Source organism: Bradyrhizobium sp. LB8.2 (assembly GCF_040548035.1).
In the GTDB taxonomy this organism is placed as follows: domain Bacteria; phylum Pseudomonadota; class Alphaproteobacteria; order Rhizobiales; family Xanthobacteraceae; genus Bradyrhizobium.
The window spans coordinates 1-92,478 of sequence record NZ_JBEPQV010000035.1; the positions used below are offsets into that span (position 1 = coordinate 1).

The 92,478-nt window shown below is 59.2% G+C and carries 119 protein-coding genes, 3 tRNA genes and 5 pseudogenes; 50 read left to right on the forward strand and 77 right to left on the reverse strand.

Going from position 1 to position 92,478, the window contains the following annotated elements:
• Nucleotides 1-384, forward strand: a 384-nt coding sequence (locus ABIB06_RS31820) for a glutathione binding-like protein (RefSeq protein WP_354046548.1), incomplete at its 5' end; no start/stop codon positions are given.
• Between the two features lie 201 nt (nucleotides 385-585).
• Nucleotides 586-876 (forward strand): hypothetical protein, encoded by a 291-nt coding sequence (locus ABIB06_RS31825; RefSeq protein ID WP_354046546.1) that lies wholly within the window; start codon nucleotides 586-588, stop codon nucleotides 874-876.
• A gap of 1 nt (nucleotide 877) precedes the next feature.
• Here ABIB06_RS31825 and ABIB06_RS31830 read toward each other — a convergent pair whose 3' ends face one another.
• From ABIB06_RS31830 to ABIB06_RS31850, 5 genes and pseudogenes are all read right to left on the reverse strand, one after another.
• Nucleotides 878-1,540: a hypothetical protein gene (locus ABIB06_RS31830; protein ID WP_354046544.1), complete on the reverse strand. Its 663-nt coding sequence runs from the start codon at nucleotides 1,538-1,540 to the stop codon at nucleotides 878-880.
• A gap of 175 nt (nucleotides 1,541-1,715) precedes the next feature.
• On the reverse strand, nucleotides 1,716-2,804 hold the full coding sequence (locus ABIB06_RS31835) for a YncE family protein (protein WP_354046542.1): 1,089 nt from the start codon (nucleotides 2,802-2,804) through the stop codon (nucleotides 1,716-1,718).
• 210 nt (nucleotides 2,805-3,014) lie between these two features.
• Entirely contained in the window at nucleotides 3,015-3,908 is an 894-nt protein-coding gene (locus ABIB06_RS31840) for a DUF1259 domain-containing protein (RefSeq protein WP_354046541.1), read from the reverse strand.
• Between the two features lie 17 nt (nucleotides 3,909-3,925).
• The gene (locus tag ABIB06_RS31845; RefSeq protein ID WP_354046539.1) at nucleotides 3,926-4,159 is read right to left on the reverse strand and encodes a PepSY domain-containing protein; all 234 of its coding nucleotides are present in this window, start codon (nucleotides 4,157-4,159) and stop codon (nucleotides 3,926-3,928) included.
• A gap of 49 nt (nucleotides 4,160-4,208) precedes the next feature.
• Nucleotides 4,209-4,453, reverse strand: a pseudogene (locus ABIB06_RS31850) (chromate resistance protein ChrB domain-containing protein); the annotation flags it as partial.
• A gap of 360 nt (nucleotides 4,454-4,813) precedes the next feature.
• Between ABIB06_RS31850 and ABIB06_RS31855 the strand changes: the two are divergent.
• The 3 genes from ABIB06_RS31855 to ABIB06_RS31865 are packed head-to-tail and all read left to right on the forward strand — an operon-like array spanning nucleotide 4,814 to nucleotide 7,251.
• Nucleotides 4,814-5,848 (forward strand): Cj0069 family protein, encoded by a 1,035-nt coding sequence (locus tag ABIB06_RS31855; RefSeq protein WP_354046569.1) that lies wholly within the window; start codon nucleotides 4,814-4,816, stop codon nucleotides 5,846-5,848.
• A gap of 3 nt (nucleotides 5,849-5,851) precedes the next feature.
• Entirely contained in the window at nucleotides 5,852-6,448 is a 597-nt protein-coding gene (locus ABIB06_RS31860; RefSeq protein WP_354046537.1) for an ABC transporter ATP-binding protein, read from the forward strand.
• The gene (locus tag ABIB06_RS31865) at nucleotides 6,445-7,251 is read left to right on the forward strand and encodes an ABC transporter permease (RefSeq protein ID WP_354046535.1); all 807 of its coding nucleotides are present in this window, start codon (nucleotides 6,445-6,447) and stop codon (nucleotides 7,249-7,251) included. Before ABIB06_RS31860 ends, ABIB06_RS31865 begins: the two co-directional genes overlap by 4 nt.
• Nucleotides 7,252-7,583: 332 nt before the next feature.
• Here the strand turns inward: ABIB06_RS31865 and ABIB06_RS31870 are convergent.
• A tRNA-Gly gene (locus ABIB06_RS31870) sits at nucleotides 7,584-7,657 on the reverse strand.
• 353 nt (nucleotides 7,658-8,010) lie between these two features.
• Nucleotides 8,011-8,196 (reverse strand): hypothetical protein, encoded by a 186-nt coding sequence (locus ABIB06_RS31875; protein ID WP_354046533.1) that lies wholly within the window; start codon nucleotides 8,194-8,196, stop codon nucleotides 8,011-8,013.
• A 203-nt stretch (nucleotides 8,197-8,399) separates the two neighbouring features.
• On the opposite strand from ABIB06_RS31875, the gene ABIB06_RS31880 reads away from it, so the two are divergent.
• Nucleotides 8,400-8,774 carry a YciI family protein gene (locus ABIB06_RS31880; protein WP_354046531.1) on the forward strand — a complete coding sequence of 125 codons (375 nt, stop codon included), beginning with the start codon at nucleotides 8,400-8,402 and terminating at the stop codon, nucleotides 8,772-8,774.
• Nucleotides 8,775-8,786: 12 nt separating this feature from the next.
• On the opposite strand, the gene ABIB06_RS31885 is transcribed toward ABIB06_RS31880, so the two are convergent.
• On the reverse strand, nucleotides 8,787-9,380 hold the full coding sequence (locus ABIB06_RS31885; protein WP_354046529.1) for a TMEM175 family protein: 594 nt from the start codon (nucleotides 9,378-9,380) through the stop codon (nucleotides 8,787-8,789).
• Nucleotides 9,381-9,508: 128 nt separating this feature from the next.
• Here ABIB06_RS31885 and ABIB06_RS31890 point away from each other — a divergent pair, with 128 nt between their 5' ends.
• The 3 genes and pseudogenes from ABIB06_RS31890 (at nucleotide 9,509) to ABIB06_RS31900 (ending at nucleotide 12,971) form a co-directional block, all read left to right on the forward strand.
• Nucleotides 9,509-11,566 (forward strand): ATP-dependent helicase, encoded by a 2,058-nt coding sequence (locus ABIB06_RS31890; protein WP_354046527.1) that lies wholly within the window; start codon nucleotides 9,509-9,511, stop codon nucleotides 11,564-11,566.
• 5 nt (nucleotides 11,567-11,571) lie between these two features.
• Nucleotides 11,572-11,745: pseudogene (locus ABIB06_RS31895) on the forward strand (LysR family transcriptional regulator); the annotation flags it as partial.
• A gap of 194 nt (nucleotides 11,746-11,939) precedes the next feature.
• On the forward strand, nucleotides 11,940-12,971 hold the full coding sequence (locus ABIB06_RS31900) for an LLM class flavin-dependent oxidoreductase (RefSeq protein ID WP_354046525.1): 1,032 nt from the start codon (nucleotides 11,940-11,942) through the stop codon (nucleotides 12,969-12,971).
• Between the two features lie 120 nt (nucleotides 12,972-13,091).
• Here the strand turns inward: ABIB06_RS31900 and ABIB06_RS31905 are convergent.
• A tRNA-Tyr gene (locus tag ABIB06_RS31905) sits at nucleotides 13,092-13,177 on the reverse strand.
• A gap of 205 nt (nucleotides 13,178-13,382) precedes the next feature.
• Between ABIB06_RS31905 and rlmB the strand changes: the two genes are divergently transcribed.
• Complete coding sequence (rlmB, locus tag ABIB06_RS31910) at nucleotides 13,383-14,213, forward strand: 23S rRNA (guanosine(2251)-2'-O)-methyltransferase RlmB (RefSeq protein ID WP_354046523.1); 831 nt, start codon at nucleotides 13,383-13,385, stop codon at nucleotides 14,211-14,213.
• A gap of 63 nt (nucleotides 14,214-14,276) precedes the next feature.
• Here rlmB and ABIB06_RS31915 read toward each other — a convergent pair whose 3' ends face one another.
• On the reverse strand, nucleotides 14,277-14,789 hold the full coding sequence (locus ABIB06_RS31915; protein WP_354046521.1) for a hypothetical protein: 513 nt from the start codon (nucleotides 14,787-14,789) through the stop codon (nucleotides 14,277-14,279).
• A 45-nt stretch (nucleotides 14,790-14,834) separates the two neighbouring features.
• Entirely contained in the window at nucleotides 14,835-15,320 is a 486-nt protein-coding gene (locus tag ABIB06_RS31920) for a hypothetical protein (protein ID WP_354046519.1), read from the reverse strand.
• A 304-nt stretch (nucleotides 15,321-15,624) separates the two neighbouring features.
• On the opposite strand from ABIB06_RS31920, the gene ABIB06_RS31925 reads away from it, so the two are divergent.
• Nucleotides 15,625-16,116 (forward strand): hypothetical protein, encoded by a 492-nt coding sequence (locus ABIB06_RS31925; RefSeq protein ID WP_247443362.1) that lies wholly within the window; start codon nucleotides 15,625-15,627, stop codon nucleotides 16,114-16,116.
• A 164-nt stretch (nucleotides 16,117-16,280) separates the two neighbouring features.
• A tRNA-Thr gene (locus ABIB06_RS31930) sits at nucleotides 16,281-16,355 on the forward strand.
• 153 nt (nucleotides 16,356-16,508) lie between these two features.
• On the opposite strand, the pseudogene ABIB06_RS31935 reads toward ABIB06_RS31930, so the two are convergent.
• The 5 genes and pseudogenes from ABIB06_RS31935 to ABIB06_RS31955 form a co-directional block, all read right to left on the reverse strand.
• Nucleotides 16,509-17,033 (reverse strand): annotated as a pseudogene (locus ABIB06_RS31935) (tyrosine-type recombinase/integrase); the annotation flags it as partial.
• Between the two features lie 281 nt (nucleotides 17,034-17,314).
• Complete coding sequence (locus ABIB06_RS31940; protein WP_354069529.1) at nucleotides 17,315-17,734, reverse strand: hypothetical protein; 420 nt, start codon at nucleotides 17,732-17,734, stop codon at nucleotides 17,315-17,317.
• Nucleotides 17,731-18,093 carry a hypothetical protein gene (locus tag ABIB06_RS31945; protein WP_354069532.1) on the reverse strand — a complete coding sequence of 121 codons (363 nt, stop codon included), beginning with the start codon at nucleotides 18,091-18,093 and terminating at the stop codon, nucleotides 17,731-17,733. The genes ABIB06_RS31940 and ABIB06_RS31945 overlap by 4 nt, the downstream gene beginning before the upstream one ends.
• Before the next feature lie 223 nt (nucleotides 18,094-18,316).
• A complete protein-coding gene (locus ABIB06_RS31950) occupies nucleotides 18,317-18,700 on the reverse strand; it encodes a hypothetical protein (RefSeq protein ID WP_354069534.1) in 384 nt (127 codons plus the stop codon).
• A gap of 12 nt (nucleotides 18,701-18,712) precedes the next feature.
• Nucleotides 18,713-19,039 carry a hypothetical protein gene (locus ABIB06_RS31955; RefSeq protein ID WP_354069536.1) on the reverse strand — a complete coding sequence of 109 codons (327 nt, stop codon included), beginning with the start codon at nucleotides 19,037-19,039 and terminating at the stop codon, nucleotides 18,713-18,715.
• A 125-nt stretch (nucleotides 19,040-19,164) separates the two neighbouring features.
• Between ABIB06_RS31955 and ABIB06_RS31960 the strand changes: the two genes are divergently transcribed.
• Both ABIB06_RS31960 and ABIB06_RS31965 read left to right on the forward strand, forming a co-directional pair.
• On the forward strand, nucleotides 19,165-19,923 hold the full coding sequence (locus ABIB06_RS31960) for a hypothetical protein (RefSeq protein WP_354069538.1): 759 nt from the start codon (nucleotides 19,165-19,167) through the stop codon (nucleotides 19,921-19,923).
• 122 nt (nucleotides 19,924-20,045) lie between these two features.
• Nucleotides 20,046-21,449 carry a hypothetical protein gene (locus tag ABIB06_RS31965; RefSeq protein WP_354125687.1) on the forward strand — a complete coding sequence of 468 codons (1,404 nt, stop codon included), beginning with the start codon at nucleotides 20,046-20,048 and terminating at the stop codon, nucleotides 21,447-21,449.
• On the opposite strand, the gene ABIB06_RS31970 is transcribed toward ABIB06_RS31965, so the two are convergent.
• The gene (locus tag ABIB06_RS31970; protein ID WP_354069542.1) at nucleotides 21,446-22,924 is read right to left on the reverse strand and encodes a type IV secretory system conjugative DNA transfer family protein; all 1,479 of its coding nucleotides are present in this window, start codon (nucleotides 22,922-22,924) and stop codon (nucleotides 21,446-21,448) included. The genes ABIB06_RS31965 and ABIB06_RS31970 overlap by 4 nt on opposite strands.
• A 62-nt stretch (nucleotides 22,925-22,986) precedes the next feature.
• On the opposite strand from ABIB06_RS31970, the gene ABIB06_RS31975 reads away from it, so the two are divergent.
• On the forward strand, nucleotides 22,987-23,910 hold the full coding sequence (locus tag ABIB06_RS31975; RefSeq protein ID WP_354069544.1) for an ArdC family protein: 924 nt from the start codon (nucleotides 22,987-22,989) through the stop codon (nucleotides 23,908-23,910).
• A 57-nt stretch (nucleotides 23,911-23,967) separates the two neighbouring features.
• Entirely contained in the window at nucleotides 23,968-24,210 is a 243-nt protein-coding gene (locus ABIB06_RS31980) for a hypothetical protein (RefSeq protein ID WP_354069546.1), read from the forward strand.
• A 101-nt stretch (nucleotides 24,211-24,311) separates the two neighbouring features.
• On the opposite strand, the gene ABIB06_RS31985 is transcribed toward ABIB06_RS31980, so the two are convergent.
• The 28 genes from ABIB06_RS31985 to ABIB06_RS32120 all read right to left on the reverse strand — a co-directional run bounded on the left by ABIB06_RS31985 (nucleotide 24,312) and on the right by ABIB06_RS32120 (nucleotide 44,249).
• Complete coding sequence (locus tag ABIB06_RS31985; RefSeq protein ID WP_354069548.1) at nucleotides 24,312-24,485, reverse strand: hypothetical protein; 174 nt, start codon at nucleotides 24,483-24,485, stop codon at nucleotides 24,312-24,314.
• A gap of 59 nt (nucleotides 24,486-24,544) precedes the next feature.
• Nucleotides 24,545-24,742: a hypothetical protein gene (locus ABIB06_RS31990; protein ID WP_354069550.1), complete on the reverse strand. Its 198-nt coding sequence runs from the start codon at nucleotides 24,740-24,742 to the stop codon at nucleotides 24,545-24,547.
• A gap of 170 nt (nucleotides 24,743-24,912) precedes the next feature.
• Complete coding sequence (locus tag ABIB06_RS31995) at nucleotides 24,913-25,206, reverse strand: D-Ala-D-Ala carboxypeptidase family metallohydrolase (protein WP_354069552.1); 294 nt, start codon at nucleotides 25,204-25,206, stop codon at nucleotides 24,913-24,915.
• Between the two features lie 56 nt (nucleotides 25,207-25,262).
• Nucleotides 25,263-25,568: a hypothetical protein gene (locus tag ABIB06_RS32000; RefSeq protein ID WP_354069554.1), complete on the reverse strand. Its 306-nt coding sequence runs from the start codon at nucleotides 25,566-25,568 to the stop codon at nucleotides 25,263-25,265.
• On the reverse strand, nucleotides 25,568-26,836 hold the full coding sequence (locus ABIB06_RS32005) for a hypothetical protein (RefSeq protein WP_354069556.1): 1,269 nt from the start codon (nucleotides 26,834-26,836) through the stop codon (nucleotides 25,568-25,570). The genes ABIB06_RS32000 and ABIB06_RS32005 overlap by 1 nt, the downstream gene beginning before the upstream one ends.
• 2 nt (nucleotides 26,837-26,838) lie before the next feature.
• Nucleotides 26,839-27,738: a hypothetical protein gene (locus ABIB06_RS32010; protein WP_354069558.1), complete on the reverse strand. Its 900-nt coding sequence runs from the start codon at nucleotides 27,736-27,738 to the stop codon at nucleotides 26,839-26,841.
• A gap of 4 nt (nucleotides 27,739-27,742) precedes the next feature.
• Nucleotides 27,743-28,111, reverse strand: a complete 369-nt coding sequence (locus ABIB06_RS32015; protein WP_354069560.1) for a hypothetical protein — start codon at nucleotides 28,109-28,111, stop codon at nucleotides 27,743-27,745.
• Between the two features lie 50 nt (nucleotides 28,112-28,161).
• Nucleotides 28,162-28,839: a hypothetical protein gene (locus ABIB06_RS32020; protein WP_354069563.1), complete on the reverse strand. Its 678-nt coding sequence runs from the start codon at nucleotides 28,837-28,839 to the stop codon at nucleotides 28,162-28,164.
• A gap of 26 nt (nucleotides 28,840-28,865) precedes the next feature.
• Nucleotides 28,866-30,608, reverse strand: coding sequence for a hypothetical protein (locus tag ABIB06_RS32025; RefSeq protein ID WP_354069565.1), 1,743 nt, complete (start codon nucleotides 30,606-30,608; stop codon nucleotides 28,866-28,868).
• On the reverse strand, nucleotides 30,605-31,375 hold the full coding sequence (locus ABIB06_RS32030; protein WP_354069567.1) for a hypothetical protein: 771 nt from the start codon (nucleotides 31,373-31,375) through the stop codon (nucleotides 30,605-30,607). The genes ABIB06_RS32025 and ABIB06_RS32030 overlap by 4 nt, the downstream gene beginning before the upstream one ends.
• Complete coding sequence (locus ABIB06_RS32035; RefSeq protein ID WP_354069569.1) at nucleotides 31,375-33,423, reverse strand: tape measure protein; 2,049 nt, start codon at nucleotides 33,421-33,423, stop codon at nucleotides 31,375-31,377. Before ABIB06_RS32035 ends, ABIB06_RS32030 begins: the two co-directional genes overlap by 1 nt.
• Nucleotides 33,420-33,698 carry a phage tail assembly chaperone gene (locus ABIB06_RS32040; RefSeq protein ID WP_354069713.1) on the reverse strand — a complete coding sequence of 93 codons (279 nt, stop codon included), beginning with the start codon at nucleotides 33,696-33,698 and terminating at the stop codon, nucleotides 33,420-33,422. The genes ABIB06_RS32035 and ABIB06_RS32040 overlap by 4 nt, the downstream gene beginning before the upstream one ends.
• The gene (locus tag ABIB06_RS32045) at nucleotides 33,635-33,979 is read right to left on the reverse strand and encodes a GTA-gp10 family protein (RefSeq protein ID WP_354069571.1); all 345 of its coding nucleotides are present in this window, start codon (nucleotides 33,977-33,979) and stop codon (nucleotides 33,635-33,637) included. The genes ABIB06_RS32040 and ABIB06_RS32045 overlap by 64 nt, the downstream gene beginning before the upstream one ends.
• Nucleotides 33,979-34,410, reverse strand: a complete 432-nt coding sequence (locus tag ABIB06_RS32050) for a hypothetical protein (protein WP_354069573.1) — start codon at nucleotides 34,408-34,410, stop codon at nucleotides 33,979-33,981. Before ABIB06_RS32050 ends, ABIB06_RS32045 begins: the two co-directional genes overlap by 1 nt.
• Nucleotides 34,411-34,418: 8 nt before the next feature.
• Complete coding sequence (locus ABIB06_RS32055) at nucleotides 34,419-34,814, reverse strand: phage major tail protein, TP901-1 family (RefSeq protein ID WP_354069575.1); 396 nt, start codon at nucleotides 34,812-34,814, stop codon at nucleotides 34,419-34,421.
• Between the two features lie 234 nt (nucleotides 34,815-35,048).
• On the reverse strand, nucleotides 35,049-35,453 hold the full coding sequence (locus ABIB06_RS32060) for a DUF3168 domain-containing protein (RefSeq protein ID WP_354069577.1): 405 nt from the start codon (nucleotides 35,451-35,453) through the stop codon (nucleotides 35,049-35,051).
• Nucleotides 35,443-35,868 (reverse strand): HK97-gp10 family putative phage morphogenesis protein, encoded by a 426-nt coding sequence (locus ABIB06_RS32065; protein WP_354069579.1) that lies wholly within the window; start codon nucleotides 35,866-35,868, stop codon nucleotides 35,443-35,445. The genes ABIB06_RS32060 and ABIB06_RS32065 overlap by 11 nt, the downstream gene beginning before the upstream one ends.
• Nucleotides 35,865-36,242, reverse strand: a complete 378-nt coding sequence (locus ABIB06_RS32070) for a hypothetical protein (protein ID WP_354069581.1) — start codon at nucleotides 36,240-36,242, stop codon at nucleotides 35,865-35,867. Before ABIB06_RS32070 ends, ABIB06_RS32065 begins: the two co-directional genes overlap by 4 nt.
• A complete protein-coding gene (locus ABIB06_RS32075; RefSeq protein ID WP_354069583.1) occupies nucleotides 36,239-36,718 on the reverse strand; it encodes a DnaT-like ssDNA-binding protein in 480 nt (159 codons plus the stop codon). Before ABIB06_RS32075 ends, ABIB06_RS32070 begins: the two co-directional genes overlap by 4 nt.
• Nucleotides 36,718-37,092 carry a hypothetical protein gene (locus ABIB06_RS32080; RefSeq protein ID WP_354069585.1) on the reverse strand — a complete coding sequence of 125 codons (375 nt, stop codon included), beginning with the start codon at nucleotides 37,090-37,092 and terminating at the stop codon, nucleotides 36,718-36,720. The genes ABIB06_RS32075 and ABIB06_RS32080 overlap by 1 nt, the downstream gene beginning before the upstream one ends.
• Before the next feature lie 11 nt (nucleotides 37,093-37,103).
• On the reverse strand, nucleotides 37,104-38,078 hold the full coding sequence (locus tag ABIB06_RS32085; protein ID WP_354069587.1) for a major capsid protein: 975 nt from the start codon (nucleotides 38,076-38,078) through the stop codon (nucleotides 37,104-37,106).
• A complete protein-coding gene (locus ABIB06_RS32090) occupies nucleotides 38,075-38,755 on the reverse strand; it encodes a hypothetical protein (protein WP_354069589.1) in 681 nt (226 codons plus the stop codon). Before ABIB06_RS32090 ends, ABIB06_RS32085 begins: the two co-directional genes overlap by 4 nt.
• Nucleotides 38,756-38,835: 80 nt before the next feature.
• Entirely contained in the window at nucleotides 38,836-39,852 is a 1,017-nt protein-coding gene (locus ABIB06_RS32095) for a hypothetical protein (protein ID WP_354069591.1), read from the reverse strand.
• Nucleotides 39,836-41,287 (reverse strand): DUF4055 domain-containing protein, encoded by a 1,452-nt coding sequence (locus tag ABIB06_RS32100; protein ID WP_354069593.1) that lies wholly within the window; start codon nucleotides 41,285-41,287, stop codon nucleotides 39,836-39,838. Before ABIB06_RS32100 ends, ABIB06_RS32095 begins: the two co-directional genes overlap by 17 nt.
• Nucleotides 41,287-42,669, reverse strand: coding sequence for a terminase large subunit domain-containing protein (locus ABIB06_RS32105; RefSeq protein ID WP_354069595.1), 1,383 nt, complete (start codon nucleotides 42,667-42,669; stop codon nucleotides 41,287-41,289). Before ABIB06_RS32105 ends, ABIB06_RS32100 begins: the two co-directional genes overlap by 1 nt.
• Nucleotides 42,670-42,763: 94 nt before the next feature.
• On the reverse strand, nucleotides 42,764-43,186 hold the full coding sequence (locus ABIB06_RS32110) for a hypothetical protein (RefSeq protein WP_354069597.1): 423 nt from the start codon (nucleotides 43,184-43,186) through the stop codon (nucleotides 42,764-42,766).
• A gap of 56 nt (nucleotides 43,187-43,242) precedes the next feature.
• Complete coding sequence (locus tag ABIB06_RS32115; protein WP_354069599.1) at nucleotides 43,243-43,593, reverse strand: hypothetical protein; 351 nt, start codon at nucleotides 43,591-43,593, stop codon at nucleotides 43,243-43,245.
• Nucleotides 43,594-43,745: 152 nt separating this feature from the next.
• Nucleotides 43,746-44,249, reverse strand: a complete 504-nt coding sequence (locus ABIB06_RS32120) for a hypothetical protein (protein ID WP_354069601.1) — start codon at nucleotides 44,247-44,249, stop codon at nucleotides 43,746-43,748.
• 110 nt (nucleotides 44,250-44,359) lie between these two features.
• On the opposite strand from ABIB06_RS32120, the gene ABIB06_RS32125 reads away from it, so the two are divergent.
• Complete coding sequence (locus tag ABIB06_RS32125; protein ID WP_354069603.1) at nucleotides 44,360-44,500, forward strand: hypothetical protein; 141 nt, start codon at nucleotides 44,360-44,362, stop codon at nucleotides 44,498-44,500.
• A gap of 268 nt (nucleotides 44,501-44,768) precedes the next feature.
• Nucleotides 44,769-45,476, forward strand: a complete 708-nt coding sequence (locus ABIB06_RS32130) for a hypothetical protein (RefSeq protein WP_354069605.1) — start codon at nucleotides 44,769-44,771, stop codon at nucleotides 45,474-45,476.
• A 1-nt stretch (nucleotide 45,477) separates the two neighbouring features.
• On the opposite strand, the gene ABIB06_RS32135 is transcribed toward ABIB06_RS32130, so the two are convergent.
• The 6 genes from ABIB06_RS32135 to ABIB06_RS32160 form a co-directional block, all read right to left on the reverse strand.
• Nucleotides 45,478-46,038 (reverse strand): hypothetical protein, encoded by a 561-nt coding sequence (locus ABIB06_RS32135; protein WP_354069607.1) that lies wholly within the window; start codon nucleotides 46,036-46,038, stop codon nucleotides 45,478-45,480.
• Between the two features lie 11 nt (nucleotides 46,039-46,049).
• Nucleotides 46,050-46,262 carry a hypothetical protein gene (locus ABIB06_RS32140; RefSeq protein ID WP_354069609.1) on the reverse strand — a complete coding sequence of 71 codons (213 nt, stop codon included), beginning with the start codon at nucleotides 46,260-46,262 and terminating at the stop codon, nucleotides 46,050-46,052.
• Between the two features lie 828 nt (nucleotides 46,263-47,090).
• Nucleotides 47,091-47,372, reverse strand: coding sequence for a hypothetical protein (locus ABIB06_RS32145; protein ID WP_354069611.1), 282 nt, complete (start codon nucleotides 47,370-47,372; stop codon nucleotides 47,091-47,093).
• Nucleotides 47,373-47,642: 270 nt separating this feature from the next.
• Nucleotides 47,643-48,098, reverse strand: coding sequence for a hypothetical protein (locus tag ABIB06_RS32150; RefSeq protein ID WP_354069613.1), 456 nt, complete (start codon nucleotides 48,096-48,098; stop codon nucleotides 47,643-47,645).
• The gene (locus ABIB06_RS32155; protein ID WP_354069615.1) at nucleotides 48,095-48,706 is read right to left on the reverse strand and encodes a hypothetical protein; all 612 of its coding nucleotides are present in this window, start codon (nucleotides 48,704-48,706) and stop codon (nucleotides 48,095-48,097) included. Before ABIB06_RS32155 ends, ABIB06_RS32150 begins: the two co-directional genes overlap by 4 nt.
• 18 nt (nucleotides 48,707-48,724) lie before the next feature.
• Nucleotides 48,725-48,892, reverse strand: coding sequence for a hypothetical protein (locus ABIB06_RS32160; RefSeq protein ID WP_354069617.1), 168 nt, complete (start codon nucleotides 48,890-48,892; stop codon nucleotides 48,725-48,727).
• Between the two features lie 120 nt (nucleotides 48,893-49,012).
• Here ABIB06_RS32160 and ABIB06_RS32165 point away from each other — a divergent pair, with 120 nt between their 5' ends.
• The 5 genes from ABIB06_RS32165 to ABIB06_RS32185 all read left to right on the forward strand — a co-directional run bounded on the left by ABIB06_RS32165 (nucleotide 49,013) and on the right by ABIB06_RS32185 (nucleotide 50,691).
• Nucleotides 49,013-49,168: a hypothetical protein gene (locus ABIB06_RS32165; RefSeq protein ID WP_354069619.1), complete on the forward strand. Its 156-nt coding sequence runs from the start codon at nucleotides 49,013-49,015 to the stop codon at nucleotides 49,166-49,168.
• Nucleotides 49,169-49,392: 224 nt separating this feature from the next.
• Nucleotides 49,393-49,647 (forward strand): hypothetical protein, encoded by a 255-nt coding sequence (locus ABIB06_RS32170; RefSeq protein ID WP_354069621.1) that lies wholly within the window; start codon nucleotides 49,393-49,395, stop codon nucleotides 49,645-49,647.
• Between the two features lie 12 nt (nucleotides 49,648-49,659).
• Nucleotides 49,660-50,307: a phage replication initiation protein, NGO0469 family gene (locus ABIB06_RS32175; RefSeq protein WP_354069623.1), complete on the forward strand. Its 648-nt coding sequence runs from the start codon at nucleotides 49,660-49,662 to the stop codon at nucleotides 50,305-50,307.
• A gap of 1 nt (nucleotide 50,308) precedes the next feature.
• Nucleotides 50,309-50,527 (forward strand): hypothetical protein, encoded by a 219-nt coding sequence (locus ABIB06_RS32180; protein WP_354069625.1) that lies wholly within the window; start codon nucleotides 50,309-50,311, stop codon nucleotides 50,525-50,527.
• Nucleotides 50,527-50,691, forward strand: coding sequence for a hypothetical protein (locus ABIB06_RS32185; RefSeq protein WP_354069627.1), 165 nt, complete (start codon nucleotides 50,527-50,529; stop codon nucleotides 50,689-50,691). The genes ABIB06_RS32180 and ABIB06_RS32185 overlap by 1 nt, the downstream gene beginning before the upstream one ends.
• Nucleotides 50,692-50,958: 267 nt before the next feature.
• Here the strand turns inward: ABIB06_RS32185 and ABIB06_RS32190 are convergent, their stop codons facing one another.
• Entirely contained in the window at nucleotides 50,959-51,408 is a 450-nt protein-coding gene (locus ABIB06_RS32190) for a hypothetical protein (RefSeq protein WP_354069629.1), read from the reverse strand.
• Nucleotides 51,409-51,871: 463 nt separating this feature from the next.
• Between ABIB06_RS32190 and ABIB06_RS32195 the strand changes: the two genes are divergently transcribed.
• Nucleotides 51,872-52,045 (forward strand): hypothetical protein, encoded by a 174-nt coding sequence (locus tag ABIB06_RS32195; RefSeq protein ID WP_354069631.1) that lies wholly within the window; start codon nucleotides 51,872-51,874, stop codon nucleotides 52,043-52,045.
• Nucleotides 52,046-52,143: 98 nt separating this feature from the next.
• Here the strand turns inward: ABIB06_RS32195 and ABIB06_RS32200 are convergent, their stop codons facing one another.
• From ABIB06_RS32200 to ABIB06_RS32220, 5 genes are all read right to left on the reverse strand, one after another.
• On the reverse strand, nucleotides 52,144-52,362 hold the full coding sequence (locus tag ABIB06_RS32200) for a hypothetical protein (RefSeq protein ID WP_354069633.1): 219 nt from the start codon (nucleotides 52,360-52,362) through the stop codon (nucleotides 52,144-52,146).
• 493 nt (nucleotides 52,363-52,855) lie between these two features.
• Nucleotides 52,856-53,110, reverse strand: coding sequence for a hypothetical protein (locus tag ABIB06_RS32205; RefSeq protein WP_354069635.1), 255 nt, complete (start codon nucleotides 53,108-53,110; stop codon nucleotides 52,856-52,858).
• 334 nt (nucleotides 53,111-53,444) lie between these two features.
• Entirely contained in the window at nucleotides 53,445-53,936 is a 492-nt protein-coding gene (locus ABIB06_RS32210) for a hypothetical protein (RefSeq protein ID WP_354069637.1), read from the reverse strand.
• Between the two features lie 222 nt (nucleotides 53,937-54,158).
• Nucleotides 54,159-54,908, reverse strand: a complete 750-nt coding sequence (locus ABIB06_RS32215; protein WP_354069639.1) for a helix-turn-helix domain-containing protein — start codon at nucleotides 54,906-54,908, stop codon at nucleotides 54,159-54,161.
• Nucleotides 54,905-55,534 carry a hypothetical protein gene (locus tag ABIB06_RS32220; RefSeq protein WP_354069641.1) on the reverse strand — a complete coding sequence of 210 codons (630 nt, stop codon included), beginning with the start codon at nucleotides 55,532-55,534 and terminating at the stop codon, nucleotides 54,905-54,907. Before ABIB06_RS32220 ends, ABIB06_RS32215 begins: the two co-directional genes overlap by 4 nt.
• A gap of 168 nt (nucleotides 55,535-55,702) precedes the next feature.
• Between ABIB06_RS32220 and ABIB06_RS32225 the strand changes: the two genes are divergently transcribed.
• The 4 genes from ABIB06_RS32225 (at nucleotide 55,703) to ABIB06_RS32240 (ending at nucleotide 57,994) form a co-directional block, all read left to right on the forward strand.
• On the forward strand, nucleotides 55,703-56,536 hold the full coding sequence (locus ABIB06_RS32225; RefSeq protein ID WP_354069643.1) for a hypothetical protein: 834 nt from the start codon (nucleotides 55,703-55,705) through the stop codon (nucleotides 56,534-56,536).
• A gap of 254 nt (nucleotides 56,537-56,790) precedes the next feature.
• On the forward strand, nucleotides 56,791-56,997 hold the full coding sequence (locus ABIB06_RS32230) for a hypothetical protein (RefSeq protein ID WP_354069645.1): 207 nt from the start codon (nucleotides 56,791-56,793) through the stop codon (nucleotides 56,995-56,997).
• A 138-nt stretch (nucleotides 56,998-57,135) separates the two neighbouring features.
• Nucleotides 57,136-57,525, forward strand: coding sequence for a hypothetical protein (locus ABIB06_RS32235; RefSeq protein WP_354069647.1), 390 nt, complete (start codon nucleotides 57,136-57,138; stop codon nucleotides 57,523-57,525).
• A gap of 157 nt (nucleotides 57,526-57,682) precedes the next feature.
• Nucleotides 57,683-57,994, forward strand: a complete 312-nt coding sequence (locus ABIB06_RS32240) for a hypothetical protein (protein WP_354069649.1) — start codon at nucleotides 57,683-57,685, stop codon at nucleotides 57,992-57,994.
• A 150-nt stretch (nucleotides 57,995-58,144) separates the two neighbouring features.
• Here the strand turns inward: ABIB06_RS32240 and ABIB06_RS32245 are convergent, their stop codons facing one another.
• The 3 genes from ABIB06_RS32245 to ABIB06_RS32255 all read right to left on the reverse strand — a co-directional run bounded on the left by ABIB06_RS32245 (nucleotide 58,145) and on the right by ABIB06_RS32255 (nucleotide 59,222).
• Nucleotides 58,145-58,435, reverse strand: coding sequence for an H-NS family nucleoid-associated regulatory protein (locus tag ABIB06_RS32245; RefSeq protein WP_354069651.1), 291 nt, complete (start codon nucleotides 58,433-58,435; stop codon nucleotides 58,145-58,147).
• A 199-nt stretch (nucleotides 58,436-58,634) separates the two neighbouring features.
• Nucleotides 58,635-58,838: a hypothetical protein gene (locus tag ABIB06_RS32250; RefSeq protein ID WP_354069653.1), complete on the reverse strand. Its 204-nt coding sequence runs from the start codon at nucleotides 58,836-58,838 to the stop codon at nucleotides 58,635-58,637.
• Nucleotides 58,839-59,222, reverse strand: coding sequence for an H-NS family nucleoid-associated regulatory protein (locus ABIB06_RS32255; protein ID WP_354069655.1), 384 nt, complete (start codon nucleotides 59,220-59,222; stop codon nucleotides 58,839-58,841).
• A gap of 162 nt (nucleotides 59,223-59,384) precedes the next feature.
• On the opposite strand from ABIB06_RS32255, the gene ABIB06_RS32260 reads away from it, so the two are divergent.
• Nucleotides 59,385-59,729 carry a hypothetical protein gene (locus tag ABIB06_RS32260; RefSeq protein ID WP_354125688.1) on the forward strand — a complete coding sequence of 115 codons (345 nt, stop codon included), beginning with the start codon at nucleotides 59,385-59,387 and terminating at the stop codon, nucleotides 59,727-59,729.
• Between the two features lie 38 nt (nucleotides 59,730-59,767).
• Nucleotides 59,768-61,480 carry a ParB/RepB/Spo0J family partition protein gene (locus ABIB06_RS32265; RefSeq protein WP_354125689.1) on the forward strand — a complete coding sequence of 571 codons (1,713 nt, stop codon included), beginning with the start codon at nucleotides 59,768-59,770 and terminating at the stop codon, nucleotides 61,478-61,480.
• Nucleotides 61,481-61,524: 44 nt separating this feature from the next.
• On the opposite strand, the gene ABIB06_RS32270 is transcribed toward ABIB06_RS32265, so the two are convergent.
• Nucleotides 61,525-61,713 (reverse strand): hypothetical protein, encoded by a 189-nt coding sequence (locus ABIB06_RS32270; protein WP_354069661.1) that lies wholly within the window; start codon nucleotides 61,711-61,713, stop codon nucleotides 61,525-61,527.
• Between the two features lie 1,569 nt (nucleotides 61,714-63,282).
• Here ABIB06_RS32270 and ABIB06_RS32275 point away from each other — a divergent pair.
• Nucleotides 63,283-63,549, forward strand: a complete 267-nt coding sequence (locus ABIB06_RS32275; RefSeq protein WP_354069663.1) for a hypothetical protein — start codon at nucleotides 63,283-63,285, stop codon at nucleotides 63,547-63,549.
• Nucleotides 63,550-63,706: 157 nt separating this feature from the next.
• Here ABIB06_RS32275 and ABIB06_RS32280 read toward each other — a convergent pair whose 3' ends face one another.
• Nucleotides 63,707-63,946, reverse strand: a complete 240-nt coding sequence (locus ABIB06_RS32280; RefSeq protein WP_354069665.1) for a hypothetical protein — start codon at nucleotides 63,944-63,946, stop codon at nucleotides 63,707-63,709.
• 358 nt (nucleotides 63,947-64,304) lie between these two features.
• Between ABIB06_RS32280 and ABIB06_RS32285 the strand changes: the two genes are divergently transcribed.
• The 8 genes from ABIB06_RS32285 (at nucleotide 64,305) to ABIB06_RS32320 (ending at nucleotide 68,721) form a co-directional block, all read left to right on the forward strand.
• The gene (locus ABIB06_RS32285) at nucleotides 64,305-64,544 is read left to right on the forward strand and encodes a hypothetical protein (RefSeq protein WP_354069667.1); all 240 of its coding nucleotides are present in this window, start codon (nucleotides 64,305-64,307) and stop codon (nucleotides 64,542-64,544) included.
• A gap of 245 nt (nucleotides 64,545-64,789) precedes the next feature.
• Nucleotides 64,790-65,074, forward strand: a complete 285-nt coding sequence (locus ABIB06_RS32290; protein WP_354069669.1) for a hypothetical protein — start codon at nucleotides 64,790-64,792, stop codon at nucleotides 65,072-65,074.
• Nucleotides 65,075-65,166: 92 nt separating this feature from the next.
• On the forward strand, nucleotides 65,167-65,724 hold the full coding sequence (locus ABIB06_RS32295; protein WP_354069671.1) for a hypothetical protein: 558 nt from the start codon (nucleotides 65,167-65,169) through the stop codon (nucleotides 65,722-65,724).
• Nucleotides 65,725-66,157: 433 nt separating this feature from the next.
• Nucleotides 66,158-66,352, forward strand: a complete 195-nt coding sequence (locus tag ABIB06_RS32300) for a hypothetical protein (RefSeq protein WP_354069673.1) — start codon at nucleotides 66,158-66,160, stop codon at nucleotides 66,350-66,352.
• Between the two features lie 6 nt (nucleotides 66,353-66,358).
• Nucleotides 66,359-66,649 carry a hypothetical protein gene (locus tag ABIB06_RS32305; protein ID WP_354069675.1) on the forward strand — a complete coding sequence of 97 codons (291 nt, stop codon included), beginning with the start codon at nucleotides 66,359-66,361 and terminating at the stop codon, nucleotides 66,647-66,649.
• 936 nt (nucleotides 66,650-67,585) lie between these two features.
• Complete coding sequence (locus ABIB06_RS32310; RefSeq protein WP_354069677.1) at nucleotides 67,586-67,756, forward strand: hypothetical protein; 171 nt, start codon at nucleotides 67,586-67,588, stop codon at nucleotides 67,754-67,756.
• Between the two features lie 140 nt (nucleotides 67,757-67,896).
• Entirely contained in the window at nucleotides 67,897-68,046 is a 150-nt protein-coding gene (locus ABIB06_RS32315) for a hypothetical protein (protein WP_354069679.1), read from the forward strand.
• 489 nt (nucleotides 68,047-68,535) lie between these two features.
• A complete protein-coding gene (locus ABIB06_RS32320; protein WP_354069681.1) occupies nucleotides 68,536-68,721 on the forward strand; it encodes a hypothetical protein in 186 nt (61 codons plus the stop codon).
• Nucleotides 68,722-68,753: 32 nt separating this feature from the next.
• Here ABIB06_RS32320 and ABIB06_RS32325 read toward each other — a convergent pair whose 3' ends face one another.
• Nucleotides 68,754-68,957, reverse strand: a complete 204-nt coding sequence (locus tag ABIB06_RS32325; RefSeq protein ID WP_247342407.1) for a cold-shock protein — start codon at nucleotides 68,955-68,957, stop codon at nucleotides 68,754-68,756.
• A gap of 264 nt (nucleotides 68,958-69,221) precedes the next feature.
• Here ABIB06_RS32325 and ABIB06_RS32330 point away from each other — a divergent pair, with 264 nt between their 5' ends.
• On the forward strand, nucleotides 69,222-69,413 hold the full coding sequence (locus ABIB06_RS32330; protein WP_354069715.1) for a helix-turn-helix domain-containing protein: 192 nt from the start codon (nucleotides 69,222-69,224) through the stop codon (nucleotides 69,411-69,413).
• 413 nt (nucleotides 69,414-69,826) lie between these two features.
• On the opposite strand, the gene ABIB06_RS32335 is transcribed toward ABIB06_RS32330, so the two are convergent.
• The 5 genes from ABIB06_RS32335 to ABIB06_RS32355 all read right to left on the reverse strand — a co-directional run bounded on the left by ABIB06_RS32335 (nucleotide 69,827) and on the right by ABIB06_RS32355 (nucleotide 73,832).
• On the reverse strand, nucleotides 69,827-70,099 hold the full coding sequence (locus tag ABIB06_RS32335; protein ID WP_354069684.1) for a hypothetical protein: 273 nt from the start codon (nucleotides 70,097-70,099) through the stop codon (nucleotides 69,827-69,829).
• 133 nt (nucleotides 70,100-70,232) lie between these two features.
• Entirely contained in the window at nucleotides 70,233-70,712 is a 480-nt protein-coding gene (locus tag ABIB06_RS32340) for a phasin (protein ID WP_354069686.1), read from the reverse strand.
• Nucleotides 70,713-71,058: 346 nt separating this feature from the next.
• The gene (locus tag ABIB06_RS32345) at nucleotides 71,059-71,790 is read right to left on the reverse strand and encodes a Crp/Fnr family transcriptional regulator (RefSeq protein ID WP_354069688.1); all 732 of its coding nucleotides are present in this window, start codon (nucleotides 71,788-71,790) and stop codon (nucleotides 71,059-71,061) included.
• A gap of 1,008 nt (nucleotides 71,791-72,798) precedes the next feature.
• Nucleotides 72,799-73,080: a hemerythrin domain-containing protein gene (locus tag ABIB06_RS32350; RefSeq protein ID WP_354069691.1), complete on the reverse strand. Its 282-nt coding sequence runs from the start codon at nucleotides 73,078-73,080 to the stop codon at nucleotides 72,799-72,801.
• Nucleotides 73,081-73,586: 506 nt separating this feature from the next.
• Nucleotides 73,587-73,832 carry a hypothetical protein gene (locus ABIB06_RS32355; RefSeq protein WP_354069693.1) on the reverse strand — a complete coding sequence of 82 codons (246 nt, stop codon included), beginning with the start codon at nucleotides 73,830-73,832 and terminating at the stop codon, nucleotides 73,587-73,589.
• Nucleotides 73,833-77,056: 3,224 nt separating this feature from the next.
• On the opposite strand from ABIB06_RS32355, the gene ABIB06_RS32360 reads away from it, so the two are divergent.
• The gene (locus ABIB06_RS32360; RefSeq protein ID WP_354069695.1) at nucleotides 77,057-77,452 is read left to right on the forward strand and encodes a response regulator; all 396 of its coding nucleotides are present in this window, start codon (nucleotides 77,057-77,059) and stop codon (nucleotides 77,450-77,452) included.
• 20 nt (nucleotides 77,453-77,472) lie between these two features.
• Here ABIB06_RS32360 and ABIB06_RS32365 read toward each other — a convergent pair whose 3' ends face one another.
• Nucleotides 77,473-77,826, reverse strand: coding sequence for a response regulator (locus ABIB06_RS32365; protein ID WP_247351209.1), 354 nt, complete (start codon nucleotides 77,824-77,826; stop codon nucleotides 77,473-77,475).
• A gap of 533 nt (nucleotides 77,827-78,359) precedes the next feature.
• Between ABIB06_RS32365 and ABIB06_RS32370 the strand changes: the two genes are divergently transcribed.
• The 4 genes and pseudogenes from ABIB06_RS32370 (at nucleotide 78,360) to ABIB06_RS32385 (ending at nucleotide 79,714) form a co-directional block, all read left to right on the forward strand.
• A complete protein-coding gene (locus tag ABIB06_RS32370; protein WP_247338771.1) occupies nucleotides 78,360-78,629 on the forward strand; it encodes a DUF2934 domain-containing protein in 270 nt (89 codons plus the stop codon).
• Between the two features lie 260 nt (nucleotides 78,630-78,889).
• Nucleotides 78,890-79,116 (forward strand): annotated as a pseudogene (locus tag ABIB06_RS32375) (Hsp20 family protein); the annotation flags it as partial.
• Between the two features lie 68 nt (nucleotides 79,117-79,184).
• A complete protein-coding gene (locus ABIB06_RS32380; RefSeq protein ID WP_247338773.1) occupies nucleotides 79,185-79,508 on the forward strand; it encodes a hypothetical protein in 324 nt (107 codons plus the stop codon).
• Between the two features lie 14 nt (nucleotides 79,509-79,522).
• Entirely contained in the window at nucleotides 79,523-79,714 is a 192-nt protein-coding gene (locus tag ABIB06_RS32385; RefSeq protein WP_346730914.1) for a hypothetical protein, read from the forward strand.
• A 158-nt stretch (nucleotides 79,715-79,872) separates the two neighbouring features.
• On the opposite strand, the gene ABIB06_RS32390 is transcribed toward ABIB06_RS32385, so the two are convergent.
• The 4 genes from ABIB06_RS32390 to ABIB06_RS32405 all read right to left on the reverse strand — a co-directional run bounded on the left by ABIB06_RS32390 (nucleotide 79,873) and on the right by ABIB06_RS32405 (nucleotide 82,853).
• Nucleotides 79,873-80,181 carry a hypothetical protein gene (locus tag ABIB06_RS32390; RefSeq protein WP_247338775.1) on the reverse strand — a complete coding sequence of 103 codons (309 nt, stop codon included), beginning with the start codon at nucleotides 80,179-80,181 and terminating at the stop codon, nucleotides 79,873-79,875.
• A gap of 537 nt (nucleotides 80,182-80,718) precedes the next feature.
• The gene (locus ABIB06_RS32395; protein WP_247338777.1) at nucleotides 80,719-80,973 is read right to left on the reverse strand and encodes a hypothetical protein; all 255 of its coding nucleotides are present in this window, start codon (nucleotides 80,971-80,973) and stop codon (nucleotides 80,719-80,721) included.
• An 880-nt stretch (nucleotides 80,974-81,853) separates the two neighbouring features.
• On the reverse strand, nucleotides 81,854-82,171 hold the full coding sequence (locus ABIB06_RS32400) for a DUF3303 domain-containing protein (RefSeq protein ID WP_354069699.1): 318 nt from the start codon (nucleotides 82,169-82,171) through the stop codon (nucleotides 81,854-81,856).
• Between the two features lie 274 nt (nucleotides 82,172-82,445).
• Complete coding sequence (locus ABIB06_RS32405; protein WP_247347539.1) at nucleotides 82,446-82,853, reverse strand: hypothetical protein; 408 nt, start codon at nucleotides 82,851-82,853, stop codon at nucleotides 82,446-82,448.
• A 678-nt stretch (nucleotides 82,854-83,531) separates the two neighbouring features.
• On the opposite strand from ABIB06_RS32405, the gene ABIB06_RS32410 reads away from it, so the two are divergent.
• Entirely contained in the window at nucleotides 83,532-84,356 is an 825-nt protein-coding gene (locus ABIB06_RS32410) for a class I SAM-dependent methyltransferase (protein ID WP_354069701.1), read from the forward strand.
• Nucleotides 84,357-85,017: 661 nt separating this feature from the next.
• Here ABIB06_RS32410 and ABIB06_RS32415 read toward each other — a convergent pair.
• Nucleotides 85,018-85,641, reverse strand: coding sequence for a YjbE family putative metal transport protein (locus ABIB06_RS32415; protein ID WP_247347543.1), 624 nt, complete (start codon nucleotides 85,639-85,641; stop codon nucleotides 85,018-85,020).
• Between the two features lie 158 nt (nucleotides 85,642-85,799).
• Nucleotides 85,800-86,177 carry a hypothetical protein gene (locus ABIB06_RS32420; RefSeq protein WP_354069703.1) on the reverse strand — a complete coding sequence of 126 codons (378 nt, stop codon included), beginning with the start codon at nucleotides 86,175-86,177 and terminating at the stop codon, nucleotides 85,800-85,802.
• A gap of 738 nt (nucleotides 86,178-86,915) precedes the next feature.
• Between ABIB06_RS32420 and ABIB06_RS32425 the strand changes: the two genes are divergently transcribed.
• Nucleotides 86,916-87,896 (forward strand): ABC transporter substrate-binding protein, encoded by a 981-nt coding sequence (locus ABIB06_RS32425; RefSeq protein ID WP_354069705.1) that lies wholly within the window; start codon nucleotides 86,916-86,918, stop codon nucleotides 87,894-87,896.
• Between the two features lie 569 nt (nucleotides 87,897-88,465).
• Here ABIB06_RS32425 and ku read toward each other — a convergent pair.
• A pseudogene (gene ku / locus ABIB06_RS32430) lies at nucleotides 88,466-89,391 on the reverse strand (non-homologous end joining protein Ku).
• A gap of 142 nt (nucleotides 89,392-89,533) precedes the next feature.
• On the opposite strand from ku, the gene ABIB06_RS32435 reads away from it, so the two are divergent.
• Genes ABIB06_RS32435 through ABIB06_RS32445 form a run of 3 tightly spaced genes read left to right on the forward strand, consistent with a single transcriptional unit; the run spans nucleotide 89,534 to nucleotide 91,133 of the window.
• Nucleotides 89,534-89,941, forward strand: coding sequence for a hypothetical protein (locus ABIB06_RS32435; protein WP_247342461.1), 408 nt, complete (start codon nucleotides 89,534-89,536; stop codon nucleotides 89,939-89,941).
• Nucleotides 89,942-89,960: 19 nt separating this feature from the next.
• Nucleotides 89,961-90,410: a hypothetical protein gene (locus tag ABIB06_RS32440; RefSeq protein WP_354069707.1), complete on the forward strand. Its 450-nt coding sequence runs from the start codon at nucleotides 89,961-89,963 to the stop codon at nucleotides 90,408-90,410.
• The gene (locus ABIB06_RS32445; RefSeq protein ID WP_354069709.1) at nucleotides 90,411-91,133 is read left to right on the forward strand and encodes an SOS response-associated peptidase; all 723 of its coding nucleotides are present in this window, start codon (nucleotides 90,411-90,413) and stop codon (nucleotides 91,131-91,133) included. It begins immediately after the preceding gene.
• A 224-nt stretch (nucleotides 91,134-91,357) separates the two neighbouring features.
• Here ABIB06_RS32445 and ABIB06_RS32450 read toward each other — a convergent pair whose 3' ends face one another.
• On the reverse strand, nucleotides 91,358-92,311 hold the full coding sequence (locus ABIB06_RS32450) for an alpha/beta fold hydrolase (RefSeq protein WP_354069711.1): 954 nt from the start codon (nucleotides 92,309-92,311) through the stop codon (nucleotides 91,358-91,360).
• Nucleotides 92,312-92,478: the final 167 nt, after the last annotated feature.

Sequence of the window (92,478 nt, forward strand, 5' to 3'; positions counted from 1 at the left end):
AGCCGGAAAAGCCACTTGGCGCGGCCGATCAGTCGAGGTCGCATCGACCAGTCCAATGGCGCCATCAGGGTAACATTCGCTGATGCGGCAATACGAGGCGTCAAATTTGCAGGCCGATTGACAGCTGGGCGCCAGCTTTCGCATGGCAAGCACTTCCCTTTAGGGGACGAACTCTCGATAGCGGATTTCTATCTGCTGCCGAGTGCGTTCGCCTTCAGCCTGACCGCCGAGGGGCAATCGATGTATCCAAAGTTCCCGGCATTCTGCCGCTGGCGGGAACGCATAGATAATCAGCCCGCAACGCAAACAGTTCGCGCGGCCGTGCAGCGCCTGCCGATCGAACACGCACGCGAATGGGCCAATGCACACAGGCCGAAATATTGACGATTTCGCCGCCTAAAATATCTTCAGCCATCCTTCATTCACGGGAAACATGGCTGCCCCACAAACGGCTGCACCGTCCAAACCCTCGCAACCCTCGCATTTTACGAGACGCAGTCGCGGCGTAGGTGAAGACGTGCTCGTTTACGAACAATGCGCGTTCCGGCGAGTTGATGCACAGTTCTGATGAAGAAGGGAGTTACCATGAAAAGCTCTACATCGCTTGCGGCGTTATCCGCTTTCGCGCTGACCTTCGCATTCGGCGGAGCCGCCGCCCGAGCGCAGTCCACCTCTGTCCAGGAGGCACCGCCGCCCCAGCAGTCGGAGCAATCGCGCGCGCAGGATCGCAGCCGCGCAGAAGACGTCAAGATCGGACGCGACTGGAAGGCCCAAGGCGGCGACGATGAGCACGCCAATCAGGCAACACCCGACGACAACCATCAAACGGTCGGCCGAGACTGGCGCGCCCATCCAGAGAAATCGGATCGCCGGTAGCCTATCTCGGCGGCGTCGGCGACGACTGTCGCGCGGCGTGACCTTCGGAGAAGGAAAGCGGAAAGCCGAAGGTCAGGCCGGCGCGAATTTCGTTCACCGGGTGCCTGCCGGTGAGTGCATGACGGACTGCGACGTCGAAGCTCAGATCGTCCCGCACCCGGTAGATCAAGCCGACCAAACCGGAAAACGTCTCCTCCTTCCCAAACTCGTTCTCGTAGAAGACTTCTGCGACAGGGCGAACTGTCCACGTCGACGGCCCCTCGATAATAGCGCCAAGAAAGACATCGCCATGATGGTCGCGGGTAAGGGCCGTCTCAGCGTTCAGATGGATGGTGCCCCAATCCCAGCGCTGCGAGACAATGCCGGCCAAGCTTAAGCCGGCGCCTGAATTGCCGGTACTATCCGGGAGAAGAACGCCAAATTCCGTCGCAATGCTCGGGCCGGTCTTGTCCTGCAGGCTCCCGGGCACAATCACATGCTTGAGAAAGGCTCCGGCCGCGGTCAGGCTGGTTGGCCCGGATGGAGAGAGCGGTGTTTGTCCCTGGCCCTCGAAGACGGCTTCCCAATCATCCCTCAAACCATAGTTGATGACCCAGGCTGGCGCGATCAGGCTTGTGCCGCTCTCATCGCGCAAACGCCCCACCGGCTGCAGTTCGATCTCCATTTCGCCCTTCTTTGCGACGGCGGCGTCGGTGCCGTCGAATGGGCGATAGGCGGAAGCTGGAACAGACCAGGCGACCAGCGCCAAAGTGACCGCGACCCGTGGCACAAGGTATCTCGTGGAGCTGCGAAAGCCTCGGCTACGTCTGCACATGGGCCGCCTCCCTACGAAATCGATCTCACGGCATTGGTTTGAACACCCAGATCGCGGCCGGCCCAGCGGGCCCGACCCGGACGGCCACAAGCAGACGGTCCAACTCCGGCACAAAGAGGGACGTTCGCGCCCCAGTTGCTGTGGGCAGGCGCACGATCCTCCGATAGGCTGCCTCATCGATCTCAAAGACGTCGAGGTATCCTGCGCCGCAGCTCACATAGACACGATTGCGCTTCCCATCGACGAAGATATCATCGACGTCGTCGCAGGTTTCCGCACTCGTGATCGGTTTGCCATCTGTCGAGAGGACGGCAAGTTCGGCGGGACTGCGGTACGCCAGAAGGATGCGGCCACGGTCGCGATCGATCGCCATCGCGAAATTGCCGCCCTTGTCTAAGGGCCAGTTGGCAAGCTGTTTCCCGGAAGCGCCATCAACCACCGCGACCGCGCGTGCGTCCGGCAAGTTGACGAAGATGCGCCCACTGTCGGACTCAAGCTGGAAGCTTTCCGGATGCGCCTTCAGCGGTGCGCTTCGAACCTTGGCGCGAGTGGACGGGTCGAGGACCGCCAGACCACCATCACCATAGCCGACGACAACGCGCTTGGCCGCAGCATCAATCCGGATATTGTCTGCATCGCTGCCGAGCTCGATCCGTCCGGTCGCCTTGTACTCATTGCCTTCGAAGAGCCGCACCGATCCATCGCGGGCATTGGCGACATAAAGGGTGTCGGTCGACGGCTCATAGCCGACGCCTTGGGGCTCGTTTAGCCCGGTAACGGTTCGAAGCAAGCTGTGAGCAGCCAGGTCGACGACGCCAACGCTGTCGTTGCCAAGCTCGGCCACAAACAATCGCTGCCGCTTCAGGTCGACGGCCAGATGATCGATCCGGCCCCGCACGTCGCCAAGCAAGATCTTTGCTTCGAGTTCAAGGGGGGCCTTGTGCTCTGCCGGTTGAGCTGCCGCCGTCAACGTCGGAATAAGCGCGTCGGCCGCGACAAAGCCGGCATCGAGGGTGACCAGGCCCCCGATGCCGGCAGCGAGTGCCGCGATGAGGCACGTCGCAGTCGAGCTCCTCGGACCGGTCTCCTTCACTTCTTGCAGGACTTGAGACACATCTGATACTCGGTCTTGCATGCCGGTCCGGCATAATTCTTCATACACGCGGCCCGCTGCTCGGAGCAGATCTTGCAGGTTTGCGCCCAAACGGGCTGTCCGCTCGAAAGGAGAGCAGCCCAAACAACTAGCCAAGCAGCCAAGTTTCTCATCGTTCGATTTCTCCTCGCTCGTCCTGTCATTAGGCAAACTCCTCGCTCTAACTTCGGCTCAACTCTTCGTGCTGGGCGTCTTGTCGAGCGCGGCGCGCAAGCCCTCGGCGAGCTTAACAGCGTCGTCGTTCGCCCAGAAATGCATGAAGAATAACCGCGGCTGTTCGTCCAGCATGTGGCTATGAAGCGCCGTCACCTCGATGCCGTGTGTCCGCAGCGCCAAAATGACCGGGTTGACTTCGTTGCCGGTCAGCACGAAGTCGCCCGTAGTAGCCGCCTTCCCGTTCCCGGTCGGCTGGAAATTGATGCCGATCGCGACGCCCATCGGACCGACTGGGGTCAACGGCATATCCTCTTGCGTGATCGGGTCGCGCCGTTTGACGTTGAACTGGTAGACGCCGCCATTGGCTTGCCCTTTGACGCCGATGATCTGGTCGAGCTTTGCCGTATCGAGATCGACGGCAGGCGGCGGGCTCGTCGGCGCCGCGGCGGTCAGCGGCGTCTTGCTCTCGGCCAGCGCATCGTGGATCGCCGAGGCCAGCTTGACGGGGTCGCCGTGGCCGGCGACGTGCATATAGAACGTCGCCGGGCTCGCGCGGAGCAGATGATTGTGCACAGCGGTGATTTCGAGGCCGCTCGCAATCATCTTCGCCATCACGGGATTGATCTCGGTCTCGAGCAGCACCATGACCATGGCGCCGCCGTGCATTGGCTTGAACGCCACCCAGCCGCCCAGCGCCAGTGCCGGCTTGATCGTCACGCCGTCCAGGGTCACCGAAAGATCGCTGCGCGGGAAGCCGTAGCGGTGGACGTCGTCGGAGACGGCTGCCTTCCTACCGAGGGTATCGTCGACTTTTTGCCAATCGATCGCTTGCGCGCGTGCCACGTAGACGAATGGCAAGTAGGCGAGAGCGAGGCTGACGGCCGTCAGGGTCCAGACTGTGCGTTTCATCGTACATCTCCTCCACCTCAGTTTCGTTCTTTGATCTGCCCGCTGCTGTCGACGACGAGCGTGACCGGCTTGCCGTCCTTCACCGCCTTGGCCGTAGTGCCTTCGGCGGTCGATTTGACATCGGTCACCTGCGAGTAGCCGGCCGCCTGGATCTTGGCGACGAACTCATCCTGGGTCAGGGCGTGGACGGGCGGGTGTCCCGCCGCAAGCGCCACGAAGAGCGCTGCCCGATAGAACATCGATGTTCGCATTTCCGATCTCCTGGTTGTCTCTGCCCCAGAAGTAGTCTTGCCTCCGCCCTCACTTGTTGGTCGGCCAATTGCGCGTCTCCTTGGTCGCAACGCGGCACCATCGGTAGAACGCGTCATAGAGCAGGAAGCCCGCTTCAACTGATCGAGGTCGTCGTCGAACATGCGCGACAAGCCGAGCGAGGCTGCGAGCAGGTCCGGCGCCTCCGGAGGCAGATCGAGGCGCCCCGCATCAGCGGCGTGGACCATCGTGGCCAGCCGCGCCAGGACGGGCGACGACAAACCGAGTTCCTTGACTGGTGAAATGGAGGTGTACGATGCTGACATGCTGCGCCCTTGGTGATCAGGACGCGATTCTTGGGCATGACGCCTCGCGGGGAGATCGCACATCCCCGTGGCCCGAATAAAAAGCCCAGATGGCTGGGCTGTCAACCCGCGTTCGCTTAGGTGCCAAACCAATCGCCGGAACGTCACGAAGATTTCACCGATCGAATGGAACGCAATCGATTCCGCCACCGGAGGGACCCCGGTAGGCCGAAAAACGGCGGCTTGAAGGATCCACGCGACCTCACGTAGACTGCCTGAGCGGGATCAAGCAGACTCCCGCCGAGACTTCGGTCCAAGCTCTGCGCAGCACGCAACACGTGGAGCTTGCGCATGGATACCCAAAGACAACCCTCTCCCCGACGTACCGTCGCCATCCTCTCGCGAGGAGATGCCGTCGCGCGTCGAGATGCGACCCCGAAAAACGGCCGCTTCGTTGACGTTTTCGAAGCGCTCGCCGCCGTCGGCGTCGAAGCGCGCCCCGCGATCTACGACGAAAGCTTCGCCGACGCCGTCCGCGAACAATTGCTCGCAATGGACGGCGTGCTCGTCTGGGTGAACCCAATTCAAGACGGTCGAAATCGCGCCGGCCTCGACGCCATGCTGCGCGAGGTCGCCGCGCAGGGCGTGTGGGTGAGCGCTCATCCGGACGTCATCCTCAAGATGGGCACCAAGGAGGTACTCTACCGCACCCGCTCGATGGCGTGGGGAAGCGACACAGCGCTGTATCAAACCGCCGAAGCGATGCGCGCCGAGTTGCCGACACGGCTTGCCGCCGGTCCGCGCGTGATCAAGCGCAACCGGGGTAACGGTGGTCAAGGCGTCTGGAAGGTCGAGAGGCTGCCGACTTCCCCCATGATCAGGGTGCTGGACGCGACCAAAGACACTCCCAAGGAACTGTCGCTGGATGATTTTCTCCGTCGCTGCGCGGAGTATTTCGAAGGCGGCAGCGTGATCGACCAACCGTTCCAGTCTCGCCTGAGCGAAGGCGTGGTGCGCTGCTACATGGCTGGCGATCGCTGCGCCGGCTTCGGCCATCACAAGGTCAAGGCCCTGGTCGACTCGCCGGCCGCACGCGCCGGGGCCGGGCCGCGGCTCTACACGTCCAACGCCGACCCGCGCTTCCAGCGGCTGCGCCGGTTGATGGAAGACGAGTGGACGCCGCAGCTAACCTCGCTGCTGGATATCGCGCGAGGTGACCTGCCAGCCATCTGGGATGCCGACTTCATGCTCAGCCCCGTCCAGGCCGACGGGAGCGACAGCTACGTGCTCGGCGAGATCAACGTCAGCTCGGTGCATCCCTACCCGGGCGAGGCGCCGGCGGAGATCGCCAGGCGCGTTGCCGATCGGCTGCAGCTTAAGCTTTGACGCATGCTGACGGTCAGCGGCCTCAAGCGCTTGCACATCTCCGTGTCCTTCGACTTGCAGGACGGCGAATGCGTCGCCCTGCAAGGGCCTTCTGGGGTCGGGAAGACTCTGCTGCTTCGCTCCATCGCGGACCTCGATCCCAACGAAGGAACGGTCAAGCTCGACGGAACGCTGAGAGAGGCGATGTCCGGTCCCGCCTGGCGAAAGCGAGTGACCTATCTCGCCGCCGAGCCCGGCTGGTGGTCCGACACTGTGCACGAGCACTTCACGACCTGGGATGATGCCCTGCCGCTGGTCACGCGCCTGGGGCTTCCGGACGGCTGCGGACCTTGGCCGATCCAAAGGCTTTCGACCGGTGAGAGACAACGTCTGGGGCTTGTGCGGGCGCTCATGCTGCGATCGCGGGTGCTTCTGCTGGACGAGCCAACCTCGGCGCTCGACTCGGCATCCGCCGCGGCCGTGGAATCCCTGATCGCCGAACGCATTGCGAATGGAACGAGCGTCATCTGGAGCACGCACGACAACGCTCAAGCCCGCCGCGTCGGGTCAAGGACATTCGCGATGGGCCCCGATGGTTGCATCGAGGAAAACCGGCCGTGACCTACATCCAGCTTTCGTACGGTGATCTGGCCCTCCCCGCGCTCCTCGTCGTCATGGACGGCGTTCTCTCGCTTGCTCTCCGCCTCAAGCTTGAGAAGCAATTGGCCATCGCGACGGTGCGCATGGTGGTTCAGCTCGTCCTCGTTGGATACGTGCTGACGTTCCTGTTTGCCGCGGTGTCGCCCCTTTGGACCGCCCTTGCAGCCGTCATCATGGTTATCTTCGCATCTCGGGAAATCGTCGCGCGGCAGAAGCGGCGCCTTCCGGGCGTTTGGAAGTATGGCCTGGGCGCCGGATGCACGCTGCTCGCCGCCGGTACCGTCACGATGTTCGCCCTTCTGACGGAACTACGCCCCGATCCTTGGTATCATCCGCGCTACGCGCTGCCTTTGCTGGGCATGATCCTGGGCAACACCATGACTGGAATAAGTCTGGGCTTGGACGTGCTGACAAATAGCCTGGTGCGCGAACGAGCCGCCGTAGAAGCTTGCCTTGCACTCGGCGGCACCCGACACCAAGCCCTGCTGCCGATCATACGGGACGCGTTGAGAAGCGGCTTCATGCCGATCATGAACAGCATGGCGGCAATCGGCCTCGTTTCCTTGCCGGGGATGATGACTGGCCAGATTCTTGCGGGCGTCGAACCCATAGACGCGGTCAAATATCAGCTGTTGATCATGTTCTTGATCGCTGGCGGGACAGGCTTGGGCACTCTCGTTGCTGTCGTGGGAGGCGCTCGCCTGCTCACTGATCATCGACATCGATTGCGCCTCGATCGAATTACCTCAGATACATCCAGTTGAAAGCTTCGGTCGTCCGAAGATCAAGTCCCGCTTGTAGGGTCCAGCCGGAAGAATCCGCCCGGGGGTGAATAATGAAAGCACGCCTATTGCCGGTGCACCAATCACCTTCCCATGCAATTCAAGTACGCAAATAGCTGTCGATCCTCAGTGGAACAGCGACCATCTACCCGCCGATATCGGCCGGTGGTCTTGGCGAAGTGCGCGACAAAACCGAGCGCAGGCCACTAGTGACCGACTATCGATACGACGCGCGTAAGCGCAACCATCAGGTGGGCGCGATCGCACAGGATCGCAGGCCATCGCGCAAAATCGCGCCGTGGCGCAGAAAATCGTGGAGCGGGTGAAGGGAATCGAACCCTCGTATTCAGCTTGGAAGGCTGCTGCTCTACCATTGAGCTACACCCGCGACAGGGGCTCCCTAACACGGCCGGGCGGCGGTCTCAACTGCTCAGGAAACGGCTTGTCCGGCGCCTGCCGGCCTTGCGGACAGCCCTCGGTTCCTCCCGACCCGCCTCCCCTTAACAACGGCAGCATTGCCGCCTATATTAAGCTCTTCCGAAACCAACGAAAGGAGGTGATCCAGTGTGTCTTACCAAACGCTGTCACCTCGCTGGGATCGCCCGCTAAGCTTTGAATAAAGGCTTGGCATCGGGGCGCTCTCAGCCCTGGACCAGCGAGCAAGAAATCGGGCGCGACGGGGCTTCCCCGCCGCGCCTTTTTCGTAGGCGGGCGCCGCTCAGGCCGGTTTCGCCGAAGCCTTCAAAAACGGCAGACATTGAGGGCGCGCGGGCGTTTGCCCCGGCGGCTCTCAACGATCCGCTCGCCGCCATTCTCGACCGAGCTGCCGTAATAACGATGGTGACCGCTCTGATCGTGCAAATCGGCAGGCTCCGATTGCGCCGCCCGCCGCGCGTCGCAAATGATCTTGATGGTGTGACCCGACATTGCCGCCTCCGATGGCCTTCCGTGTTCTTGTGGCCATCAGTCGTCCTGGCTTGGGGCAGCGTTCACCCGGCGGGCCCGCAATCGGGTTTCAGAACGGTTTCATCGAGGCCGGCACGCCGCAATATTTTCCTCACCGCCATTGTCGGCCCCAGCCATCGTGATACGTCCTTTGAGCTGCGCGCAGCAAAATCAACGAGGAAACGATGCTTTACGCCATCCTGGCCTATCACGTGGAAGACGAGATCTTGTCGTGGACGCCCGAGAAGGACACCGCGGTCGTAACCAAGGTCCTGGAGGTTCAGGCGACCTTGAGGGCGAGCGGACATTTCGGGCCGGCCGCCCGTCTGGATGAGACCCGAAAGGCCCGCACCTTGCGTGGCCCCGGCGCGGGCGTGGTGCTGGACGGCCCATTTGCCGAGACCAAGGAGCAGCTCCTGGGCTTCCACCTTATGGAGTTCGACACTGACGAGGAGGCGATCGCAGCGGCGCGGACGCTGCGCCAGGTCAATCCGACGGCGGTCTACGAAATCCGCCCCGTCAAGCTCTACGTGCCGGCCGATGGGTTCGGTGCGACATAAGTGTGAGCCGCCTTACGCGTCCGGCTTGGTCGGCGGCCCAACATAGAAACGCTGGATCAGCAGCCCGCCGAAGGCGATGAACCACACGAACGGCGCGACATGCGGCGCGAACGCCGCAACGATCGTGCCCGGGACGAATACCAGCAGCGGAAACATCGAGGCCATGATCTCGTGGCGCCAGCCGCCAAGAATCCTCCACCACAGCCAGGCATTGAGACCGGCGATCGCAGTCAGGTGCAGGCCGTAGAGCACGGCGACCGCGCTGCTCATGGGGAAGTTGGTGTAGAGACCGTTGGTCACCGGCAGCAGTACGATCGAGAGCAGGAAGAACAGATTGACGATCACCGCGCCGCGGCTGCCGACGGGCTGGCGCACCAATCGCCGGTGATGGCTGATCCAGAACACGCCGGCGATGATGAAGCTGAGCGCGAGGCCGGCGAGCTTGCCGGAATAGACCCGGGCGAGATCGTTCCAGTCGGGCGCGCTGGTGAAGACGGCGGCTTTCGGCAAGTCGTAGGCCAACAGCGTCATGGCGACGCCAAAGATGGTGTTGCTGAGTGATTCCAGCCGCCGCATCTCGAACTGTTCGGGCTTGGGCTCGGTCATGCCGGGTGCGCGCTTTTCGGGCTGGAACTTAAGGCGGTCTTGTCCCTAGGTCTTAACATCGGTTCCGTCCAGCCGCATTGCGATTCGCAACGAGATGGCCGACTCTGGCTGTTTCACCGGGGCGATTCGTGGCGACATATCTGGACACGCTCAATGCGGAGCAGCGCCGCGCCGTGGAGCATGGCGTGGCCGATGGTGCGACCGTGGGCGCCCCTCTGCTGGTCATTGCCGGCGCCGGGTCCGGCAAGACCAACACGCTGGCCCACCGCGTCGCGCATCTGATCGTCGCCGGCGCCGATCCGCGCCGCATCCTCTTGATGACGTTCTCGCGCCGCGCCGCGGCCGAGATGGCCGGCCGGGTCGAGCGCATCTCCCGAAAAGTGCTCGGCGAGAACAATGCCGCGATCATGCGCGACGCGCTCACCTGGGCCGGCACGTTTCACGGCATCGGCGCACGGTTGCTGCGCGAATATGCCGAGCGGATCGGCGTCGATCCTTCCTTCACCATCCACGACCGCGAGGATTCCGCCGACCTGATGAACCTGGTCCGGCACGAGCGCGGATTGTCGAAGACCGAGAGCCGCTTTCCGGCCAAGGGCACGTGCCTGTCGATCTACTCGCGCTGCGTCAATGCCGAGATGGAGATCGAGAAGGTGCTGGGCCAGCACTATCCCTGGTGCGCAGGCTGGGCGGCAGAGCTGAAGGGCCTGTTCGCGGCCTATGTCGAGGCCAAGCAGGCCCAGCACGTGCTCGATTACGACGACCTCCTGCTCTACTGGTCGCAGATGATGAGCGATGCGCTGATCGCGGACGAAATCGGTGGCCGCTTCGATCATGTGCTGGTCGACGAATACCAAGACACCAACCGCCTGCAATCCTCGATCCTGCTGGCGCTGAAGCCGGACGGACGCGGCCTCACCGTCGTCGGCGATGACGCCCAGTCGATCTACTCGTTCCGCGCCGCGACTGTCCGCAACATCCTGGACTTCCCGCAAAGCTTCTCGCCGCGCGCCGAGATGATCACGCTCGACCGCAATTACCGCTCGACGCAGACCGTGCTGGCGGCGGCCAACGGCGTCATCGGCCTCGCCCGCGAGCGCTTCACGAAAAACCTCTGGACCGATCGCGCCTCCACGCAAAAACCCCAGCTCGTCACCGTGCATGACGAGGCCGACCAGGCCCGTTACATCGTCGAGGAGGTGCTGGCCAACCGCGAGCAAGGCGCGCTCCTGAAGCATCAGGCGGTGCTGTTCCGGACGTCCTCGCATTCGGGTCCGCTGGAGATCGAGCTCACCCGCCGCAACATTCCCTTCGTCAAGTTCGGCGGGCTGAAATTCCTCGATGCAGCCCACGTCAAGGACGTGCTGGCGCTGCTGCGCTTCACAGAGAATCCGCGCGACCGCGTCGCCGGCTTTCGCATTCTGCATCTGTTGCCGGGCATCGGTCCTGCGACGGCGCAGCGCGTGCTCGACCAGATGGCGGAGAGCACCGATCCGCTTGCCGCGCTCGGCCAGCTTCCGGTGCCAGCTCGCACCGGCGCCGACTGGACCGACTTCGTCCGCACCATCGAAAATTTGCGTTACTCGGAATGGCCGACGGATCTCGAACGCGTGCGGCTCTGGTACGAACCGCATCTCGATCGCCTCCACGAGGACTCCGAGACGCGCCGCGCCGATTTGATGCAGCTCGAGCAGATCGCGAGCGGCTATGCCTCGCGCGAGAAATTCCTGACCGAGCTCACGCTCGATCCGCCGGATGCGACCAGCGACAAATCCGGGCCTCCTCTTCGTGACGAGGACTATCTGATCCTCTCCACCATCCATTCGGCCAAGGGCCAGGAGTGGAAGTCGGTGTTCGTGCTCAACGTCGTCGACGGCTGCATGCCGTCCGATCTCGGCGCCGGCACCAGCGCGGAGCTCGAGGAGGAGCGCCGCCTGCTCTATGTCGCGATGACCCGCGCAAAGGACGATCTGCACCTCGTGGTGCCGCAGCGCTTCTTCACCCACGGCCAGGCCGCCAAGGGCGACCGCCACGTCTACGCCTCGCGCACCCGCTTCATCCCGGAGCAACTGGTCTATCTGTTCGAACGCACCGCCTGGCCAAAGGCCGCAGCGGGCGCGGCCCGCACAGCGGCGCAGGGCCCGAAGGTCGACATCGGCGCCCGGATGCGCGGGATGTGGCGGTAGCGCCGGTGCGGCGCGGCCATCCGCTCTCGGCGATGAAGCGGCTGAGCTCGCGCAACTTCCTGAATGCGGGGCATGTCGATGTGAGCCTCGCCGGCAAGACCCTGCCGTCCTACGACCTCTTCCTCGCCTCGCGCGGGCTGTCGCGCAATCTGGTCGCGACCGTCAATCACTACAGCGCTGGCTGCGCGAGACCCTGGTCGATACGTTCGCCCGGTCCGGCTGAAGGCGCGGGCGAGCCCGACACGATGAAAAAGCGGAAACGCTGCGTTTCGCGAAGCAGCATTGTTGCGCCGGTCACTGCCGCCTAGCTCCACCCCAAAGCGATTCCCGCCCACAGTGACAGGCGCCAGTTGCGCCCGCAGAGACCTCATCAATGACCGCACCGCTCGAATTCGGACTGGATACCTTTGGCGACGTCACCAGGGACACTTCCGGCGCGATGCTTCCGCACGCGCAGGTGATCCGCAACGTCGTCGACGAGGCGGTGCTGGCCGACGAGCTCGGCCTCGACTTCATCGGCCTCGGCGAACATCACCGTGCCGACTTCGCGATCTCCTCACCGGAGACCGTGCTGGCAGCGATCGCGTCGCGTACCAAGCGGATCCATCTCGGCTCGGCCGTGACGGTGCTGAGCTCGGACGATCCGATCCGCGTCTTCCAGCGCTTTGCGGCGCTGGACGCGCTCTCGAACGGGCGCGCCGAGGTGATCCTCGGCCGCGGCTCGTTCACGGAGTCCTTTCCGCTGTTCGGCTTTGATTTGCGGGCTTACGAGGCTTTGTTCGAGGAGAAGCTCGACCTGTTCACGGCCCTGCTGTCGCAAGAGCCGGTGACCTGGGAAGGCAAGCTGCGTCCGCCGCTCAAGGGTCAGCTCGTCTATCCTCCGGTCGAGAACGGCACGCTAAAGACCTGGATCGGCGTCGGCGGCAGCCCGCAATCGGTGGTGCGCGCCGCGCATTACGACCTGCCCTTGATGCTCGCGATCATCGGCGGCGATCCCGCGCGTTTCGCACCCTTCGTCGATCTCTATCACCGCGCGTTCAGGGAGTTTGGCCGCCCGGCAAAGCCGATCGGCGTGCACTCGCCCGGCTATGTCGCCGAGACCGACGAGCAAGCGCGCGAAGATCTCTGGCCCGACTACAAGGCGATGCGCGACCGCATCGGCAAGGAGCGCGGCTGGCCGCCGATGGGCCGCGACGAGTTCGTGAACGAGGCCGAGCACGGTTCGCTCTATGTCGGCTCGCCGGAGACCGTCGCGCGCAAGATCGCGAAGACCGCAAAGGCGCTGGGCGTTGCGCGGTTTCAGCTGAAGTATTCGGCGGGCCCGCTGCCGCATGAGAAGCTGATGACGAGCATCGAGCTTTACGGGCGGAAGGTGATGCCGATGGTGCGAGAGATGATGGGGTGACTTACGCGCTGCGACAGCCCGCCTGTGCCCTCTGGGCTACGGAGCAGCTGACTTAGTTAGCTTCGCGTGACGCTGATTGGGCTGGCTTGCCGAGCCGTAGCTCGCGAAGCGAGCGAAGGCTGGTGGGGGAAGAAGGACTCGAACCTTCGAAGTCATAAGACGGCTGATTTACAGTCAGCTCCCTTTGCCACTCGGGACACTCCCCCGCTCGACGGCAGCACAATCGGGCCGGACCTTTCCGGCGACCGAAGACGGCCATGGAACATGAAGCCGCAAGAGCCCGGATAGGGACGCGACCGGCCGCGTTTATGGGCGAAGCGGTGGGGCAAAGTCAACCGAGCCGACCAGCTAAAATGGCCATCGAAGGCACCCAAATTGCCATATTCCGGGACCCATGACACAAGCAGACCTATGAATGATCGAAAATTCGGCCCGAAGGGTTACCGCGGCGGCGGTAAGCCCTTCAAAAAACCCGGAAAATCGGCCGGCCGGCCGGCCTCGCGCGAGCGTGATTCGAACACCGACGGGCCAGTCATCCTCTATGGCTGGCACACGGTCACCATGGCGCTCGCCAACCCCCAGCGGCAGATCCGCAAGCTGACGCTGACCGAGAACGCCGCAAAGCGGCTCGCGGACGAAAATATCGAGACCCGCGTCACGCCGGAGATCGTCCGGCCCCAGGAGATCGACCGGCTGCTCTCGCCCGACGCCGTGCACCAGGGCCTGCTCGCAGAGGCCGATCCCCTGCCCTCGCCCGACATCGAGGATTTGGAGCAGGACGGCATGGTGCTGGTGCTCGACCAGATCACCGACCCGCACAATGTCGGCGCGATCCTGCGCTCGGCGGCGGCGTTTGCGGTGAAGGCGATCGTCACCACCGCACGCCACAGTCCGGAAGCAACCGGCGTGCTGGCCAAGGCCGCCTCCGGCGCGCTGGAGCTGGTACCGATGGTGACGGTACAAAACCTCGCTCGCGCACTGACCACGCTGAACGAGCTCGGCTTCCAGACCGTCGGGCTGGACAGTGAAGGCAGCGCGGATCTCTCCGAGGTCACGCTGCGCGAGCCGCTCGCGCTGGTGCTGGGCGCGGAAGGCAAGGGCCTGCGGCAATTGACCCGCGACACCTGCAGCGTCGTGGCGCGGCTGGACGTGCCCGGCGAGATCAAGAGCCTCAACGTGTCGAACGCCGCCGTGCTCTCGCTCTATATCGGAGCAAGCCGGCTGGGGCTGATGAAGCCCTAAAAAAACAAAACGCCCGTCCGCATCGCGCGGACGGGCGCTTCGTTGGCTCAGCCGATCAGGCGATCAGTAATACCGGCGCAGCACGCGATGGCCGCCGTAATACGGCGCATGGCGAGGAGCATAGCCGTAACGCGGGCCGTAGCCGTAGTGCGTGCGCGGCAGATAGCGGGCGCGCGGTCCGTAGCCGTAGCGATACGGACGATAGTACGGCCGATGATAGGGATAGGCGCCGGCTGCGACTGCGGCGGCACGATAGCCATAGCCGTTTCCATAGCCATAGCCACGGCCGTAGCCATAGTTGGCTGGCGCAACGACTGCGTCCTCACGATAGGTCGGATACGGCGCGAAGGCGCCCGGACCGGTATAGGTCGGGCCCTGGTTGACGTAATAATACTGCGTGGTCGGCTCGGCGAGACGCTCATAGGCACCATAGCCATAGCCGCCGCAGCCGGTGTTGCAGCCGGAATAGACCGGCGCAACCGGCTGGCACGGATTGAAGCCGCAGGCCGCGGCCGGCGCGGCCCCGATGAACATCACGGCAGCCGCCGCGACCAGTCCCGAAATCATCTGACGCATTACACTCTCTCCTGTTGATTTTCGTTTGTTGGATTTTGTCGTTTCTTAACCCGGCCGCCTGCCGGGCATCTCCGCACGTGGCCGCGGGCGAGGACGCCGCGGCTGCTCGTTGATCTCAGGCGCGAGGATCACCGGCGGGGGATCGACGGGCACGTCCATCTGCGCCGGCAGCGGCGCCGATTGCGCGCCCCAGCTCTGGTGATAGCTCTCCGCCGGCTTCGGCAATTTGCGGTTCGCGGACGGCTCGACCTCGAGCCGCCCATAGCCGGGCCGCAGGCCCAGCGTCGGGTAGTAATGGCCGACGTCGGCAGGCTGCCGCTCGGCGACATAGCGCCCGCCATAGATCGTGGGCTGCACCTGGACGTTCTTCCCCAAGCCCCAGGTACCCTCGATCACGGTATAGGACGCGTCGATGTTGTTGATGATGATGGGCACGCCCGGACGGCCGGGAATGACGATATCGAAGCCGCCGCCGGCAAAAGCGGTTACGGGCAGTCCGATCAGAAGCGCTGCGAGCGCCAGGGCGCGCATGGAAAGGATCCCGGTTATCCAGTCCACAACCTATCGGATCGTCGGGCCGAGTGGGTTAAGGGATGCCGGCAAAATTCCGGTAAGCCTAACGCGTAGGGATCGGAAAGCACTTCAATGCAAGCGAGCGCGCTATCAAAGCATTAACGTGCCCACGGCGCGGCTTACGCCTCGACGGACGGGTTGCATGCCACAAAATGCACATCCCCTGCGGGTTCACGCCGATGTGACCGCACTTGCGCCAAATTGCGGAACGAGCTGCCGACGGTCGCACTTAGCAACGGTCTAACAACATGGAGAGAATGCCATGATGAGCCTGAAACTGATCGGCGCGGCCGCGATCGCTGCGACCGCGTTGGCAAGCCCCGCACTTGGTCAAGCGGCCTTCTCCAATCCCGCCGCGTGCCAATCCATGTTCCCCAGCGCGAATTGCCAGAATATGGGACGGGGCAGTCCCTACGCCACCAGCCGTCAAGAACGACAATATCGGCGAACGGCCTACCGCGACCAGAACCGCTACAATGACGTGAACAGAGCGAACAACGGCTTCGGGCCGGTGGCTACTGCGGGCGCGGTTGCAGGCGCCGCCGTCGGGACCGCGGCAGCCGTTGCCTCGGCGCCGTTCCGCAGCTGGGACAACTCGTACGCCTATGACAATTCCGGCGGCTACGGCAGCTACAACCGCAGCGAACAAGGTTGGTATGGCAATTGGGATACCTACGCGGCTCGCAACGGCATCGTTTGTCGGCCCGGCACCCGGGTCAAGGGCGACGACGGCCGCCAGCACATCTGCCAATAAGGTGGCATAAGTCGAGCAAATCAGAACAGGCGGCCTTCGGGCCGCCTGTTTCATGCCCGCGACGATCTTGGCGGGTTCTGGCACTTTCCAACCAAGTCTGATATTGCGGCGCGCACGGGGACAAACTCGGCGCATTGCCGAGCCCTGCCCGCTTTCCTGGCGTCGCCGGCTTAGCTCAGCGGTAGAGCAGCGGTTTTGTAAACCGAAGGTCGGGGGTTCAATCCCCTCAGCCGGCACCAATTCGTGTCTGTTTCCAATATCTTACCGCTCATCGTCCAAACACCCCCGCGTACTGTCCCCAAAGTGTCCCCGTGCATCGCATGCCAGAAGGCTTCGATGGCGGCGGTAGCTTCCTTCTGGAACAGCGGGTCAAACTCAGCATAGCGCTCGGTGACGCCCTTCCCGTGCCCGAGCTGGCCTTGCACCTCCCACTTCGGGACGCCCTTGGAGCGCATCCAGCGGCCCAGGGTATGGCGCCATGAGTAGAGGGTCACCGACTGGTCGAAGCCCGCACGCAGCCGCGCTTTTCTCCATGCCGTCCGCACCGATTTGACCGGCTTACCCTCGAACGAGATAACCGGGCCACTGTCCTTCTTGATAGGCAGGAGAATGGCTTTGGCAAACGCGGGAAGGCGTACGACGGGCCTTCGTTTTTTCGATTGCTTGCGCCCGGGCTTGTTTAGAAAAATCAGGCCATGTTCCCAATTGAACTGGCACCAGTCCAATTGAAGGATGGCCGCAGGACGGGCTGTGGTGGCGATGAGGAGAACGTTCATAAGCCAGACATGGTCTCGCAGCTCGCTGAGCAGACGCTTGCCTTCCTCGATGCTCACAGGCCGCCCCATGGGCTCCTGCTCCCCAACCTCCAACAACGTGAACGGAGGGACTAATGGGATCTCCCCTTTCTTCCACGCCATACGGACCGCGGCGCGCCCTGTGGAGATGATGTTGTTGATGTACTGAGGTGCGAGCCCGGCTTCGAGCAAAACGGTTTTAAACCGCTCCTGCTCAGTGAAGGAGCAAGCCTCCTCCACAGTCTTTTCGCCGAACTGGTTGAGCCAGTAGTCGCAGTGGCCCCGTGTCGTCGGCGGATGGGAGGTGAATTGCCCGCGCTTGTCCCAATAGCGGGCAATCACTTCGGCGATTTTGACCTGATCGACAGATTGCTCCGGCTGGGATTGCAGCACGTACCAGTCGTTCAGTCGCTGTTTGGCTTCCTCAAAATCCGCCGTGCAGAGAGAGACGCGCTGGGTCCCGCTCCCTTCTCGCCAGCAGCGATACCAGGAAGAGCTTCCCCGCCTTTGCCCGAGCCAGTAGGACCCGAGCTGGAAAGGCTTTCGTCCGGTTCGTTTGGCCATTTTCCGGTCCCGTAAATTATCAGGTCAGCAATATTGAAGCCCAGGTATCTCACCCCATCCTCGCCGGACTTGGTGGGAAACTTATTTTTGAACATGCCCGCCCGGCGCCACCTTTTGAGGGTGGACACATCACGCTTCAAAAATCCCGCCGTCTCTTTCTCGGAATAGAAGAGATAGAGCTGAAAGCCATTTGCGAGCGCAATGTTGTCACGCATCTTATCGTGCTCCGCCGAGCCCCAGATAATATAGACCTCACTCACGGGACACCTCCAAACATAGGCATGCTCATAGTGGGAACAATACCAGACGGGCAACTTTTGCCGTGGCGAAACATGATTTCTGTAAAGGTCGGTAGCCCGAAGATGACGACAACAACCATTAAGCCCTTAACAGCCTTAATGGCCTCCATGGTCCAGGCGCAGGCCGCGAAGTACGCCAAGGCCATGAAGTGAATCACGAAAACCCATGGCTCCAGCACTGGCTGGAGGAGTTGCTTTCCCCAGCACCACGCGAAGGGGTAGCCCGTGACTTCCGCGCAAACCCAGTTCAGGACGAACACCGCGGCGACGAACGCCGCCGCGGTGCCGTTGCCATCCAGCTGCTTTACCTTCGCCGCCACTGCTTCCTCCGCTTATGAGAGTGAGGCTTATGATGGTAGACCTTGGCGCTCGGCCGGTAAGTCGGCGCCAAGGGGCTTTGGTAGGCATTACGGGGCGCCCTGTTCTGAAAGGCTGACCAGAGCGCCCCGAGGATGCCGGAGACGATGCGCACCGCCAGGGTCACGAAGAATATGAACACCTGGACGGCGAGCTTCAGGATGGTTTCGATGAGGCCAAGCATCGTCACCCGACCACCCGCGGCAGTTCTTTCAACTCCTTCGGCGCCCCGTTGTGGACACCAAAGAGGAAGCGATCAGTGAAGTAGACGCGCTCGACTGGGTTGTAGTAACGGCTCTTAAAGATGCCGACTACGCGACCATTCTTGCCGACATCCAAACGCTCCAACATGAAGGTCTGGCGCCCGCCCGCCGTCCAGTAAGCCGGACGAGCAAGGCGCAGTATCTGTGCATCGCGCTCGGTGTTCAGTACATTCTGCTGGAACTGGCGGATGCGGCGGCGATCGACGCGGGGCTTGCGCTTCTCGACGACGACCGCGTGCGGCGCGACACCGCGCTTCTCCACGATCCGGATGACATGGCGATTACCAATGGGTACGAGATACTTCATTTTCCTCTCCTCTTAGCTTGCGACGCGGCGGCTCAGGTGCTCGACAAGTGTGAGCTGGCCGTTGCGGATGGCGAAGATAAAGCGGTCATTGATTTTCTGACCACGTGGGGTTTGGTGACGGCAGTCGATGTAGGAGATCGGCTCGCCGGTCACCGTGGAGTAGGCCGTCTTGTGGAATAGCCCGACCGCCAACCCTTCCGGCGTGTCGAACACCGGATGGGTCGCACGGAGCTTGGCGAACGTGCGCTCCGTGGGGGAAAGCCTTTCGCCGGGCTGCGGGAAAGGGCTGCAGTCTAGGTAGGCGATCCCCTTCATGGTGGGGACTTTGGGCTCGTCCATGATAATCTCCCATGCGTTACCCCGACGGCCGCTCGGCCCGGGGATGGGAGCATCTTGATACGTTCTCTGAAAAGCGCAGTATTAGTGCCCTATGATTCTCATATTAGCGCGCTAATAGGGCTGCAATGAGCAACGGAAAAGGCGAAGACAACCGCAAAAGGGAAGTTACCAAAAACCAGACCTTTAGTCTTCCCGAAACTTACGAAGAAAAGGTCACCAAACTTTGGAAGAAGACAGGACTCAAAACTCGAACAGCAGTTGCCCAAGCAGCTTTTGATTTGTTCGAGCAGGAAACTTTCAATCCTCGCCCCGATACAAAGTCGTTTGAACAAATTGGACTTGTCGGCGTCTTGCAACAACCCCATCGACACGATTTCACTGAACATCTACGAACAGCTCAAAACGTATTCATTGCCCTAACCGATTTCCGCACGTGGCTTGGCCAACACGGCCATTTATTTGCACTACAATCACGCTCGTGGAGTGACGATCGGAATACCACGATTCTGGCAATGAACCGAAATCCAAAACCAGTTCCCGAGATCGAAACCATCCAAGCTCTTGAATCTCTTTTCCCACCGGGCTCATTTCAATCCGTAAAACCAGCAAGTTTTTCGATCCGGCGAGCTCCCATCGTCGCCACAAACTATTTTTTATTCGGCACAGACACTGAGTGCTGGGTCACGCCAACTTCGCCGGTACCGGTATTCCAGAATGTCTCTTATGGCCTTCATTTCGTCACGCCCACAAAATTTGGATACGATGATGCCCGCTCCCCTCTCAATCTGATGTCATGGACAACCGGCTTCGCTTGGACACATGAACGGAAAGAAAGCCCTGAAAATCTAGTTTATGCCTGGGTGAACGGCCTGTTGAATTCGTAGACCGCTACGCCCCTTTAAGCTCTAGTGCCATTTTTACAGCATCTGTTATCGGTGCCACTGGAATAGGAGACCATATGACTCGCAGATGACTGCGAGTCTGAAGCTCCGCATAATGTGGCAGCATGGCAATCCCGTTTATCCTGCATCGACACGTCAGCAAGGGGACGCAAAAGCAGCCTCACACGGCTGCTGCGCACGTGCGCTATATCTCTCGTCAGTCGGCGACGGTTTATCGCTATGCGGAGCGGATGCCGGTCAACTGGCATGCAGCCCAGCGTTTCCTCTGTGAGCGCGAGGAGCGCATCCGGAAAGACGGTCGGGTCATCGACAAGCTGACCATCTCCCTCCCCCGTGAAATGACCATGGACCAGGCGGTCGATACCGTCCGGAAGTTCGGCTTCCATCTCAGCCTGGGGCGGGCGCCGTTCTACTTCACCATCCAGAACTGGGGCGAACAGAATCCCCACTGCCACTTCATCTTCGTTGATGCCGATATCGAGACCGGCCGGCGTGTGTTCAAAACCACCGATCGCAACAGCACCGAGCGGATCAAGGACCTGTGGGAGAAGGTCTGTAACTCAGAACTTCAGGCTCTCGGCATCGACGCAAGTATTAGCTTTTCAGAAGCGGCTGAGCTGAAGGCGGCGAAGCTGGAAGCCGAACGCTATGAGGCGGATCAGAAGGCGGAGCCGGAGCAGACTCGGCCCCCCGCCGATGAGATGCCCCTAGACGCCCCCACACAGGAGCTACCGGAGCCAGACGAAGAGCCTATCCCTGCCGAGGAAGAAACCGACGCAGAGGACGCCCCAGAGGGCGAGGACGACATGGCTCTCACCCGTGCCCAAAGATTCAACCACGCTCGCCGCGATCTGAATGAGCTTCGCATCCTCAAGGACAAGCGCCAGGAGGTGAACCGGCTCAGGACCGAGTACGCCTACTGGCGCGAGGAAGCCAGGACCTCGCGGGAGAAGGCCGAGCTGGCTAAAGGAGCCCATGAGGACGCCATAGCTAGGACCGGCACCGCGGGCGCCACCTACGAGAAAACCCACTTTATGGGATTCCGGCGCGGTGTGAACCTCGACTTCGGCCTGTTCAAGATCCGCTCTAAGGGTATCGACCGGGCCATCCAGGCTGAGGCTGAATACGAGAAGGCCACCTACGCTCAGGCGTTACGGGCGGCGGACTTCCGAGAGGCCAACAACTACGCGAACAACACCATCGTGAAGGTGTCGGAGCTGGAGGAGAAGGTCCGGGGTATCGACGCCCGGGTCAACGAGATCGAGCACTCCATCGACCTGCACGAGCGCATCAACGGGTTCGAGCGCGACCTTGAGGCTGCCGAGGGATTCTTCAATGACACCATCGGGAAGTACCTCAAGGGGTTCAGCCCCAACGACATCATCGACGCGTACGAGAACGACGAAATCACCATCACGGATGCCAAGATGTTCCTCGCCGAGATGGGGCACCCCGAGCTGGTCAACTGGATCGAGGCGCAGCAGGAAGAACAAGCCGTCAAGCACTAGCGCAGGACGGGCTTGCCTTTCTTGATGGAGAACGTCCGCAGCCCCTTGATGTTCAGGTTGCCACGGATCGCAAACGAGATTTCCTCGTCGGCCCGCCGGAGTTCGTCCGCCTTGACGCGACGGCGGGCTTGTTCGTTCTTACCGCTGGTTTCACCGTACTCCCCCTGATTACGGGACCCGCTTTCGATGGTCATGTCGCCGATCATCTTGCTGTAGGTTTCGTTGACCTCCATGTCCTGGTTTCCGGGCAGGACGATATGGTCACAGCCGTTGAACAGGGTTTTGGCTTCTTCCCCGTACCAATGCTTCATCGCGGAGAAGCTGAGAAAGCCAAGCCACTGGCTGTAATTGGCCTTCCGCAATTCGTTGTGTCCATCGAGAAGAGCGTTGCAGGTCCCCAGCCGGGCAGCCTCGTCAATAAACGCTTGCAGACCTCGCGGATTGGGGATGCCGGTGGCGTCCCACTGCCGGCGGATTGTGTTGATGGCGTTGCCGAAGACCACGCGAGCAAACTCTCCGCCTCCCGGTGCCAGGCCGGTCCGGACGAAGAGTGCGCAGGGTTTGTCATGGCTCAGCATATCCTCGAAGGACCAGCCCCGCTGGTTTGTTGGGGTGGGAGTTACCTCCCCAATACGGCGCATGGACTCGAACGTCCAGACATCCAGCTTGCGGAGTGAGGTCGACTGCATGCCTACCCCTTCGTCACCCTTCATCTTGGCGAAGATCTCCATCGCGTTGAAGTCGTAAGGGTACTTCTCCATGCGCTTGATGAGGGCATCCCGCTTTTTGTCGTTCAGCAACTCATCAACGCATTCTGCCAGGGTTCGCTTCCCGCCTTCGAACATGAGGTTCAGCGTAATCACGTCCTGCAGCATCTTACGGGCATAATCGACGAAGTGCGGCTGGCGCGAGTTCGGCTCCGGGGCAATCAGCAACTCGCACAGCGCCTGGAGGTCCCCGCGGTAGTTCATGCTCTTCGGGTCGAGGTAAGACTGGACATCGTACCGGATGCCCAGGCTGGGATTGACGGTATCAATCTTCTCTATGACGTACCCCGCCTCCTCCAGCATGGATTTTCCTCGGGTATACAGCTCGTCTGCCGGGTCGTGGATGAGCAGGTGCTCTCGCCGGTTGGGCTCGACGAGCATCTTATTCTTGAAGTTGGCCAGCGCGTTTTGCGACTTCCCCTGTCCCGGTCCCGCCAACACGATCACGCCACGGCGCGGGCGCCCGTAAATCCGCTTCCCGGATTTCGTGAAGGCGAGAAGATAGGAGCCGTAAGGCTCAAACGCTCCTGCCTTCCTCAACCCCTTGTCCGTGGCCCAGTCCGCATCGCCATGCGTGGTTAGCCCCTTTTGCGTTCTGATGAGCTGCCACACATACTTCACGATGCCGAATACGACGCGCAATACTCTCCACAACAGGATGGGTACGCCGAACAGGATAAAGCCAAGTACCTTTAACATTCCGTCCATGTTATAGTCCCTTCGCGTTTCCGCACATCTCAAATCGTTTCACACCCGCAGAGAGGACTCTCATGCGCACGGCAGACCTGTATTCAAAAGTCACTGACAGCATCATCAAGCAGCTGGAGGCAGGGGTTATTCCCTGGACGAAGCCATGGGCCATCGAAAAGAAAGCCGGTATCGCCTACGTCCCCACGAACGTCGCTACTGGGCGTCCCTACTCGGGGATAAACACCTTGCTTCTCTGGGCCGAAGCTATGGAGCGGGGTTTTCATTCCCACTCCTGGATGACCTTCAAGCAGGCGAACGACATCGGCGCGCACGTCCGCAAGGGCGAGCACGGCAGCACGGTGGTCTTCACCAAGTGGACGGAAAAGCCGGATGAAACGTCCGGCGAGATGAAGAAGAAAAGCCTTCTGAAAACGTACACGGTGTTCCACGTTGAGCAGCTGGAGAAACTTCCTCCAGCCTACCAAGCCACTGTCGAACCACCTCCGGAGACGGAGGTTTACGAAGGGGCTTTAAGGCTCATTCGCGATTGCGGCTTGGACCTTCAATACTCGGGCACGAAGGCGGCTTATTACCCCCAACGTGACCAGGTCGTGCTTCCCCCCTACTCGTGGTTTGAAAGTCCGGACGAGTTCTATGGGGTGGCCTTTCACGAGGTCATCCACGCAACCGGCCACAAAGACCGCCTCAACCGCAATCTCTCCACCAGGTTCGGCAGCAATGCTTACGCCTTCGAGGAGCTGGTTGCGGAGCTCGGAAGCGCCTTCCTATGCGCTCACTCCGGCATCCCTGCCCGTCATCGCTCGGCCTCATACGTCGAGAACTGGCTGACGGTGCTGAAGGACGACAAGCGGGCAATCTTCCAAGCCGCTTCCTACGCCTCTCAGGCTGCGGACTGGGTAAGGCATCAGGCCGAACCCGAGGTGCAGCCTGAGACCCAACGCCAGATCTCCGAGAAGGAGATGGGCGATTCCATTGCGTTCTGACGCTTTGAAAACCTCAGCCCCGGCCTAACCGCCGGGGTTTTTCTTTGGAGATTGCCCATGACCATCAGAATCTCACGCAGCATGTTTCCCGGCTCGCGGGCCGAGTACATGAAGTGGGCCGGCACCATCGCGCAGCCCTATCGCTCGATGATCGAGACCGAGGACACCGTGACCCGGCGAGAGGCTATCGACATCGGGTATGCTGTTTTCCGGGACCGGAGCCAGCCCCTGACCGAGGTGGATAAGCACTTCCTCGTCGAACTGTTCTACGAGATCATGAAAGACGACCACCCCGCTTAGGCGGGGTGTTTTATTTGCACGCCGCTTCCATCGCGACATCGAGGGTTGTGATTTCCGCTATCGTGGCCTCTGTGTCGTTCACGGAAACTGTTGGCGCGTATCTACGATATGTCGCGCACCCGGCCGCGCTGTTCGAGGAAGCGCAGGCGGTCAGCAGGAGACCAGCCGCGAGAAGCTGCAGCAGCTTTGTCGGCTTCCTCGATATGGTCCAGCGCATCTTCAGCTTGCCGTCCTTGTTGGAGTTCGGAGCCAACAACTGCGGCGCCGGCAGGCATGAGCCACGGCTTCAGGATCTCCCAAATAGCGAGGACGGCTGAGGTAAGCCACGCTGGCATTACTGCACGATGGTGGGGCTGGCGGCCGTGCCGAGCGTGGTCTTGATATTGGTGATTTGGCTGCCGACGGCGTTACTGAGGTTTTCGGTGCCAGGTACCAGGCCGAGCACACCGATCACGCCGCTGAGGACGAAGACGATGGCTACCTTGCCGAGGTTGCTCTTGATGATGGTGTAGAGGAGCTTCAGTGCTTCCAAGCTTTTACCCTTTCCTTATTCAAAGGGTGAGCCGAGCTTGGCAATGTGTCAAAGAAAAAAGGCCGCTGATGGGTGGGGGGGAGGAAGCGGCCCTTCCCGTCTTACGTCGCTCGTTACAACAGGAGCAGCGCCGCGGGTAAGGTCAAGCTGACACGGGGCCAGCTATCTGTCTACTTGCTCTTATCGCTCCACAGCGTCGGCTTGGACCGGTTATCGAGGTGAATGTGTCGGTCGCACACTTCAATCCCCTTGATCCCCGCCTTGATGGCTGCGGCGACTATGGCGTAACGCGACGAGCTGTCAGTGCATGCGATATCGGCCGCCTCCCCGGTCAGATGTCGGCTCGCACTGGCGCCGCCGATCAGCTTGTTATGTGCGGCGGTTCGATAACCCGCCGTCACCCGCCATGGGAATGAGCAGAAAGAGCGCGCCACATCGAGTTTTGACAGAAAGCCCGGATGCATCTTCGCGCCAGAGCCAGGCGCGTCCGGGCTATCGAATTCTACGGGCTTAAAGAATCTCACCGGCGACGAGCAGTCGTTCCGATTTTCTGCTTCATGAGAAGGTCAGTGATCTGGTTCAGACCTTCTTTTACCTCATTAAAGTCGGCGGCTATGTCGGCTTTCATCACGCTCAGGTCCGATTTTTTCACATAATTCTCAGACACGTGGAGCTTATACGCATCGTGATCACTTCGCATTGCGTTGAACTGCCGGTTGATCCACAGAACCCACCCAATCACCATCACGCACAACGAGCCAAAGGCCGACCATCCCCAGTCGGCCAGTTTCTCGTACCAATTGATGGCGGGGAGTTCGTTTGCCACTATGGATAAACATCCCGGAAGATGGCATCGCCGTAGACCTTGAACTTGACCAGCTTCTCCGTCGCGCCACTACCGGTGCAGGCGGGATAGCTAATCATCGTGGCGTACAGCATCGGCGTCTGACCAATGGTCTCGAAGTTCGGCTCAGTGCTCCCCGGCTCGATCAACGCGCCATAGCGGAAGACCTGCACATTCGTCGCGGAAGGGTCCTCTGCGCACTGCATGTCTTTGCGGTAATCCGCCCAAACGAAATGCCGGGGTTCCGTCCAGTTAATCAGGTCCGTAGACAGGGCGATGTAGTAACCGTCGTCGGCGCGGTCGAAGGGCTTCTTCGCGCTCATAAGGGCGACGAAGGTGGCGGAGGCGTTGGCTGTCGGCTCGCGCTTGCTGATGCTGTGGACGCGCATGGGGGTGGTGTCGTCAAACTTGGCCTCCAGCGATGTACCGCGGACGACGCCCAGGTTGATGATCTTCCCGAGGTCCTGCCCGTCCATATCCATTTCAGTCTTCAGGCTGCGCCACTGCGTCAGGCGGCGGATGTACCAGTCATTCCACTCTGCATCGACGTGCTTCCGGATGAGGTAGTTCCCCTCCTTCTGGTTCATGTGCTGGCGGCTGTAGACGACGTCATAGAGGTAGTCGCCGACCTGGATAATGTTGGTGGGGTTGGTGAAGCCGTATTCATGGCCGACATTCGGCACGTAGCCGAAGTTGTTGCGAATGACGAGGCTGTCCGAAGGAGCGTACCGGTTGAAGGTAACGCCACCATCGGTGCTGTAGAGCGCGGTGACGACGTTGGCCCAGCAGTCCTGATACCCGCCGGTGCATCCTGAGATTGAGGGGTAGCGGTGCCCGTGGTATTCGACGTGGGCCAGGGCATGGACATTCTCAGTGTTGGACGGGTCAACCCATAGCGCGTGAAGCCACTCGAAATCCCGATAATCGTTGTAGTCCGGGTCCTGCGCGCTGATGAGGGCTGGGTCCGCATTCCGGGAAAGGTGGTTCAGGTCCGGCGTGCTGCCAATGCCGTCAACCCGGAAGCTCGCATACTGGCTCCCCGCCACGAGCGTGACTGAACTGTTGATCTGAATAACCCGTGCCGGCGTGTCTGGCAGCTCCGTGGTGCTGACGGGCGGGTACGCCGAGGGAATGGCGTTGAGGACGTTCGCGGTCAGCCCAACCGGAATGATGGTGGGAGAGACGGCAAACGCCGACGCTGCCATCAGGCAGAGCGCGGCTATTAGGGATTTCATGTGCTTCGCTTTCATTGCTATTGAGCGCCCACGGCCTGCATGTACGTGAGAACGATTGCGCTTTGGCTCGCCTGTTGCGCAGCGCTCAGACTATCCCCCATCGCAACGAAGGCATCTTGGTGAGTGCCGCCGGAGTTGATTGCGCCCGTGGCGGAGTTCTTGGCGCCGATGTAGAGGAAGTCATTGTCCACACCCACAGAAGCGCGAGTAAGCGTTTCAACAGCGGCCCCGTTCTTGTAGACGATGAAATTTCCCGCAACAGAACGGTCAAACGACGTTAGGCCGACACTGGTGCTGAAGCTGCCCGCCGCCCCAGTGGTTGAAGTGTTGTTTTGCGAAAACCCGCTAACATTGTCGCCAATTGACCGTCGGGGAATAATCGCCGTGGAAGATGTGCCGGTCGCATAGGTATTAGCCGCCACGTTGTTCAGGATGAACACGCTTAGGTTTTCGCTGTTCTGCGCGATGCTAGCAGTTGTCGGGTTGAAACCCGTGTTCAGGGCTGAAGTGTTATTGAAGGTCCACCCACGGTCGGCCGTGAATGTCGGGCTACCTGTGAACACGACAAGGGTGTTGGTGACAGGGTTTTTCCAGTTAATCGCGGAAGCGCTGGCATCGCTCGCCGCCAAGAAGTAGATGACTTTTTGCTTGGTCCAAATTCCCGAAGACTTGAAGTCGGTAACGACGGTGTCGATGGCGATGGTGTGCGACGTATCCTGTGGAGACATCGCAGCCAGGATCGCAGTGGTCTCGGTATTTCGAATTGAATATCCGGTCGAGGCAGCGGGGAGAGGACCCATGCGGCCGGGGAAGCCCGCCATCACGGCTACTTGGGTGCCGTCGATAATTGTTGCGGCTTGCGCACACGACAAAAGCCCCGCAGTCAGCAGGGCAATGGCGAGGACGAGTCGCCGCATCAGACTACGGCTTCATTAGGTCGATGTAGAGAACACCGCCGGAAGCGTCTTGAATCGCAGAGATGTAGGTCGTCCTGCTGGGGTTCTGAAGAACCTTGAAATACTCCGGGGTGTTCGCCGGCAGCAGTGTGTCGTTTGTCGTGGCGGTAACTGTGGACCCACCCTCTTTCTTGTGTACCGCTGTGGTCGCCGCGTAACGCACCACACGGGTGTCCGAAGGCAGCACCAATGTCCGCGAAGCTGTTCCTGTGTAGTTCAAGGTGCGGGTTTCGCTGACTTGGAAAACGCTCTGCCCGTCAACACCGGAGCCGTATGCCTGCGCGTGGGAAAGGATTGGAAGCAGCAGAAGTGCCGCAGTCAGTCGGAGTTTCATTCCGTTATCTTTCGTTGGTTGATTAGAGCGCGGTTTTGCATCCATGGCAATTAGTTCGTCGCAGTGTTGCGCCGAGAACGCATTGCGATGGAGCCGTTCGTGATGTTGCCGCTGCTGAAATAGAATTTTACGGCGTTAATCTGAGACGAAGTCGCGACGCCCACGAAGCCGCCGCCGGATACGAAGGCGATACCGGAGCTAGTGTTGTTTGCGTGGGTACACGACCACGTCAATTGTTTGACGAGTGTCGTCGAGCCAGCGCTGAATAACTGGACTACGCCGCACAATGGGTTGTTGCTCCCGTTGTTCACGCCCCCGGAGGTCTGGCTGAGGTCTACCTTGGTGCCCGTATATTCCCCCTCCTGGGTGCTCGATGCCACGCCTCCCGTAGACACCTCAGAGATACGTTTCGCATAGGAGTAGTTAGTGACCCAGGACGAGCCATTGTTGGTAGAAACCTGCATTTGCAGCACGGCACCGCTGGTCGCTGGCTTCAGCGAGATCAGCTCAAATTCGATTAGATCTTTGGTGGGGAGGTTCGTGAATGTGAGCGTCGCAGAGGCGCTTGCAGTTTGGACTGTACCGGGGTTCACGCCGCTTATTGCGGGGGCGCCGGAGGTGGCTTCAGCAATAGCGAGCGGGTTATCGCGCAAAGCGCGCACGTTTGATTGGGTAAGAGGCTTATCTTGCGCTAGGGAGGCATCTGCGAGAGTGGTGTAAGTCGTCAACTACAGAGCTTTCATTGCAAGAATCATCACACGATATGCGGGCCTTGGGCAAGGTCGCTCATCAGTCCGGCGTCGTTGCTGATAAACATGTAGGAGCGACGCTCTGTGTCACTCGCTGCGGTCCAATCCGGTGTTGCATCCGGCGCGATGAGCGCTGCACTGCCCGTCGTGCTTTGCACCTGTATCGCCTTGAAAGCGTAGATACTCCCCACAACCATTTCCCGGCATTCTGTGACCAGGTATCGGATAGTAATGGGAGCGCCGGTTTCGTCCTGGATCATCCGGGACGCCACGTCTACGAGGTCCCCGGTGTTGAGTGCATCCTTCGCGTCGAGCTGGAAGGAAATCTGGCGGGGCGTATCTTTGAAGCGACCGAGTAGCCGCGCGCCTATTTCGGCAGCAAGCTGGTCGGTAGGCACCCAGCGGTTGAGAATAACCCGGTCGGCCGCCGTGCCGTAGGCGTTCACGCTTTCGCCGGTAACGTCCACCTGGATGGACACGCTCTTGAAGTTCTCGGCCTTCAGATCGGAGGTCGGCGCGTTCAGCGAGTAGTAGGTGATAACCTTGCTGATACGCTCCTTCTGGAGGTCCGACACCACGAATGAGCCGGCGAGAATGTTGCTGGTCTCGTCAATCATAAGTGGCGGCGAGGACGGCAGCGGCGGCGCGATGACCTTGAACCTCACCTGGGCCGCGATGTCATCCCACCACAGGATGCAACCCGTGCTCTCGATAATCTCTTCGAGCAGGTCTTTCACCCCTTCCGGCTGGGTAAGCAGCACCGTTGACGTGAAGGTGGACAGCCACAGGCCATTCTCGGTGTTCCAGTCTGCTATGGTGATGTAGGAGGCATCGAGCCCCGCGTAATTCACCAGCAGGTCATTGATTATGTAGGGAATGGTCTGCGCAGTGTAGCGGAGGCACAGCTGCACTTTGCTCGATATATCGTGGTCGTCCGCTGTGGTGCCATCAGTCCCTCGTGTCACCCCGTTGAGGGTGTCCCCGCTCTTGCTGGAGTAGGTCAGCACCTCATCGTCAATGCGGAGTGTCCCTGCGGCCGGGTAGTCGGCCCCTGCCCCGGTTGGCAGCAGCGACAAAGTTGTGGCGGCGGCAAGCAGGGCCGCGCTCAGTACGCCCTGACTTTGCGCCGGAGCCTTGGACTTCTCTGCGTCGGCGAAGCGCAGCGCATCCTTGCCGACAATCTTCACCGTGCCATTTGCCGAAATCTCAATCGGCCGGTCGATGAAGTAGGTGCGGCTTTGGGTGTAGATTACCCGGTCATCCTCGATATACCCGGTGCTGACCTTCAGCACGCGGTTTTCCATATAGATGTTCCTGGCTCGAAGCTTGCCGAAGAAGGTGCCCTGGTCGTTCGGCGTATAGCTTCGCGTGCTCACGTAAGGGTCCACACCCCGGTCGTGGTGGGGGAAGTCCTCCAGCGTGATCGTCACCGAAGCGCTGACCGAGAACCCTTTTGGGTCGATTTGCGTGGGTGCGATGTCGATGGAGCTGATGCAGGGGAAGACATTCTCACCGATGGGCAGGAAGGACGACTTCTCCGTGAACTTGTAGGTCTTCGTCGTCTTGCTGTAGTTCGCGGTATCCTGACAGCTCTTATAGGTGTTGAAGCATTTCTGCGTGCCTGTCGTGCCGACGGCGGCGGTACATGGCGCCGAGCCGTACACGTTCGCGCAGCTATCCAGCACAAGCTCCACGATGGTGATCGGCTTCCGCCCTACCCTCACCCTGATGGTATCGAAGTCCGTCACTCCACCAGCCCCTTAATCGGGATGACGACGCCCATGTAGCCGTAGTTTGTGTGCTCCGGTTTTGGAACCTGGTCCTCCACCCAGCAGTACACGGCCTCATCGGGGTGGTTGGTGATGTCCGGGATGAAGAAGAACGCCCGCTTCTCCGCCGCTTCCGCGAAGTCCAGCCAGTTCGTCCGCATCCAGGAGTCGCTGGCGCCCTGGACGATGATGTCGGTGGCGATGCCCCTGGAGATCACGCTGCGCCCCAGGAAGGCGCCGCCATCCGCCCGGCTGGTGATGAGCTGGGTGTCGCGCGCAAAGATCGGCGGTGTCCAGTCGAGGTACATGCCGTATTCGAGAGTGAGCTGCGGTCCAAACGAGATGCAGTTCAGCGAGAACACGTCTGTGGCGACGACCACCACCCGCCACTTATCCGTGGTGCGGCTGTTGTAGGTTTTAAATTGCGGCGAGTTGTCGTCCGGGTGGATGGCGGCGAAGGCGTCGATGTACGTGCCGGTCCCGGAATTCCAATACTGGAGGCGGATACTGTTCGAACCGCTGAGTTGGTAGAGGTCCTGTCCGTAATAGGCGAAATAATCCGCCGTCATCGGGCTGGGGAGCGTCAAATCAATAGTGATGGTGCCGCTCGCAGCTGGCTTGAACCAGTCCCCCGTTTTCCAGTCGTAGCAGTTTGCGACCGGAAACTCCGGGTCCTCACTGGACGCGACGACCGTGCCGTACTCCAACAAGTTCATATAACCGAGCCGGGCGTTCGAGGTCGGCATCAGCTCACCGTCACCACGTTGAGGCGAGAGCCGCCTGCGAGGGCGTCGTTCAGCCCTTCGATAATCTTCCGCATGGTGTTGATGGAGTAGAAGCCGTCGGGATCGCCATGAAGCTCCACGCGCACCATTTTGGTCGGCGCCTCCGCTAAATCGCCCGAAGAGCTGGAGCTGGACGTGTCGCCCGGACCGCCCCCTCCGCCACCTGCGCCACCTGCGCCAGCAGACGATACCCCGCCACCGCCACCGAATGACGTGGAGGCTATGGCGGCGATGTTCGCGGCTTGGGCCGCAGCGGCGACGCCGGCGAATGCTGCCCCAAGAGGAGGTCCGCCAAGAGCGTTCCCGAATTTGTAGGCATCGACGATAGATTGTCGGGCTGACAGCAATGCCTGAGCGAGGGATGCGGCCTTCTCCAGTTCGAAGAATGCTTTGTTATGCTGCGCAGCCTGTTGGATGCTGGAGCGAAAGCTCTGCCCTTGCTCTTTTACAGACTTGTCCTGGTAATCCACTTGGACGCCAAGAAAGCCTTCTGCAGCGGCCTGTTCGTCACTGAGGAAGGCATCACGATACTGCTTGCGTAGTTCGGCCAGGCGCGACTGGTAATCCAGCTCAACCTTGAGAGATTGCTCATTGAATTCCTCCTGGGTGACGGCCTTCTTGTTCAAGGCCTTTTCCAGCAGATCCTGCTCTTCTTGGTGACGCTTCTCTAGCGAGGCCATGGCCTCAGCCGCATCTACCTTGTTCGGGTCGGTCTCGGAGATGAGGCCGGAGCTTTGCTGCATTACCCGCTGACGAAGCGCTGCCCGAGCGTCTGCCGCCCGCTGCGCTGCCGCCGAAACGCCGGGCGGGCTGGACTTACCCAGGGTATAACCGCCCGTGCTGCCTTTATCGCCGCCGAGGCCGCCACTAAGCAGACCGCTTCCTGTTGATCCGGCGAGAAGACCGCCATCCGGTCCGGGCGTCGAGGTGGGGCTATAAGGCGCGTTGACGACTTGCCGCCGGAGCCGGATGGCTTCGACACGTTCCGCTATCTGCGCCTCCGGTATAAAGGCCATATTGTTGCCGCCGCTCAGCTCCTTGAATGCCAGTTGTCGGTCTCGAAAGTGGCTAAGGACGTTGCCTAGGGCGGCGGACGCCTTTGCCGCTACGGAAACAATGTCCCCAAGGTATTCGGCAAACGCCTTCATTCCTTCGACGGTCGCGGGGTCGTTGAGCTGCTTGGTTAGTTCCTTCACTGAATTCGTGACAGCATCCAGGAAGCCGCTCTCGGCGATTTTCGCCTGCAGCTCGAAGAGGGCATTACCTAAGCGGTTAAAAGCGGCCTGGGCACCGGTAGCGGCTTCCTCAGCCGCAGCGCCGAATTCCCTCTTCAGCCCCTGCCCTAGCTTGATGAGGTCGCGGGTCGTTACCTGCCCGTTCTCGACCATCTTGATGAACTCTGCATTCCCTTTGCCCATCGCCTTCGAAAACACCTGCAGCGCGCCAGGCAGGCTTTCCCCGAGCTGCTGTTTCAGCTCTTCCATGCTGACCGTGCCCTTGCTCGCCATCTGCGAGAGGGCGATGAACACGAGCGAGGTTCGCTCCGCCGACAGCCGCATCCCGGTCGCGGCCTCACTCACACCCGTGAAGATGTCCTTCGTCTCCTGGAAGGTCAGTCCTGACCGAAGGGCGGAGGCAGCGAAGCTGGCGAAGCCGTCCGCAATGGACCTGAAGTCGAGACCCAGGCGCTGGGCCTCACTCCGCACGAATGCGAGTGATTCCGCGGTGATGTTGGCGCTACCCGTGGCAGCACCCATCTTCGCGGTGAGGGATTGCATTTGAACGCCGGCATCGACGAAGCTCTTGCCAACCCGGAATGCGGCCCATACCGACGCGAAAGCCAGCACCTGCGTGCGCAGGCGCGCAAACATATTCCCCACGCTGGTGGTGATTTGGTTGCTTTGAGACTCGAAGGTCCGTACATCGCGGATTGCGGTGTTGAGACTGCCCTGTAGGCCTTTTACGTCCGCTTTGAGCTCAACAAGGAGGGTTTCGAGGACCTGACTCAATTACCTCGCTTTCTCTTGTTGCCCTCTTCCTCTCGCTTCATCGCGAGGAATTCGTTGCGAGACACCGGATCAACCGTGTTGATGCCCTTGGACCGCAGATAACCCTTCATCGCAGAAGTGTACTCGTAAACGGTGGCGTCCCAAAATTCTTTCGGAGACCACATAAGAATTCCCATCGCTGAGGACATGACATCCTCCCAGGGAAACTCCGTTACTCCGCCGGAGCCTTCTGAGGCTTTCCCATCTCCGCGCCTTTCAGTGCATGGCCAGCGAATTTAACGATGGAAGTCATCAGGTCCGGGTTATCGAGTCCAATATCAAGGATCGCTTCACCGACATCATCCAGCGTCATGGCCGTGTCGCCGTAGCCTTTGAGGCCGTGCCAGACGATGATTGCGGCCTGCTCCAGGCCCATTTGCTCCAACCTCATCAGAAGCGGGATAATATTGGTCTTGAGGTCACGTTCGATGCCACGGATGGCGCCGAAGGTCGCGCGCATCACATGCTCCTCACCCTTTAAGGTGATGGTGTATTCGTTGCGAAGGCGCTCACTCATTATTGGGGTAGCCTTACCGCGGTCAAACTCACCCCCGCCGTTCCGCTCATGTTGACCCGGACGGTGCTGCTGGTGGTGTTGTTCCATCGACCGACAGGGAACGGCCCGGTAATGACATAAGTCGCCGAGGGGATGCTGACGGTCTGGTCGGACAGGGTAACTGTGCCGTATCCGGACTGCGTCATTTGTGTCGCCTGGGTGACGATGGTGGCAGTCACAGCGGAGCCACCGCCTTTGATGAGCAGGGCGCTGTAACCGTCGTTGGTGAAGTAGTTGGTGCTGGCGGCGTTTTGCATCCCGGTAAGCGCGAGACCCGTGACCGACAGATCGGTGGTGCTGACCGTTGCTGCTTGCGCCTGCACATCGGCAGAGAACAGGGCGACGAGCGCCGTCGCGGCGAACAGAAGTTGGCGGAATGTTGAGTGCATCATGGTTCTCCTTAGCTGAGTACTACTGCCCCGGCGCTTTCGAGGTTCAGGCTGTTGGCAGCCGCGCCGTTGTAAGTCGTTGTGGGGTTGAAGCTGGTAATCATGAAGGAGCCTGTGAAGGTTTTCCCACCCAGGACGAACTGGTAGTTCCGATGGGCGTTGACCATCGCATCGGTCAGCATCGCGGTAGCAGCAGCGTCCTCAACGTAGACGCCCTGGAATTTGATGGTGATGGACGTTACCCCAGCTCCTTCGAGGAGCTTGCGGATGCCAGCATCGTCAGAGTTCGTGATATCGACCGGCTCGTTGTTGATGCTCAGGTCGGCCTGACGCGCGCCGCCGACGGCGACAAAAGCGGTACCGTTGTAATATTTCAGCAGGACATTCCGTCCCTTGATTGCGGGCATCTCCTCTAACTTTCCTTGGTGGACTTTTTGGCCTTGGGTTCGAGAACCGCCAAGCCTTCAGAAATCAATTTCTGGGAAATCTCTTCGGGCAATTCATAAACTGACCCGGCATCGAGGTGCACCGTGGACGCACCATCAGGTGAGTACAGGTGATTCCTCAGCATTCGAACTTGACTCAACGCATACGCTTTCCTTGGAAAGAATCTTGCACCGCATTTCGGAAAGCGCGCAACATTAAATTGCGAGGACCTTGAATTCGATGAAGGACTGGTAGGTGCGCCCGTCAGGTTCAGGGAAGCATCCGGCCACCCCGTCGAACTCAATCATCACCAGTTCATTGTCTGGCAAGGCGAGATTAACTTCGTTGCGATTCAGCGAGTTGTAGATGGCTTCACGCATCACGAGTGCGGTGCCCGGCTTGTTCTCACGGGCGAAGGCCTGGACACGAAGGGTGTGCTCCATTCCTGCAAAGGACTGGGAGGAGAATGGAACACTGTTACAGGTGATAAGGACGAAGGGGTATACTGGCTTTTTCGGTACCGCCCCAACGACCCGCTCTCCGACGATGCCGGCGAGCGTTGGATTAGCTTTCAGAACCGCCACGGCCTGCTTAAGAAGGGCGCGCGCGTTATCGGCCATTGAGGCCTGCTTTCATCGCTCTGGCTACCCGTTCAGTTGCCTGCTTCATCAAAGCCTTGAATGTCGGCCGCGCAAAAGGACGCGGTGCCATGCGGCTTGTCCCTACCTCAAGCGGGAGAGCATGCTTGGAGCTATTGGCCCAAATGGCCACCAGCGGGTCCGTCAGTCGGTAGTACATCTTGCGGACAAGTTCGCCGTAATCCGTGTTCGGAAACTCACCAGGTGCTGACGCGATGTGGATGCGCTTTCCCCGCTTGTAGGCGCGACCGGAGCCGCTGTTCTTCTGGATGCGGATGATGGCGTGCCCGTTCATCTCAGCCACAGAAGCCAGCAAGGCGTTGCTGACCGGGTTAGACACCTTCGCAGGTATTTGGGAGAGCTTCCGCACCAAGCTGTCTACGCCGCGCACGGTCATTGTTCCGTCCCCGCGTCGAGCATCAGCCGCAGCCCGACCTTTGAGCCTATTTCAGAAACGGCGAGGACATTGCTGGGGACGCCGTTCACGACGACACGCAGTCCGATTGCCTCCTCGGTCGCTTTCAGGTCCTCACGGTAGGCAATGGTCATTCGCCGGCTGACCATTGATGCGGCGCCGCCGTCGTTCAGCCCCTTCACCTGATTACGCGGGTTGTCCCAAACCGCCTTCACCGTAGTGAGATCGGTCCATGTCGGATTTTCAGGATCAAAGTCGCCACCTGTTTCGGAAGACCCCTGTTGCAGGGTTACATCAAAACCATGCCGCGTGAGCATCCCGGCGACTTGGGCGGCAAGGCGAGTATTGATGCTCACGTCCGGACAAGCTTCGCCATTCCCGTCGTCGTGCTCATCCCGCCGATTCCCCGCAGCATCGTGCGGAGGTAGTCGTATTGGGCTGAGACCTGGGTGAGGTCGTAATCCACCTGTACGTCCCCGATACGCTCGCTCTTCACCGCACCACCAGATGACACCAGCTCCATTGGTTGGAGCCGACCGCCCAGGGCAAGGTTGGCGAGTTCCGCGGTGGCGTTCTTGATGATTGTGGGGATGTCTTCGAGCAGGCGCCCTTCCCGATCCCAGACACAGTCACGAGGCCAACCTAGGGTTTGAGTGATGTCGGCAATAGCGCCCTTCCACTTGAAAGATACGTCGAGGAAGCTGGTGGCTTCGATGATGGCCGCTTCCTTTGCCTGGGTTGTGGCTGCTGCCCATGCCGTAGAAGCACCGCGAGCGCTCAGGTAGGTCGTGACCTCCTGAACGCTCGCATATGCGTCAACGCCGACTTGCATTAGCTGACGGGATCTTCCGCCTTCGGAGCTTGGGTCTTAGGCTGCTTGGGCTCGCCCTGCTTCTTGCCGCGCGGTTTAGCACGGGGCTTGTCAGGGTTCAGCTTGTCCTCGGCCGGAGCGGAGGGCTGCGCTTTCGCGACATTCTCCAGGAATTCGTCCGGGGTGCGGACGGTGATGCTTCGGGCTTCGTATCCTTCGCGGATGACCACACTGTTCGGGCCTTCATCGAGGATAATTTCAGTGAACTCCGACTCGAAATCAGCTGGGCCGAACATGCTGGCATTACGCTCGCATACCGAGATGCGGCGGACGGACAGCACAGAGGCGAAGGCCAAGTCAGCAAGCTGGCCGTGATGGTAATAACCGATTTTCATGGTGTTGCTCCTTATTGGCTCACCACCAGGCGGAAGCCCGGCAGGTCTTTGTGGCTGGTCGCGTTGCGGGTCCAGTTGGACGCGGTCGCAACGGTGCCAGAGGTCGGGTTGTTCCCGCCGCCGACGGTGTTCCACTTGTAGCCGCGCAGTTTAAGGTTATAGGCGCCCTCAGCTTGGCAACGCTTGATGAGGTTTTCCTTGCCGGTGATGTCGTCGAAGACCACGTCGGTCTGCTCGGAGATGTTGACGACACCCGCTCCGCGCTGCAGCCCGAGAATGGTGTACTTGCCGTTTGCGGAAAGCGTCGGGCTGTCGGTCACGATGACCGGGCGGCCCAAGGTGGGAACACCACCGTTGTAGACGCTGATGCCGGAGTCGTTGAACTGAGGCGCAACACCGCCCAGCATCCCGCCCGCCCAGTCGTGGAAGGCTGCACCACACATCACCAGGGCGATGACATTGCTGGACTTGTCGCCAAGCTTCTTCATCGCGTTATTGACGTGGACGTGGCTCATCTTGCCGTTTTGACCGTCTCCGCTCACATCGAGGTTGATGGTATCGCCTTCGTTCTGCATCGCAGCGTCAAGAGCGGCAATGACGCGCTCAAGGGCTTCCTGCCGTGTTTCGTCGCCCATCTGCTCACCCATGATCTGGGCATACAGCTCCATGGAATAGCCCATGGTACGGAAGGCATCGCGGGTGGTATCGGCGAGGAACTTCCGCTTGAGTTTTACGGCGATGTCCTCTTCTTGACCCAAGGTCGCAGCAACGGCATCAGCGATGCTGGTAGCATCGCGGCGGCTCAGGCCAGTGAAGTTCTTGAAGAAGGACTCACGGTCGAAGTCGCCCTGCTTAAAGGCATTGACCATGACCAACGCGCCGTTCGAGGCGGCGTTGAACACGTTTGTATTCTGCATGATGCGCTCATAGTGCGCTCCGGCGAACTGCTCGTCATAGTTCACCATGTTGGTGCGGGTGGTTGTCACTTGGACGGACTTTCATTGTTCAATTTCTCTTTCCATGCTTCGAGACCTTCCTTCGCAATGAATTCAGACTTCTCAGCACGCGTCATTTCGGACGTTTTCTTTGCTGTGCCGGCTCCGCCGCCACCGCCGCCTCCACCACCGCCTCCGCGATTGTCGGGAGCAGAGATGAAGGGCTTGTTTGCCTCATCGCCCGCCCACTTCTTCGCGAAGTCAGCTACAGGAGTTCCGTCAACAATGACCCCGCCATCCTTGACTTGCATCTTCTCCCGCGAAGTCGACAGGATGTCTGCCTTGACCGCGCGGATGAATTCCTTCGGCACACCATTCTCAATGAGAGCAGACGTGAGTTGGTTATCAATCTGAAGGTCGGAAAGCTTTTTTACAGCATCGTCCCGGTCCTGCTCAGCCTGACTAAGCTTGGGAGCAAACTCTTCCTCAATGCGCCTCTGGATTTCCTCAGGGGTTCTCCCTTCGTCTTCCAGCTTTTGCATCTTCTGTTTGAGCTTCTTGAACTCAGCGGGGTCTATGCCCTCGTATTTCTTTTTAAGTTCCTTCAGCTCGTCGAGAGCTTCTTCCTTCGCTCGCTTGAGGCCCCCGGCCTCTTCGTCGAGCAGCCTTTTGGCTTCAGCCTTGATTGCGGCCTTCACCTCAGGTGCATTCAGATCAACTTCACTCACTTTCCAAGTCCCCGACTTGTTACTATCTCAGCTCCTTAAAGGTACCGATGCTGAATCATGAGTCCGATACAGTGAATTCGTCAAACAATTTCGCGAAGCTGTTTGAGAGTGAGCGGACGACCGGCCTGGTCGACGAGGCCGGACAACGTGATCTTCTGATCGCGATAAAGTTCAGCGCGACCACGGCCGAGCAGCTCGTTCAGCTCAGCATCCGGCTTATCCTTGATGAAATCGTCGAAGCCGATGTCGTCAGCTGCGGGCTCACCTGCGATGACAGGGATCTCAGTGCTGCGGCAATTCGGGTGCCGCGGGGTGCCGCCGTTGTAGGGAAGATTGTGTCCGATGGGTTTGTAACCGGGCAACACCCACACCTTCCCTGCGTATGAGATGCAGGTGTGCGATGTCCGTCCGTCCAGCACACTGACCTGCTGGATACCGCTGAAGACATCTGGATTATCCAGCACGGATTTAGTCCGGGTTTCTCGCACAACCGCGCTACTGGCGCCCCGGACGAGGATTTTGGCCTTCCGACGAGACATCTCCATGAGCCCGTCAGTGTAATTCAGTTCAGATGTCCCACGGATGCGGCCGACCATCTCGGCATCGCTCTCCCCGCCGACGATACCCATTCGCATCTCCTGGGCGAACCGGTCCTTAATCCATGACGACTGCTCATCCAACCAGTCCTGCAGGACGGCGCCGGACATCATGGTGTCCTTGACCAGGGCGAGCGCGGCCGGAGCGTCAAGGGCGATATTGCGGAGGTTGGTACCCATCAACTCATTGACGGACTGGAGCAGGAAAAAGCTTTCGACCTCGGCCAGGCCCTGCAGCTCCCGGGTCGCGTGCTTGCCTATGTCTCGGTAGGTCTTCGATATCAGCGTCGAGACCGCCTGGAGCAGCTTGTCCACTCGCTGCCGGCGATAGGCTTCCCGCGCAGGCTCGGAAGGAGAGATGGTGATAATCTCGGCCGCAATGCCTTTTTCCAAGGTCCGCAGGAAAGCGGATATCTCGTTACGGAACGAGACCTGGTGCCGAAGCAGGTAAAGCTGACGCTTCCTCAGCTTCTCAGCGAGGGCTTCATTGCGTTGGCTCATCAGGCATCAGGGCTTCACGACGAGCCGCATCTTCATCAATTAGTACCTTCTCCTCGTCAAAGGACCGGGCGCCGCTGATAACCTCACCCTTCACTATGGCTTCATAGAAGCTTTCTGAGCTGATTTGGCTGGAGACCACGGCCTTGAGCAGCGCGGTGATGGTCGGAGCATCAAGGGATTGCGGATTGAAGTCGGTATTTAGCTTCACCGACACCTTGGTGCTGCCCTGACCTGACCAGTCCGCCATGAATTTCAGGATGCGGGTGAGACCGCGGCTGACCGAGTTCGCGATCGATGCCAGCGTGCTGATTTCCCCTTGCCGCTTTTGACCCAAAGCTTCAGCCGTCTCGACCTCTCGCTTTTCCGGGGCGAGCATGCGGGCGCCGAGGGCGGCCATTTGGGCTTCCTTATCGATCATGCCCTGCCGGAGCTGCTTGAGACCTTCTCCCTTGAATTCAAGGTAGCTGGCAGAGGCTTGCGGGTTCTCGAGCACCCAAGCCGTCTTCGAGCCAATACGGAACTCATCGTCGGTGCTAGCGCCCGATACGACCGGTACAGGGAGGCCGGTGAAGTGGAGGCCATGCTCCAGGTCGGCATAGTTCCGGTAATGGGCGATGTTCAGGTCCGCGACGTCCGACAGAAGCGGGTCATAGATGCAGGTGTCATTTCCTTCCGCGCTGAAAAATTCAAACGGGATCTCGGTGAGAGCCTTGCCGTTGTTCAGCGGGGCATACTGCGCATGGAGTTGCAGCGACGTGGAGCGCCCGGACTGGGACTGGACTTCGCGATAGATGGATTGCTGATAGCGGCCCTCCTTCAGTTCGAGCACCCTGTACTGTTTGATATCAACGACCTCGTAGGCGTCCTTTGTGCTTACTTCCTGCTCGCATTCCTCCAGCACAACCAGGCTGAGGACGGTCTTGCCCCCTACCCGTGTGGTACGCCAATTGATGATGTTCTCGGCTTCATAGATGGAGGAGTAGACCCGTAGTCCCATCTTCTCCGCGTGTGCCAAGGTAATGACGCTGCCTTCAGGGTTCTCAGCGGTGGGGAAGTCTACAAGGACGCCGCAGCGGTTCACGTCCATGACCTGCTTCACGACCTGACCGGCGAACTGGTCGAAACTCTTGCCGGTCAGGGTGATGTCTTCGCGGATGGCATCCAGTGCGGCCGGCGCCTCCACAGCTGGCGGCTTGCGCATCACCATGCCGGCGAAGGTCTCGGAAACCCGGGCCGTGGCGTTCACAAAGACCGCGCGCTCTACATACTCCCGGTATTCCTTATTGCCCTCGGCGTTTCTCTCCTGCCCACCCAGGCGAGGTAGATACAACTCACCGCCGTTCTTTACCGCCTTCTGACCGGCAATAACGTCGCGCAGCTTGCGCCAGTCATCGCGATGTTTGACATATTCAGGATGGCGCGTATCGACAGGCACTAACCGAGTTTGACTTTCTTCATGCCCCCCATACTGGGTGAGATAAACAATTCTGTAAACGCCCAAACAACGGCGTCCATTCGGTCAGGGCTTCGGTCCATCGTCTCGGGGTTATAGCTGCAGAGTTGGTTCTCCAATTTCGAGAACACCTTGCAGTGAATGATTTCACGGCGCTCGTAGTAAGCGGCAATCGGTTCAAGGCGGATAATCTTCCCGCGCGATGCGGTGACATCACCATAGTTCACTGTGCGATCGGCGCCGCGGATAGTTGCCCTCACCATGTCGCCGCCGTAGTTGCGCTCTCCAACGATCTTGTCAGCTTGGTAGTGGTTATAGGCGTTGACGGCGCGATTAGCCCACTGTTCGGGCGTAACGAGGCCGGAGTAATCCTCGATGACGTACCCCTTGCCATCGACACCCTTGCCACACACCGCAATCCCGACCTCGCTGCTGTTGACCGTGGACGAGCCCGACGGGTCCACAGCGACGACGATACGGACCATGTCAGGGACAGGCATGCCCGGCTTGAGGTGGATGATCTGGTCGCGCTTGATACGCCCACCTTCGGACTTGAAGCGCCAGTTGCCATGAATAAGCCGCTGCTGCTGCTCTTCGGACTGGGCATACAGCTTCGCCAGGTAGTCCGGATCGGCTTCCATCAGGATTTTGTTGTCGTAGATGTTCGAGGGGATGAACGTCAGGCTAAGCGCCCTCGTCTTCGGGCCGAACCGCTCAATCAGCTCCTCTCGGGTGTCACCGAAGTGGAATGTGTCCTTGATGCAGGTGAACCAGCGAATGACGCCGGCACGTTCCTGGATGGGATAGCCGTCATCGCCAATCCACCAGTCGATGAGCCCCTGCCCGGCGCCGCCGTTCTCCCGTCCGGTCCAATCGACCAGGAAGCTATCAGGGTCCGGGTTGCACGTTGCCCGTATGTAAGGCCGGATGCCGCAGGTCGAGCGATTGCGGCTCAGCATGTAGATGAACTGCTTGCGCGTGAAGTGCGTCAGCTCATCGAAGAGGATGAGGGGTATCTGCGACCCCTGCCAGTTCAGCACGGTTTTCTCGTGCTGCAGGTGGGTCATTGTGATTTTGGCCGCCGAGGGGAATTCCCACGACAGGCTAGGGCTTAGCCGTGGCTTGGCCTTCTTGAGCGGGTAGATCTTCTCCGCTTCATCCCACAGACCGCCCTCGGCCGTGATTTGCGGAGTCTCACGACGGAAGAAGACCGCACCGAAATCCTTGTTGCGGGTATGCCGCAGGGGCTCCATCAATAGAGCCCAGGTCTTCCCTCCGCCTGCAGCTCCCCCGTAGATGGCGATGTCGGCCGACGAGGCTAAGAAGTTTTCCTGAGGCCCCGCCTGAGGACGAATATCAACCAATACCCTCGCTTTCCTTGCGAGGATTCCAACACGTCACGGATTCGCTGACAAACAAAAAGGCCCGCGTGAACGGGCCTTGCCTTCCGGGGGGAAGTTATTGGCGCGAGAAGATGCGCGTGTCCGAAGCGGTCGCCGCACCCGGAGCGTTCAGGGTGAGCTTAACCTTCTGGAAGTTCAAGGGTCCTGCGACGGTGATCGCCGTCGGCGTGGTGAACAGTGTCAACGCCGACGTGCTCACGATTGAACCGTTTGCGGAATCTGCACCAGTGCCTTTGGTCGACAGTGTGAGTGTCGCAGTCACTCCGGCAACAGAGCTGGAAATCAACATCGTCATGGTCCCACGAGTGCTGGGGACGGACTTGTACGTGCCGGTCGTGCTGGAGGTGTGTTGAGCGGAATGGACGGTCAGATAATCGTTACTCGTCTCCGTGGCAAATGTCTGTGCATCCGCAACAGCGACAAGCCCCACGACCAAAGCTGCCAAAAGCGTGCCGAGCAGCATAAATTTATTCTTCACTTCAATAACCCTTTCATGATTGGCCCAAGCATGAGTCAACACTGAAAGGCCGTCAACTATCTTCCGTTTGCAGGCAGGTAGATGGTGACTTCATCCTTTTCCGGATCGGGATTGCTGCCGCCCGGGCCGGGAAGTGCGCGGTCAGCGCCTTTAAAGCCGAAACGGTTTCGCATCTGCACGATCCAAAGAGGCGTGTTGAACCTCTTACCCATCGTCACGCCTTTGCGGCCGAGAGCGTCCCACCACGCCTCAGACAGCAAACGACCATATTTTACGGCTTCGGCAAATTCGGGATTGTCGTCCTGCAGCGATGTCCACGTCTCGTGACTCAACGCGCGCGAAGGCGGTATGGCCAAGCACACCCGAACTTCCACATCGGAAGCGCCGGCTTGGTACTGTGAAGTCATGATGGCTTCCCAATTGGGTGGGAGGTCGCCTAGCTTTGTCCGGGGACGGCCTACAGCCCGCGTCTCACCCTTATCACCGCCACGACCCCGTCGCGCTGGTTTATTGCTCATCCATTATTATGCGCACAGCAGCGGGATTGTTGGCAAGCATGCTAAAGCGGAGGCGCTTCTGCAGTAGGATCGACAAGTGCTACGTCGTATTTCCATCCCGTCGACACCACGACGTGCCACATGAGTTGCTGTGCCTCAGTGATTTGCTTTTCCAGGTCTTCAAGATTTTGGAAATGATTTGAACTCTTGAACGAGTGTCTACTGAAATGATCGGCGCCGCCACCTTCGGCATACCAAGTGCCATGGGCGACGACGATCCTGGCTTTTTGGTTCAGCAGATGGCACCGGCTAAACAGTCTTGAGATTTTCCCGGCTTCGAGGTCCTTTCTTGTCCTCAGCAATACTTCCTTGGTTACGTTGAACAACGTGGCAACGTCATATGGCCCCACCACGACCGCGGACAGCTCCTCATTCAGCTTGAGAGCGTCGCCCAGGCGCAGGCGAATTGACAGTTCCAGCTGCGAGAACGAATAGATGAACTTCCCGATCGCTTGGTAAATCTCGTCGCCAAGCTCTTTCCCATCAACTAGCGTGTGGTCCGGCATAACGTGCTCACATGTTTTCAATGACTTATCGGATGGTGACAGCAATCTACAACTCAGTCATGATTCCCACACGTCGAAAGGCGGATATAAATCGATGAGAAGATAGAGAAATGGCTGTTGTAATTGCAATCGTGGTCGCTTTTGGCGGCGGACTGTTCACTGGTTTTCACCAGGCGAAGGCAAACCCGAACGCCGATACGTTCCTGCAAACCTCCTCCCACATCGTCCAGGACGGCTCCAGCATCGACTAAGCCGGCGCAGAACAAAGGCCCCGATGAGGGGCCTTTTCGTTGAGGACGGCGGCAAGGACAAACGGCCAAAGCTGCTCCTGGCGCCCTCTCCTCGTCCCCGTTGCTGGACACGGTGGACTTGTCCTGACCCGGCTCCCTTCAAACCGGCTAGCCTATACCGGGATATACCTGCGTGGCCATTTCCCGACTTCGGACGTTCCTGTGCGATGCGCTCGCTTGGGCAGGACGGTAGAATATGCACACAACCGCGAATCACTTGGCAAGCACCATGCCCATGTTCGATCACTCGGCCTTCACTGACGGCAACATCGACCCGAAGCTGGTCGATCACGCCAACACCATCGTCGATCGCGCCAGGTCAGCACTGGTAGATAAGCTCTCCACGCGCGGACCAACGGCTAGCCATACCCTTGCGGCCTATGCCATCGCCTACTTTCAGGCTCACATGAGGCGTGCCCTTGAGTTCCTCGACGGCGGAATGGAAGAGATGAGCAATGGCCGTGCCCTGGTCGCCACGACATGCGCACGCTCGGTACTGGAGTCCGTCGCCTGCTTCCACGATTTCTGCCGGCGCCTCACGCTCTTGCTGGATGAGGGCGACATGGTGAAAGCGCTGACCTTCATTGTTGGGCAGGCTTTCGCCACCAAGATGAGCCGCCTGCACGACCAAGACCTCAACAATGTGGCTACGAACGTCGTCTCCCAAGTGGACCGGCTGGATAAACTCGCGCCCGGAGTCCGAGAGGTCTACAACCAGCTTTCCGAAACCACTCACCCGAACGGAATAGGTGCCGTGGGCTATTTCGTGCACGTAGACCATGAGGCTGGCATTGCTCACTTTCAACCTGCAGACAGACACCAGATCAATTTGGTCAGACTTCTCGGTGTCGCGAACTTCCTTGAGCAAATGTTGGGTGATATGAGGGCATTAGCAACACGGATAGATGCGATCATTCGTGAAGATCAGGCGGAATAGCCTACTTCTTCAACACCTGCCGCAGATAGTCGACGCTATATCTCTCCCGCACTCTCGCTTCTTGATGCCGTTGCCGAACTATATCGAGCCAGACAACAATGACGCGGCAGATGCGGAACCATTCCAATTTATCTGTCTCATCAGGTTTGAGGCCCACTTCCTTCGTCGCTTCGTCAAGCAGATGCTCTGGAAGCATTCCGGCAAGCTCCTTCTTCTCCTGCTCTGTGAACTCAAACGTCAGGCGATGAGCCACCCTGTTTCTCATTGTGTTGAGAAGCAATAGAGGCTTGCGCCACCGCGCCTCTATCAGGCCAAGTCCGATGGCAAGCTCCACCTTCGTCGGGAAGTTGACGTTGCGCATCGTCATCTCTTCCGGATTTTTGCAGGCTTCCAGGATCATGGTGATAATGACATGCTCCAGGTAGAGATGCGAGCGGATGAACATGAAGAGTATGTCCCCGGTCTGTAGTTCCTTATCGAACTTCTCGAAATCGAAAGAGAGCTCGTTGGCCTTGGCAATCTCTACGTCTTGCCGCAGCTTCATTTCCTCAGGCATCGCCACGCGTCACCTCCTCACAAGGATGGAATGCCATACCTGAGTACAAGGCCTCCCGTGACAGTTGCAAGGCCGACCAGCCCACCCCACCAGAACGACTTGGGGCCTGCAGACTTCATCGCCAGCCAGAGCAGCAGCGCGCCCAGCCAAGGCCCATAGTTTTTGCTGAAGTCGCCATTGCGCCTCAGCACCTCGATCAGATTCTCATTCCGCACGTCCTGGTCCGACACAGCCTCTCTCCTTCCCCGGAATCCCTTCCGGAGCCCAATCCATCCAGATTGCAGCCGCTTAAATGCGGACCGCTCGCCTATCCTGAGACCACTTCCGGCGCGTCAACCGCTAAACTCGCCGCCACCCGCAATATACCACCCAAAAGTGAGCGTCCCCGCTAGAAACGACAAGGGGCGGAACTTACGCTCCCGCCCCTCACTTAGGGCGTTGAACTTCCTCATCTTTCCACCGGCTTGAGCACCGGGCTCCACTTCAAGATCTCGTTCTGCTTAATCAATCACTGTTTTGGCCGACGGAGCAAGTTACATTTCTGATTTTCTGAACACAATTTCGCAAAACCCGCAATGCGCGCAAACTGCAATATGAAACGAAGTCTGTTACCGGACCGTTCCTCACACGAAACTCGAATCAGCGTGAGTCCATATTTGCCATTGGACACCCGGGCGCCTTCTTGGCGCAACGCACAACGTAGGCACTCGGTGGCCGGTCTAACCATGCAGTGCGTCCTTCGCCTCGAAGCCCGCCCACACCAGCGCGCACAATGCCATACAGCCCAGCAACACCTTCGTTATCATCGTGTCTTCCAAGTCTTCACTTTCTCTCTCGTTTAGGGCCGCGCAGCTTGTTCAGCCGCGCCTGCCGTTGAACTACACCAGGTATCAGCACCTCCAGATCGCGCTTCTCCAGATAATATGCATGCTCAAAAGGGTGGTCTTCTCCCCGCCTGATGCTCGCGGCCTTGAGGTAAGCGAACTCAGCCTCAGCGGCTCCGGGTGGAAGCTTGTCTTTTGGAGCTGCCTTCACCCGGTGCGATACCACGGCCACCATTACTGTCTGGCCAGGCGTTGGTCCCCGCCGGCCAGCTTGCGCAGGCAATGCGCAGCACGCCGACGGCAGCCGAACGGCCCGCCGACTTCCTCGAAGTCAGATGGCTTCACCTTCTTCCATCTGTTGCCGCTGGCATACTGCTCGATGACCGTCTTGTTCAGGCCGTTGAACAGGCGCTCCAGCGTGCCGATGACGCGGACGCGCAGGTAACGGTAGACGACACCACGGGGGGTATTGAACCGGCCTACATACCAGCTCAGTGACGTGGGTTGCTTCTTCATGGGGGTTTTCTCCCTCTTGGTTGGTTTTGATGGGCGATGTTTGCGCTTGGGGGCGCGAACCTTTGAAACGATGTCGCGAGGATGCTCTCTCTCAGAGAACGAGGAGCCGTTGTTTCGGTACGAGAACCCTATCCTGTCGAACCACTTCCATTCAGCCGGAAGCGGCGGATAACTCTCCTGTTCTCCTGGGCGCCCTTCTCAGTTTAACGAGACCACCTGTCCGATTGAGGTACTTACCCGGCCCCGTGATTTTGAATGCACACACGGTCCTCACTTCCTCTTATGAATTGAGAAGAGCCCCGCGTGCTGCGGATGCTCTTCGACGAACCGGATGGCCATGTAAGTCGTCACGGCATTCGGAATTTTGAACGGCTTGCCGTCAGTGGATGGGGTATGAAACCGCACCTGTTCGACTACTGCCTTAGCTCCGTAGTGGTTGAAGCGTTCGGCGGCTTTCAGGGCGTACTCGACAAAGCGGCGGTAGATTTCCGGATTAGCATCCATCCAGCGCTTTGCCCGCTCTTCCACGGGAAGCTTTGGCTTCTCATAGGCGCGGTTCGCAGCCGCGCGAGTGGCGATGTCATGAGGTCCGACCGAGGCCTTGCCAGAAACCCTTCCAAGCTCGACGAACGCCGCAGCTGCTTCCGAAGTCGATGCACCCGCGTTATTCGTCGGGTCGAAGACTGGGAGGAAACCTAGCTCTCGATTGAGCAGTTGGCGGTTCATGACGCGGAGCTCCCGCTAGCCTTCTCCGCGTATTCGATGAGCGCTTTCAGCTCCTCACTAATCCTCTTGGCCGTTTTGTCCGTGAAGACAGGGCAGTCGTGCATTATGTTGCCGCCTGCCTCGGCGTTGCTCCAATGGTCGGCTACTTGCTTCAGATACGAGAGGTCGGGAAGCTCCATTCGTCGGGCGCTCCCATCTAAGCCTTGACCTTCGAGAACGTCGATTTCGATGCAGGCGAAGCGCGGCGTTTCCCAGCGGTCCACATCTTTATCTGCTTCTTCCCGTGTCGCATAAGGCCGGGTGATACTCTCACCTAAGTTAGGGCCGTACTTATCCGTGAGAAGGAAGACGTTCACCCACCCCTTGATGCGCTTGGGCTCTTTCCACTCAGCTACGAGGTCGAGGTCGTGGTTCGTCGCAGCAGCGGCACGACCATCCTCTCTCCAAGATTCCCGGTACTGGCATCCTCCGTTCGTTTCCACCCAACCAATAGCGCCGTCCCACTCGCACTGGTTTTGCTGGAAGGGGTTGCCCACACATCCAACAAATGCCTTACGTCCATCGCGCGTCCGGTAATACTTCCCGGCTTCTAGTTTTAGCTTTTCCAATTCCCTCGCTTTCTGTTGTTAGAAGATGATGGCGAGCGCCACGGCGACGATGATGGCGCCGACGGCGACCAGCCCGGCGAAGTCCATCTTGTTCGGCATGGGCCAGTTTACAGAGTAGTAGGCGTCACGCACGTGGTCAGCCCAGTGCGGGGGCAGCGGTTGGTAGTACATTTCCTGCGTCTTCATGGTCGTTATCTCCTGTTGTTATCGTCATGCTGAGCCGACCCGGAATAGCAGTCAAGATATTTTTCGCTTTACCCGAATATTTATCTGTGAGAGGATTCTTCTACAACAGGAGCAATGACCATGAGCAGGAGTAAACGAGACTACGAACACCATATGGATGCGGTGCAAGCCCTCCCGGGTTACGAGGAGTGGCTTGAGGAGCATCAGCGCCAGGTCACGGACGAAGACCTTCAGCGGATGTACGAGCAGCAATACGAAGGCCGGAGGAATGGCTAACCGACACCTCCTCCACCGCAGCAAGATGGATGCGTTCAAGCAATGGCTGACCGACAAGGGTTATATAATCGAAGCTCCCAAGGGTGTGTTTGAGGCTCTTCGGTTTCGAGCAAGCCCTAATAATCCGCCCATAATCATTCATGACAGGCTTTGGGGCGACCATTTCACTGCGTATGGGACTGGCCTAAATATCGTTAGACGCTTCATCAGTGATACCAAGCAGCATGGCAAAGCCACTTAACTCTGCCCTGCACCCGGCGTGTGATGAGTTTGACCCCATCGAGTGTGGCAAACACCTCACAGAGCGCATCAACAGTTTCACAAACCCGGCAGGCCTCATCTGTTACTGGCGCTCGGGATTGAACAAGCTTCGCCTGGCAGCAATGCCGGAGAAGTACCGGCACGCACTACAGCGCCGGTATGAAGACAGGTTGGACGCCATCAACGACCACGGCCCCGACTATTTTATGAACCAATGAATGTAAGCACCAATGAACTGGAACGCACCGAAGCCAACGAGCACCTTTCAACTCGCTCCCATAGGCCAACACAAAGCCATCCTGTACGGCCTCATCGACGTGGGCACGCAGGACACGAAGAACATGAAGGGCGAGGACGTGAAGCAGCGCCAAATCTACGCGCAGCTTGAGCTTCACGGCAAGAATGCCCCGCTCATCGATGGCAAGCCGCCCGTGTTCTCAAAGCGTCTCACCTTCTCCATGCACGAAAAGGCCACCCTGCGTGCCATCATCGAGGCCATTACGAACACGACGCACAGCGGGAACGTCTATGGCGACGGCATCGACATCTTGCCTGCGGTCGGCGGCGCTTGCCTCCTGCAGCTCGCCGAGAGCAAGAAGCCGGACGGTAGCGAGGGCCGGAAGATCCAGGCAGTCATGCCCGTTGACCCCGATGCTCCGAAGCCGGAGCGCGTGAATCCGCTGCGGACCTTTAATCTCGACGCCTTCGACCAGACCATCTTCGAAGGCCTGCCGCAGTACATGAGGGAGTTGATTGCGAAATCGCCGGAGTATCAGGCGCTCAATGGCAATGCCATCAACGCCGCTCAAAGTGAGATCGCGGCGGGGACACCGGCCGCTGTCACTGATGCACCGTTCGACGACGAAATCCCGTTCTAGCATGGATGCAAACACCACCCGCGATGCAGACGCCGCAGAACTTGCGGCGCTGTATCAGTCGGCTGAAGAAGCTGGGAAGACATTCGCCAAGCACATGGAGGCTTCATTGCCTCTGTGGCAGGCGGTGCAGGATGCCAGGGCAGCCCGAGACACGTTCAAGCGCGACTTCAAGGCGAAGCACATGGGCATGAACGTAAAACCAACAGAGAAAGCCACGTAATGGCCGACAAAAAAACCCGCGATGGCATCTTCATCAACATGAGCCGTCGGCCGAAGCTGCGCGAGATGTTGGCGTGGCTCATGGAAAAGCACGGGCTCACATCATTCGCCGATGTCGCCTATCAGGCCATCTGGCGCTGGTATGAGCTGAGCAAAGGTAAGTAGATGGTTCCAATTCGGGAACGCCAAAATCAGATTGCGTAATGGAAATATTGGAGCGAGGATAATGAGACCGGGGCTGGCAATACCTTTTCATTTCGTAATTTTTGAAGAGACCCGGGGGGCCGCTGACGAAAGTCAGTGGCCCCGGTCATTTTAGGAACGGCAGATCGCGCGGCAGGTTTTCTGTTCAGTCACCGCGTCCAGACAGCGCGAGGACCCTCCCGAGGCCCCAGCCTGTCCCCTCTCTCAGGCTGGAGTCTTTCGTTGTCTTTACCCGAATAGATTGAGGTCCAACGCGAAAGCGCCTGCCCAAGCCGCGTCCGCTTCATCCTCGCCGAGGTCCTTCCCCCAGCGCGCCTTCGCCGCCGCCTGCATGTCAGGCTTCTTGGCGTTGCCTTTGCCGGTGGCGTGGATCTTCAGTTTGCTGAGATGGACCGCCGACCATGGGAGCCCCGCCAGCTCGCAGGCGAGTACGGCAGCTCCGAGCATGGGAAAGAGCGCTTTGACGCTGGAGAACTGTCCTGAGAATGGCTCTTCGATGCAGACGCCGATGCAATCCGGTCCGGCGAAGCGCTGGACGACCCCGTGAACGCCGACCGTGCGACTTCCGATGTTGCCTTCAAACCGAAGTGCCTGGGCATCGAGACCTCCATCAAGATACACCCTGCTAACGCCGAGTGTCGTTCCCAAATCCAAGCCGAGCACGTAATTGCGGCCCAATCAAAGCGCTTTGATTGATTTACCCACAACGTACAGAGGAAGCTTGCGCTTTGCTTTGCGGATAAGGGTTTTAACCTCGTCCACGAGTTTGGCTGGCACGCGAACGGGAACGGTAGGCTCATCGTAGAGGCTCGGCCGGCCAGGCCGACGGTGCTTCACAGGATGTGTTGGTTGCATCTTTGAATCGTGCGCCGACATCGAATCCCCGTCAAATGCAAAAGGCCCCCAGCATGAGCTGAGGGCCTACAAGCATCCAGGGGGGGTACATCCGCCCTTAATGATGCCAGAACAGAGCGAGCAAAAGAATTATCGGGAGCGGGATGCCGAGCATCCAAAGCAGTGCGCCTCTACCAAAACCCATGGTCTCCTCCTGTGTTGCCTATACAACCTGCAGGGGCCGCGAGAGTTCCGAGACTGGAACGTTCAACAATCCAGAAGGTTGTAGCTGAAACTGGAGGCACCAATGGCAGTCAACAAACCTACCGGCGACAATGCACGCAAGGGCGCGGTGAAGAAGCGCACGCAGCTGAAGAACCCGCTCACCAAGACTTCGACTAAGCGCAACAAGAAGGGTGGCCAGTTCATGGCCGTCAAAAAGAGCGCGGCGAAATTCAAGGGTGTTCGAAAGGAGAAGTGATGGGCCGGTTTTTCATCGGCATCATCATCTTAAGCGTCGCGATAATCCTCGCGGCGTATTTGCACGTCCTCGTTCTCTAGGACTGACGGCGGGCTATCTTAAATTGGAGATCGAGCACGCCGCGTCCTCGCGGGGCGCTCTCCGCGTAAGAACTTCAGGCCCTCTATTGTGAGCTTGCGTGCGTCGTCGGATTTGTCAGACAAGAATTTGACCAACCGCTCGCGCGCAGCCCTCTCCTCTTCCGAGGTAAGGGGCACCATCATCCCGTAGGTTTGCATAATCTTGTCGATGATTTCCATGCACAGCAACTTTTTCATGGAACAAAGGTTCCCACGAACCGTTGGAGCGCGGGAGTAAAGCCATGGATAAAGTTACGCGTTGTTTGCGGTGCGGCAAAAGAACCGTCCCGGTCCCAGGTCGACACGGCCGAACTGAACTCCAGTGCATCTTCTGTGACAGCCTTGATCCCATGAAAGTGGAGCAGACAAACAAATGGGCCGAGAGCTCATTGGCCGTTCCGATTTCCGAGACAAACCCTTAAACGAGCCGGCCCGGAGGAAGGATTCTCCTAGAGGTACATCCCTCAATACTGCGGTCGCTTCAGCAACTCCGGAAGCCGTGATATCGCCTTGGCAATCCGCCTTGCCTCGTCATGGGTGAGGAATTGCTCGGCGTATTGGTACGAACGATCGTGAAGGTCTTGCCGGTGGACGACGCTGCAAAGGGGGAAGCCGTTCGCATCCTTCACGCGGAAGGACCATTCTTCTTCCTCCATCACCCACGGCGCAGGAAACCGCCGAAGGTTATCCATCACATCCTGCGGTTAGCCGGAGTGCCGACGATTTTCTTGCCGGAAGCGTAAGTCTTATCCAGGCGCCGTTCGCCCACAAGCCGGTCCCGCTGTTCGACAAGCCCCTCCACTTTGGCCTGCATTCGCTGGAGCAGCGATTCAGCCGAAGCCGTTCCTATCCCGGCCCGTTGGAGCTGGAGGATTTCCTTGCGCTGGCGGCCAATCTGCGCGCGCATGTGCTCGATTTCCGAGCGGACGTATTCGAGTGTGGGCATGGGATACCTGGGATTTATCCCAGTAGAACGAAACAGGAACGACAAGTCAAGCCAGCCAACGAAAAAGGCCGCCAATCGGCGGCCTCGGGAATTCACCTGTATGGGGGTGGCCTAAGCCCGCCGCCGCTCAGGCTGAATTGCTACCTCTTGAGCAGCTTTACGCAGCTTCTTAAGCTCTGCCAGGCGTGCGAGATGCTTCGTGCTAGCCGGGGTTCCTGACCGCGGAGCATCTACCTTTCGAGCCGCTTTTTGGCTCACTTTCACAATCTGGTCGCGGGTCATAGCGCTATCCCTTGCCGTACGTGTACAGACATATAGCACGCTTCCGATAATCTTAAACCTGCTTCGTAAACAACCAGTGGTCCTTCTGGGTCGTTTCGTCGCGAAACCGTTCAGAGGTTTCGTACCCGCAGATGTGAACCGAAGCGCTGATAAGGTCATATTTCGTCAGGGCTTTTTGTTCCAGCCCTGCGTAAAATGTCTCCATTGTGATGTTCTGAGGTCCGACCTTTTCTACCAGTTGACGGACAGCCTGCCGCAGCTTGATACCGACAAAGGTCCGCCATTGCTTGGGAATATACCGGTCAACGGTCTCCTTCGTGTAATCCGGAGGCGACACATTCCAGTTATGCTGCAGGTGCTGTTCCCGAATTCCGAATCGGAGGTCATAGGCCTCTAGCTCATCGTCAGGTACGAGCATGACGGACATCAAGATCACGATCTCCGCATCAACGTCGTAACCAAGGGCGAACTCGACGAACTCCACACCCCAGGCATCGTTGGCTGGAGGGTCTGGGTCGACTTGCAGATCGAACTCAAAGGCCATCCGGCCGACATACTGTATTTCAGTAGAAAAGCGAAGCGGCCTTCCCTTTCAACCAGAGGATATCTCAGTCAAACCTCATGTGCTTCGGCCAAGGGTCCAGAGGCTTTCGTTTCTGCGGTAGGTGAACGATGCTCTTCGCTTCCTCGCTCTCTTCACGCTTCTGGCGGCACTCCTCCAAAAACAGTTCGAGCTGTTCAAACTGCTGGCGTTGCTCCGCCCGGTTCACGCGGCACCTCGCAGCTGAGCACTCTTCTCCTCTACCCGCCTCCGCATATCCTCATCGTGACGGCGCTTGGATTCCGCGAGCCGCCTTTCCGCTGCCTCCAGATCGACGGCGCTCAACACCGCGGCGCCCGTTCCGTCCTTCCAGCGCTCCTGGTTCAGCCAGGTCACGAGCTGGGGCGCATACACGGTGTCTTCCTTGTCCACCCCGACACGAGCCTTAACTCCGGCTAGGATGTCGGCAGGTAAAGATCCGCGCTTGAGTGCAGCCGCATAAGCCTTGAGTGCAGGCTGCCGTGGATTGGGCGCATTGCCCCTGCTCCACTTCGCCTTCCAGATTTCTTCAAACCCGTCCGGCTCCCCCTTGGGGGTTGGGGGGTTATTCTTACTGGATAGTTCAGATGGACTATTAGGGTGAACCTCCTTCACCCCATCAGGTGAACGTGGTTCACCCCTTGATGGAACGTCGTTCACCCCATCGGGCCAGCAGGCGATGTACTCATTCGCCGCCCACTTCTTGCCTTTCAGTTCGCGCTTGCGCGGCTTTATCCAGCCTTCGTCTTCTGCAACTTGAAGGTGGGTAATAATGGCACGCTCACTGAGTGAGCAAAGCTTTGCCAACCGTTCCTGACTCGGAAACATCGGATCACCGAAATCGTTGAGGTGGCTTGCAAGCGCCTGCAGGACAATTTTTGTGGTGGCGCTCAGCTTGGATTCCCAAATCTTTTGCTTCCAGCTCCAGGTACTCATGCAGCCAGCACCCGCTTGAACTCAATCACCCATACCCATGGGTTGGCTTTCCAAGCTCCTTTGCCGTTGATGTGGTCCCAGAGCGAGCCAAAACACTCCTCGATGGTGTCGCTACCGTCCCAACCGCTTAGCCCTGAGAATTCTGGGAATGCATTGGGCGGAAATTTGCCACCAAACCCCTCTGCATCACAGTCAGCTTCCGAGATATCCTGTAGCCGCTCCACTCGCACGCCGACAATCTCCAGCAATATACGGCTGGCCCAGCGGGGCATGTAGATGCTGGGTTTCCAACCCTCACCAGCAACGCTGTCTGGAAAATCCGAGCGAAACTCTAGCCCCGCACCTTTCAGAACGCGCGGCGGGCCTTCCATAGGGGTGATGTCAATATCCAGCGGCCTAAACGCTTCCCGCACCCACAGCCGGTCACCGGGCTTGCCGTAGGGGCACGCAGCACCAACACCCATTTGCTGAAGCAGCTCTGGGACGAGCTTCAATCCCTGTTTATTTGGTCTGAGACTTACTATCCGCCGCGTCTGCGTTTTGCGGCCTTCCAGTATCGCGCGCACCATCGGCGCACTGAAAATGATTGGGCGTTCTTTTATCGATGGAGGTGAGATTGCATCCATGCACCTTCTTTCTGTTGTTTCCCGATGCACCGTAGAAATTCGGGGGCCGATAAGGGTGCATGCTCACCGGCCTTGAACAAATGCTGAGTCAGTGAGCTCAGCCCGTCAAGCCATTTCGCATTTAGGGCGAGTTATGTTAAATCGCTCACCTGCAAGAAGGGCGGTCCGATGAGCGTCGAAGACGACACCGAAAAACAGGCTCGTGACGCGATCAATCAGTACACCTCAACGGTGGCCTACCCGGTCATCTGGACGGACGGGACCAAAATCATAACTTTAGGCACCGGGGTCCTTTTCCGGCATCAGGACCGTCACTTCCTGTTGACCGCCAAGCACCTATTCGCAGCGTTCACGGGTCCACGGTTTCCTTACGAGGGCCTCGTTGGACCGACGACCCGCAAGCATGGCATCCCTCGTGAACTGGGGAAAATCCACGTTTACGAGACAAAGGGTGAGGATTCGGACTTCCTGGACGTGATCGCGATCGAGCTTCTTGACGCCGAGTTGATCGGACTTATCAAGCAGACCTGGTCCTTCATCACCGTCGAGGACTTTGCACTGCCCAATCCGGAGTCAGTTTATTTTATTGCAGGATTTCCGAAGGAGAGAGAACGGCAGTTCGGAGAGCATGTGGGCGCCGCGCTGCTGACGCTGACGACCAATCAGACTGATCAAATTCCTTCCGACGTTGAGCATTATGACCCAAACGTCGATCTGTTCTGCAAGTACGACAAAACAGCCGCAGATTTCTACAACAACAATGAGTTAGTGAGCGCGCCATGGGTCGGCGGCGTCAGCGGTGGCCCGGCGTTTCGGGTTGCAGATCTTGCCCCCGCAGTGTGGACCCCTCAATCCGGTACGAGGTTTGTCGGATTGCAAAGCAGCGCATCGACGAGCAAGCAGTGGCTAAGGATCAAGAACGTCTACGCCGTGGCTGCCTACTTCAAAGAAGCGTCATCGGATATCGCCGAAGCCATTCTAGCCCACTTGTCGAAGCAATAAACTGATTCACAAGCGCTCATTTGCGGCGCAAGATTCGGCCTCACCGAAAATCTTAAACATTTCTGCGGAGGCCTTTATGGGCATTCACGACGCACGCCCCTGCCCGTGTGGCAGCGGCTTATCTTCCCATTGGGTGAATGACGCCCGGGGGATTCCCTTGTGCCGGATTTGTCCGACATGCGCGAAGGAGAAGCTTTCCGGTTATCGACCGGAGGTGCTGACCGACAGCAACTACCACGCCGACGAAGACATCGATGGGGATTAAGCTATTTCGCAATTGGTATCGCTGCAACGGCGACCACCTGATGCAGTGGACGACCGAGACGCCTCATCCGGTGAACTCGCCCTGCCCGACTTGCGGGCTTCTGTTCTTCCCCTGGGCGAGTGAGGACATGACGACCGCCAAGTTCAAGTCGGATAACGGCATCGTCGATCCGCCGCAGCTTGACTTCTTTAAGTGAACGTCCGTCAGTGCGATTCCACCCGTAGAGCAGCGACGAGGGGTATCACCGAGTGAACGGGCTCAAAGAAGCTCGGTGTAGCCTGATGACTTGCAAGGTGCTGACGAACACCCCCGGCTTCGGCCGGGGGAATTTCTTATGCCCCGCAATGCGCTCGCACATTCGTTGCGGTATACGATTTTACGGCTCAGCATGAATCTCCACTCACCGCGAGACATCAACATGCTTGAGCGAATTTCATTCGCCCTCGTCAACAATCGTGGGCGCTACACTCACTTCATCCATCTGGATGGGACCATCGCCTGCCTCAAACCTCTCGAAGCACTCCACGAAGCGCGCGTCGGCGTCATGGTGGATTCCGACTTCCCGAACGAAGCGCAGTACGACGCAATCGAACTCCTTGCAGCCTACGCCATCGGCGAGAACCCTGCGGTCTTCATGCAGTTCGAGGAGGCGACCGCACCGTTCGCGGCGAGGTTTCGCGCCGGCGACCCGATAAACGCTTTCCTGCAGATCATCGATGCCTGAGCTTGGGGCGCTGACCAGGTGGCGCAGCTTCCTTCGATGGAAAGCCCCAACCCAATGTTCGCTGAAATCGGCGAACCGTGAACACTCCCCGACTGGCCCTCTGCATCATTGTTGCAGGGGGCGTTTTTTTGGGTAGAATCCGGCCGGAGGTGGACGCATGCCCCAACACGTTTCGTTCAGCTACGACGACTCCTTACATCTCCGGCCCACGGTCACCATCTACGAGGACGGTACGTACAAGGAGCATCGCCCCTTCCGGACGGCGCGGAAGGCGACGGTCAATCTTTATGCGAACCCTTACGGGGGACCGAAAAAGGCACAACTCGACCTCGCGCAGAAACTCGCCGCCGCCGCCGTTGCGATGACGCCCGACTGTGTGATTGAATTTGGCCCGCAGACCTCTCCGTGGACCTATGAATTCTTCGCACGGGCCTTTGGAGATGAATTTGTAGAAGGATACGCAGGATGATTGCCCGATTTAACCGCGCCCATGACCGCCTGATTATCAGACTTGCGAAGTCCCCCCTCGCCAGCAAATTGCCCACAGTACCGGAATGGGTGCTGTGGGCTGTTCAGTTTTCTCTAGTGGCCGGGATTGCTTTGACGCTCTACACGCAGTTCAGGTTTGGACTCTGAAGCGCTCAATATCTTCGCCTGCGTCCTTCAGCTTCTTCAGCCAGCCTGCGAGCGCGCCGACGCCGCTCCAGGTTTCGCCGTTTGGCCCTCGATACTTTATGCGAACCGATTTCTTTGCCGTCTGCCCAGGCGTGAAGCCCATGGCTTTGATTTCCGCCTCCAGCTCGACGCGCCGAAGATCCTTGGCTTCGTTATAGGCGGCGGTGATGAGGGGGAACGTCTCATGCTGTTGAGCCAGCGGGAGCGCTTTGAATTCGTTTACGAGCTTTGACATGCAGCCACCTCCTTGTAGGCAGCATAGGCTGGGCAAGCCGCCGTTCAATGAGGGTGAGAGGGCATTACAGGGCAAAGAAAAAGGCCCGAAGGCCCTTCGTGGCTTATTAGGCGCCTGAGTGGGACACGTCCGCTCACTTTGAGACCGAAGCCCCGGCGCTTATTGCAGGCATCCTCACGCAATCTACTTCCGCTTGCAATCAGTAATATACGCCATTGTTTATCAGGTCGAAATATGCAGCTTCGTCGAAATCCGAAAAGCGAAAGTGTATGATGGAGCCGTCCCAACGCTCCCAGTCCCACCCGGCCTTGCCAGCGTAAGCAGCGCATTGAAGCAACTTTTCAAGATTGGTGTCGGGGTCGTCTTCATCCACCAATACAGCGTGTTCGTATGACCAGAACAATCAGGCCTTCCTTCCGATCAGGAACGCCGCAGGCTTCAGCTTTAACACCTTCATCTCCTCCCGCATCCAACGAGGGACCGAACCCCTGCCCGACCACGAAAGGCTTTTGTCTTTTTTACTTCTGTAACGTGGCTCGGGCTTTGTGCGTGTTTTCTTGACCATGGGCTTGAAGAACGTCCGCCTGTCCTCCTCGCCTATCTTGGCCATCTCGGATTTGAGAGCTTTCAGCCGGGCTTTGCGCGCGCTGTTGTGCAGCCTGCCCAGCGTGTTCAACAGGGAAGATTGCTCATCAATGGGAAGAGATTTGAATTGAGTGAGTATCTGCGAAGCAGTTTTCTTCGGCATGGCATGCACCTTTAAGGATGTCAGCACCTTAAAGCCCATTGTCAGAGAGTCCATGCCTGTGAGAGTGTGAGGGCTCGGGCGCCCCCTTGGTTCGCAAACTTTAGTGGGCGCCCGTTTTTGTTGCACTTAATGCGCTTTGTTGTTGCGGTATACAACTTAACGGCTCAGATTCTTTCTTGCGAACCAAGGAAAGAACTCAATGTGTCTCAATTCATTTACACCACGCCCGGGCGTCAGCGTCCCGCTGCGGTAATCCACACCACTGTCAGCTTCAAGCTCGAAGGCGCCAAGGGCGCGGTCTTCTGGACCGATAGCAAACAGCACATCAGCGAACTCACCCCGGCAGATTGGATGCCGCTCGCTGGCCATGAAGGCACCATATCCGGCGCGACCTTCCTTCGGGTGTGCGTTGACGAGCTGACCGCCGACTTGGCGATGCTCACCACTCTCCCATCGACTGACCACATTGCAGGGCTGGCTTCTCAATTCGCCAGCACCTGCATTTGCATCGCCCACCGCCAGCTTGAGGCGGATGGCCTGATTTAACGAGCCTACAAACTCAAACCCTAACGAAAGCGAGGACCATGAATGCCAATACCCAACTGAACCCCAACCTGACCCACGTTGTGCCGTTGAACCTGCTGGTTCAATCCAAGGTCAACGTCCGCAAGACCAACGCCAAGGACGGCATCGAGGGACTTGCCGCCAACATCGAAGCCCTTGGCCTCCGCCAGAACCTCAACGTCCGCAAACTTTCCGACGGCACCAGCGAGGTTATCGCCGGGCAGCGCCGCTTGATGGCGCTCCAGCTTTTGGCGAAGCAGAAGAAAATCCCCGAAGACTTTTTGGTGCCCTGTCTCGAAGTGAAGGACGAACAGGAGGCGAAGGAAATCTCCATCGCTGAAAACGTCATGCGCGAGGCGATGCACCCGGCAGACCAATTCGAGGCGTTCAACGCCCTTGTGGTCGAAGGGATGCCGATTGAGGACGTGGCGGCCAAGTACGGCGTCACTCCCGCCGTAGTGAAGCAGCGCATGAAGTTGGCCACCGTATCCCCGAAAATCGTCAAAGCCTTCCGTGCCGGGGAATTGACCCTTGAGCATGTGATGGCCTTCACCCTGACCAGCGACAAGAAGATGCAGGAGAAGGTGTTTGGCGAAATGAGCGAGTTCATGGATGCAGACGACATCCGGGGCGAGTTGACGGAAGGCATGGTGGACATCGACCGCGATAGCGCCGCGAAGCTTGTGGGCATCGAGGCTTATGAGGCCGCTGGCGGCGAGGTTGTCCGCGACTTGTTCGACAAAGAAAGCACCGGGTACATGAAGGACGAGGTACTGCTCACAAAGCTCGCTCTGGAGAAGCTTGCAGCCGAGGCCGAGAAGGTGAAAGCCGAGGGTTGGAAGTGGGTCGAACACGCCCCCAGCTTCGACTACGACTACAAGATGGGGCGCATCCACGGTAGAAGGTTCACAAAGGCCGACAAGGAGCGCGCTGGCGCCCGTGTCAGTATCTCCTACAACGGCGAACTCAGCATTGAGCGCGGCCTTATCCTAGCCGCCGACATGAAGGCGGAAAAGGCGAAGAACGCAGAGAAGCGCGGCGAGCCTGTCTCCGGCGAGTATGCGCAGAGCCAGATTGAAACTCTCACCGCTCACCGCACGGCTGCCATCCGGTTTGAACTCACCCGGAATGTGCATGTGGCGAAGGTGGCCGTTACCCACGCGCTTGCCCTCTCCGCCTTCTACGAGCGCAATTGGGATACTTCCTCCGCAATGGAGATACACACCAAGCCCCGCAACCTCGAACCGCTTACGCGCGATACCGAGCGCGACCAGTTGACCGCGAAGGAGGCGGGCGAGGTTAGCAAGGTGCTTCGTGACAGCCTGCCCAAGAAGCCGGAGCAGCTTTGGGACCATCTTTTGAAGCTGGACGATGCAGACCTCGATGTGGTTCTCGCCTGCGCCGCCGCCTGCACGCTGGATGCCGTGAGGACGAAATTCCCTGAGGCGCGCAAGATGCAGAATGTTGAAGAGATTGCCGCAGCACTCAATCTCGACATGACCAAGCATTGGGAGCCGAAGGCTGACGGCTTCATTGGACGCATGAAGAAGTCGCAGATGGTTCAGGCGCTCAAACAGGCGGGCAAGGCAGACGCCGCCTTCAACGTCGAGAAGATGAAGCGCGATGCCGCCGTGAAAGCCACGGCAACCGCTTTGGAAGGCACGGGCTGGCTCCCGGCGATGCTCAAGCCCGCCAACGACAACAAGAAGGCGAAGCGGGAGAAGGCGGCATGACTACGCAAGCACAGGGGACTTCGGCCCCCCTCAAGTAGCAGCAGCTATCGGTTGCTGTAACCGGCCTGGTCGACGAACTCTTGGGCCTCGGGACTCAGCGCGTCTTCCGTCGGAATCTCGGCAACCTTCGGCGCCTCCACCTCTTCCACTGTCACGGTGACACGGTACTCGCGCGTCACCGTCTTCTTCTCGATACTCATCAGGCAATGCTCCATCGCTGCGAGAAACGGCATCTCGCAAACCAGATTGACAAAGTGCCTGATGAGAGGGAGAACCCCCGATGTTGAAGGCGGAGAGTTCAGGCTCACCACCAGGCGTCAGGTGACGTTGTTTCAAGAACGTCGCCTGACTTCCCGCCTAAGTGCTTTGCACCGAATCGGCAAGCGAAAAGCCGGTGGTTCCCCACGTTTTCCGGGTATAACCTGCGGCGCTTTTTGGGGATATCTGCTGAAGTCTGGCGATAACCCTTAGGACACAATGTCTTAGTCTGTGGAAAGATTTTTTACGAAACCCGCAAAGCCGTGTTGACAATCAACATAATCATCACACCGACCATCATACTAACAAGCAAACGACTAACACGATCAAACACGGGCAACGACAGCAGCATCAGCAACAAAATAAGCTCACTAATATCAGCACCACCAAATCAACTACAAAAGCACGCAACAACCTTCTTCAAACAATCACCGTTACGATTACCGCGATAGATGTGCGCCGTTGATTATTGGACGCCCGTCCTTCGGACCTAAGACCCCACGCCGCCCGCCCTATGGGCGTCACAAGAGACGTGGGGCTATAGACACGGGGCGATGGAGAGAGCGGAGACCTGGGCAGATTCTGCACTACCCCATGCCAAGGAAGCCGAGGAGAATGGAATTCTCCAATTCGGAAGCACTGTCCCCGAACTGTCCCCCACCTGCCGCCTCGCGTTGAGTTTTAGTGCCCCCTCCTGCCGAAGCAGGAGCCGCTAAGAGCTTGAAAGCACTTGAGTGCCCGAGGAGCATTCTGGTTTTGTAAACCGAAGGTCGGGGGTTCAATCCCCTCAGCCGGCACCAGAAAACCAAAATAATTCAATATGATAAGGCCGTGTCGATGTTAGCATGTCGGAGGTATTGCCCGAAAAAGCCACCGGGAAGCCACCGAAAATAAACGGCCAGACCTTTCGATCTGGCCGTCTCCGGCGGCGCTGGATAGACGGGTTGCGCCTGAGCTATGGCCGCCGATAACGCAGCTTAGCGGCAGCACCTCAGCGCCGCGATATACGCGATTGCCCGTGCGCGATGCCGGCCGCGCCCTTCGGACCCGACCGACGCCATCGTCAAGGTCTACACGCCTAGGTAGTTGGCCTCCAATCCGGGCGCGGTCTGGTTTGTGGTGGAGGTCCAACCGAGGCTCGGTTCTGAGTCCTAGTGGGGCTCCGCGCCCTCGTGCTCGTCCTCCAGATCCCGGCCGGCGGGCGGTCGTTAGTTGATGATTAACCAGAATCGCCGTGCCTTCCTATCGTCAGGAGGAGGCATTCATGTGGATCGATCTTCTCGTCGGGTGCGCGATCGCGGCGCCAGGGGTCTCCTACGGCGCAGTTCAATATCTCCACTGCATGCAATAGCACCATGCATTTTGGACGGGCGAGGTAAGAGGAGTATGTGCGAGCTTTGCGCCGCCATCGATGAAAAGGCGGGGAAGTGATGCCGCCACGCCCACCGCATCTTCCCACCGTTGGGGACCGTCTAGGCATCGAAGCTATTCGCCGCGGCGAGCCGGTACCCGGCGGCGTTGAATAGGTTCAAGGTTTTCCAGCAATGAAACTCGTCACCGAACGCCCTTTTTCCAATCCGGAAGCTGCCGCCCGCCAGCTGGTTCAGCTCGCTTCAGGCATCGAGGCGGTACAGGACGGCCGAATCCACATCGAGAAGATCAACTATCCCTTCCTCTACACGCTCAAGGGAAGCGGCGCGGAGTTCGGCGCCGGCATCAGGTGCGCTGTCGAAAAGGGTTGGCTCGAGCTGCACGAGAGCGGGACCTACGTGCGGCTACTGACACCAAGCGAGAATCTATTGACGCGCTGAGGAACCGGTCGGGCATGTTTTGCTTGAATCGGCGCCAGCTCGCCACTGAAGCTGGCGGAGCGGCCCCGGCCTACCCCAAAGCCCCCCCTGAAGCCGGGCCGTCTCTCATCCGTCAGGTGACCGCTAGCAGTCCGCGGCGCCGGACCAATGTTCCCGCCTACGCTGGATTCCGAAAGCGTCGATACCTTTGGGTGGTAGATTCAACGTTCGACAAGTCGCCCTCACCGAGAATCGCAGGAACGAGTTCGTCGCTCACAACCTTCTCCATGAGAAATCGTGCAAGCTTGGAGCGGGAGATTCCGCGTTCCCTTGCTGCCTTTTGTAGATACTCATCTTCCAAAGGAATGACGATGTTCTTAATAGCCACAATGTGTCCCCGTGATGCTACTTGTTTCATCTTTGCCCTCGTTTGCTGACCGGCAAATTTGGTGAGAATTGGAAAGTACTGTGGCGATAAACCAACGTATACACGCCGAGTCCTGCACATGTGCGTTCGTCCATCGAGGACGCTGCGCTTTCATATGAAAGGATAGGCCCGCCAGCGTGAACCGGTGGATGTTGTGGGCAATTGAAAGCCATCAAATGCGCCCGCCTGCTACTTGCTGAGCACCGCAGGGCGAGCCGCATCACAGATCAACAGGTGGCGTACCAGCCATCAGGAAACGGTGGCAGAGGCCAGGCGCCCGCGTTGTCGTTCGCGACCTGTGGCATGACGTTGATGGTTCCCGGCCCGCTCAGACCTCTCTCAGTAGGAGTTGAAGAGGGGCACGCAGGAGGCGCACGCCCGCGATCACCAGAGCACAGGGCGCGGCCTACTCACGTCTCTTTTCTGGCTCTGGGGCGTCGTCGGGCTTCTGTTCAACGCAGGCACGCTGTTCGGTCTCGCCGGCAGCATCGGCGTTGGGACGTCGGCGGTTCTTGCTGCCTCCGCATTGATTTGGATCGGCGGCATGATCTTGTTTGGCATTGGCGCCCTACTCGGCTCACAGATTTGATGGTGAGCGGCCGAACAAAAGAAGACTACGGCGACGTTCGGGTTACGAGGTAGGAAAGTCGTAAAGCCACATCATCCGCGCGCCCCGCTCGCCTCCGCAAGGCGCTTAATTGCGCAGCGGAAGGCGGCTCCTGAGTCGCGGCGGGTCAAAGGTTCATTGGTGGCAATCCACCGCTAGTCTCGCTTGAGTTGTCGCCGGGGGGCGCTTAGCAAAACGGGTGAGGTGGCCAGGTTAGGGGGGCGGAAATGAGCGACATACACACTTGGTCGGATGATGCGGTCTACAAGGGGACGGGCGAGCAGCCGGGCTCTCAGATGTCCTACTGGCGCGAAGTCGAGATGAAGCGCCGCGAGTACCTGATGAACAAGCAATTGCTTGACGCAGAGCTGGCTACCGTAGTTGCTCAACGCGACGCCACCGCTCAGGCGGCCAAGCAAGCCCGATATATGTTTTGGTCTACGATCTTTGCGGCCATCTCAGCATTCGGCGCGCTTATCACCGCGGTCGTCACCTACATCGTGGCTAAGTGAGCCGCCCGCGCCGCATCGAGGTCGTGCTCGCCGCCGTGCTTCTGGCCGGCTGGGGCCTTTATCGTTAGCTGCGCTAAGGCGTTGGAGAACTTATGCAGACAGCAGATTGGGCGCTCGTCATCAGCATACTGTCAGCGCTCACCTCACTCGCGGGCTTTCTCTGGAATGTCTGGTCAAAATTCATCTACCCGAAACCCGTGGTTCGGACGTCGTTTGCAATGGTCACTATCATGCAAAGTGGGGCCCCCGACATCCATGTGCTTCGGTTGAGTGCAACCAACATGGGGCCAATTGAGGTCACGTTGACGCACGCGGTAACGATGCATCGGAAAGGCATATTCAAGGATAAAGGCTACGGGATACTAAATCTTCTGTCGCGTGCACCACTCAGCAACGACATGGACTTCGAGTATTCTCAAGGGGGCGGCCCAGGCGCGGGATTTCCAAAGAAGCTGGCCGTTGGAGAAGAACATTCGTCCTATCTTGTGCCAGATCACGAGACGCTCGCGAGGGGCGACTACGACCGGATTGGCTTCACGGATACATTTGGTCGGTTTCATTGGGCACCCCGTATCGATATATCCCGAGTTGCCCCATCCATCCGTGAAGCTTGCGAGAAGTCCGGCAAGGACTGGCGTGCATATCGATAACCGTAAGCCGCTTTCGCTCTAACGTGCGCTCACTGGTTCGCAAGTCGCCCAGCGGCAAGTTTAGCTGCCCATCCAGTCCGGCACCAAACATGAAGCCTCGCCGGCGCCGCGCTTGTCGCGCCGATAGATCTGCTCGGCAAAGCCCCCGATAGGCTGTAGTTGGGGATTGCTTGCTGTTGGCTCTATTGCCGGCCCTACGATCTTTGTTGCGCTGCGCTCCCTTGAAGGAAGCGGACCGACGCCCGAGGGGCTGACCTTGCAAGATAAAACAGCAACGGTGCCGTTTATTTGACGCAACGCTACACCCAAGTTGGTGCCATGATGTTAGCTTGGAATAGGCCCTAGCGATTTGCGGACTGAGAGACTCTGCATCTTCGGTTGAACTAGCGTTTGAAGGCTCAATTCATTTTCCTTAGCAGGGGGATTGATTGCCATGCGCCCCATCCAAAGTGAGCACATTGCTGCGCTATTCGAACTGCACGCCCAGCAGCTTGAATGCCTTCGCAGCGATCCAGAGATCGAGAAGAATTATGCGGAGATCCTTCTTTTGAGAGAGAAGATAAAACTGGCGACCAATCAGAAGGAGGCTCGCCGGCAATTCCTTGCTCGGTGCCTGCCAAGCGCCTGAAGGTAAATGATCCTGAACTCCACGATCACGTGTCCCAAATGCGGTCACGCTGCCGCCGATGCGCACGCCGCCGCCCGCCAGCTCGTCCAGCTGGCTTCGAGCATCGAGCCGGTCCAGGACGGCCGCATCCACATCGAGAAGATCAACTATCCTTTCCTCTACACGCTCAAGGGAAGCGGCGCAGAGTTCGGCGCCGGCATCAGGTGCGCTGTCGAAAAGGGTTGGCTCGAGCTGCACGAGAGCGGGACCTACGTCCGGCTGCTGACGTCCGGGCAGGATACGTTGTCGCCCCGTTAGGAACCGTGCCCCGGTTACCCGGTTTGCTGTCTCGCTGGCTCGTCCGAGCTGGCGGAGCGGCCCCGGCCCACAATGCTCCAGCCCCCAAGCCGGGGCCGTGTCTTGTGCTCAGTCCTAAATGAAAGAGGCCGCGCACACCGATAATGACATTTCATCAAGTGCCCGGCTTGCGGTGGCTGGATCGATATGCGCGACCTAGGATCAGTTTTCGACCGACGAACGGGCTTGGAACGACTTGCCGATTGCAAAGTTTTCCCATTGCCCTTTGCCAAGGGGTGGCTGCCTTCCCCAAGGGGCAGCGTTAAGACAGCCCCAGCTTCACTGCCCTGAAGCTGGGGTCCTTTTGCTCTCTCAATGGCCTCGGACCGCGCTGGCCGAAGCAGCGACCCTGAGGCAGTGACGTATTGAAATCCGATATTTGCGTGGTAGCGTTCGCCTTTACGCTCGCGCTATTTGCTCTGAAGCCGTCCTGATAGTGCTTTTTGTGCTGGGGAGGACATTATGCGAGGCTCTCGCGCAATCCTTTATGCCGAACAACTTAGCGAACTCATTTCTCAGCTCTCAGAATTGGAAGATCTTCGGGGTCTAGTCGCCAAAGCAGAGCGACGCGCCCGCGGTGCGCCTCCATTACGCTTGACACGTCCTGCTTCGCGCCGCCTACGTAGTCGTGTCTGTCCGCCTCCGTCGCCACGCGCCACCAAACATGAATGCAGGAGCTATCAGCCCCCTGACAACGACAACCAAGTCGATTGGACTTTGCTGGAGCCATTCCCCGACGGATGGTGGGCTTCCTCCTAAAGCCTCTCGAAGCGCTGGCTTGACGAAGAGATCGGTCCAATGCCCAGAGACGCTCCCTCGAAGGGAGTGGAGGGTCCGCCCTGAAGGAGCGGATGGGGACCAAACGGAACAACGCTGAACAACATCAGTTGATAGGCCATGCTCATCGAAATCTACAAAGGCCAGGTGCTCGATCCAGATCAACTCGAAGCGCTTCGCGTGAAGATTGAGAGCTTCGACACAATCCAGGAAGTCGACGCCGAGATGCGCGGCATCATCGAACGCAATTGGCCCCACCTTGTAGCCAAGCTGCCGCCAGAGGACGCCTGATCGACTAGAGCGCATCCCCTCAGCAAGTCGCAGGCGCAGGAGTTCGCGCGGAGCGTTTCCGAGCCCTGAGCAAGCGCGGTCGCATCCAGCGCCGATGATGGTTCGACGTAATCCGTCGGAACGATCTCACCGGAAGCCCGTTGTTTGCGATGGTCAAAACGTCCGATAAAGTTCGCGAAAATGCCGAGAACTGTCTGCAACTCGCCGAGGGGGCGACCAATGCGCAGGCGGCACTCCGTTACAAGCGGATGGCGCAGGCGTGGTCCGCCTTAGCGACCGAACAGGTTTAGCTCGACGGTCATCCGACACAAAGTGATCGGGCCGGCGAGTTGGCGGCAGACGCGATCGATGGTTTGCGCGATAAAGATGCTAGCACCGCTGACGTCAACGCTCGTAAGAGCCGACTGATAGACGGCCCAGTTGAGTTTCGGAAATCGCGCGTGGACAACGATTGACGTCAGACGCGCGCCTCTCGTTGGTCCTCCGACGCGACCGAACTGCGCCGATCCCATCGCTATCCGCCGCATCGCAGTTTTCGTTAAGCATTTCCCGCTAAGCGGGTACCAGGTTGCGCGCGTCGGGGCAGTTGCTATTGCGAGGGGCGGTGAGCGTTGCGGGCGCCGCTTTGACGGCCCTCTGCATCGCTGGAGTCCTGTTGTTGGTGGCGACGCACTTTCCGACCAAAAAACAAGCAGTCGCCGAAACCATGGCACTCAAGAACGTTGCCTACCCAGCCGCTGCGGCACGAAGGTGAGCGCTGAGCATTAGCGGGAACAGCGATGCTTTCCAGGATCGAATATCCCCACTGGTTGATGCTCGCCGGGGCCGTCCTCATGCTGGCGGGATTGGTCGGATGGGCGTTTCAAAGAAACCGACAAGCGGCCGAAGAGGTGCGAGAACCCGCAGCACCGGAAACTGATCAGCCGGCCGTCGAGCCGGCGGCGAGTGCCAACGGCAAGCAATGACTAGCGACCACTCGTAGCGACTGGCTGCTGCGTCAACCTATCCGTAGGTTTTCCGCCGAGTCTTTTCCGCGATTGTTCACAACGTCGAAGCTGACCTTAGCTCCCTCTGCGAGCGAAGTGTAACCAGCCTTCTCAACTGCGGAGATATGAACAAAAACATCCTTGCTGCCAGAATCCGGTTGAATGAACCCGTATCCCTTCGTCGGGTTGAACCATTTGACGGTGCCTATAGCCACTTAACTTCTCCATTTTTCAAAAACCAAAGCTAGTGCTCGAACTTTGACTAAAGAAAGGCTAGTCGCGACACGCGCCCGCGCCCCCTCATCCTAAGACCCGCCGCGTCTTGGCGAGGCCCCTCACTTCCCTCAGCGCCGCCTGCCCTCAACTCCCCCGCCGCCAGTCCATCGGTGGCAGAACTCATCATTTACCATCTTGCTGTACGATGATGGTTCGCAGCGCTTTTGCTGGCATGAAATCGATGTCCAACAATCGGCAAAGAGATACGTCCGTGGTCGCCTGAAGAAGAAGCGCAATTGCTTGCGCTACTGGATGAGGGCATGACTGCAACCGAGCTCGGCGAGCGGTTGGGTCGAAGTCGCCGGGCCGTCTACGGTCGGTTACAACGTTTCCGCAAACAGCGAGGCCGGATAAGCCGCACCAGCGGACGCGCCTTCGCGCAATGGATTGGTTAGCCATCCCTCAGAACACTGCGACTTCGCGTTGTTCACCGCGGCAACAACCTTCCTTGGCATCGCAGCGCCGTGCACGCTGGCAGTTTCGGCCAGCTTCAGAATCCGCTGCCAGGCTCAACCCGGCTTTGTCTGGATGTCTAATCGCCCTATCGGCCAAACGGCGGCATTCCTCAGCCTAGATTCGATAGCGGTCAGCTTCCTCCTCGCGAATCCTTCGACTCCCAGTGAACCAAGCGAGAGTGACCGAGCAGGAAATCGGAGGAACTCGAAGATAGGCGATGACGGGCAAAGAGGCGCGTACTCACAAGTCACGGACGCGGCAGACGTCCGCTATCCGTTGATAGCCGGCGCAAACGCTGACGTTGCAGAATTTCCGCGTTGGCCAGAGCGAGACATTCAGATCCTGAACGGCTTTACATTGCATCCTGATCTGCCATGCTGAATGGTTCATCCGTGTCGAGTGTGCCGCGCGTCCGGAAAAGTTCGTACGGCCGCGATGCGCTCCTCACCGAGTTCGGCTCCTGAAGCCAGGCATCCCGGGCGAACCATTCGTGCGCGGTGCCGCAGTTCGCGCAAAAGCTGCGGGCGAAGAACACAGCGCTGCTGCGAAAGCTATCCCGGTCCGTATTGATGCCGGTCGGGATAGCTCTTCCCGTCTTCGGACATTTGATCATGACCATACCCATGCTTGATAGCTCCCGTAACTCGCTTGTGTCGCAAAAGCCGCGTCCGACCATAGTCGGCTGGAGCGCTACTTTTTCGCGGAGACGCTTGGTCGAGCCGGCTTCCCTCAGGGGTGCCCGAACGTGCACAGCCAGTCTACAAGCTGGTTTGCAGCACCTTCGCGAAGCTCTTCTTGACCGGTTCAGACGACTCCGTCGCAACTTTCCGCGCGAGTTTCAAAAGCTCTCTGTTCTGGGCCGATGCGACTTCCAAATTTTTGCGGCTCTGCGCGGCCCAAAGGTTGAGGGCCTCGGAAGGCGACCTCGTATCCATCAAAGTAGTTATGTAATCCAACGCAGAGTTGGTGTTCTCCGTGGAGATTTCGATAATCTTAACGCCGTAATCTGCGGCGGCTTTGGTGCCGCCGGAGTAGGCCTCACGCACCACCTCGGCGATCTCGCCTGAGGCGGCCTGCAACTTCTGGCAGTGCTCCTTCGCCCGATCGGCGCCCTGCTCGGCGAAACCTCGAAACAGACCCGGGATCGCGAAAAGCGGCATGGCGCTCTCCCCGTTCGCGCTTCCGTTAATTTTCGATGCGCCGGCATTTCCTTCGACTTTCACGTTGGCATCACTCACTGGACTTCATCCTTTCAGGCGAACCCGCAAATCAACGATGATCGAATTGCCTCCCGGACGCACATGCGGAGAGTGCACCCCGCGCGGACGGTTTCCGAGAGTTACTTCCAACTTCCACGGAGATCGGAAATGTGACCACAGGTCACCGCGCCGCCCTTCCCCTGCGGGCGACTATGAAGGCGCAAGCTGAAAGGTTCGGTGCGATTTCTGACACTCGGTCTAATTTTTTTTCAACAACGAAGGGCGTGCGGCAAGAGCTTCTTTTCGAGTGCGCTGCAGCACGGAGTCGAGACAATTTGCCGATCCGGCAACACGCGCTCGAGCGCGCGATCCGCCCGGATCCAGTCTATCTCGCTGATAAGATCGACGGCGGCTTGCTTGGAGGCACGATACGGTCGAGGCGGGAAGAAATTGCCTGATAGCACTGGCACGTCGTCGCTTCGAGTCGTCGTCTGTCAACCTCGACAACGCCTCGCCGAGTCGATCGGATAGCGCCGACGTCCTTTAGCTTAGCAGCGACCACCGAGACCGTAGGACGGCGTACGCCGAGCAATTCAGCCATGGCCTCCTGCGTCAGCAGAAGCGCATCGTCCCCGGTTTGGTCGCGCAGACGCAGCAGCCACAAGGCCATGCGCTGCTCCACAGGATGCAGCGCATTGCACGCGGCAATATGCTGGAGTTGCGCTACAAGCGAACGGGTAAACGTCTGCACCATCTTCCCGATCGAGCTACTCCGCTGAAGCGCAGCGTTAAAGGGCATGGGCGAGATCTGCCAGGCATTTCCGGCTAAACGCACGACAGCGGTTGTCGGAGATGGAACAGGTCCTAGAGACACCAGCATCCCGGAGGCGCCCTCGTTACCAAAAACTGCGGTCGCCGCCGCTTCTCCATTCGGCATCTCCATGATGGATGCGATCAAGCCACTCGTCGGAAAAAAGATTTGCTCCGCCAGACTGCCGGAATGAAGCAGGATTGTGTCCCGTTCTAACGCCACCTGACGCAGATGGGGCCTCAGCAGCTCAAAGTCGGAACGCGGCAACGCGTCGAGCAGTCGATTGCCAATTGGGACATGGTCCATGTCGGAGGACCCCAGATATCACCCGTGCACTGCAGCAATCGACCCAGCACCGGGCTCAAGCATCGTGCAAAAACTCCGCCAGTCCGCCTTGAGTTCCTGCGCTTAACTCCGATCATGCGGTGAATGACGGCCCGCATGCCAAGCGCGCCGTAGAAATACGGTAAGGGCGCTGTTGCGTCATGGCGCGAACATACCGGCTTGCCACCTGCATGCTCCATTCCGCGCGTTTTAGTCACGTATTCCTATTTGCGAGCGCTCGGCGGCTCTTCGGAGCCGCCGAGCTTTCACTTGCTCCTAAGAGGCAGGCGAGCCTCCACCAGAACGCCGGAGTTAACTAAGGGGGTCTGTAGCCGCCATTGAGCCCGACCCGGCTCGGAGGTCAGCCATGGCAAGTGAGTTAGGCTGTTGAGCGTTTTGCTTTTGTCATCTGCGTCGGGCAGACTTAGGGACGCGGGGATTTAAGGACCGACCGAGAAGGGCCAAGTTGATGTCTCAGTTGGGTCATGAGCGGTAATGCTTTGACCCTATGTGACGTTTCCGTTCGGGCCGTCAGAAGTGGACACTCACGCTTTTAGAAGTGCGCAGCGAGGCGGCGAGGTATCGGTCTGGAGCGGCATCAGAACCTCCTGCTTCGGCCGCAAGCGTAAGTGGGCGCGGAAGCAAAGGCGCAGCCCAATTCTGACTCACCCTTGCGCGTCCTCAGCGTCGCTCGGTACTTATGCACTGCGCGACAGCATCGGGATTACTTACGCTCGGCGTCAGCCTCCTGTTCAAGCCGCAAAATATGTGCGCGCAGAGCGTCAAACCGCTCGTCGGCAAAGTCGCTGAATAGCGGGTCATTGTGACTCGTTGCGGCTGAAGCGATCTCAGTCCAATCTTGAGTGCCACCGGAAAGAAATCGCGATCTTCCATCCTCATGTGACGGCGCTCGTGGGCGATAAAATCGCGAACGATAAGATTCACATCTTCGTACAGGATCTCACGTTCCGCGAGAACGCTGTCGACCGCCTAAGCGACGCGGCGTAAAAGTTGGGCCCCCTTCTGGTGTTCGCGAGCTAGATCGCCGACCTTCGCAGCAGCAGCCGGATCTCGTGCCCTCAGCTTCGCAAATACCAAGTCTTCCTGGGGATGATGATAAATTTCTGGGTAGACTTCGAAATAACTGATAACCGCGTGGATCACCTCGTAGTCAGCACGGTCGCCGCGATCGAATACCTCGAGTTCCCGTTCGAGGATGGCCAGCAGCTTCTCAATGTTGAGATGCTCTTGGGATAAGCGCTCTATGATCATGGCAGAGCTCCATAAACCGACAACTTAAATCGGCCGTCGGCTTTCCCGACGGCAGTCTCCTACTCAGCCGCGCCTGAAGCTCGACCACGACATCGGACGGCTCCGCCCAGCGAATGGCCGGCGGCAGACGAGGCGCCACGCGGTGACCCCCTCAACATTTGATTTGCAGACGCGTGTGAAACTGGGGGCGAGCGGTCGCTAACAAACGATTGGTTCTGAAGCTGCGGACACCCCTCCCTACCCCCTTACAGCAGACACGCATTCCTTCACGCCTTCCCGCTGTGCGGCGTTTCGTTGCGGTGTCGTTGCCGAGCGCGTGCATGGAAACGTCATCTACCTGGTAAGCATCGTCCTCTCTGACATCGCTGCTGCCACATGGGTAGCACCCGTGTCCTGATAAGCAGACCGGTGACCACGGACACTTCTTTTGACTTTGCCTGCCGCAATCACACGCAGTGGCGTGTCTTCAGCGCGCCCACGATCACGTCTGCTCACGAGGCAAAAGCTCACTCACACTGATGCGATGGCTCTTGTCCGGCGCCACCGAGAAGATTACTGCCTGCCATCCATTGGGAGAAGACCGAGGTCTGGATGGCCGATAAGAGGATGCCGCTCCAAACGCCTTGCAGCGTTAAGGTGGAAAGATCAACCAATGCAGAAAGCCGCGTAATGGCCGACAAGAAAACCCGTGATGGCATCTTCATCGTCATGAGCCGTCGACCGAAGCTGCGGACGATATTGGCGTGGCTCATGGAAAGCACTGGCTCACATCTTTAGTAGATGTGTCGCTTATCACGCCATATGGCGCGGATACGAGGCAAGCAAAGCTAAGTAGATGGCTCCCGTTCCGGGAACGCTGAAATCGTGATTGTTCTAATCCAAGTTGGGGCGAGGATAATGAGACCGGGGCTGGCAATCCCTTTTCATTTCGCATTTTAAGGAGACCCGGGGGGCCGCGGTGGCCCCAGTCATTTTAGGAACGGCAGTTCACGCGTTGGGTTTTCTTTAAGTCATCGCGTCCAGACAGCGCGAGACCTCGAGAGGCCCCAGTCTTTTTCCTCCCTTAGGCTGGGGCCTTTTCTTGCCCGCTATCAGAATAGATCGAGGTCCAGCGCGTAAGCGCCTGCCCACGCCGCCTGCGCTTCGTCTCCCCCATCTTCACACCCCAGCGCCGCTCCGCCGCCGCCTGCATGTCGGGCTTCTTCGCGTTACCATACCCGGTCGCGCGCTTCTGGCTGGTCATCAGATTGAGTGGATACCACGCAGATTCAATTGCTCGCAGGTGTAGACTGCGACGCCGAACATACCGAGCATCACGTCAATGCCGAAAGAAGCGCCGCAAAGGCTTGTCAATGCACACGCCGACCCAATCGAGGTTGGTGTGGTGTTCGGTTTCCTGCGCCGAGGTCAATAGGCGAGCCTGAACTTCCTTTTGGAGGCTCTCGAGTACGTCTCAACGGTCCCTTCAAGGAAACACGCACAAACCCGCTTCGGTGCCGAGGTCCACCCCGATGACGAACTTCCGTCCTATCGCCCCAGCTTCTCACTGGGTGTCAATCGGCTTGCGAAGTTGACCCCTCGTATTGCCGCATCTGCGAATGTTACCCTGATGGTGCCATTGCCGATGGCGATCCGATATCGATTGATTGACTGCGCCAGGTGGGCAGAACACGACACCGGCAACGACGGCCATGTGGTAACCGGAGATCGGTCAAGCAAAGATTTTATGTAGGAAATACAGCGCATTATAGCGCGGTTGCTTCCCAGGAATTTGGATTGGGAAGCAGGTGGGAAGCAGCTTTGGAGGCAACTGGCCTCGGCTCGGTAGCAGTTGGCCATGAACTCGAGCCCTGCCCGCTCCTCCGGCATGGCCGCGCCGGCCGCCAGCTCCAAGCAGATGCGCTCCATGCGCGCGAGTTCGTCAATGTCGTGCTGATGTCGCCCCATGCCGGCGCATCAGACTCCCGCCGCGTGGTCGCCGTCAAGTCTAGGGAGTCCGCCGATGGCCCGCGATTTTCCGGAGGGTGAGCGGGGGTTTCTAAGGAGCTCGGGATGCTTTTTGATTCGTGTTTCCCTGCCACGGCTTAGAGTGCTCGTGCTCAGCAATCCACTTGACCGCGTCGCTTTCCGTAATAAAGCCCTTGATTGCTTCCGTTTCGCCGTCGGGCCACAGAATATCGACCCCCCAGCCAAGTCCGGGATTTTTACGAGCCATGAAAGTTGGTCGCTGCTCGAGCATCCGCCGAATATGCGCCTATGGTGCCCAGGTTCAAGCCAGCTATCCTGCCGCAATCAAACTATCCCACACTGACCCCGCGTCCTCCCGCCAGGCCAGGCCGGGCCGGTTCGATTCATGTGCAATGTTTTACGCGCAGTAGCTCGCGCGCGTTCCGAAGCCCTACGGATTGATAATTTGCGAGGTGCATCGAATGCCGCTTTGATTGCGGCATGCCCGCCCCCGTCCGCCTCCGCAAGCACGAAGCTGTGCCCCAAACCGGCAGCTACGAAGTCTGCTTCGCCGATGGTCGGCCGAGCGTCTATTTCTAATGGGACGTTGTCGCCGGACGGCGGCTCGCGCCGAACCTGTTGACCGGAGCAGAAGCGCTCGAGCAGGCCCGGGCCCTGGCAAAGGCCGAGCTCGCCCGCTATCGCAACACAAAATGAAATTTGCGGATTGACGGTCCTAAATGGAACGACGAGCACGGGCGGATATTTGACTGGGCGCTGGCTCGCCGGCGAGCTGGTGGAGCGGCCCCGGCCTACCCCAAAAGCCCCCCTGCAGCCGGGGCCGGTCTCTCCGCCAACGAACGGCTGGCGGGGCTGCCCTCCACCCTCGGCACGAAGCCATTTCGCACTCCCGGCGAAATCTTCTTGAAACATACGAGGTCGAAGCTTGGCCGCATCAAATATGGGGATGCCAGATGTTAGTCCTGATGAACCTGATTTGGCGCCGGCTTGCCTACACAATGCTGATCGGTATGCGCTGTAAGCTCGTGCGGCAGTAATGGTGAAGGCGGCTTTCGTCAGGAGGCCACCACCATGCCCAAAGAGATCGCTATAGCGCTCTGGTCCTTGGCAGCTGCCTGCGTAGTCGCATTCAGTATGGCAGCGCTGGTTGCGCCCCACTAGAAGAGACACAGACCCGCCAGCGTGAACCTCGGCAGAAGTGGCGCCGACCGGGGCTGCCTACTGTCTCTGTGCAGCGCCCCTCCCGCTCCGCAGCAAAAGGCCGATGTCTCCGGCCACCGAAGCAATATACCTTCCAAGCTCGGTGGCGATTTCGATCGCGGTCGAGCCGCGTTGATCACTTTGATCAGCGTCTGTACCTCGTCCTCCGTCCACTGCTTAGGTTGGTGATCTCGCACGCGCCACGCTCCGATTCGCGCGCGCAAATTGTTCCCATTCTCGGAACTGAACGCCCATCACATGTATTTCGGTTCCACCGAAATTGTGTTTGCAAACGGGGCAAAGTTGGAGCAGAATTTTGTCGCCGGGGCTGGCTGCATGTTTCACTTTTCGATTTGACCCGGGTTTTTGACCATGCGCGGGCCGCAGCGGTTTAACCTTCCGCTGCGGCCTTCGTATGTGCGGTCACACCCGGAGGGTGTACGGCCGGCCTATTTTTTCGATCAATGGAGCGGGACCGTTCCTAGTCGTCCCAATGACCTTTGCACAATTTGCGCACTGGCAGACGCGGGCTGTCCGCCGGCCGTGCAAACGAGAAACCGCCGCTTTAAATACTGCGGCATGCCGCAGTCATCGCACCGCGGCGGCGGGAGTCTCATAATGGACGCCTGGTGAGATCGGCATGAGCATGCAGATGAGCATGCCAATGATTCGATGAACGGCTATTGATGATGCACTCGAGACCCAAACATCACCGGCCTCAGCGAATGTTGATGGTTTAGAGGCCAGCTGCCGCAACATTATAGTTCCAATTCTGGACCAACAACTATATTCCGCGAGCCGCGGGGCAATGGTTCGCCCCGAGTCGGAACTGGGGATCCGTCCCGAACGTTGGTTCCTAATGACCCACACAGTTCTCTTGGTAGACGATGATCCGGCGGTCCTCGATGTGATCGCGAGCATGTTAGAGGAAATCGGCTGCAAAGTTATCCGCGCCAACGGCGGGGCTGAAGCCTTGGATCTGTTGCAGCATCATGATCGCATCTCGATCCTGATCACCGACATCAATATGCCGAGCATGGACGGCCACGAGTTGGCCGAGCGGGCGACCCGTCTCCGCCCGGCGCTGAAGGTTCTGCAATTGTCAGGACGAGAGCGACGGCGAGACGGTTTCCCGATGATCCGGAAGCCATTCTCCGAAGATGACTTGTATCGCGTGATGCAGCAGACCACCGGTGCCTGCTGATACTCTGGAGCTAGTCGGCGTTAGAGCCTTGGGCCCAGCAGCGTCCGCATGCAGCGATCGAGAGCGTCTAAGAGGAAAGGCTTCTGTAGAATTGGCCGACCTTTGAATTGCTCCGGTACGCCATCGGCGCCATAGCCGCTCGCGAAGACGAAGGGAATGCCGCGGACCTGCAAAGCTTCTGCGATGGCTGCCGAGCTATCCCGGCCAAGTTGCAGATCGAGAATAGCGGCGTCGCATTCAGCGCTCATGGCCATGGTCAGCCCAGAGCCTAGGTCACCGGCCTCCCCAGCAACCTCGTGACCAAGCTCAGTCAGCATATCCGCAATCATCATGCGGAGAAGCGTTTCGTCTTCAACTAGCAGTACTGATGCCATGCTTCTCAGTACGCCGGCAGGTTTGTGAATGGGAGTCTTTTCCCGACCTCTCATAAGGGCAGCCGGTTCTGAGGCCCGAAGCTCGCTGGAGGAGTTGATCAGGCGAGGCTAAGCCGACTTGGGCCTATTTCGGATATAGACTACCGCACCGCGGCCAGCAGACGTCAGCTCACCGAGAGTGGTCTTCCCTTGCCGCGCGGCTCCGATCAGTTGCTCGGCAACATATCTGCGGCTTTCGTGATCGCCGCCGTTCGTCAATTCCGCACAAACTTGCTCCAACACCACGTCCATGTTCGCTTGAACTCGATCTGGAAACTCGCCCACGCCCTTCTCTCCTTCGAGGAAACGTAACGAGGCTAAGCTCCTTTCTACAGTGGGTACAGCGCAGCGTGACGACGAGGTTAAGGAGCTGCTTTGTGCAAAAGTGAACTCAACGGCGTGAAGAATTGGCACCCCTCGCATTATACAGCCAGGGCTCGAACAATTGAGCTCAGCCGGAGTCGTCTTAGGTAAGGAGGAAATGGAGCGATCCGATGGACGAAAGGAAAAAACTCGAGCATCAGATCGCACTGGCTACTCGGACAGCCGCATACACCAAGGACGAGAACACCGCGAGCAGGCTGCGGCAGTTTGCTGATCAACTGAGGCGCAACCTATTGCCCTCTTCTTCCCGGCGGGCCCAGATCACGGCACGTGCCTATCAGCTGTGGGAAAGGGCCGGGCGCCCTTCGGGGCGCGACCTGGATTTCTGGCTCGATGCTGAGCGGGAGTTCAGCCGACCCGACCGTGGGAGCCAAGATTAGGGCACGACGACGCTCCGCGCGGTCCGCTCGCAAAAAAGCGGAGGCAGTGGCCAGTTGTGTGCACTTTCAGACCGCCAGTTCCGACGGGGGAACGTAGACCGTTGCCGCCTCTCTTAGCAGAAGCGAGCACATGCCCTCCGAAAAACAAGAAAACGGCAACGGCGGCCGTCCGCAAAACAGTCTCCTTCATATGGTCGGCGCCCGTGATTACAAGGCGCTTCGGCCTTACCTCGATTTGGCGGAGGTCCATTCCGGTGAGGGACAAGACCGAGCGTGATTTCCTCTATCGCGATATCTCGCACCGCAGCTTCAAGCGCCAATTCAGCCTCGCCGGATATGTCCAGGTGAAAAGCGCCGCGTTCGACAATGGCTTGCTGACCATCGAACTCGTCCGCGAGATTTCGGAAGCCATGAAGCCCGCCGGATTTCGATCGGCGATGCCTCGGCCGGCAACGTGCCGAAGCTGGAAGCTGAGGCTGCCGCCTAGCGCTCGCGCCTCGGAGCCGCACGATTTGTCGCGCGGCTCCATCCATTCGTCAAGAAAAGGAGAGGACCATGCGGCCGACGACCGCTGGCGACAATGTTTTCGACTTCAACGCTCTTCTTCATCCCGGTACGGTGTTTGAAGCACCGAGAGACGTTCTGGATCATCCGGCCCTGACGCTGACCGAGAAGCGCGCAATCCTGGCATCATGGGCGTCCGACGCGTCCGCGATCGCCTCTTGCCCGTCGATGCGCGCACCTGCCGGCCTCAAGAAGCCGGTATCGATCGACGAAATCTTGGACGCGTTGCGCGCCTTGGACGGTGGCCCACGGACGCCGCCCGGCGGAAAGCCCTACCGTCTCCGTTCGACCGAACGTGCGGCCGCCGCGGCGTAGTTTTGGACGCCCTGATGACGATGGACGAAAACCTGGCACGCCTTCGTGCCCATCATAACAACATCAGCCGCTACCGCCGGCTCCTGCGTCAGGCTTTTGCCTCTGGAACGCCAGTTCATCGAACGGCGACTTTCCGAAGAGGAGGCCGCTCTGCAAAGCCTTTCCGCTTCGACCTTCCCGAACGCCTTCAGGGAGCCAAGGCTTGATCGACCGTTGCCTGTTGCAGACGTGATGCCATGAGCACGACCGTCAACCTGGGTCGACCGGGCTCGGGCTCGTTCCCTTTGGCGCTCCTCAAAAGGTTTTTCGTGCGCGAATATTGAAGACTCCGGCTGCGGACGGCGTATCATCGGCCGTGGAGATTTCAGGGATGGCTGTCTCGACCAACGAGCGTCCGATGTGCCCTGTGTGCAAGCACCGGATGGCGTTGGCGCGCATCTCTCCCGGCCCCCGCGGATTCGATGAGCGCACCTTCGAGTGCTCGACTTGCGAGCGTACCGAAGTGGTCCGCTTCGCGGTGGATCCGATACAAACCGACGCGGTCGGCTGGCTTGCCGGTGAGCTGAAGCCGCGAAACTGAGTGTTCGGTGTGAGTGGCGCGATGGATGAGGACTTCTGCAAAGAACAGACGCAACGCATTCGCGCATTGGCTGACCGGGCTGATCTCCTTCACCAGGCGATGCCTGTTGGCGCTGGTCGTCCATACGCCCCCGGGGTGGCCAGTCCCTTGAAGCCCGCGGAGCGGCCGCTGCCGGTGCGCGTCACGCCCCCGGCGTCGATCCTCTCAGGGTGGGCGAGGCGTGACCAAGGGCGCGATCGAAGTCTGGTGCGACGCTTGCGGCGGCGGAGGATCCCTGCCCGCGCGGGAGTCCGAGCCGGCCGCAGGACCTATCCGGGCCGCGGCGTGAAGGCAAGGGCCGTATGCCGGCCAAGCCGAGTGAGGTGCGGCTCACACCTCCGGGAGCTTGACATGGCAACGATGAATTGAGGAGGCGAGAATGCTCCTGATAGGACTTGGCGCTCTGCTTGTTCTCGGCGGAATCTTGTACATGGCACGCGCTACTATTTGGCGGGGATCGCTTAGCCGGCCCGCTGGCGATACACTGGAGCCGACGCGGCGCGGCGTGGGATTCCTGGGGATCGGAGCGAACTGGCCGGGCATTCTCCTTATGGCAATCGGTGCCGTTCTGTTGGTGGTGGGGGCCGGCCTCTAGCCCCAGCCATCCGCCGAGCTGCCGCCCTGGATGACAAGTTGGTATCGACGCTTCAGCCGATGGCTCGTGGTAGTAGCGGCGTTTTGGAGGCGATCGAGGTTCGCGCCGTCTTTAGCAATCACGAGCAGTCGCCAATTCAGGCCATCGGGTTCCGCGTCGTCGTGTTCAATCTCGACGGAGATAACGAGCTCCCCGCCGGGAACGTGCCGGATCTCCTGAAGAGCGATCAGTTCGAGATCGGCCTTGGACATCAACGTTCTTGCCACCGGTCTCCTCCCGGCCGGCCTAACGCAGCCTCAATCGCTACGCGACTGCTTTATGAAAACGGCCCGCTCGATTATGTCAGCGGGCTATTTCTTTCGCTTCTATTTCCCTTTCATCTTCGGGTCATTCATGGTCGCCCCCGGGTTAGCCGAACTCGGGCTGCTCGATGCCCCTTGACCGCTGGTCGCGGCTGGAGAATTGCCGCCGCCCCCAGATCCCGCACCTGCGCCTCCGCCGTCCCCTGATCCCGCACCCGCGCCGCCGGCTCCGCCCGATCCGCCCGCGCCAGCCCCCGCTCCGCCAGCCCCCGCTCCGCCCGCTCCTCCCGCCCCGCCCCCAGCGCCACCCTGCGCGGAGGCGGCAGCGATCGATCCGAACACAAGTGCAGCTACGAGCGCCATCTTGCCAATCTTCATGGTGCTTTCCTCCTATTTAAGTTTGCTTGCAACCGACCGCTGTAACCTTCGTTCCTAAGCTGGAGCAGGACCAAACGCGTCGAGGTGCCGCACGGGCAGGATACCTCACTTGCAGCAGACGACTTCCCCGTGGAGGTCGAGATCAAAGCGAGCCGGTCGCACCTGCCGAAACAGAGGGGCTCGCCGACCGACTCGCCGAACCGCTCAACGAGCATGCGCACCAATGCCCGGTAACAACCACAAGGCCCCGGCTTAGGTGGGAAGCGAATTTGCTCGAACGCATTTCCGCATGCCGCGGCAGAATGTCTCGATTTGAGCTCCCGATAACTTCAACAAGGCAGGCAGTGCCGCCGATCGTATCGGATCGCGACATCGGCCTCGCTCTCTCCGTTGCCTTGAATTGAGACCCCCCGACCAATTGTCGGGGCGCTGATTTCATATCGTCCGCCAACTACCCTTTAGACGCCTGTCTCGCCCATTCGAGTGAACTTGCGTTTATCGGCACCGACTCACCGATGTCGACGACCGGAACGACATCAATGTCATTCCAGAAAGTGTACTTTGCCACGAAGGCGGTGATGGCTTTTGGGTCGTTGGCTTCGACCAAAACATAGCCGCCTCGTCCCGCCAGGTTCGCCACGAACACGTGTATCGTCAGCCCCTTCTCTTCATCCGGCGTCCACTTGCTGAACGCCGCAAGAAGCGATTGCGACCCTGCGAAGTTTTGGTCAAAGGAAAGACCGGCAGTGCGAACTGTATATTCGAGCATGTATTTCGTGAAACACCTCCTTCAAAACTGGACAGTGAGCCACGCGCCCCATCTAATCTTAAGTGCGAGCGGTCGCGCAAGTGTTAGCAGCGGCGAGAGCGACCTCATTGGTCGTGAAATTGCCCGGTCATGACCCATCGCGTCGGTTAGCGCAGCGGGCATATCTAGAAATTCGACACAACCCGGAAGGCACGTCAGAGGGCACACCGACGCGATCGGCGCGCCGTCGCGTGCGCCATTCGCTCTACAATCTATTACTTGCGAAGAACGAGCCTTAAGCCTTCAGGTCGGTGATCCTCATGATCGCGACCACGTTCCCATCATTGAACGCCTGCTCCTTTGTGTCCTTGTTGCAGGTCCAGACAAAATTCTTCTTGCCGGTAAAGGTCTTTTCGTCCTGCTCAAGCCGAAGCTCTCCTTCGGTGATATGGCAGACCATGGCATTCATCATCGGAGGCCCCATGGTCTTCGATCCCGGCTGCATGATGACGTCACGCATTGAGACGGTCTTAAAACCCGGGATCAGCGATGGTGTGTCGCCATCATACTGGCGCACCACCACACCCGGCCATGGAGTTGTGTCCTTGTAGCCCGTGGTTTGAGCGGCGGCGGGCTTTATCGTGGCCGCCGTAGCCGCTGCCAACCCGAATGCCAATGCAGACCTTCGGTCGATCTTGCTCATCGGTTTTCTCCTCTGCAACAAGCCGCCGCAAAAGTTGCGCGCGTGGGGAATGTGAAATCGTGGTGTGAAACCGAAAAGGGGGCGGTCTCTTAGGGTAGCGTACCTGCCGATAGCGCTAGTAACTGCTCGTTCGTCCCGAACGGTGACTTCGGCACATCCCGCTTCAGGGGCAACCACATTCTACAAGACTGGATGCACCCCTAGAAATGGGTGTTTCGCCCCAAGAGGCAAAATGCCTCAGCTTGCTCAGGGCCCGAAGATCGTACTCGCTGTCGGCAACTTCACACTGCGTCCAACTGAATACGCAAGTCAGTGTGGCTGACTGGTTCTACGGTGTGTGTGTGCTGGTCGCAGGGCATATTTCGCGGAAGGCTCCGGGAGAGGAATGTAATCGGCTGCTTTTGGAGAAGTACGCGCACGATAAGTCATGGCGTTCTAACCCCATCCAGTGGTGCGATTACGTGGCAACCTTGACGCTCGTTTATAGCGATCTCGGCACGTGACCCGAAGTTTGCCCCTGCGCCGATGCCCTACATCTCCCAGTCATCGTCCCCGGTGCGGACCGCCGCCTTGACCCATAGCTGACTTCATAGCATCGAGTTATACTGCCCTCACGGCCAACGTACTTTGTAAAGTCTGGTTGCGGTCAAACATTTCTTGCAGGTAGGAGGCATGAAAATGAGCCAGCAAGCACAGTGGCAGGTCGTGGGCAGTGCGCCCGAGGTATACGAGCGAGAGCTGGTGCCGGCTGTGTTTGGGGTGTGGGCTCCGATACTTGTTGAGCTAGCTCAACCTCGGCCTAGCGAGCGTATTCTCGATGTCGCGTGCGGCACTGGTGTTGTGGCGCGCATCGCCGCAACGCGCGTCGGTCCAAGTGGTACCGTGGTTGGGATTGATCTCAATCCTGGAATGTTGAGCGTCGCTAGATCAGTCGTATCGCCGGATTCGCGGTCCGGCGGACAACTCCAGTGGCAAGAGGCGAGTGCGGATAAGCTGCCATTCCGAGATGGTTCATTTAACGTCGTATATTGCCAGTTGGGCCTGCAATTCTTCGCCGACCGGCCCGCGGCCTTACGCGAAATGCGTAGGGTTCTTGGTCCCGAAGGAAGACTCGCGCTGATGGTGTGGAACGGCATTCACGAAAGTCCCGGATTTGCTGTTCTGGCTGACGCATTGCAGCGACACGTTGGTCGAGCCGCGGTAGCTATCATGCGTGCGCCATTTGGGTTGTCCAATGCCGACGAATTGGAAGCCCTCGTTCGTGCCACAGGTTTTCAGGACGTTGCAATTCAACAGCGGAGTGGGACCGTGCGCTTTCCGACGGTCGAGCGATTTGTGTTGAGTTACGTTGCGGGCTCGCCATTGGCTGGTCCGGTATCACAGGCAGACGCTGCGGCGCGCGCAGCTCTAATCACCGACGTCAGGAACGCCCTGGGTAAATTCACGAGCAATGATGAACTGGCCTTCCCCATAGCCGCCCACCTGCTATGCGCGAGAGTGTAGGACAGTTCGAGTTTTGCCTCGGTTGCCGCGACGCGAACGAGAATTGCGGCTTCCGTTGTTGGCCCGTCGCCGACCTTCGCTTACAGGGCCGCTATGTCTGCCTTTAGGAGATAAGCCGACCCCAGCTCTAGTCGCTATGAAAGTCAGACTGTGACCAAAAGCAGACGCGCGCTGATTCAGTCATCAGCCGCCGCCAAACTTGGATGGATCATCGTAGGCAGGAGGATCGTCGTGATCGGTCCGGAGACCTCCCGGAACGGAATCGTCGCGATAGATGCGCACGCCGCCTGGAGTGATATAGCTCGGGGTGACCACCTGGCCAGGACGCGCGATGGCTTGTCGCGAGTTGTGATGCCACCTTGGCGCGGCGCTCGCAGAAGCACACGACGCGAACACAAGGCATAATCCCAAGACAAAACGCATTGCATTTTCTCCAACCAAGCTCTGTTGTATGTGGTGCGCGCGCTGCTCCTTGCTTTCACATTCGAACGGTGGTTTTGGCTTATCGCGTTGGTTGGCACACCGCAGCGACATGTCCGGAGCACGAGTAGAACGGAATTCGTCCCACTCGGGGGCCGACCGCCGCCTTTGACCCAAAGCGGAAGTGCTTCCTATGAGGGGACCGGAACAGACGCAGGCCACCAAGCAGCGGTATGTCATGTCATATCGACGCTACCTTCATGATATCCAATGTTCCGCGAAAGATCATCTCGACTGCAACGTAGAGAATGACGGCCAGGCCGACGTAAGCAATCCATCGATGATTTTGCAGAAGGCGCGCAATAAGAGAAGCGGCCACGCCCATCATCGCAATGGAAAGCCCCAACCCGAAAATCATGACCACTGGATGCTCTCGTGCCGCCCCTGCGACGGCCAGGACATTGTCAACCGACATGGAAATGTCGGCCGCAATAATCTGCCAACTCGCTTGGACGAGTGTCTTGCGGGGCTTGTTTCCTGCAATTGCTCCAGCAGTCTCCTTCGCACCCATAGGATTTGTGGAGGATGCGCGCAACTCTCGCCACATATTCCAACACACCCACAACAGCAGGATCCCGCCAGCGAGCAGGAGGCCGACGATTTGGAGGATTTGCGTCGCTAACCCGGCAAACAGCATGCGCAGTATCGTCGCCGCAACGATTCCGATCAAAATCGCCTTGACTCGTTGCGCCTGCGGAAGTCCCGCTGCGGCAAGTCCGACGACGATGGCGTTATCGCCAGCGAGCACAAGGTCGATCAGAACGACCTGCAACAATACGTTCAAGACATCTGAGAAATCCAACACGCGTCGCACTCCCCCGTGCCGGGAGAAATGGCCCGCTCTCAGCGCGGATTTTTGGTGGTTGGTATGTGTCTAATCGGTTCGCCGATGCGTGTCGCAGTCCCGTGCCGCAGACAAAACGGGGCCGCTCTAACTCAACTCTAGTTCGACGTCGCCGGCTGTCAGGGGGCCTGGTGACTGTCTCCCACAGCCGGCGTGCCCGGATGTTGTTCGACCGGTTGCTCGAAAAACAGTGCCACTTGATCCGGTTCGCCAAGAATCGCCGCAGCGCAGCCCATCATGGTGAATGCACCGGCAATATCCCAAAGCGTTACATTTTCTAACGTTTCATTTTCTGAAGTTGCCCGAGCAAAGAGCGCTGTGACGATCGCGTCCAAGAAAAGCAGAATGCTGAGCGCAGGCAAGACGAGTTGGATATCCAGGAAGTACATCATCAAGAATGCGGGAGCTGCGACCAGGATGCTCAACAGCGCGAATATGCAGAATGTGTCCCGCCAAGGAGCATTCCTGTTTGTCCAACTTGCATGAGAAGCGATCATTTTGTCCTCCTGCATAGGAGTGTCTTCCAGCGCCGCAAATTACTGAACTACTCTGGCCTAGATGCACCGTTTTCCGACGTCTCCCCGATCAATGTTTTGTCCTATGCCGCCGAGTCTCGATCAGCGTAATAGCGCCGGCCGCCACCACGGCAATAATAACGACGGCTGCAAGCGTCTCGACGGACGCCAGGGTCCCGGACCATTTGTCCCAAAGCTCAATCATATGCTTGCCTCTCGCGAGAGCGCACCCACGATCGATAAAATCCACTCTCTAAAAAGACGAACCTTTACGATCAGAAAAACAATGCTACCCATCGTCGCGCGCTTTTTGACCGCGCGGCAAGGTGACTTATGCGGAACCGATAAGCAGGCCGCTTGGACGCCCGTATATCGCGTGCGCTCCGGATCACGGCGACACGCCACTGGATCGCAGAGGACTTCCGCCCGTCGTCGGTCAGCTGCGCCAGGTAGCGGACATAAACGGCGAACGCGAGCTATCTGTGTCAGCCGCGGCACCGGGATGTCGGCTTGTGGCCCACCACGGAAGTGGCGGCGCACCTCACTGAGGTCCGCTTACCGAGGCATGGCAGACAAGATTTGCTCAGGTTGAGTTCTTCGCATTTTGACCCATTGCGGAAGTGAGGGCGTTAGCAGTCGAGGTCAGAAAGTGACCTGCACCGATGGTCAACAGGTGGTATAGTCGTTTGGTCGTCGTCCTCAGACAGCTAAGAGGATGGAATGGAGCGGCGAGAGTTCATTGCAGGAACTGCAGCGCTGTTCATTTCGCCACGCCCTTCGCACGGGCAGGGTAAACGTCGTCGTCTCGGCTTCCTCGCCATCGGCGATGGAAGCGGGAAGGCCCTCAATCAAGCCGAGCTTGCGTTCCTTGATGCGCTGCGAAGCCTAGGTTGGATAGAGGGAAAAAACCTGGCCATCGAATATCGGTTTTCTCAACCCGCAGATCGATTAACCGATTCCGTCGCCGAGCTGATGGCGCTCGGCCCCGACATCCTGATTGCCCCGGGACCGCAAGCAGCCATAGCGCTCAAATCTGCGACCGCCATTATTCCCGTTGTGTTCGTGGGTGTCGCTGATCCCGTGCACCTCGGCCTCGTACAAAGCCTGTCGCGGCCAGGTGGCAACATTACGGGCGTGACGACCAATGTTCCCGATGACTTCTTTGCAAAACGCCTCGAAATTCTTCGAGAACTTGTTCCCGGCGCATCCAAAATCGCTGTTTTGGTCAACCCCGACAATCCGCTGCAAAGGCTGTACTTCGCGGAAGAGATCCCCCGCATAGCCCGGAACCTCGGCGTGGCTCTGCCTCTCGTTCCGGCGACCACGCCAGAAGAACTCGACCTTGCCTTTGCCTCGGCCGTCGCCCAACGCGCCGATGCGATCATTGATTTTGGCGATGCCCTCACTTATGCCCAGGCACAGCGGATCATCGCGCTCGCGGCTAAGTATCACCTGCCAGCAAATTATTTATTTCGACATTATGCCAATGGAGGATTATCGGTATACGGGGCAGATACAGCCGATCTATTCCGCCGCGCTGGCGACTATGTAGACAAGATCCTCAAGGGCGCCAAACCTATGGACCTCCCGGTAGAGAGGCCAACAAAGTTCGTCCTCATCATCAACATGAAGACGGCCAAGGCGCTCGGTCTCACCGTTCCGCCATTGTTGCTGGTACGGGCCGACGAGGTGATTGAATAGAAGGCCCGCCGCGCTGCATGAGTCTGGTGTTGGCCCGTAGCCGACTAGCTAGGGCGAGCTGGCCATGTCCGGTTTCGAAGAGTCTAGCGGATACGCCTATCTCTCGGCCACCGGCTGTCAACCTTCGCCCTACACGCGCCAACGATGCGAGGATGCTACCGATCCGCACCAGCTAACGCTCAAAACTGTGCTCGTCCGTGATCTGCTGGGAGCAGCAACGCGAAAATCAGCTGGACCTGAGGTGTGAGTGCTCACTGGCGCGAGCGCGGAAGCTTGGCGTACCATCCGGTATACGGCGAGTTCTTGATCGTGTGGCGGCTGAGGTCGGGCGCGCCGTGCTTCCACCAGATCGCGCCGCGCTCGCCGATGGCTCGCTTCGCCTCTTCGACCGCCCGACGAGCCGTTTCTTCCGCTTCAATATTCTTGCGCGCCTTGGCATCGCCACCGCCCGCCTCACGCTCATAAGCCGCCGCACCAGGTCAGATCTCTCCTGCTCTCCGAGGGCCGGGTTTGCCATGTGCCAAAGGCGTCCGCGGACGACGAAATATCGGCCGTCAGGAGTCAACGGATCACGCCGACTTCCGCTGGCGACCGGCCGCCGGCTTGTTCGCCGCTTCCTTCGCGAGCTTCTTCCCGGCGATCGGCATCAGCAACTCCTTCTGGCCAGCCGTCGCCTTCTTCGCTTTCTTTGCCGGCTTTTTCGCTGCCTTGCTCTCCGCAGCTGTGCCGCCGACGCTCTTGCGCAAGGCGTCCATCAAATCGACGACGTTCTCGCCGCGCGGACGACCCTTCGGGGTGATCGGCTTGCCGGCGCGCTTCTGGTTGATGAGGTCGATCAGCGCCATCGTAGTGGTCCTCGAACTTTTCCGGCTCGAAGTTGCCGGCCTTCTGGTTCACGATGTGCCTGGCGAGATCGAGCATGTCCTTTGTGACCTTCACGTCCTGGATCTCATCGAAATACTCGTGCTCGCTGCGCACCTCGTACGGATAGCGCAGCAGAGTGCCGACGAGTCCCTTATCCATCGGCTCGAGCGCGATGATGTGCTCGCGGTTGGTCAGCACCACGCGCCCTATCGCGACCTTGTCCATCTCGCGGATGGTCTCGCGGATCACGGCGAGGGCATCGTGGCCGACCTTGCCGTCCGGTCTGATGTAGTAGGGCCGGATCAGGTAGCGAGGATCGATGTCGGACTTGTCGACGAACTCGTCGATCTCGATTGTCCTTGTGGACTCCAGCGCGATCCCCTCCAGCTCTTCCTTGGTGACCTCGATGAACTAGTCCTTCTCAAGCTGGTAACCCTTAACGACGTCCTCGTTGGGCACCTCGTCGCCGGTGTCGGCGTCGACCTTGAGATACTTGATCCGATGACCGGTCTGCCGATTTAGCTGGTTGAACGAGATCTTCTCGCTCTCCCGACGTCGCCGGGTACAGCGCGCCGGGACAGGTGACGAGCGAAAGACGCAGGAAGCCTTTCCAGTTGGCGCGAGGGGCCATCAACGCGGTACTCCGAACAGGGCGGCGGGTGGATTCAAGACGATCGGCCGACCATGGTTCCGACATCACCGGTCGACCGTCTGTGTGATTTTTCGAGAGCCGGACTCGACTCTCCTGTTCTTGATATGTTCTAATGCCAAGCATGAACGACCGCCCCGCGAGCTGGCGCATGCCCACACCTAAGCAGATGGAAAAAATGGCCGCTGCCGTCAGCAGGAAGGCCCCTCCCCCCGGCGGACCGGGGCCGGGGGACGATCTGCCGCCGGAATACTGGCAGGCGCTCATGGAGGACGGGGGCGTCGAGGCTCGCCGTCTGAGCGCGGGCGCGTCCGGACGGATGCTGCGGCTGGACCAAATTCCCCAGCATTTACTGAGAGTGGGCTGCCGGCGCTGCGGCCGGACCGTCGAGATCCAGAAGGCCGATGCCGCCCGGCTGTACGGTCCGGACGCGGTCTGGAGGGACGTCGGACAGCGCCTCTTGGACAACATCTGCACTCAGCGGACTGGGCGCCATGAGGAAGACGGCTGCTGGCCGTCGTTCGATACCTGACGGGTCCGGAGCCCGGGCGATGGCGCCGAAGTATCACCCGACGCCCCTCTCCGGAGGCGACCGCAAGGCCCTCAACAAGGAGCTCGGCCGCGCCCGGGCCATGACCACGATCCTTGCGACGCAGGCCGCCGATGCCAGAGCCAGGGGCGAGGCACTGATCCGGACCGCGGACAAGCTGCTGTGCGAAAGCTGGAACGAGCGCCTGTGGGCCGACGGCGAGCCGATCGCCCCCTCGCCGACTGTCGACCAGGCCGTGAACGGCGGCTATAGCTGGCTGAAGATCGAGTGCTCGCGCTGCAAGACGCGGCGGAACGTCGAGCTCGCCGAACTTTCCCACCCTCCGACGACCTTCGTCCACGACCTGGCCGGCCGGCTCCGCTGCAGCAAGTGCGCCAAGGCCAACCGCCGCCCATCGGCGACACTGCTGCAGTTGGCACAGCGCGGTCGCCATCCGGATCCGGAGACCTGAATGTGTAATCTCTATTCGATCACCACCAACCAAGCCGCGATCAGCGCGCTATTCCGGGTCGTCAACCGCTACGTCGGCAACCTCGCGCCGATGCCCGGGGTGTTTCCGGACTACACGGCGCCGATCGTCCGGACCGGCGCCGACGGCCGCGAGTTCGCGACTGCGCGCTGGGGCATGCCGTCGTCGTCGAAGGCGCTGATGGATGCCACCAAGAAGCGTGCCGAGAAGCTGCAAGCGAAGGGTAAGACCGTCGATTTCAAGGAATTTCTGCGGATGGAGCCGGATTCCGGCACGACCAACATCCGCAACGTGAAGAGCAAACATTGGACGCGGTGGCTGGGTCCGGAGCACCGCTGCGCGGTGCCGTTCAACTCGTTCAGCGAGTTCAACAAAGCCGAAGGCGGCGACGTCTGGTTCGCGCTCGACGAGACCCGTCCGCTCGCCTGCTTCGCCGGCATCTGGACCAACTGGACGTCGGTCCGGAAGGTCAAGGAGGGCGAGACCACCAACGATCTTTACGCGTTCCTGACGACCGAGCCGAACGTCGAGGTCGGCGCCGTGCACCCGAAGGCGATGCCCGTGATCCTGACGACGCCCGACGAAGTCGAGACCTGGATGACGGCTCCTCCGGACGAGGCCCTGAAGCTGCAGCGGCCGCTTCCGGACGGGGCGCTCAGAATCGTCGCCCGCGGCTCGAAGGAAGACCCCGCGGCGGGAAGGTAGCGTTCTGCACAGGCGCGGCGGGAACAGATGGACAAGCCCTGGCGCTCTCGATGGCGAATCCCTGCTCCGTGCTAACCGCTCGGAACGAGCAGGTGGGCAGAAGGACTCGTCCTCGCAGGAGTGATCTGGATGCTTATGACGAAGGAACGACGGCCGGCGGTACAGACGCTGCGAGGCTGGGCGATCAACGCGATCGGCGATACCTGCCCGGAATGCCCAGCCGCTTAGCGATTGACATGTGCTGGATCGCGCTCGCCCTTGGCGGACATAGATGCCGCCTCTTCGATAGCCGCCATCAAGTCCGAGGTTGCGGACTGCTGGATCATATGCCCTGCTCCGGCGATACGTCGCAACCTGCTCTGCTCGACCTTGTCACGCAATCGCGCGGATTGCTCGAATTCGATCAAGCGGTCGTCCTCACCCGCGATTATGACGGTCGGCACTGTGAGTTCGCTGTAGGTTTTTGAAGCTGCAAGGGCGATGGGGACCATCATTGCGGCCTCTTCAGCGCTGGCGCGGAGTTGAGACGGCCGAACAGCCATCTCGACTGGAAAGCCGGCGAACTTCTCCGGGACGCTTTGCGGTCCGAATATCTTGCGCATGAGTCCGGGCCACATCAGTCGGGCGACGAGCGGCGAGATTGTGTTACTGACGATGTCCCCAAGCCCCGGTACCGCAGGCACGGACGGCGTGGCCAGATCGACCTTGGGATTCGGAAAGTAGTATCCGGACGCCAACACCAGCGCTTCGACGAACGAGGGGTGCCTTATGGCCAAGGCAATCGCCACCGAGGCTGCCCAAGAATGCCCGAGCACAATCGCTCCCCGGATGCCGAGTCGCTCGAGAGCCTTTTGGAATAAGTCCGCCTGTTCGTCCGGTCCCCAAACGATACTGCGGGGTCGCGAGCTGTGGCCAAAGCCCGGGCGGTCGAACGCGACTACCCTGTAATCCTTGGCAGCGAGGTCGATCAGGCCGCTCGATTGAAAATCCTGGATCATGCTCCCATTGCCGTGAAAAAGGACAAGCGGACGGCCGCTACCGCGTTCCATGTAGTGGAGCCGAACGCCGTCGATATCGATAAATCTGCCCTGCGGCGGATTCTCGCGTTCCGCCTTGCGCGCGAAATACCGGTTTACGAGCGCCGTCGCCGCCAGAAGAGCCGCTGCGCCCGCGACCATCGCGACCGCGGGCCGTCGCCGGAGCGCGGTCTGGAAATCAGACAAAAACGATGGAGAACTTGTGCGCTCTAGCAGTCTGCTGAAAAACCTTGAAATGGAGAATTTTCATTTTTCCGCCGGTCGTTTTGGGAGCGGCGCGGTAGAGTTGGATGTAATTTCGAGCTTGT

Excerpts from the sequence above, each read along its gene's own strand:
- ABIB06_RS31840 (WP_354046541.1), bottom strand. The coding sequence starts at position 3,908 with ATGAAACGCACAGTCTGGACCCTGACGGCCGTCAGCCTCGCTCTCGCC.
- ABIB06_RS32200 (WP_354069633.1), bottom strand. The coding sequence starts at position 52,362 with ATGAAAAAGTTGCTGTGCATGGAAATCATCGACAAGATTATGCAAACC.
- ABIB06_RS32295 (WP_354069671.1), top strand. The coding sequence starts at position 65,167 with ATGCAGACAGCAGATTGGGCGCTCGTCATCAGCATACTGTCAGCGCTC.
- ABIB06_RS32265 (WP_354125689.1), top strand. The coding sequence starts at position 59,768 with ATGAATGCCAATACCCAACTGAACCCCAACCTGACCCACGTTGTGCCG.
- ABIB06_RS32350 (WP_354069691.1), bottom strand. The coding sequence starts at position 73,080 with ATGATCATAGAGCGCTTATCCCAAGAGCATCTCAACATTGAGAAGCTG.
- ABIB06_RS32170 (WP_354069621.1), top strand. The coding sequence starts at position 49,393 with ATGGCAAAGCCACTTAACTCTGCCCTGCACCCGGCGTGTGATGAGTTT.
- ABIB06_RS32370 (WP_247338771.1), top strand. The coding sequence starts at position 78,360 with ATGGACGAAAGGAAAAAACTCGAGCATCAGATCGCACTGGCTACTCGG.
- ABIB06_RS31880 (WP_354046531.1), top strand. The coding sequence starts at position 8,400 with ATGCTTTACGCCATCCTGGCCTATCACGTGGAAGACGAGATCTTGTCG.
- ABIB06_RS32270 (WP_354069661.1), bottom strand. The coding sequence starts at position 61,713 with ATGCCGTTTCTCGCAGCGATGGAGCATTGCCTGATGAGTATCGAGAAG.
- ABIB06_RS31825 (WP_354046546.1), top strand. The coding sequence starts at position 586 with ATGAAAAGCTCTACATCGCTTGCGGCGTTATCCGCTTTCGCGCTGACC.
- ABIB06_RS32095 (WP_354069591.1), bottom strand. The coding sequence starts at position 39,852 with ATGAGCCAACGCAATGAAGCCCTCGCTGAGAAGCTGAGGAAGCGTCAG.
- ABIB06_RS32065 (WP_354069579.1), bottom strand. The coding sequence starts at position 35,868 with ATGACCGTGCGCGGCGTAGACAGCTTGGTGCGGAAGCTCTCCCAAATA.
- ABIB06_RS32205 (WP_354069635.1), bottom strand. The coding sequence starts at position 53,110 with ATGCCCACACTCGAATACGTCCGCTCGGAAATCGAGCACATGCGCGCG.
- ABIB06_RS32225 (WP_354069643.1), top strand. The coding sequence starts at position 55,703 with ATGAGCGTCGAAGACGACACCGAAAAACAGGCTCGTGACGCGATCAAT.
- ABIB06_RS32165 (WP_354069619.1), top strand. The coding sequence starts at position 49,013 with ATGAGCAGGAGTAAACGAGACTACGAACACCATATGGATGCGGTGCAA.
- ABIB06_RS32290 (WP_354069669.1), top strand. The coding sequence starts at position 64,790 with ATGAGCGACATACACACTTGGTCGGATGATGCGGTCTACAAGGGGACG.
- ABIB06_RS31855 (WP_354046569.1), top strand. The coding sequence starts at position 4,814 with ATGGATACCCAAAGACAACCCTCTCCCCGACGTACCGTCGCCATCCTC.
- ABIB06_RS31970 (WP_354069542.1), bottom strand. The coding sequence starts at position 22,924 with ATGGACGGAATGTTAAAGGTACTTGGCTTTATCCTGTTCGGCGTACCC.
- ABIB06_RS32345 (WP_354069688.1), bottom strand. The coding sequence starts at position 71,790 with ATGGACCATGTCCCAATTGGCAATCGACTGCTCGACGCGTTGCCGCGT.
- ABIB06_RS32175 (WP_354069623.1), top strand. The coding sequence starts at position 49,660 with ATGAACTGGAACGCACCGAAGCCAACGAGCACCTTTCAACTCGCTCCC.
- ABIB06_RS32160 (WP_354069617.1), bottom strand. The coding sequence starts at position 48,892 with ATGAAGACGCAGGAAATGTACTACCAACCGCTGCCCCCGCACTGGGCT.
- ABIB06_RS32075 (WP_354069583.1), bottom strand. The coding sequence starts at position 36,718 with ATGCAAGTCGGCGTTGACGCATATGCGAGCGTTCAGGAGGTCACGACC.
- ABIB06_RS32215 (WP_354069639.1), bottom strand. The coding sequence starts at position 54,908 with ATGAGTACCTGGAGCTGGAAGCAAAAGATTTGGGAATCCAAGCTGAGC.
- ABIB06_RS32400 (WP_354069699.1), bottom strand. The coding sequence starts at position 82,171 with ATGCTCGAATATACAGTTCGCACTGCCGGTCTTTCCTTTGACCAAAAC.
- ABIB06_RS31925 (WP_247443362.1), top strand. The coding sequence starts at position 15,625 with ATGATGAGCCTGAAACTGATCGGCGCGGCCGCGATCGCTGCGACCGCG.
- ABIB06_RS32450 (WP_354069711.1), bottom strand. The coding sequence starts at position 92,311 with ATGGTCGCGGGCGCAGCGGCTCTTCTGGCGGCGACGGCGCTCGTAAAC.
- ABIB06_RS32445 (WP_354069709.1), top strand. The coding sequence starts at position 90,411 with ATGTGTAATCTCTATTCGATCACCACCAACCAAGCCGCGATCAGCGCG.
- ABIB06_RS31860 (WP_354046537.1), top strand. The coding sequence starts at position 5,852 with ATGCTGACGGTCAGCGGCCTCAAGCGCTTGCACATCTCCGTGTCCTTC.
- ABIB06_RS32420 (WP_354069703.1), bottom strand. The coding sequence starts at position 86,177 with ATGATCGCTTCTCATGCAAGTTGGACAAACAGGAATGCTCCTTGGCGG.
- ABIB06_RS31830 (WP_354046544.1), bottom strand. The coding sequence starts at position 1,540 with ATGGAGATCGAACTGCAGCCGGTGGGGCGTTTGCGCGATGAGAGCGGC.
- ABIB06_RS31975 (WP_354069544.1), top strand. The coding sequence starts at position 22,987 with ATGCGCACGGCAGACCTGTATTCAAAAGTCACTGACAGCATCATCAAG.
- ABIB06_RS32305 (WP_354069675.1), top strand. The coding sequence starts at position 66,359 with ATGATCCTGAACTCCACGATCACGTGTCCCAAATGCGGTCACGCTGCC.
- ABIB06_RS31920 (WP_354046519.1), bottom strand. The coding sequence starts at position 15,320 with ATGCGCGCCCTGGCGCTCGCAGCGCTTCTGATCGGACTGCCCGTAACC.
- ABIB06_RS32030 (WP_354069567.1), bottom strand. The coding sequence starts at position 31,375 with ATGCCGACCTCGAACGCCCGGCTCGGTTATATGAACTTGTTGGAGTAC.
- ABIB06_RS32425 (WP_354069705.1), top strand. The coding sequence starts at position 86,916 with ATGGAGCGGCGAGAGTTCATTGCAGGAACTGCAGCGCTGTTCATTTCG.
- ABIB06_RS32300 (WP_354069673.1), top strand. The coding sequence starts at position 66,158 with ATGCGCCCCATCCAAAGTGAGCACATTGCTGCGCTATTCGAACTGCAC.
- ABIB06_RS32440 (WP_354069707.1), top strand. The coding sequence starts at position 89,961 with ATGGCGCCGAAGTATCACCCGACGCCCCTCTCCGGAGGCGACCGCAAG.
- ABIB06_RS32395 (WP_247338777.1), bottom strand. The coding sequence starts at position 80,973 with ATGTCCAAGGCCGATCTCGAACTGATCGCTCTTCAGGAGATCCGGCAC.
- ABIB06_RS31885 (WP_354046529.1), bottom strand. The coding sequence starts at position 9,380 with ATGACCGAGCCCAAGCCCGAACAGTTCGAGATGCGGCGGCTGGAATCA.
- ABIB06_RS32145 (WP_354069611.1), bottom strand. The coding sequence starts at position 47,372 with ATGAAGAAGCAACCCACGTCACTGAGCTGGTATGTAGGCCGGTTCAAT.
- ABIB06_RS32385 (WP_346730914.1), top strand. The coding sequence starts at position 79,523 with ATGACGATGGACGAAAACCTGGCACGCCTTCGTGCCCATCATAACAAC.
- ABIB06_RS32150 (WP_354069613.1), bottom strand. The coding sequence starts at position 48,098 with ATGAACCGCCAACTGCTCAATCGAGAGCTAGGTTTCCTCCCAGTCTTC.
- ABIB06_RS31845 (WP_354046539.1), bottom strand. The coding sequence starts at position 4,159 with ATGCGAACATCGATGTTCTATCGGGCAGCGCTCTTCGTGGCGCTTGCG.
- ABIB06_RS32125 (WP_354069603.1), top strand. The coding sequence starts at position 44,360 with ATGGCTGTTGTAATTGCAATCGTGGTCGCTTTTGGCGGCGGACTGTTC.
- ABIB06_RS32245 (WP_354069651.1), bottom strand. The coding sequence starts at position 58,435 with ATGTCAAAGCTCGTAAACGAATTCAAAGCGCTCCCGCTGGCTCAACAG.
- ABIB06_RS31915 (WP_354046521.1), bottom strand. The coding sequence starts at position 14,789 with ATGCGTCAGATGATTTCGGGACTGGTCGCGGCGGCTGCCGTGATGTTC.
- ABIB06_RS32355 (WP_354069693.1), bottom strand. The coding sequence starts at position 73,832 with ATGAGCCACGCCAATATCGTCCGCAGCTTCGGTCGACGGCTCATGACG.
- ABIB06_RS31995 (WP_354069552.1), bottom strand. The coding sequence starts at position 25,206 with ATGCATCCGGGCTTTCTGTCAAAACTCGATGTGGCGCGCTCTTTCTGC.
- ABIB06_RS32015 (WP_354069560.1), bottom strand. The coding sequence starts at position 28,111 with ATGAAACTCCGACTGACTGCGGCACTTCTGCTGCTTCCAATCCTTTCC.
- ABIB06_RS32055 (WP_354069575.1), bottom strand. The coding sequence starts at position 34,814 with ATGCCCGCAATCAAGGGACGGAATGTCCTGCTGAAATATTACAACGGT.
- ABIB06_RS32275 (WP_354069663.1), top strand. The coding sequence starts at position 63,283 with ATGAAACTCGTCACCGAACGCCCTTTTTCCAATCCGGAAGCTGCCGCC.
- ABIB06_RS32185 (WP_354069627.1), top strand. The coding sequence starts at position 50,527 with ATGGCCGACAAAAAAACCCGCGATGGCATCTTCATCAACATGAGCCGT.
- ABIB06_RS32120 (WP_354069601.1), bottom strand. The coding sequence starts at position 44,249 with ATGCCGGACCACACGCTAGTTGATGGGAAAGAGCTTGGCGACGAGATT.
- ABIB06_RS32130 (WP_354069605.1), top strand. The coding sequence starts at position 44,769 with ATGCCCATGTTCGATCACTCGGCCTTCACTGACGGCAACATCGACCCG.
- ABIB06_RS32235 (WP_354069647.1), top strand. The coding sequence starts at position 57,136 with ATGCCCCGCAATGCGCTCGCACATTCGTTGCGGTATACGATTTTACGG.
- ABIB06_RS32365 (WP_247351209.1), bottom strand. The coding sequence starts at position 77,826 with ATGGCATCAGTACTGCTAGTTGAAGACGAAACGCTTCTCCGCATGATG.
- ABIB06_RS32180 (WP_354069625.1), top strand. The coding sequence starts at position 50,309 with ATGGATGCAAACACCACCCGCGATGCAGACGCCGCAGAACTTGCGGCG.
- ABIB06_RS31950 (WP_354069534.1), bottom strand. The coding sequence starts at position 18,700 with ATGAAGTATCTCGTACCCATTGGTAATCGCCATGTCATCCGGATCGTG.
- ABIB06_RS32210 (WP_354069637.1), bottom strand. The coding sequence starts at position 53,936 with ATGGCCTTTGAGTTCGATCTGCAAGTCGACCCAGACCCTCCAGCCAAC.
- ABIB06_RS32255 (WP_354069655.1), bottom strand. The coding sequence starts at position 59,222 with ATGGGCTTTAAGGTGCTGACATCCTTAAAGGTGCATGCCATGCCGAAG.
- ABIB06_RS31900 (WP_354046525.1), top strand. The coding sequence starts at position 11,940 with ATGACCGCACCGCTCGAATTCGGACTGGATACCTTTGGCGACGTCACC.
- ABIB06_RS32050 (WP_354069573.1), bottom strand. The coding sequence starts at position 34,410 with ATGATGCACTCAACATTCCGCCAACTTCTGTTCGCCGCGACGGCGCTC.
- ABIB06_RS32195 (WP_354069631.1), top strand. The coding sequence starts at position 51,872 with ATGGCAGTCAACAAACCTACCGGCGACAATGCACGCAAGGGCGCGGTG.
- ABIB06_RS32230 (WP_354069645.1), top strand. The coding sequence starts at position 56,791 with ATGGGGATTAAGCTATTTCGCAATTGGTATCGCTGCAACGGCGACCAC.
- rlmB (WP_354046523.1), top strand. The coding sequence starts at position 13,383 with ATGAATGATCGAAAATTCGGCCCGAAGGGTTACCGCGGCGGCGGTAAG.
- ABIB06_RS31875 (WP_354046533.1), bottom strand. The coding sequence starts at position 8,196 with ATGTCGGGTCACACCATCAAGATCATTTGCGACGCGCGGCGGGCGGCG.
- ABIB06_RS32410 (WP_354069701.1), top strand. The coding sequence starts at position 83,532 with ATGAGCCAGCAAGCACAGTGGCAGGTCGTGGGCAGTGCGCCCGAGGTA.
- ABIB06_RS31980 (WP_354069546.1), top strand. The coding sequence starts at position 23,968 with ATGACCATCAGAATCTCACGCAGCATGTTTCCCGGCTCGCGGGCCGAG.
- ABIB06_RS31985 (WP_354069548.1), bottom strand. The coding sequence starts at position 24,485 with ATGCCTGCCGGCGCCGCAGTTGTTGGCTCCGAACTCCAACAAGGACGG.
- ABIB06_RS32280 (WP_354069665.1), bottom strand. The coding sequence starts at position 63,946 with ATGAAACAAGTAGCATCACGGGGACACATTGTGGCTATTAAGAACATC.
- ABIB06_RS32080 (WP_354069585.1), bottom strand. The coding sequence starts at position 37,092 with ATGAAAATCGGTTATTACCATCACGGCCAGCTTGCTGACTTGGCCTTC.
- ABIB06_RS32435 (WP_247342461.1), top strand. The coding sequence starts at position 89,534 with ATGAACGACCGCCCCGCGAGCTGGCGCATGCCCACACCTAAGCAGATG.
- ABIB06_RS32380 (WP_247338773.1), top strand. The coding sequence starts at position 79,185 with ATGCGGCCGACGACCGCTGGCGACAATGTTTTCGACTTCAACGCTCTT.
- ABIB06_RS32005 (WP_354069556.1), bottom strand. The coding sequence starts at position 26,836 with ATGAAAGCGAAGCACATGAAATCCCTAATAGCCGCGCTCTGCCTGATG.
- ABIB06_RS32405 (WP_247347539.1), bottom strand. The coding sequence starts at position 82,853 with ATGAGCAAGATCGACCGAAGGTCTGCATTGGCATTCGGGTTGGCAGCG.
- ABIB06_RS32310 (WP_354069677.1), top strand. The coding sequence starts at position 67,586 with ATGCTCATCGAAATCTACAAAGGCCAGGTGCTCGATCCAGATCAACTC.
- ABIB06_RS32360 (WP_354069695.1), top strand. The coding sequence starts at position 77,057 with ATGGTTCGCCCCGAGTCGGAACTGGGGATCCGTCCCGAACGTTGGTTC.
- ABIB06_RS32335 (WP_354069684.1), bottom strand. The coding sequence starts at position 70,099 with ATGGGTATGGTCATGATCAAATGTCCGAAGACGGGAAGAGCTATCCCG.
- ABIB06_RS31955 (WP_354069536.1), bottom strand. The coding sequence starts at position 19,039 with ATGGACGAGCCCAAAGTCCCCACCATGAAGGGGATCGCCTACCTAGAC.
- ABIB06_RS32045 (WP_354069571.1), bottom strand. The coding sequence starts at position 33,979 with ATGAGTGAGCGCCTTCGCAACGAATACACCATCACCTTAAAGGGTGAG.
- ABIB06_RS32220 (WP_354069641.1), bottom strand. The coding sequence starts at position 55,534 with ATGGATGCAATCTCACCTCCATCGATAAAAGAACGCCCAATCATTTTC.
- ABIB06_RS31965 (WP_354125687.1), top strand. The coding sequence starts at position 20,046 with ATGGCAATCCCGTTTATCCTGCATCGACACGTCAGCAAGGGGACGCAA.
- ABIB06_RS32060 (WP_354069577.1), bottom strand. The coding sequence starts at position 35,453 with ATGGCCGATAACGCGCGCGCCCTTCTTAAGCAGGCCGTGGCGGTTCTG.
- ABIB06_RS32115 (WP_354069599.1), bottom strand. The coding sequence starts at position 43,593 with ATGACTTCACAGTACCAAGCCGGCGCTTCCGATGTGGAAGTTCGGGTG.
- ABIB06_RS32240 (WP_354069649.1), top strand. The coding sequence starts at position 57,683 with ATGCCCCAACACGTTTCGTTCAGCTACGACGACTCCTTACATCTCCGG.
- ABIB06_RS32010 (WP_354069558.1), bottom strand. The coding sequence starts at position 27,738 with ATGCGGCGACTCGTCCTCGCCATTGCCCTGCTGACTGCGGGGCTTTTG.
- ABIB06_RS32320 (WP_354069681.1), top strand. The coding sequence starts at position 68,536 with ATGCTTTCCAGGATCGAATATCCCCACTGGTTGATGCTCGCCGGGGCC.
- ABIB06_RS31960 (WP_354069538.1), top strand. The coding sequence starts at position 19,165 with ATGAGCAACGGAAAAGGCGAAGACAACCGCAAAAGGGAAGTTACCAAA.